The organism is Ochrobactrum sp. P6BSIII (genome assembly GCF_014138065.1).
In the GTDB taxonomy this organism is placed as follows: Bacteria; Pseudomonadota; Alphaproteobacteria; order Rhizobiales; family Rhizobiaceae; genus Brucella.
This window is the reverse complement of sequence record NZ_JACGXB010000011.1, coordinates 57,672-173,014: the sequence shown is the minus strand read 5'-3', so window position 1 is coordinate 173,014 and position 115,343 is coordinate 57,672. Positions and strand designations below refer to the sequence as shown.

Below are 115,343 nucleotides of genomic sequence, written 5' to 3'. Positions count from 1 at the left end.
ATCACCAAGCATTCCATCGGCGGCACGCATCTGGAAGAAATTCATGTTGGGTGTGCCAATGAAACCTGCTGCAAACAGGGTTGCAGGCTTATGATAGATTTCCTCCGGCGTGCCCATCTGCTCGATGTGACCATCCTTCATCAGGACAATGCGGTCAGCCAGGGTCATGGCTTCAAGCTGGTCGTGGGTGACATAGATACTGGTGGTTTTCAGATCGCGGTGAAGCCGCGCGATTTCAACGCGCAGACTGCCTCGCAATTTGGCATCGAGGTTCGACAAAGGTTCGTCAAACAGAAAGACGTCCGGCGTCTTGATCATGGCGCGTGCAATGGCCACGCGTTGCTGCTGACCACCGGAAAGCTCCGTCGGTTTGCGCGCGAGATAGGGTTGTAGCCCAAGCGCCTCGACAACTGGAGCCAGGCGCTCGTCGATGGCGTTTTTGCCAACGCCTGCGCGTTCCAGTCCGAACGAGATGTTTTCACGTACCGACATATGCGGATAGAGCGCATAGTTCTGGAACACCATGGCGATACCGCGATCACCGGGATCGCGGTCGTTCACGCGTTGATCGCCGATCAGAAGATCACCGCCGGTGATGTCTTCGAGCCCTGCCACCATGCGCAACAATGTGGATTTCCCGCAACCGGAGGGGCCAAGGAACACGACGAACTCATGATCGCGAATACTCAGATTGAAGTTCCCGATCACCTCATGGGTGCCATAGACCTTACGGATTGACCGACATTCGACTGTAGCCATCAACCTAACTCCGTATCGAGAATGATCTGAAGTTTCACATCCGTTGGGCGACCTTCGGCGGCACGCACGAATGCGGTAATTGATTCATCGAAAGTGAAGGTACCGGACACCAGCGGCTTGAGATCAACTTTGCCCGCAGCGATCAACGCAAGCGCCCGGTCGAAAACATTGGCATAGCGGAACACTGTTTCGATGCGGCATTCACGGGCAGTCGCACCGGACACGTCGAACAGGACCGGTTCCGGCGGAAGACCGACCAGCACAACCGTGCCGCCGGGACGGACAATCTTGAACAGATCACGAATTGCCGCCGGAGCACCGGAGCATTCGAAGACGATATCGGCACCCCAGTTTTCGGTGGCCTCATTCACGGCATCCAAGATGTTCACTTCGCGCAGATTGATGCCGGTAATGCCCGCATAAGTCTCCGCGAGCTCCAACTTCGCTTCCGACAGATCGGAAATCAACACGCGGGAGCAGCCGCCTGCCAGCGCTGCCAACGCCACCATGATGCCGATGGTGCCGCAACCGGTGACCACCGCCGTATCGCCGGGGGAAATGCGCGCGCGTGTTGCAGCCTGCATACCAACGGCGAAAGGCTCGACCATCGCCCCCTCTGCAAAAGAGACATTGTCCGGCAGCTTGTAGGTGAAATTGGCCGGATGCACCGTAACAGGGCACAGAACGCCGTGGATTGGCGGCGTGGCCCAGAAGCGAACCGCTGGATCGACATTGTAGATGCCAAGCTTGGACGGACGCGACAGCGGGTCGGGAATACCCGGTTCCATGCAAACGCGATCACCGGGCTTGAGATGAGATACATTGGCTCCAACCTCAATGACCGTACCCGCAGCCTCGTGACCGAGTACCATCGGTTCGTTGACCACGAAATCACCAATGCGACCATGGGTGTAATAGTGTACGTCACTGCCGCAAACACCGACCGTGTGGAGCTTGATGCGTACATCATCCGCTCCCATTTCGGTTGGAAGATCGATATCCCGCAGATTGAGTTCGCCGACGCGCTCCAGAACAAGTGCTTTCATTTGGTCAGTCCTGATTTTGTTTCTTGGAAAAAGCTGCATTGAGACCACCGGCAAGCAATCCGAGGAGGATAAGCGGTGGCAGGGAGAGCAAGACGACAGCGGCGTTGAGAATGCCCCATGGAACATTCATGCCAAGCTGAGACATTTCCGAAGCGATGATCGGCAGCGTCTTCGCATTTGAGGTGGTAAGCATCATGGCCAGCAAAAACTCGTTCCAGACGAGCACGAATGCGAAAGCTATGGCACCGAATATCTGGAACCGCGCAATCGGCAAGGCAACGCGAAAAAACGTTGCGTAACGGCCAAGGCCATCGACACGCGCGGCTTCTTCAACATGAAGACTGACGCGCTCAAAAGCCGGAACTGAAAGCCATATCGTGATTGAGGCCGTGGTGATCAGATAGGTCACGATCAACGACAGACGAGTATCATAGAGGCCAAGACCGAGCCAGATGACAAGCATCGGGATAGCCACAGCCACCGGCGGTAGAAAGCGCAGCGATAATACGAAGAACTGCGCCTCAGCGGTTATCCGGTTTTTGTAACGCGCAATCACATAGGCTGCTGGCACGCCCAAAAGCGCACCGATGACAACTGCGGACGAGCAGATGATGACCGAATTGGTCAACGCGCGTGCCACCGAGCGGCGGTTGAGCACGTAACTCATATTGTCCCAGACCGGCTGGAACACCAGTTTCGGCGTACTCACCAGCAGATCTGCATTGGTCTTGAAGGCGTTAAGAAGCGTCCAGAGAAGCGGTAACACCACCAAGGCGGCCGCAAGCAACAGAAGGGCACGCAGGAAGAGTGTAGAAATCTTCATCGGTTCAGCCTCTTCCATGCGACGGTGAATACGACGATTGTCAGAACCATCATGATGACAGCCATGGAGGACGCGTAGGAAATCTTGCCGGACTCGATAAAGCCTTGCGAATAGGCGTACATGTCGAGCGTTTCGGTCGAGATGCCCGGCCCACCCCGCGTCATGACATAAACGAGATCGAAAGAACGCAGGCTCTCGATCGCCTTGACGAGCAACAGGCTTATCAGTGGCACTTTGAGCATTGGTATCGTGATGTATCGATGGATCTCCCAACGCGTCGCCTTGTCGATCCGTGCAGCCTCGATGGGTTGCGGCGGCAAAACCTCCAAAAGCTTCAACACGATGACCGCGAAAAACAGGCCCCACTGCCAGACATCGACGAATGCCACTGTCAGGAGCGCACCCCACGGAGTGGAGAGGACATCGGGCGTAGCGCCGGTCAGCTCCCTCACAGGCCAGGTCAGCGCGCCATAGAGGGGATGGAACGCAAATTTCCAAACGAAGGCGGCACAGACGCGCGGCAGCAGAACAGGTATGATGAACAGGATGCACAATATAGTGCGCATTCGCGTGCTGGCGGCTTCGAACATGGCAATGCCCAAACCGACACCAACGAGCATGGTCAGCGCCACGGTCAGCACTTCCCATTTGAGCGATACCCACAGGGCATTCAAAAAGCGCGGATCGCTGAAGAGCGCCACATAGTTTTCAAACCAGATATATTGCGCCACACCTTGTGAAAGGGTGCGGTTCTGGAGCGAGATATTGATGGCGAACAAAGTTGGCACAAGCGCCAGCACCATCAGGATAATCAGTGGCGGCCCCAGAAAGACGAAGGGCAGAGATCGTCCACGTTTCATGAAACAGTCCTTGACCGAAAGCGGTTCCCTGCCTTGGCCGCTTATTGCGGACAGGGAAAAGCAGCATAGAATGAAAAGTCGGTGACACCGGACACACTCTCCCAAGTGTGTCCGGGACAAGCGTTTTGGCAAAGCGATCAGAGTTTGTTTGCGAAGGCCTCAAGATCGTTAAGCGCGCCCTTGATGTCGGTGCGGCTACCGGTGATCAGCTCTTCCAACATGATACCCCACTGGTTACCCAGCTCCTGCCAACGCGGATCCTGCCAGAAGGTAACCTGCGTTCGCTCTCCGGTAGCAGCCATGGCATCGGAAAGATTCTGGCCAAAAGTCCTGGCATATTCGGAGCTCTGGAACGTGCTGGTGCGGGTCAATTCGCCCGGTTGACCGGCAGCAAGACGCCGCGCTTCCTGTTCCTTCGATGTGGCCCACGCCACGAACAGCCCTGCACATGCCTTGTCTGCATCCGTTGCGTTCGCTTTGGAGGCAATGGCAAAGCCATGTGCATAGCCCGCACCTGGAAGAGGTGTCGGCGGCACAGAGAAGCCGACCTTGTCGGCGACCTGGCTTTGCGCCTTATCGACGGACATGCCCCCCAGCGGAGCGGATTCGATCAGGATTGCCACTTTACCCGCGCGAAACGCGCCGGTGGATTCATCCCACGAACCGGTCTGTGTGCCGGGCGCAGAATATTTAAACAGATCCAGATATTCCTGTGTCGCCTTTACAGCCGCGTCGGAATTGAATGCCGGCTTGCCGTCCTTGTACCACTCGCCTCCAAGCGCTTTGAACAAAGGCATCCAGCGCCAAACATTGGCGCCTGAACCGCGCTGTCCGCGCAATGCCGTGCCATAAACACCGTTCTGGGGATCGTGCAGCTTGGCAACTGCAGCCTTATATTCGTCCCAGGTCTTCGGTGGTTGAATACCCGCCTTCTCCAGAAGATCGGTGCGATAAACAAGAAGGTCGCCGCCGCCTTGAATCGGAGCAAACCACTGCTTGCCATCGTAAGTCGCAGCAGCGCGCATACCGGCATCGAAATCGTTGTAGTCGTATTCCTTCGGATAGAAGCCTTCGAGCGGCACAATCCAGCCCGACGATGCGAACAGGGCCAAATTGGCTTCATCCACGTAATAGACGTTGTAGCTGCCAACGGTCGAGGCATCGGCCTGTGACTTGGCGCGGCGGTCATTTTCATTCAGATAACTGATCTCGAAACCAGCGCCCGAAAGCGTCTCGAACTCATCGACTTCTTTTTCAAGAAGGGTCAAGCCGTCGCGTGGCTGCGCGAGAATGCGCAGGTCTTTCTCACATACGGCTGCGGCAAAACTGTTGGAAGCAGCGACGAGCGCAACCAATGCGACGCCCGAGCCAAAAATAGCACGTTTCATTGACATCCTCCCCATAAGACGCTTTTGATAAGCGCCTGACACGTGAAATTTCATAGAACATCAGCGAAAGCACTAGATTGCTTTTCGACATCAACTGATACTATTATGACAAAATATAGGGATTATTTCCGATCAGACATGTCAATTCCATCGAAAGAACCACTGCAGACACCGAATGCCTTTGCGGCGACACGCGAAAGGATTCATCTGCCCGAGGGAAAATCCTATCTCATCCGGCGCGATGACTATCCGATTGCGATTTGTATCTGGAATTATCATCCCGAATGGGAAATCCACTATATCCCAGACGCCAAAGGCCTCGCTTATGTCGGTGATTATGTCGGCTCCTTTGCGCCCGGCCATCTGGTGCTGACGGGAACCAACCTGCCGCATAACTGGATTACGCCCGGGGCGACTGACCTTCCCGGACGCGATCTGGTGTTGCAATTCGATGCCGATGCACTGATAGGAGTTCGCGCTATCTGCCCGGAATTCGATGTGCTTCATCGTTTGAAGCCTCTTTCGATGCAAGGCATCGAAGTAATGGGGGCGGCGGCGGCGCGGATTGGTCAGATGATTCTCGATCTGAACAAGAAGGGGAGTAGCAGCGGATTGGGCTTGTTTATCGAAATCCTGCAAGCCATTGAAGCCGCCCCGGAAAAACGCCTTCTGGCCAGTTCGCATTTCGTCTCGTCCTACAACGAGAATTCGGACAAGCGCCACCGTCGCATCGATAAAGCGATACAGTTGCTGCAATCCACACCCTCAATGCAGATGCAGGATGTAGCGGCAGCTGTGGGGCTGGAGTCTTCCGCTTTTTCGCGAGCCTTCAAACGACTGACAGGGTTGGCTTTTTCCGATTACAGCCGGTCTGTGCGGGTGTGGCGCGCGCGCACGCTCCTGACTGAAACAGAAAAGCCGGTGACGGATATCTGCTTTGAAGCAGGCTTCAACAATCTGTCCAACTTCAATCGCTATTTCCGGATGGAAACTGGCCTGACACCGCGCGCATATCGTCAGGTTGCACGCATTCGCGCCAGTTCCATTGATGCTGTCCACGTTCAGATGCCGTTGAAAAGCGATGGATGAATTAATCCAAATCAACACAATAAGTTAGGAAGTGATAAATCCAATTATATAGCATGAACCGGAAATTGCTTAAATCCGGCTTCCCCCTCTTGTGTTAAGATATGGCGTTAATTTCGTTCACTCAGAACGCAATGTGAACCTGCTTTATTCCGACATTATCCAGCATTCGATCAATCTCGTGAGTGATGGAAAAGACCTCCGGTCATTGGAGAAGCGGAGCCTGTAGTGTCAACCGATCTTGAGAAAAAGCAGCGCAGAATACGCAGCCTTCCGACCATGATCATTGTGGCCAAACATACGCTTGCACGCACATGTGTCGTTAAATTCCTCGCTCACGAACTCGCCGGGTGGGATTTTATCGATATGGCTTCTACAGCCGAGTTGGCCAAGGCAATTGGAAGGGATGTCGCGCTCATCGCCCTGGATCTGGCGGGGCGGGCAATCGATAACCCAACCCTGCTGGAAGATTTGTTGGCGGCTCAAACCCATTTCCCGGCAGCCTCCATTGCCTTGCTTTCCAACCGGGACGATATCGTCATGGAGTCGGAAGCGATCAAAATGGGAGTGCGAGGCTTCTTCACATCGTCCCTTCCAATAGAAATTGCATTGGCAGGTGTGCGGTTGGTGCTCGCGGGCGGAGTATTCTGTCCGCATCCGCTGGGCGCACAGGCCAGCATCCAGCGGACAATCTCCATCACCGGCAAGTCAGCTCTGGAAGAACAAAATGTCGATGACAATGAAACCATGAACCCCACTCCCAGACAGGCAACCATAGCGGGTTTTACACCGCGGGAAGTCGATGTACTTACCGAACTTCAGCGCGGCCATTCAAACAAGATTATTGCGGAAAAGCTCAACATGTCGGGCAATACCGTGAAGATGCATCTGCAACACATCATGCGCAAGTTGCGCGTGCAGAACAGAACAGAGGTGGTGCTTCTGCTTGGCTCAAGAAACTCTCCTGGCATCAACACGGTGCAATAGGTCAACGGCGTTCAGTTCTCCCGAAAAGCCCTATGGAAACTATCCAGCAACGGCCTGACAGCGTAAAGAGCGACGCTGCTCTCGCCAGTCTCGATCAAAGCTTGAACCGGCATTCCGGGGATCATTTCTATGTCCCCTGCCTGCATCAGCTCATCATCGGTGACACGGATCGTTGCGGCATAGAAGGGCTGACCCGTTACTTTATCCAACAGGCGATCAGCAGAAACATAAGTGACCTTCCCTTTTAAAAGCGGCACGCGCCGTTGATCATAGGGCAACAGGTGCACCTGCGCATTCAGACCCGGATGCACAAGATGGATATCTTCAGGTCTGATATGGGCGGACACGACCATATTACCATTCTGCGGCACCAGATCGAGCAACGGTTCACCTGCCCCAATCACTCCGCCTGTCGTATGAATGCGTAGATCCATGACAATTCCCGTCTCTGGTGCCTTGATCGCCGTGCGGTTCAACTGATCATCAATGGCGCGATATCGTTCGTTCAACAGAAACAGCTGGTTTTCAGTATCACGCAGTTCCTTTGCAATCTCATTTTGCCGGTCGCTTTCCAGCTTGATGAGATTGGCCTGCGCCTCATTGATAACCTGATAAGCGCGGGAAATCTGAGCCGTCGTTTCTCCAAATTGTCCATCAAGGTCCGCTTTTTCCCGCGCGAGGTTCAGCAGGCTCGTTTTGCGTTCAAGACCTTTCTTGACCAAAGGATCAATCATGTCCAACTGCTGACGTGTAATTTCCACCCGCGACGACAGCGCCAGTTTTTGGGCTACCAGACCGGTGATCTCCTGCTTCACCTGCTCCATTTTTTCATGCGTGATGGCGATTTCAGATTGGTAGACATCGCGCCGTGCTTCAAAGATTCTACGCTGCCCCACCACAATCGCGTTTACCGCCGGGTTTTTCGAGACAAGTCGCACCAACTCAGACGGAAACACGAGTTCTGTCTCATTTCCCTGCTCCGCGACCAGCCGTGCACGGCTTGCCTCAGCATCCCACAATTGACCCTGCACGCCGACAAGCTCCGTCCTCGGCTTGGTATCATCAAGCTTGATCAACACCTGCCCGGAAGAAACCAGATCTCCATTGTGGACATAAATCTGCTGGACAATGCCACCTTCCAGATGCTGAATGGTTTTACGACTGGTCTCCGCCTCGACGATGCCCACCGCGACCGCCGCACTTTTGAGCGGCGCCAGCATTGCCCATAATCCAAACCCGGCTAAGAACGTCAAAACCAGCATATTTCCTGTCCAGGCAACCCCGCGCAGCCTTGGTCGGGAGGTCAATGGTGCTGGCAATGTGTTGCGTTGATGTACACGTATCGGCGGAGACGCCAGCCGCCACAACATCAGCTGCTGCGCAACCGGCGCCAGATAGGATTTGAAAGCGTTTGCCACCCTCAATGGAACATCAAGATGGACCAGTGCCATTGCAATGCTCCTTCATGGTCCAGTTTTCGCGGGAACGCGAAGGAAAGCATCGAAAATTTTCTCGCTATCACCAAAGGCGCTGACCATACCATCCCGCATCACCGCGATCTTGTCCGTCACGGGCAATATGCCCATTCGATGGGTGATGATGACAATTGTAATCTGCCTGCATTTCATGCGCTCAATCGCGTCAAACAACAGGCGCTCGCCTTCATAGTCGAGACTTGAATTCGGATCGTCGAGCACCACAAGAGGCGGGTTTCCGTAGGCAGCGCGCGCTAATCCCAATTGCTGGCGCTGCGCCCGGAGGAGAAGAGCCCCCCCTTCGCCGATATCCGTCTCATAGCCCTGCGGCAACCGCATGATCGCCTCATGCAGCCCAACCAGTTTTGCGGCGTCGATCACCTTTTGTGGGTCCGAACCATCAAGCCGGCCAATAACATCCTTGATCGCACCGCCGAAAAGCTCGATGTCCTGTGGAAGATAGCCAATGTGACGGGCATTGTCGCAATGGCGAAGCAAGGAAATGTCGATTCCGCCCAAAAGGGCACATCCACATGTCGGCCGTGAAACACCCGCCAAAATTCGCCCAAGTGTGGATTTGCCCGAGCCAGAGGGACCGATTAGCGCCACGCAATCGCCCGCCGCCACTTGAAACGATACGCCTCGCAAAATGAAACGATCCGATGACGGCAACCGATAGCCAACATTATCGACGACCAGCTGGCCCTTGGGTTCTGGCACAAGAATGGTTCGCCTGTCCTCTCCGGGAACAATGAGTGTTAGAATCCGGTTCAGGCGACTGAACGCGCCGCGAACAAAAGCCAGCGCCCGCCAGGCCCCAATCGCTCCCTCAACCGGCGCCAGCCCACGCCCGAGAAGCAGACTAGCAACAAAAATAATTCCGGGATTGCTGTTGTTTTGCAGCACGAGCCATGTCGCCGCACCCATCATCACAATCTGCGTCAGTGTGCGTACCGATTTCGAAAATGCCAAAACAATCTCGGTCCTTCTTATCACACTGTCCTGAGCGGCCCTCACGGCTTCAGCATCTCGATAGATGAGGTGGGCCGCGCCATGCTGCATGCCCATCGCGCGAATAACGCCTATATATTTCAGGGCCATTGTGAAGCGGGAATGGCTTCGCGCCTGTGCGAGGTTTGCCTGTTCGTTCAGTTCCCGAGTCACAAACTCGTTGAGCATCGCCAAAAACAGCAAGACCACAGCGCTGCCCAGTCCGATGAAACCAAGCAGCGGGTGGACCAGAAAGAGCAATGCGAGAAAAACCGGAGCCCATGGCAGGTCAAACAACAATGCGCAGGAGGGTGAATCCAGAAACTGCCGCAAGACCGAGAGATCGCGATAGTGTTCTGCGGCGGCTCCAGCGTCAGCACGTGCCGCATATTCGAACGATGCGTTCATAACAATAGGGCGCAACTGGTGATCAAGCCAGCTACCGATCCGTGATAATGCAGCGCGGCGCACGATATCGAGCAACGACCCAACCACGACCGCCACGGCGATGATGATCGTCAGCATCAACAGGGTGTCGACACTGCGGCTCGACAGAACGCGATCATAAATCTGGAGGAGATAGATGGAAGGCGCGAGCAGGAAAATATTGTATCCGCAACTATAGGCAAACACCAAACCAAAGGCACCGTAACACCGACGCAGCGCTGCGACCAAAGGGGTCACCGTATAACGAGGTTGCGCGAATGCCGCCGTCATCGTCCAATCTCCGTTGGCATACCGGGCTTGCACAATCGGTGCGAATGCTCGCAACGCATCTTCAGCTTAGGGGCTAGTCCGGCAAAACGGGAGAGCAGCGGCCTAAGCCGTTGCTCCCAGATCGAATTTCTCTTGTTCCAAGTGAAAACCAGCTGCCGATCAGATCGGCATGTGGCTCAGATCAATATCGTGAAAATTGTCGTTGAAGCTATTAACAAAGCTCGCGATATCATTGGTAGTCGTCGTTGTGGTGTGGGTTTCCGGATTTGAGTGCACGAGCGCAGCCGAGATATCGCCGCCGCGTGCCATGTTTCCGTTACCGCCATTACCGCCAACGCCTGCAAGAATAGTGGCGTGCTGATCGGCAAGAAGCGAGGTATATTGAACGGCGCTTGTATCGGCAGTTGCTGCGCCCACGTTGCCACCGCTTGACGAGCCAAGGCTGCCATTGGAGTTTGCATCACCACCAGCTCCGCCATCACCGTTATTGGTGATATTGGCGAGGAACCCATTGGCTGCGTCTGCTCCACCGCCATGACCTGCATGGCCTGCGTCCCAGCTGGCGCTTAACCATGGGGAATCGCCGCTGTGCACATCCACAGTAGCACCTGCCACGCTTTGGGTGTTGGCCACCACTGCACTGGGATTGTAGTTGATATTACCGTAGTTATAGCCATCAGCACCGTTACCGGCATTGGCATCACCGGCATGCACGTCACTGAGATGAATTGTGTCGGATACTTGTGGAATAGGCATCGCTTTATTCCTCCCTGTTGTGGCCCCTGCCCTGTTTCGGTTGAACTCCGGTTCTGGTCACCCAAAGCGCCCATAAGTTGGCGTAACGAAATCAGATGGCCGACCGCGCTTAAAGAGTGCGCGTATTGTACATGTGCGAATAGCTGGAAATTCGGATATCTACTTTAGGGTGGGTCCGCTTTTGCGGATCATGCATGCAGAAGTGCAAGAATATCGTGAGCAAGCATATCATGGCTTGTATCCGATAAATTGTCGTGGCCACCCGCACCACCAATGCCAGCCAATTGGAGTGGATGCTGGTCGACAAGCAGATGATCTACCTGTTGGGCATCAGCCATTCCGCCAGCTGGAACCGCAATATTGATCGGATGGAAATAGCCGACATTCACATCCACCAGACTTCCGGCCGAGACACCATCGCCACCGCCTCCTGCGGCAGAATTGCCCGTAAAAATAGTATCTGACGCCAGGTTGAACCCGCCACCATTACCGCCAATCCCGGCGATCTGCGTACCACCCTGATCGAAAATCACATTATTCGTCTGATGTGCATCCGCATTGCCGCCAGCAGCGGCGACGGCGATATTGATAGGCGAGAAGATCGCCACATTCACGTCGATCATGGTACCTGCGAAAATACCCATACCACCATGTCCGGCATGGTTGTCGCCAGTGAACACATAGGTACTGCCCGTATCGGTATGTATCGGCGTTGCGGATACGGACCCGGCATAGTTATGATCACCGCCAGAGCCGCCAATACCTGCCATTTGATCTGCGCCTTGCAGAAAAGCTGCGGTATTGGTTTGATTTGCGGACGCTACGGAATGAGCCCCACCCGCGACCGCCGTATTCACCGGGGCGAAGACCGCAACATCGGAGCTGACAAGCCCGCCCAGAAAGATGCCGTCCCCGCCGCTTCCCGCGTGGTTGGATGTAGCCCCTTCCGTGCTACCGATTGCGGCATTGCCGCTTCCCCCATCACCGCCCATCCCCGCCATTTCAGCAACATGCTGATTGATCAGGGCATTGTTGAACTGGTCAGCGCCAGCTTCACTGCCCGGCGCAGCGATTGCGGTATTGGAGGGCACGAAAACAGCGGAAGCATCGCTGCTGATCACACCGACGCTCAGTCCCATTCCGCCACTTCCTGCTGAACTACCCGGCGTACTCGATGCGACATCGAAAGGCAGCCACGTCGGAACGAGTGCCAGATGCCCCGCAGCTGTACCCAACGCTGTGTTTTGCACACCACCGGCATTCAGGCTATCATTTTCGTTGGATATGGGACGTAGCTCAGTCATCACCCTTTCTCCTCACCAGCTTCCGGCCCTCGAGGCTCTCAAGGATCCTTTGCTCCACAGCTATTGTGCCTTGAATTGTCACAAAAGAAGAGCCGGCAATCCGTCTACATCCATATGGGTAGGGTATGTATCGCGCGTCGGAGCCGATTAAACGCCTGAAAAATGTCGTCGGCTAAAAATAAGTTATCTCCTAAGTATTTCCGCTTTTTACAACCTAGGATAATGTAAAAATTGCGAGTGCCGCTTTGAGTAAAGGGGAACGGATATGTCTATATTCCATTTGATCGCTACGGCGGGTGTCCCCTTTAGCCCTCTTCGAATTCGGCACTCATTATCTGATGCTCCACATTCTGGGGAATAATCCATGAGCCAATCAGTTCACCCACTTTTGCGTCTGCGAGACGGCCATCACGCGCATGTTACATATGAGGAGCTTTTCTTCGATCTCGTTTATGTCTTCGCGGTCACACAGCTCAGCCACATGCTGCTTCATCACCTGACAGCCTGGAGTGCACTAGAAACACTCGTTCTCTGGTTCGCGGTCTGGCTTGGCTGGCAATATACCTGCTGGGTTACAAACTGGTTTAATCCCGAGCAGCCAAAATTGCGCTTTGTTTTGTTCTTCTGTATGGCGCTGGCGCTGGTTATGGCGGCCTCGATACCGGACGCATTTGGCAAAAGTGGTCTTATTTTTGCTGGCTGCTATGTTGCAATGCAACTTGGGCGCACAGGCTTCATTGTCTGGCAATTGGGAAGTGACCACCCGCTAACCGCCAATTACCGGCGAATGCTGGGCTGGCTTGTCATCTCCGGTTGCTTCTGGATCGGCGGAGCCTTCGCAGAAGGCGAATTGCGACTGGCCCTTTGGGTCGTCGCAGCACTTTGCGAATATGTTTCGCCGATGATTGGCTTTGCTTTGCCCGGCATGGGGCGTTCGCAGGTCAGTGACTGGACCATCGAGGGCGGGCATCTTGCGGAGCGCTGCCAGCTTTTTGTTATTGTCGCGCTGGGTGAAAGCCTGCTGGCGACGGGAGCCACACTTGCAGGTGCAGAAAACTGGAACATTGCTGAGCTATCCGCGATGCTCGCCACTTTTCTCGGTACCATCGCCATGTGGTGGCTTTATTTTGGCACCTCAAGCAAAGACGCCACCGCGCGTATCACGCAAGCCCGTGATCCCGGGAAGATAGGCGCCTACTTCCACTATATTCATGCCATCCTGATATTCGGTATTATCGTGAGCGCCGTGGGCAATGATCTTGCCATGGAGCATCCTGCCGAACATGCCAGTCTCGCTGAAACTCTCGTCATAGCAATCGGTCCCGCCATCTATTTGATTGGCAGCGCCATCTATAAGTATGTCGTCTATGGCCGCGTGCCACTTTCCCATGTCGGGGGTGTCATCTTGTTGGCGCTCATTGCACCTTTCGGGCAGAGCGCCGATCTACTCACCCTTGGATGGCTGACAACAGCCATTCTCTTCGGTATAGGCTTGTGGGAAAGTCGCACAAAAAGCCAGAAAACCTTGCACGAAAGCGGTGCCCACCCATGAAAGTGGCCGCCGAGATCGCTATAACATAGCCGTCCTACTGGATCGCTGCGGCGCATCAACGAATGCGTCGCAGCAATCTTTCACGGTAGGTATCGACAATCACGGCAAGTATAATCACTGCGCCAATGATGATCGGCTTGTAATTGTCACCAATACCGAGCAACTGCAGGCCGGTGGCCAGCACTTGCAAAATGCATGCGCCAGCGAGTGTACCAACAATGGAGCCTTTTCCTCCGAAAAGGCTGGTTCCGCCGATGATGACCGCTGCAATCGCATTCAATTCATAACCTACACCGGCAATCGGGCTGCCAATATTCAAACGCAACAGATAGACAATTGCGGCGATGCCAGCAGTCACCCCCGAAATAACAAATGCAGCAATTTTATAGACGTCGGGGTTATGTCCCGACAGACGCACTGCCTCGTCATTGGCCCCGACTGCATAGATCATGCGCCCAAAGACGGTAAACCGCAGAATGAACCAGCCAACGAAAATCACGGCCACTGCAACAAGAAAGATCGAGGGCAGGAAACCACCGATTATGAGATTGCCGAAATCGACGAAGCCTTGCGGCAGTCCGGTGATGGTTGAGTTATTGGACACCACGCGCGCCGCGCCAGCAGCGATATTCAACATACCAAGCGTCACGATAAAGGAAGGTATCTTCCAGAAAGTCGACACTTTGCCATTGATGAACCCGCAAAATCCGCCAACTGCAATACAGGCCAATACGGCAAGCGGTATTGATAAGGCCGGCTCCAGACCCGACGTCATGATGAGCGAACCAACGACCGTGCAGAGAGCAAGTACCGAACCAACGGAGAGATCAATGCCGCCAGTCAGGATAACGAAAGTCATGCCAGCCGCTAGAACTGTGTTGATGGCAATCTGAACGAATATCTTCAATGCGTTGCCAGGCGTGGCGAAATAGGGCGCGGTGAGGGAAAATACCAGCGTGATCAATAAAAGGGCCAGAAAGACGCCTGCGTCTCGCAACAGGAAACGCTTCAACTTCTGGCGATCAGGCGCAACGGGCTTCTCGGAGATAGACGGCTTATCTGTCATGCTTGAACATGCTCCTGATAGGCAAGTGAGAGAATACGCTCCTGATCAAATTGCGACCGGGGCAGCTCTCCCACCAGCTTGCCGTTGGAGAATACGATAATGCGGTGGCACATACCGATCAGCTCTGGCAAATCCGAAGAGATCATGATGATCGCTTTCTGATTTGCGGCGAGCATCCAGAGTAATTGATAGATTTCGCGCCTCGCACCAACATCAACACCTCGCGTCGGCTCATCCAGTATCAGAGTGGAAGAACCGCGAAACAGCCATTTCGCAAGAACGACCTTTTGCTGGTTTCCGCCTGACAGATTGCGCACTGACGTATCAATCGACGCCGTCTTGATCCGCAGCTGTTCAACCAGTTTCGTAACGGCCGTTTTTTCCGCCCCTTTGTCCAACAATCCGCCATGCGAAATCTTCTTTAAATCGGTGATCGTGGCATTTAAGTCCACGGGCATGTCGAGCATCAGCCCCTGCCCCTTCCGGTCTTCGGTCAGGAACCCTAGTCCATTTCTGACAGCATCCTTGGGATCGCGAATGTTAACAGACTTGCCGTCCACACGAATTTGCCCACCACCTTTTGGATCTGCGCCAAAGATCGCGCGCATGATTTCCGTGCGTCCCGATCCCACCAGACCCGCCACACCAAGAATCTCGCCCCGGCGCACTGTAAAGGACACCGCGTTAGCTTGCATCGCTCGCGTAACGTTCTCAACCTCCAAAGCGACGGAACCCGGCGCGATAGACGGGTCAAAGCCGTATTCATCAGCGATATCCCTGCCAATCATCATGCGAACCAGATGGGGCACGGTCAGTCCCTGTAATGATCGCGTTTCGACCAACCGACCATTGCGCAACACAGTCACCCGATCACCGATTTCGAAGACTTCATGCAGGCGGTGCGAAATGTAAATGATCGTTACGCCTCTGGCCTTCAGTCTCCCGATAATGGCGAACAGCCGCTCAATTTCCGGTGGGGTCAGTGTCGCCGTCGGCTCATCAAGAACCAGAAGCTTGCTGTCATAGCCAAGCGCCTTTGCAATTTCGACCAATTGCATTTGCGCGACGCCCAGTTCGGAAACGAGCACGCGCGGGTCTAGGGCCAGACCAACCTCGTCCAGCAACTCAGTAGCACGCTTGTTTAGCGCTGTGCGATCCACAAGACTGTAGCGTCGCGGAAGGCTCTCCAGCATCAAATTTTCTGCGATGGAAAGATGGGGGAGCAGATTGAGTTCCTGATGAACAATCCGAATGCCCTGGACTTGCGCATCATGAGGCGTTTTAGGCTTATAGGCCTGATCATTCAGAAAAATTTCGCCCGTATCCGGTTGATAGATACCAGCAAGCAGCTTGATGAGCGTCGACTTACCTGCACCGTTTTCACCAAGAATGATATGCGTTTCGCCGCGCATCAGTTGCAGGTCGATACCGTCCAGAGCAACCACGCCCGGAAAGATCTTGCCAACGTTATCCAGTTTCAAGATCGCGTCGGCTGATGGCATGACTGCTCCTGCCTGCTCTGATAGCGGGAAGCCGCAACGAAGAGATACGCTGCGGCCTTGCTATCGTGCGAGTTTTTAGAGATCCTTGGCCGTTATCAGCTTGATATCGGTCTTGACCCAGCCGGAGAATTTTTCACCCGCCAGCTCCTTAAGGCCATAATCAATACCCATTGCGGCCATCTGGGCGCCGAATTGGTCGATTGTGGCCAGCATTTTGCCATCCTTGATCAGTGGCTGGACGGCAGGAATATTGTCAAAACCAACAACCTTGATCTGGCCCGACTTTCCTGCAGCATCCAGCGCTTTCACAACGCCAAGAGCCATCGAGTCATTAGCCGCCATAACGCCTTGAATATCCTGATACTGCGTCAGGAAATTCGTCATAAGCGTATTCGCTTCTTCTGTTTCCCAATGCGCGGTCTTGGAATCCAGCAGCGTCAAGCCGCCTTCGGCTACAGCATCATCGAAGCCCTTCTTACGCTCCTTGGCATTATCGGCCTCCGGATTACCTTCAAGGATAACCACCTTGCCGCCCTTGCCCAGTTCTTTGGCCAAGGCCATGCCGGACAATTTTGCGCCTTCGCGATTGTCGGGCCCAAAGAAAGCCAGATCAATCCCGGCCTGCTTCTTCGCCTCTTCATCAAGCGCGACGTCGATATTGATGACCTTAATACCGGCTTCCAACGCCTTTTTCACAGGTGTGACCATGGCTTTGGAATCGGCTGGCGCTAAAACAATCACATTGAACTGCTGTGTGATAAAGTTTTCCACCGCATCAACCTGCGCGGCAAAATCACGTTCATCTTTCATGCCAACCGCGGCGAAGCTAAACTTATCTGTATTCTTGGCAGCGTATTCTTCCGCACCCGCCTGCATCTGCTTGAAAAACTCGTTTGCGAGCGATTTCATGACAAGACCAATTTTCGGCTTGTCAGCTGCAAAAGACGGTAAGGACGGCAATAACAGGGCGCCTGCTCCGGCCGCACTGGTCGTTAGAAACTGGCGTCGCGAAATTGAACCTAGACCCAGCCCATTAAAAATTGAACCTTTAGTCATGAATTCCTCCCCTCGCTTCAGCGTTGAGCCTCAGCATGATTTCAAGGTAGAGCCGGAATCGGAAAACTGTCAAGACTACAGAAAGGGGAGGTTCATAAGTTTCGGTTCGGCCTTAGCCTCGCTTGATCAATTTAATTAAGCAGCACTTCTGATGACAAATTCTGCAAGAAAAGAAAAAGCGCCCATCTCACGACCTGCGAGCATATTATAGTTTTTGAGTGACATTCAGGCGGCCAGCCGCATCTCTGGCTGGCGAAGGGACTGGATCAGCTGCGCCAGAATGGAAACCGCAATTTCCGCCGGATTGGTTACGCCGATAGCAAGGCCTATCGGCCCTTCAATGCGCGCCAGCATGGCCCGATCCATGCCCGCCATCTCCAGTCTTTGCAGGCGCTTCGCGTGGCTTTTGCGGCTGCCCAGAGCGCCGACATAAAAGCAATCCGCCTGCAAGGCGGCGATCAACGCGGCGTCATCGATCTTCGGATCGTGGCTCATGACCGCCACCGCCGTATAAGCATCAAGCGGATGCGCGGCAAACACATCCTGCGGCCATTCCGCGTGCAAGATGCAATCAGGAAAGCGTTGCCTTGTGGCAAAGGCCGTGCGTGGATCAATGATTTCGACGTCATAACCAACCATACGCGCCATTGGCGCCAGCACCTGCGCTATGTGGACCGCGCCTATGATGACAAAACGCGGATTGGGTAGGTGCATGTTACAAAACAGCGCTTTACCATCCGCTTCCACAAGGGTCGAAACACCGCGCGCGAAATTCTGCCCTATGGTTGGTTGAAATGCGGACGGAAGTTCGCCGCCTTTACGGATAAGGCAGTTTGTGCCCGTATCCAGGTCAGTCAGCACCGCAACAGCCCGCCGCGCCCGGCGCTCTGCATTGAGTGCCTGTAGCAAACTGCGGTCGGCGCGCTCGATATAGATGCGGATTGATCCGCCGCAGGACAATCCCGCCTGCCACGCCGTTTCATCCGCAACGCCGGATTCGACCCTGTCGGGCTTGCCCGTTATGATGACATCGGCTGCTCTCGCCAGAACCTCCGCCTCCACACAGCCGCCGGAGACCGAACCTTGAAACAAGCCATCGGCGTCGACAATCAGTTGACTGCCCATCCGTCGTGGTGCGGAACCCCAAGTCTGCACAACTGTAGCAAGCGCCACCTGTCGCCCCATCCGCAACCAGTCTTCCGCCAGCGAAAGAACATCCTGACTGTCATTTGTCGGGCTGGAGATATCGAACAGGTCCATGTGCGGCACTATCCCAGTTGCTGCTTGATCTTTTCCGGCGTGATCGGAAATTCGTAGAACCGTTTGCCCGTGGCATGCGCAATGGCATTGCCAATGGCCGGAATGATCGGGATGGTCACCACCTCCGCTATACCTTTGGGCGGCGACGTTTCAGAAAGCGGCGTTAGATATTCGGCAGTCTGCCTCCAGACAGCGACATTCTTCGACCTCGGCAAGGTGTAGCGGTTGAAGTTCCACGTTCCATCGCCCGGTCCGTCTTCATAAAGTGGCAGCTCTTCCATAAGTGCGTGGCCAATCCCCATGGCCAAGCCGCCCTGCTGCTGCCCCGAAACCAGTTCGGGCACGATGATTTTACCGGGATCGAGAATGCTGTGATGCTGCATAATCTCCACCGCGCCGGTAAAAGTGTTGACGTTCAACGCCACGAGGCAAGACGCAGGCGCATAGGTGGTTACCCCGGCATTGTTGCGCTGTACCGGGGGAAAGCTGACTTTGCTGCGTTTGATATATTCATAGCCACCAGTGGTCATCCGTCGCTTCGTCTCGGCGGACGCTCCGTCGCCATAGCGGACCGCCAAGGCGTCAATGGGCAGCTCACGCATGCCTGTGCCGGGTATGCTGAACTGTGCCGTCGCCCATTCCCAACGGCTGAAACAGTGCAACGCCACGCCTGTTATCAGTCCCAAAGCATGGGCCTTACGGGCAATGCGCTCGAAGGACAGCGTTTCCATGCCCCCGCCCGCAACGCCATCCGACACAACGCGCATATCAGCAAACGACATGTTGCCCGCCGATATTTCTCCACCGCCCGGCCCCTCGCTCCAGATCGCGCGGGCAGCCGGCCAAATGCTGTTTTCCAGCAGGAACTGTGCCGCCTGGCGCGTGCCGAAACTCAAAAAATAGGCGCTGTTGGAGGCGCTCATCGCGGGTAAGGTGGCAGGCACCCAGAACGGGTTTTTCTCCGCTTCATCCTGCTGGGCTTGGGAGATCGTGTAGGGCGAGCGTTCGGCAATGATAGGCAGCTGCGGAAAATCAATAACGCCGAACTCGACGTCATCCGGCACCTTGCCGATAATATCACGCACCAGAACCTGTTGGGCCGTCGTGGCACCGGTGCCGATTTCCTGCACGCAATGCCGCATGGTCAACCGCCCCTGCGCATCGAATTCCAGTGCAAGCGCAGAGGTGTCCGCCCCAGTGCCGTAGTCCTTCTGTACCTGTGCGAAGCCGATGCCGTAGAGGCGCCCCGGATGCGCCGCATCATAATCCTTCTTGGCGTGAGCGCGATTGATCCAGAGCGGGTTGGCCGCGGCCTTGTCGAGCATTTCGATATTGCGTGGGTCGCCGAGTGGCTGCGCGCCTTGCGTGTTTAGATAGCCAGCTTTGGTGGCATTGCGCCGACGAAGTTCGATGGCATCAACGCCCAGTTCATTCGCCAGCTCATTAACCATCATCTCGGTCACCGACATGACCTGAAGCGCGCCGTAGCCGCGCATCGAACCCGCCTCCACTGCCCGGCTTGCCAGCGCGATAGAACTGAAGTCCGACTTGGGCAAATAGTAGATCGATTGCGCCGCCGTAGCAGCCACTTGTGCCACCGAAAAAGAGTAATTGGCCCGACCACCGCCATTGGCGACATATTGACCTTTCATAATTTCAAACTGGCCCGTACTGCGGTCGGCAACGAGGGACACATCCATTTGGATGGAGTGTCGCTTTAGCCCAAGCTGGAACTGCTCATAGCGATCATTGGCAAGACGCACGGCTTTGCCGCCACCATAAAAAGCGGCCATGACGCAATAGAGCGGGAAAATAGAGTGGTCCTTTGAACCGTAGCCCACTGTTGTCCCGGAAAGGAGCTTAATCTCTTCGACCGGAAAGGTCTTGTTGCCTTTGACGATCATCGCGGCAAAGCGAGCCGCATCATAAGGCGATTGCACAGCGGCGATGATATGCAATGTTCGCGTTTTTTTATCGTACCATGCGTTGCCATTGTCTGCTTCCAGCGCCGAAGGATCAACGGACTGGGAAAAGGCTTTGCGATCAAGAACGATCTTATCGGGGTTCTTCCGCGCCGCGTCGATCTCGGTGGCCAGTTCATGGGCCGCATTCATGCCGCGCCGCATGGGCTCATAGGTCTCGCGGCCCACCTTTTCGGGATTGCGCGCACCGCCGCCACGATGCCGGGTCTGCACAGAGCGGGGAACGAATATGCCTGTCTGACTTTCGTCCGGCCATACGGGTTCGTCACCCTTGAAGTTGCCGAAAATCGTCGCGTCCTGGAAGGATGAATACACGGAAGGCGATGTGGGCGTTTCCCCACCGATGCGCACATAACGCGCCGCGCCATAGTTCCTAGGCGGTTTGGGGCCAGTCTGCGCGCCATAGCGCACGATGTCCGTTTCAAACCGCAACATACGCTTTGCCAGTTCGAAACGCTCGAAGTCGCTGTAGACAAGCAAAGCAACGGGATGGCCGAGCAAGGGCGGGGTTTCGCCTTTTGGGACGAGAAAATTCCTGCCAAAGAACTCTTCCGCCAGATCTGACACTTGTGGGACTCGAATACCGTCCCGCTCCAGATCTTCGTGCAACACCAAACGATCAGGCTGGAGATCATCGCCGAGCAGTGACAGATCCACGCCTTCGAAAGTGCAGTCGGCCTTCGTCGCCTTGATGAAAAACGCCTGTCCCTGTTCCTTGATCCAGCCGGGAATGTCGCGCGCGCGATAGTCGCGGGCAAAGGTCTTTCCGCCGGTTACCTTGCGCACGGCATCCCAGCGATAACGCGCCTTGCCGTCGGCACCGATCCAGTCAGCCGTTGCCGGGCCCGATTGCACCTCCAGCGCCTGCGCGTTCGGAAGACGCGCAAAGAGGACGGATATACCTGCAAAAGTGCCCAATTTGATGAAATCACGGCGTGACATTCCGGCAGCCATATATCTATCTCCTTAATCAACCGCGCTGGAATGCCATCCATGATACGGTCAAATGAACTCTGCAAATTATCGAACAGAACGTTGGAACGCTTTGACTTCCCCGCCGGTAACCGGATGTCCGCCTTGTCCGCCCCATTGCGCGCGCATCCAGCTGACCAAAGCCGCAATCTCGCTCTCGTCCATGGTGTCGGAAAAGGAGGGCATGGCATACATGCGCTGCCCGTTTGTAAATGTCTGCGTAGCAATGCCGTTCAAGATCGTGTTGATCAACGCATTCGGCCTATCCAGCGCCACGATACCATTGCCTTTCATGGCTGGCGCGACGTTCGGTGTGCCTTCACCTTTCAAGCCATGGCAGCCTGCACAGGCAGAAATATAGGCCATGCGGCCCTCGTCCATGGTACTATCCCTGGGCAGTGTCACGGCCTGCGGCAAAACTTGGAGTGCTGGCTTTGCTGCCGGAATATTACCGTCCTTGTCCGTCAGGAGATAAGTGGCAATCGCGCGAATATCGTCATCGGACATGACATTGGTGGAAAAATGGGTCACCGTGTTCATGTCAGCGAACGACGTTCCCTGTCGAGCGATGCCCGTCTTCAGATACTGGCTCAAAGCGCGGATATCGAAGCCCTGTCGCGTCAGCATCGGCTGGGTAATGTCAGGCGCAACCATGCCTTCCAATATGCCACCCTGCAAATTGCGCGCAAAGTCGGGCGCCATCATGAGGTTGAGCGGCGTGTGACATCCGCCACAATGCGCCAGCCCTTCAACCAGATAAGCCCCCCGGTTCCAGACCGCTGAACGCCGATCATTTTGTGGTGCTTCGCGTTTAGGAAAATTGAGCAGCGCCCAGAAATTCACAAAAGGCCGCACAGGGAGGCGGAAGATGGCGCTATTGCGCTTATTGGGGAGAGCAATCGGCGGTATCGTCATCAGATAGGCGTATAGCGCGTCAATATCGTCCGGCGTCGTCACCTGGGTAAACAGAAACGGCATGGCCGGATAGAGATTGCGATGGCCCGGCGCGACACCATACTTCATCACGCGGTGAAAATCCGCCCGGCTATATTTTCCAATACCGTAGGTCGGGCCGGGCGTAATGTTTGTCGAATGCAAAGTGCCGAACGGAGTTTCTATAGCCACACCACCTGCAGCCATAGGACCTTCCGGCAGAGAATGGCAGCCGAAACAATCGGCGGCGCGCTCCAGTTCCTGCCCACGAGGGACAAGCGCTTGCATCTGCACCGCCGAAAGGGCTGTTTTCAGATCAGGCGTCAAGGATGAGTCGCGAAACACACCCAACAATACCGACAATCCCCCCGCGACGACAATCAACACGACAGCTACAACAAAGTGATAAAGACGCTTGTGTTTCATACCCCGACCGCAGCGCCCCCGACTAGCCGATCACACAGCCCGGCGTCGCCAAAGCGACATCGCGGATGGCCTCAAAATAACGGACATAACCCGTGCAACGGCAAATATGGACGTCGAGTGCTTCTTCGATCGCAGCTTCCAGATCGCCGCGCTTCACAGGTTGCCGTTTGAGCTGCTCGATAAAAACAGTAGCGCCTGCGACGAAACCTGGCGTGCAATAGCCGCACTGAAAAGAAAAATGGTCGATAAATGCCTGTTGGACGGGCGTCAGCGCGAGAATTTCACCGGTCGCGTCGCGCTTCGCATGACCTTCAATCGTGAGGATCGATTTGCCGTCAAAGAAATGAGCATCGTAAATGCACGTACGGCTTTCGGTCTTGGTACCGTCAGGCCTTATCTCTATGACAGTACAGGCGTGACAAATGCCCTGACCGCATCCGAAATGCGTTCCCGTCAAGTCGAGATACTCATGTAGAAAGTCGACCATAGGCATTCCAAGCGGGACATCCATCGGTCCAACCATGGCGCCATTGACCGTGAGGGTAAGTGGTCGCTTTTCCATACTCATCCCAAAAACCTGCTGATGACTATCAGGGCTTACGGCTAATGTAACCGCCCATTTATTCTTCATTTATCTAATTTATATAGAAATAATATTGAATCTCCGAAAACTAATTGAGTGTAAAATCATCAGAATCAAAATTAAATTCGATTTGATATTTATTCAATAGAGAAATTGCAGCCTCATATTTCTATTGATCACGCCAATTTTCTGACCCAAAGATCTTTAGCGCCTGATAAAAATCAAGATATTCAATCACTCAACGAACAGAAGACCCCGACAAGATGGTGTTGTTTTTTTGAAGAATTTCATCTCCAGAAACGCCCCCCCATCGCACGCGGCCACTGCAAGTAATTGAAAAAATAATCGTCGTGAAAAGCTTCACCCAAATCTAGACAGTCAGAAAAAACACATTATTATATTAGGTATGCGTTATCTTTAGAATATAGATTGGGTAGCTGGGGGCAGCAGTGTATTTTCTTAAAGACCCTGTCATCGCGCTCTTCGTCTCCCTTGCAATTGGTTACCTTATTGGCAAACTGCGTATTGGCCCGGTTCGGCTGGGCGGGGTTTGTGGGACCTTGCTGGCAGCGCTCGCCATAGGGCAGTTCGGCGTGCGCATTTCGCCCGACCTGAAGGACAGCGCGTTTACCCTTTTCATTTACGCGTTGGGCTTCACTGCAGGACCTCAGTTTTTCGCCAATATCCGGGGCGGATGGCGCTATGGAATATTCTCCTTAATTGAAGTCGTTTGCGTCACCATTCTGGTTTCGATGGCGATTGTTCTGTTCAAGCTCGATATTGGAACAGCGACTGGTCTTTTTGCCGGATCTGCAACTGAATCTGCGGTGATCGGAACGGCGTCGCAAGCGATCTCGCATCTCGCGATCTCACCAGAACAAATCGAACAATTACAGGCGAACGTTGCGACGGCCTATAGCCTCACCTATCTGTTCGGCCTCATCGCAATTGTTGTTTTCACCACCCAGCTTGCACCCATGCTTCTGAAAGTCGACCTTAAAACCGAAGCGCAGGCTCTGGCCCGCAAACTGGGCTCGGAAGACGATGACGACGATCAGGTTGAGGGCTTACCCATGTTCGTCGCCAGGGCCTTCCGCGCGGGGTCACTAGCGGGGCAGACAGTTGGTGATCTGGAGAAAAGCTGGAATTGGACAGTAACGATTGAACGTGTGCGCCGACATAGAAAAGTCCTTCAAACAGACCCTAGTTTCCTGTTGAATCCAGATGACATTGTCATTGTGCATGGCCGCCGCAACGCGGTGATAGCAGTTCAGGATTTCTTCGGAGAGGAAGTTCCCGTGCCGGATGGAACCAGTCTGGCGCTTGTAACGCGGGAAGTCGTTCTCATCCGAAAGGAAGCTTTCGGGCGTCAAATCCGACAATTGCGGCAGTCAGCCTCGCCCGATCTAAAGCGTGGAGTATTCATTTCCAACGTCCGACGTTTGGGTCAGACTATTCCGGCATTGCCAGGTACAGTTCTCCATGAAGGCGACGTCTTGACACTCTATGGGCAAGACAAACCGGTCTCCCGCGCTGTTGAAACTTTGGGCAAGCCATTGCCTAAAGTCGGCAGTACTGACTTTGTCTTTCTTGGCCTCGGTATCGTCGTAGGCCTTCTTTTGGGTCAATTCTCGCTCAGTATCCGTGGTTGGGAGCTATCGTTGGGATCTGGCGGCGGCGCGTTGATTTCCGGCCTTGCTTTTGGCTGGCTCAACATGAGAAATCCAGCACGTGGTGGATTTCCAGTTCCGGCGGCGGAGTTTGCAAAAGATTTTGGATTGGCTGTTTTTATAGCCGCCATAGGATTGAGTGCCGGCCCCGATGCAATCGCTCTCATTCTCGAATACGGGCTTATCCTCCCACTGCTGGGTCTGGTTGTTTCGTTCGTACCTGCGTTGGTGTCGCTTTTTGTTGGCTCAAAACTGATGAAAATCGAGACACCAATCCTTCTTGGTGCAATCGCCGGTCAGCATTGCAGTACGCCAACGATCAGCGCACTTGTGTCTCAGGCAGGAAACTCTACACCGGTGATCGGGTACACAGTTACCTATGCCATCTCAAATGTGCTCTTACCGCTTATGGGGCCAGTAATTGTGGGCATTGCTGCGGCACTGGGAGGTTAGTTTCATTTCCCCTCACGGGAATAGAAACTTTCCCACCTCCGTCTCTGAACGGCTTACCTGAGAGCTTTCTGGTAGCGCTTGATCAGCCTATCACGCTTAAGTTTCGACAGGCGCTGAATCCAGAACAGGCCGTTGAGTTGATCAATTTCATGCTGATGGCACACCGCAAGCAAACCATCGGACTCTTCCGCCTGCTCGTTGCCGTCAATATCCTGATAGCGAATACGGATACGAGCATATCTTTCGACCTTCTCGACAATACCGGGCATGGACACGCTTCCTTCGTCATGGACGATTTTCTCGTCAGAAGCCCACACGATTTCGGGATTAATATAGGTCTTCTCGCTGCCATTTCCGGAAAGTTGCAGCACAACCACTCGTGCCGATACGCCGATATGAGGTGCTGTGATACCAATCCCCGGTGCAGCACGCATCGTGTCCAGCAAATCGCGCGCAAGAACACGCAGATCATCGCCGAAGGTCGTGACAGGATCGGCAAGCGCTCGCAAACGCATGTCCGGATATTTGATAATCTCTCTAACAGTCATGCTGCTTCTTTACCCGACTGTTCGGTTCTGTCGCAACCTAATTCGGGTCCCCTCCGACATCCTGTCGATGTCATCACGCAGCAGAAATGATGCGGCGATTTGGTCCGCCAGCCCGCCGACTGGCGGAGAGAACAGAGGCGTTCATGTGTTAGACACCGGGGACGCAAAACGGCCCCGGCGCCAGTTTCTGCAATTACAAAATCATCTTCTGAGCCCTACTTCACTTCCTCGAAGTCGGCAGGCTTCCAGCTTCCATCGAAAGCCGGCTTGTCAGGCCCATAGATGCGAATATAGGCAAACCAGCCGCGACCGGGAACCGTCTTGATCCAGCGACCTTCCTGACCAGCGGGTGCGGTCGACCCGAAGTACAGTTCGGTTGGTTCGTTCTTGCTTGCATCTTTCAATTCAAAGAGCGACCGAAGAGCCGCCTTGCCCTGATCGGTCTGCACTTCTGAACGCGTCTGTGCATCATAGGCGGTTACAGACCAAAATAGCTTGCCCGGAACAGGTTGCGGGATCGAAAGCTTATAGGTTTTACCGCCGTCGAGCCAAGCTCCGCTGCCGTCACGAGCACCCAGCCAATAAAGCGACCCTGCTCCAGGCGTACGTCTGAACATGGCAGGAGACGTCACGATTGCCTGTGCAAACCAGCGGTCACGCGCTTCGAGATCAATCCCGGCCGGGGTTTCAAACTGAGCGCTTCCGGGAACCAGACCGACCCATTCCCACTTACGGTCAGGCCAGGCGAGCTTGTCAGTGCGAGCCGTGTCAAATGCCGAGACCAGCATCTGGTCTCGACCCTGGCGTGCGGCCTTCTGAAGGATTGCCTTCATCCGATCGTCCGGTTTGAACTCCTTGCCTTTTTCGATGCCCAGCACCTGAAGCAGGCCGTACATCGGTTCGAACTTTGCGACAATCGGCTCCTGCTGGATGATGTCGTTGAGCTTTTGCCAGAACTGGATATTGTCCTCCCATTTGAGTGAGGTACTGTCCAAATCCATATTGGTCGTATCAACGAATTTCAGACGTTGTTTTGGGTTAGCCAAAGGATAGATCTTGATCGCCTCCAGGGCCTTCAATGCTTTGTCTTGATCTCCGCCGACAGGCAACGCACGTACGGCGAGCAAGTTCTTGTAGGTTTGTGTCTTTCCGACGAAGTATCCTTTGGGGATTTTGCCCTTGTAGTCCGGCCCGACAATCAGATGCTTACCGCCTTTTCCGGCGTCCGGTCCCGGTATGCCCATGTCAAGCACCCAGCTCTGATTGTGATCGTTGACGAGACCAATATAAGCGCCGACTGGTAACTCTACCACCATTGGCCCTTTCGCGACGTCAAGCGTTGCTGAACCGTAGGGCGTGTCGGAGTTCAGTGTGAAGCCCACCTGACGCGGGCCGGCAGCCGTACCACCATATGCGGCGTTATCCTCGATCCCGGCCTCGCGATTACCGTTGAAAATGCCCTCGATGGAAACGGTTGGGTACCAAAAGCGATAAGCCACCAGCGCGCGCTGAAGATCGGCATCATCCTGAGCGCGTTTGCTCGCTTCCGGGGTGGGGTATCCGTTTTCAAACTTGTATATGGCAGCATCCTGCGCGAAGGCGACGGATGAAAGCGACGCAGCCAGAAGGGCTGTCATAACGATGCGGTTTTTCATCTTCTTCTCCAGGGTTCGGGATAATGCGGGCTCAATTCACCTCAGCGAAATCTTCGAGTTTCCACGATTTGTCGAACCACGGCTCCAGCGGACCATAGAGACGGAAAATCGTGAACCATGATTTGCCGGGAATCGTTTGAATCCAATTGGTTGTGTCGGCAGGCCGCTCGGGCGAGAAGACAATGTCGGTAGAACCATCAGCGTTCTTCTTGAGGTTCTTTTCGCTGGACAGGCTCGGAAACTGCTGGTCCGTCTGCAGCATGGAACGTGTCTGCGTGTCGTAGACGACAACAGACCAGAAATCCTTAGCTGGAACATTTGCCGGAACGTGCAGGCGATAGGCTTTGGCACCATCAAAAGGATTCCCATCCTTGTCGAAGTTTGCTGCAGCATATTGAGAACCTATCCCCGGCATGGCCACGGCCATGGCAGGCGTATTGATCGTTGCAGCGTAGTAGAAGAGCGTGCGCGCATCGAAGTTTCGAGCTCCGCTCTCCGTCATCCATTCGTAGCTGCCACCAATGAACGGTGTTGTCCATTTGCGGTCCGGATAGATCATCACGGCGGGGTCGCGAGGACGAAAGTCTATGTTGCGAGCCGCCGCATTGCCAACCGCGACGGAATCTTCAAGAATTTTCTTCAGCCTAGCGTCAGGGGCGAATGGCTTCCCCTTTTCCATACCGATGGCTGCGAAAATTCCCGTCATATCAGGTCCGTACGCACCCGCCGGTTCCTCCTGTATGATTTGGTTGACCTCCTCGAAGAACTTGAAATTATTGGCGTGTACGGTGTTCATGACCCTACCCGACAAATCGAGAAACTTCGTCTTGGAAGGCTTGGCGCGCTTTGCCCACGGATAGGTACGCAACTTGGCCTTCAGGCTGGCGACGCCCGGTGCAGGATCGCCGTCCTTCATGAAAGCGCGCCCAAAGAGGAGATTGCCGAAGGTTGGAGACTGGATCACGAAATAGCCCTTTGGCTTCTCGCCTTTCCAGCCAGGTGGTACAAAGAGATACTTCCCACCTTTGCCCTTGTCAGGGCCCGCATTGCCAAGATCGGTCACATAGCGGAACCAGAAGTCATTGATAACCCCAAGAATACCGGGCGGGCTTTCAACCACAATGGGTCCGTCTTTGAGGTCCAGCCAGCTCCAGAAATAGATGGTTTCGGAGTTGGGCGTCAGGAACAACGACTTCGAATCCATCAGCGTCGAAAAGACACCGATTGTTCCGTGTTCCGCACCAACTTCACGCAGACCCGTACGGATTGCCACCATTGAGGCACCGGGAATTCCATTGAGGAAGGCTTCAATACCACGACTGAAATCGAGCTGGTCCCAGACCTTTTGTGCTGTCTCCACTGTCGGCACACCATCATTGAACTTCAACGTGCCGATGCGCGTATCGACTGAATCTGGCGTGACGATCTCATCCGGTATCGGCGTCGTCATCTTATAATCCTTGGCCAATGTCTGACCTGATGTCAGACAGAGGATTGCCGTAGTAATCAGGAAGTGCTTTCTCATAGCTGTGCTCTCACTTGAGTTTTACGACGTCGTCAGATTTCCAGGTTCAGTCGAAGGAAGCTTTCGTCCGCCCGTAAACGCCTGAGATCGTGAAGAATCCCTTGTCTGGAATTGTCGCAATTCAGTGCGCATCGACACCAGGATTTTTCGGTCCGAAGTAAATGTCCGTGAAGCCGTCACTGTTCTTCTTTGCAGTATGCGTCTTGGCGGCAAGGCCAGTGTAATCTGGCGAATACAACTCGGCGGAGCAGAGCGCAAAACCATTGATGAGGCGAAAAAGACAGAAGATATCCGTTTCAAGGTTCAATCTCCTCAATTTTAAATAAGCTGAGCGGAACCCGGATAAAAATGAAGCACGTTACGGTAACGAATGTCAGTTCCCGCACACCGATAACTTTAGCTCGCTCGCTCAAGCGATGCAGTTGCGACGAAAAGCTGAAGAAATATCATGTTTGTTACTGTAACAAACTTCATTTTCAGCACTTTTTAGATACGATTTTATCAATATGTTTTTAGGGGGAGTTCGCTATGTCGGCGTTCGTTCGTACAGGTCTTGGCCTGCTGTTCTCCGTCGTCGTGACTAATGTCGTCATGGCACAAGAACATCAGTCGGTGAATGATGCCAACAACCCCCTGACACCAAAGATTACCGTTAACTTCCATAATTACTATTCAGCTGAGTTATTCGGGTTGCCCGGACGTCGCGCCAATCAGTTTCTCCTGCGTGGATTAGTGCCAGCAGACATCGCCGGCTTGCCGCAATTGTTGCGATATACATTGCCCATCGCCACTGCGCCTGAGTTTCCCGATGGGTACGTAACGGGGCTGGGCGATCTCACGCTGATGGATATTTTCATCCTTCCCAAGCACGGCGACATAACATTGGGTGCAGGACCAATACTGGTCATCCCGACCGCCACAGATGACGCACTCGGCAATGGCAAATGGCAAATTGGCGCCTCGGGCGTCATCGTTGCCCCACAGAGCTGGGGCCTCTTGGGCGGACTGGTAACCTATCAGGCCTCGTTCGCAGGCCACGGCGACAGAGACAATGTCAGTCTGGCAACCGTCGAGCCGATCATCAACTACAATTTAAAGGACGGCTGGTATCTGCGCTCGACAGCAACATGGAATTTCAATCTGGAAGATAACGAGGGCTACATCCCGGTTGGCTTCGGTATCGGCAAGGTCTTCGAGCTTGAAAAAGGCATTACAATGAATGCGTTTATAGAACCGCAATATACGGTTTGGCACCAAGGCGACGGTTCGCCGAAGTGGCAGATATTTGCGGGCGTCAATTTTCAGTTTCCAGTTAAGAAGTGACCCCGATTTTAATCCCCAGTGAAAGCCACAAAGTTTCCCTTTCGCCTTCAACATCAGTACCGCTCAATAGCGCGATCTTGCGACCCCTCTTGTCGCCGAAGCGACAGGAGAACAAAGCGCCGAGCGGACGGTGCACGGGTTCAGTAAAATTCTTTTGCCGGTCCTTCAACCAGCATGCAGACCCGGCGCTTCCTGACCGGTGCTTTCAACATATTCGGTATAGCCACCACCATATTGCTGAATACCATCTGGAGTGAGTTCCAGCACACGATTGGAAAGCGCCGCCAAGAAGCGACGATCGTGCGATACAAAAAGCATCGTGCCTTCATAAGATGAAAGCGCCTTGATGAGCATTTCCTTGGTATCGAGATCGAGATGGTTCGTCGGCTCATCGAGCACGAGGAAGTTTGGTGGATCAAACAGCATCGCAGCCATCACCAGTCGGGCTTTCTCACCACCGGACAGCACGCGGCATTTCTTTTCGATATCGTCTCCGGAGAAACCGAAGCAGCCGGCAAGGGCGCGCAGCGGCGCCTGCCCAGCCTTTGGAAAGCGCTGCTCCAACCATTCAAGAATGGTGCTGTCACCATCGAGAATATCCATCGCGTGCTGCGCAAAATAGCCGAGTTTTACGCTGGCACCGAGGTTAACAATGCCCTGATCCGGCTCGGTCGCACCGGTGACAAGCTTAAGCAGCGTCGATTTACCCGCACCATTGACGCCCATGATGCACCAGCGCTCACGGCGGCGAACCATGAAATCCAGCCCGTCATAAATTGTGCGGCTGCCATAAGCTTTGTTGACGCCCTTGAGGCTGACGACATCTTCGCCAGAACGTGGCGCCGGCAAGAAGTCGAAAGCCACAGTCTGGCGGCGGCGCGGAGGCTCCACACGATCAATTTTTTCAAGCTTCTTCACGCGGCTCTGCACCTGCGACGCATGGGATGCACGGGCCTTGAACCGTTCAATGAACTTGATTTCCTTGGCCAGCATTGCCTGCTGACGCTCAAACTGGGCCTGTTGCTGCTTCTCATTCAGCGCGCGCTGGCTTTCATAGAAGGCATAATCGCCAGCATAGGAGTTCAGCGAGCCACCATCGATTTCGATAATCTTGGTCACGATGCGGTTCATGAACTCGCGATCATGCGACGTCATCAGCAAGGCGCCATCGTAATTCTTGAGGAAGGCTTCAAGCCAGATCAGGCTTTCAAGATCAAGATGGTTGCTCGGTTCGTCAAGCAGCATCACATCGGGCCGCATCAGCAGAATTCGGGCAAGCGCCACGCGCATTTTCCAGCCGCCGGACAATTTGCCAACGTCACCGTCCATCATTTCCTGACTGAAGCTTAGACCGGCGAGCACTTCACGGGCTCGGCCATCCAGTCCATAACCATCAAGCTCTTCATAGCGGGCCTGAACCTCACCATAGCGTTCGATGATGGTGTCCATCTCATCGAGACGATCAGGATCGCACATTGCCGCTTCAAGCTCGCGCAGCTCTGCCGCCACAATACTGACGGGTCCTGCCCCGTCCATGACTTCGGCGACAGCCGAACGCCCGCCCATTTCGCCGACATTCTGGTCGAAATAACCGACCGTTACGCCTTTTTCGACCGTGACCTGACCCTCGTCCGGCAATTCATCACCGATGATCATACGGAAAAGCGTTGTCTTGCCAGCGCCATTTGGCCCGACAAGGCCGATCTTCTCGCCACGGTTCAAAGCAGCGGAAGTTTCGATAAACAGAATGCGATGGCTATTCGACTTGCTGATATTGTCGATACGGATCATGAGTGTGTAGGCCTTGTGATAAGTTGGCCTCCCTATGGCATGCCTTGCTCGCGCTGTCACGCGGCATGGTTACTCAACAATCGGATCAGATCGTCAAAGACCATTACGCATATGCGGTTTTGTAGAAATCGGTACAGTTATGAAGTCCGAAACAGGTTCAAAGCAGCATATTGCAGAAGCATGATCGTCTTGCCATCCCGGATTGTACCGGAAGCAATCATGCCCAGTGCCTCGTCGATATCGACTTCGAGCACGGCAATATCTTCACCTTCATCTTCCTTGCCACCGCCCTGTGAAACGCGATCTCCTGGCTCATATTCTCCGACGAAAAAGTGGAGCCGTTCCGTCACCGACCCGGGGCTCATAAAGGCATCGAAAACCTGCCGCACATCACGTACGCGAAAGCCCGTTTCCTCCTCCGTTTCCGCACGAATGCGCACAGCCGGTTCCGCATTATCCAGCAACCCTGCAGGCGCCTCGATCAGCAGATCATCGTGTCCGTTCACGAAGGCTGGATATCGAAACTGGCGGGTGAGGATAACAGTTCTGCGATGCGGATCGTAGAGGAGAATGGTTGCGCCGTTACCACGGTCGTAGGTTTCTCGCGACTGGCTCTGCCAGCTTCCGTCGGCCCGCTGGAATGAAAACGTCGTTTTCTTGAGAACATACCAGTCGTTGGAGAGAAGGGTGACGTCTTCCACCCGAACACGATGCGCAATACTCACAATAACCTCCACACAGACACGATAAGTGGCTAGCCGCCGCCAGATTGACGTGTTATTCGTGCAATATCATGCAGAGTCAAGGATTTTCGTGCAATGGGCGATAGATATGCTGACGACTGAACGAAAGGCCTTGATCCTTGAGGTGCTGCGCCGCGATGGTCGAATAGTCGCCAAAACATTCAGCCGGGAATTAGGCGTTTCAGAAGACACAATTCGGCGCGACTTGCGAGAACTTGCGGGCGAAGGTCATCTCTTGCGGGTGCATGGCGGAGCCCTGCCCGCTTCAGCAGCCGTTGCGGATTTTGCAACACGTGAGGACGCTGCTTCGGCTGCTAAGACAATGCTCGGCAGCATTGCGGCTCGACTGATCCGACCCGGCCAGATCGTCTTCCTCGATGGCGGCACGACAAATATACAACTGGCTCGTCAATTGCCACTCGACCTCAAGGCGACCATTGTCACACATAGTCCCAATATTGCTGTTGAACTGGCACATCATCCGCTTATTGAAGTCGAGTTGATTGGCGGCCGTTTGTTCAAACATTCCATCGTTACAGTCGGCTCAGTGGCCGCGGAAGCGATCTCCCGGATTCGGACCGATGCCTATTTCATGGGTGTGACGGGCCTGCATCCGGAAACCGGCGCGACTACCGGAGACGGCGAAGAAGCCGCTATCAAAAGGCTGATCGCCCGTCAGTCCGCGGAGACGATCGTATTGGCAACCCGTGAGAAACTTGGTGTCGCGTCGCCTTATCACGTCATACCCTTGGCAGAAATCACTACCCTTGTGACCGAGCCAAATCTCCCACAAGAGATGCTGCGTCCTTTCAAATCCCAATCAATTGATATTGTTCAGGTTTGATGGATGGCATTGCCGGTCGTAACGCTACGATAGCACCTCAAGCGATTTCGCAAGTTCGGAAACAAGCGGCGATGGGTCATCGGCCGTATATATCCCAAATTCAGCCACCGGCGCTGAGGGAAGATTGTATCGTCCGTTTATAGTCTCGCAATCCGGCGGGACCGCTTCGGAAAACAACACGCCAACGCCTAGCCCACCCCGCAGTGCCGATAACATGGCAGGCAGGCTTTTCACGCGACAGCCAACGGTCCAAGCAATGCCCGCTTCAGCGAGGGAAGCGACCATTCGATCCTGCCAGGAACAGGATGTTTCAAAAAGAACGACTGGAAGCGGCCCCTCCTCGTCCACGTCGAGCAATCGGCTTGCACACCAGACCAACTGATAAGATAAGAAACTCATTGGCGGCTGGGCAAACCGGGCAGGATCCGCAACGACGATGTCGGTCTGCCCTTCGTCAAATGATCGCGCAAGCTGTGCCGAATTGGATGAACTCAGTTCAATATCCACCGATGGATGCTTCTGTCTGAACTGGGCAATTGCGCCCGGAAGTCGCGTGACCGCCAGATCTTCGAAGAGACCCAGCCGAATACGCCCCACCAGCTTCTTATCGACCAAGCCGCGCTGCATATCCTCGGTCAAAGCAATCACTCTGCGCGCATAAGCCAAAAAGGCTTCTCCCGCTTCGGTCAGCGAAACGCCGCGCGAGGACCGCTTGAAGAGTTCACTGTCCAGCTCCTTCTCGATCCTCTGCAATTGCATGCTGACGGCAGCCTGCGTGCGCGCAAGACGATCAGCTGCCTTGCTCACCGCGCCCGTTTCAGCCACGGCGATGAACATTCTGAGAAGTCTGAGATCGTAACTCGCTTCCATAATGAATCCTTATACCTCACTAATAATTATAAGGGTACACGAGGGGTGCGGCCTTTGACAATATGAAATCAGAACCAGGAAATGGAGTTTCAAATGTCCGCCTATAAAGACAAACTGGCCGCTTGCGGTATCGAATGGCCAAATCTGGCCCGGCCGAACCTGCCCTTCTCGCCAACGACAAAAGGCGACAATTTTCTGTATGTTTCGGGCCAGATACCCGAAAAAGGCAGCGACATTGCTTATGTCGGGCAAGTCGGCAGCGAGATTGATATAGAAACCGCTCTTGAAAGCGCGAAGCTCTGCGCAGCGAATGTCATATTCTGGGCCAATGAAGCGCTTGATGGTGATCTGGATCGCGTCGTCCGACTGGCCAAGCTTACAGTCTTTATCAATGCCGTGCCGGGATTTACCGCCTATTCGCAAATCGGCAACGGCGCTTCGCAAATTATGAATGCCGTCTTCGGTGAACGCGGCGCGCATGCACGCTCTGCTATTGGCGTGGCGGGACTGCCAGCCAATGTGCCGGTCGAAGTCGAAGCCGTTTTCCATATTCGCTGATCAAAGGACCTGCAAATGTCCGTCGTGCATTTTAATCATAGCGGCGCTGGGTTGCCTTCTCCCGAAACCGTTCAGGTGATCGTTGACCATCTGCGTCTCGAGGCGGAACGGGGGCCGATGGAGGCTGGTGGGCTTGCATCGGCCTCCATCAGCAATACCTATCAAGCGGCGGCAAAACTGTTGGGCTGCTCGCCGCAGGATATCGCTTTTGGAACCAGTCATGGCCAGCTTTACGGTAACTTGATCGCCTCGATACCGCTTTCTCCCGGCGATGAGATACTGGTCAGCCGTCAGGAATGGATTGGCAATGTTTTATGCCTGCAACGCTCTGCAGACCTGAATGGCGCATCACTTTCATTGATGGCCTCGGATGAAACAAGCGCCGTCGATCCCGTAGCGCTCGGTCAAAGCCTCTCGCCGGATGTTCGCATTGTTGCCCTGACCTGGGTTGGCGCGGGAAGCGCACTGATCAACCCTGCGGCAGCGATTGGCTCAGCAATCCGGCAAGCCGGGTCGTCAGCTTTTTTCGTCATCGACGCCAGCCAGGCAATTGGACAGATACCAATCGATGTTACCGAGTTGGGCTGCGATGCACTCATCGCGTGCGGGCGGAAATTTTTGCGCGGGCCGCGTGGAACGGCATTGGCATATATCTCGCCCCGTCTTGCAGACGCAATCGTACCACGCAGCATCGATAATGTGTCCGCCACTTTAAGCGACAGAAATGTTGTGGTGGCACAAAGCGCGCGAGCTTTTGAGTTCGGTGAGGAATCGGTGGCTCTCAAGCTCGGCCTCGGGAAAGCAATCGAACAAACTCTCGACTTGGGCGTGGACCATATCCGGCTGGAGCTCGATCAGAAAGCTGCTTTGCTTCGTCGCTCGCTTGCTGAAGTGCCAGGTGTAAAGCTGCTCGACTTGGGAGACAGCAAAGGCGCTGCCGTCACTTTTGTGATTGATGGCCTCCCATGTGGGAGCGTCAAGCAGCGTCTCGCTGATCAGGGCATCAATATCGGCATGAACGGACCGGGCTACACGCCTTACGATATGTCAATACGCGGGATTTCGGAGCTACTTCGTGCCTCCGTACATTTGAGCACCACCGATGAAGATATCGCTTTGATGGTCACGGCCGTCAGGTCGATCAGTGGCACCCGTATTTGAGTTGGAACATTAAAATGAATGACAAAAGGCAGACAGCGCTTCTTCTGGGTGGAAGCAAAGGGCTCGGATTCGGCGTTGCAGAAGCGTTAGCGAAGCAAGGTGTGAATATTGCGCTCGTCGGTAGAGACAAGGTTGCGATGCGCGCGGCGGAAGAACGCCTCGGCACATATGCGGGCTCGGTGATGTCTTTCACCAGCGATCTAACCGATCCCGTCAGTGTTTCAAGAATGATGGAGAATGTGGACAAAGCCGTTGGCAGCATCGATATCCTGCTTCTCAATGGCGGTGGTCCCGCTCCGGTAGCTGCCTCTCAATATGACGAAACCTATTGGAACACGCAGATTAGAAACATGTTTCTCAGCCAGATAGAGGTGGCCGCTCATTATTTGCCGGCAATGCGCGCGCGCCGTTTCGGCCGGATCATCGCGGTATCCTCGACAAGTATCCGAGAACCTATTCCCAATCTGGCAGCTTCCAATGCCTTGAGATCAGCCCTTGCTGGATGGGCCAAGACGCTTGCCAGTGAAGTGGCCGGAGATGGCGTAACGGTCAATGTGGTGATGCCCGGCCGGTTTGCCACCGAGCGTACCACACGGCTGGACGCGCTGGATGCAGCTGAACGCGGCGTTGATCCAGCAGTCATCGCAGCCGTAAGCCAAAGGGAAATTCCGGTAGGACGTTACGGCACACCGGAAGAATTCGGCGAGGTGGTCGCATTCCTGGCCAGCAAGGCAGCAAGTTACATCAATGGTGTGGCATTACCGATTGACGGTGGCCTGAGCCGCTCGATGATCTGACGCTCGTGACGATACGTGCAGGGATTTCGCGCCTCGGAGCACATGCAAAATCCCTGCAAGTATCATATCATCGAATGCCAGTTGCCTAATGGTGCTGCAGTATCTCGCCGAGAAAGGTTCGCGTGCGCGCGTGCGTCGGTGCCCGGAAGAAGGTTTCAGGGTCATTTTCCTCGATGATCTCGCCATCAGCCATGAAGATGACCCGGTCCGCCACCTGACGCGCAAAACCCATCTCATGTGTCACGCAGATCATGGTCATGCCGTCGCGAGCGAGCGACACCATTGTATCGAGAACTTCCTTGACCATTTCCGGATCCAGCGCCGAAGTTGGCTCGTCAAACAACATGGCTTTTGGTTCCATACAAAGTGCCCGCGCAATAGCAACGCGTTGCTGCTGGCCACCAGAAAGCTGTGCCGGATATTTTTCCGCCTGATCGCCGATACGCACGCGGTCGAGATATTTTCTCGCGGTCGCCTCCGCTTCAGCACGTGACAGCTTGCGCACACGCATCGGTGCAAGGATACAGTTTTCCAGAACGGTTTTATGCGGGAACAGGTTAAACTGCTGAAAGACCATGCCAACTTCACGGCGTACCGCGTCGATGGCCGTCTGGTCTTCCTTGACGGCATGACCGGCAACAACAATCTCACCGCCCTGGCTGGCTTCCAACCGGTTGATACAGCGGATCAAAGTGGATTTACCTGACCCCGAGGGACCACACAGGACAATCTTTTCACCCTTGCCGACTGTCAGGGAAACCTTCTTCAGGGCATAAAAATTGCCGTACCACTTCTCCACATCGCGCATCATGATCATCGGCTGCGCATCTGACTTTTTCTCAGTTGTCACGAGAAATTTTCCTTTCTTATCTGGAGAGGCCAGCGGCCATGCGTCGTTCGATACGCCTGCCCCACAAGGAGAGTGGCCAGCACATGGCGAAATACATCGCCCCCACAACACCGAACACGAGAAGTGGTCGGTAGATTTGATTAGAGATAATCGAACCGGCGCGGGTCAGTTCAATGAAGCCAACAATCGCGGCCAGCGATGTGCCCTTCAGAAGCTGAACCAGAAAGCCAACGGTAGCCGGCAAAGATAGTTTGAATGCTTGAGGCATGATGACGTCGACCATCAGGCTGTAGCGATGAAGCCCAAGCGCGTCAGCGGCCTCGGTCTGTCCCTTCGGAACGGCTTCAATGGCGCCGCGCCAGATTTCACCTAGAAAGGCAGAGGCATGCGCGGCAAGGGCTATGCCCACAGCTGCCCAAGCAGGTAGATCAAAACCCAGGAGAGGCAGACCGAAATACGCAACGAAGAGCTGCATCAGCAAAGGCGTGCCCTGAAAGAGGCCTATCCAGCCGATTGCAATAGCCCGAACCCATGCGAGCTTCGATACCCGCATCAAGGCAATGATGATGCCCGAAACGATACCGCCGGCAAATGCCATAACCGTTAGAACGAGCGTCCAGCCAAGCCCCTGCAGCAAATAGGTTAGTTCTTGCAGTCCCATAAGTCGTCCTCCTCAACGCTGCGGATAGCTGAAAGCGCGTCGGCCGATGGCGGCGAGCGACCACATAGTTACCAGCGAGATCACCAGATAAATGCCCGTCAGCGTAAAATAGGTCTCAAAACTGCGAAATGTTTCCGCTTCAATGCGCTGCCCGGCAGAGGTCAGCTCATAGGCGGAAATCGAAGTGCAGATTGCGGTCGTGAGCGTGAGCAAAATGAATTGGCTCGACAGTGATGGATATATCGCCCGTAGCGCCGGTTTGAGAACGATGAGACGGAACACTTCGTGCCGGTGAAGACCCAACGCCAACCCGGCTTCCGTCTGGCCTTTCGGAATGCTTTCGACCCCACCACGGATAATCTCGATAGCGTATGCGCCACCGTTCAACCCAAGCGCAAGAATGGCCGTGAGCGTTGGATTCAGCGTGATGCCTGCAAGGGGCAACGCAAAGAAGACGAAGTAAATCTGGACCAGAAACGGCGTGTTGCGGATCACCTCGACGAAGGCAGTGACCAGAAAAGACGGAATCGCCATATGTGCGCGCAAGATCGCAACTCCTACGACGCCGATGATGGTGGCGAGTGTCATGCCGACGACGGCCAGGAATAGAGTTCCCAGCGTCCCATACACTAGCGATGGCCAGGCGTCCGCGACGACGCTGAAATCAAGTGTCATATTCTATCCTCCTCCAGCATGGTGCTCAGTCCCAATCCGGTTCCCATTCGAAACTGGAAAAGCGCTCGCCGCGTGCAAGTGCATGGATCGCCGCCATGTCTTCCGCGGACAGTTCGAAGTCGAAAATATCCCTGTTGGACTTCATATTTTCTGGCTTGGCGGAGCGTGGAATGGCGCCGACATTGTCCTGCTGTAGATGCCATCGCAGAGTGATCTGGCCAGGTGACTTTCCGTATTTACGTCCAAGCTGGACAAGGACATCCGAGCTGAAAACCTTGCCCCGCGCTATCGGCCGATAGGCATTTAGAAGCATGTTCGCCCGGCGCATACGCGTAAGGAGCTTCTCCTGCGACAGATAAGGATGATACTCGACCTGATTGCAGAATAACTCGGCTTTATGCACATCAAGAGCTTCGTCCAGAAGAGCGACCGTAAAATTGCTGACGCCAATCAGACGGGTCTTACCGCTCGCTTTTGCGTCTGCGAAAGCGGCTAGGGTTTCGCCGAGAGGAACCGTCTTGCTCGGCCAGTGCACCAGAAGCAGATCGACATAGTCAAAGCCGAGCCGTTCCAGACTTTCATCCACCCGGCGAGCGACCGTCTCTGGATCAAGCTCGGTGAGCCAGATCTTCGTTGTGACGAACAACTCACTACGGGCCACGCCGCTTTCACGAACGGCGCGCCCCACCTCAACTTCGTTGCCATAGCGGATGGCCGTATCGATCTGGCGATAGCCGAGCTCTATCGCTGTGCGGATTGCAGCTTCGCCCTCCGGCCCTTTCAGTTCGAACGTACCCAGCCCGAGGCTAGGGATCGTCACGCCCTGAAAGGTTTTGGTTTCAAGGTTTTTCACGCTACAATCTCCCCGGTTACTTTTTCCAGTACGGCATTTGATGCTATCAGCGCGCGTCTCGCCCATTCGGTGGCAGACAAACCTCGCGACTGGCGATCATTCGGGATTTCGACCGCAACCGGAATATCCGCCGGCAGCGCTTCGAACATGCCAGCGAGATCCAGTTCGCCTTCACCGGGCAAAAGCCGCTCGTGGCGCGCGGCATAGTTCAGCTCGTCGCGGTTTTCCGGGATTTCGGCGGGAGCATCGCAAATCTGCGCATAGTGCAGCCACTTGCGCGGCACAGCGGCAATTTCTTCGATAGTCGAACGTGAACGCGAAACGTGTAGCGTATCAATGATGACACCCTGGTTCGGCTGGTCGGCCGCAGTTAATACCCGGGTCGCCGCGGCAAGATCGCGGAGTTCGGATTGGGGCATGAATTCCAGGTCCATCGAAAGACCGAAAGGACGGGCCGCTTCGCAAAGCTTCACGAAGGAGTGGGTCAGCCGTATCTCGTCGGTATCGTCCCCTGCAACGAGAATGGCGCGAGCACCCAATTGCGCCGAACAATCCAGAAACGGCAAATATGGCTCCGGATCAAAATCCGGTCCAATGCGGATCATCTCAATGTCGAAAACCTCGACGCCCTTATCTTCCATAAGGTTGAGAAGTGTTTTCACTCGGGTCGGCTCGTCCATCAGCGCATAGGCCAAGCCACCCGGAACAGCTGGCATCAGGCGAAAGCCGAGATAATCGTAACCTGCCTCCGCTGCCGCCAGCACGGCTTCTTCCGGCGCGACGCCAAGCCCGGTCAGAAACGAGAGTGATGTCTTTCTACGGGTCATGCCGCTACCCCGGCGGCATTCAGCATCTCCGCAAGCGTGACCGTGCGATCTTCACGTCCCGCAACATCGACTGCAAGTGTTGCTGCAAGCGTCGACATGCCATCACGCGCCGTAATCAACGGCTTGGCATTTCCATGGATCACATCAACGAAATGATCGAGCTGGTTTACATAGGTCAACGACCCATCACCCGGCCGGTATTCGCGGATCAGCGGATGCTGCCAGTGATCGCTTTCCTCTGCATGCCGCCACAGATACATATCGGAAACGGACAATGCCGCCTTGCGTCCAGCAAGGAAGAGGCAAGGCCCGGGCTGCGCCGGATGATAGAGTGCTTGACCCGACGTGTATTCCCACGCCCACGGACTGACCGCACCATCGGAAATCAGGAACGTACCAAGCACACCATTTACGAAGCGGATTGATATGCTTGCAGTGTCTTCTACTTCGAAGCCACGACGCGCAGACGAAGTAAAAGCGCGAATGCTTTCGATCTCACCCACCAGATAACGCAGCACATCGATGTCATGGATGAGATTGATCAGCAGAACGCCGCCACCGAGCTTCCGCCGCCATTCTGTATTGAAATAATCATCCGGCTTATCAAACAGGGTCATGCCATTCACGGCAACAAGAGGACCGAGTTCGCCAGCCTCAATGGCACGCTTTGCCGAACGGATATCCGGGCTGTGACGGCGCTGATGGCCAACAAGCACAGCAACACCTGAACGTTCAGAAGCCTCGACAATCCGGCTGGCCGATGCCAGGCTTTCAGCAATCGGCTTTTCGATCAGGCAAGGTACTCCCCGCTCGATGCAAGCCAGAGCTGCTGGTGCATGCAACTGGTTCGGCAAGGCGATGATCGCACCATCCGGCTTTGCCTGATCGAGCATTGCGCCATAGTCAGAAAAATGCGGGACTGAGAGTCTGGCCGCCATTTCCGCAGCTGCGGGCGTCGGGTCGCAGATGGCGGCAATTTCTGCGCGCCGGTTCGAAGTCAGAAGTTCTGCGTGTTCGCGGCCAATCAAGCCAGCCCCCATAAGACCAATGCGTGTCATGCCGTCATCTCCGTCATTGCTCTAAGAGCGAGGCGATAGCCTTGAGCCCCAAAGCCTGCCATCACTGCTGTTGCTGTTCTTGATACGAGCGACTTGTGATAGATTTCTTCACGCTGGTGCACGTTGGAAATGTGCAGCTCGATCTTGGGTCCATTGAACATCTTGAGTGCATCGAGAATGGCAATCGACGTGAACGTATAGGCAGCCGGATTGATGATGATCCCCACCGCTTCCTGACGTGCGGCATGAATGGATTCTATAATCTCACCTTCGAAGTTCGACTGGCGGAATTCAATCGCCACACCAAGCTCTGCAGCATCCGTCTCCAACCAGGAACGAATTTCATCGAGTGTCGTTCGACCGTAGATTTCCGGCTCACGCTGGCCGAGCAGATTAAGATTGGGACCATTCAATATGAAGATTTTACGCATGTTCAGACTTTCCGTGGAAGACGAAGGGCGCGACTGCGCAATCGTGGCCGCGCGCCTCGTTTCATCATGCAGTATTGGAAATGTGGTCGATCTTATTCGACGGTGTAGGGCACACCTTCGAGCTTCTCAGGGAAGTTCGGGAGCTTGTCTTCGCCGAGCCACTTCTTATTGATCGCTTCAAGGCGACCATCCGCCTTGATCTTGTCGATGAACTGGTTCAGCCAGGCGTTGATTTCCTTGTCGCCAAGCTTGGTCGTTACACCCATCCACTGCTCGTTGAAGACCAGTTTCTGCTCGTAATCGTTACCCGGCGCGGCCTTATCCAGATTGATCTTATAGGTCGTGTTGCCACCGATGGCGTCAACCTGACCAGATACCAGCGCCTGCATCGTGGAGCTGTCATCGTCAAAGCGACGAATATTGCTAACATCACCCAGAAGCCCCGTGATCGACTTGTCCTGCGCCGCACCGCGCGGCACGCCTATGCGAAGGCTTTTGGTATCTTCAATCTTGGTGATGTTGTTTTTGGCGCTCGACAAAAGAATGATCTTCAGGCCGGCATAGGGCTTGGTAAACTGAACAGCTTTGGCGCGGTCCGGATACATACCCATCACGGCCATCTGCAGATCGACCTTACCAGTCAAAAGGTTTGGAATACGCGCAGCGACAGCGTTGGGCACGAACTCAACCTTGACGCCCATTTCTTCGCCGATCAGTTTCGCAACATCGATATCGTAGCCAATGTTGTTTCCGGTGGAGTCGATTGAACCCCATGGGGCCTGTTCGCCCATGACGCCGATACGGACGACGCCAGCGCTTTTGATTTTCTCCAGAGCCTGCGCGTGTGCTGCAGAAGCTCCGAGCACCATCGCCGCGCCTGCAAAAAGCGCCAGTGCTGCTTTACGAAATGGGAATTTGCCCTGCATTAATAGTCCTCCTCAAGGTTTGTGCCGTGTTGTCCAGACTGCGACTCCTCTTCGCGATCCGAACCTTGTATTCATTTTTTAATTAACCAACCGGTTGGTTGATGTCAATCCATGTGTTATCCCTAACCGCAGATCAACGACTTACGCTCTAGCTGCTGCCCAATGCCTTCCAATGTGGTAAGAGGACAGCCAGTCCGAGGAATCCAAATGACGAATGCCGATACGATGCCAACACAGAACACGCTCGATCCCGGAATTGACCCTGGACAGAGATCACCGGAGAAACGCAGGCGCCTGCTGCTTGAATCCGCAATAGCGGAGTTTTCCACCCATGGAATTGGCGGCGCTCGGGTGGATCGCATCGCACAACGGGCAAACTCCAACAAGGCAATGGTTTATCATTACTTCGGCAGCAAGGAGGAACTCTACCTTGCAGCCATGGAGCACTTATATGTGGGCATCCGTTCCGCAGAAGAACAGTTGCACCTTGATCCCGCCGATCCCATTGGGGCGATGAAAGCGCTGATCTCTTTCACCTTCCGCTATTACATCGACAATCCAGCCTTCGTACGGATGATCAACACGGAGAACCTGCACGGTGCGGTCCATCTGCAGGCGGCCACAGACATGGAGGGGCTCAACAGCGCCATCGTCAACAGAGTATCGACGATTATCGAGAGCGGTGTCGCAAAAGGTCTTTTCCGCCATGTGGATCCGCTTGATCTCTATATTTCCATCTCGGCGCTTGGTTTCACCTATGTCTCCAACCGGCATACGCTGAAGGTTCTCTTCGGTCGCGAACTTCTTGCAGAAGATGCTATCGATGCCCGCTTGCAGACGATGACCGAGATGATCCTGCGATTTATCGCCGTGGATGGACATCAGCTCATCCCCTCCATTGAACGGTAATGCGCGATGGTCTGTGCTATTCCGTCACGAAGCGACGTGACGGGAATGGCTCCAAGCAGACGCTCATTGTCGGTCTCAGCGATATTCGGCGCCATCGGTACAGGGTAACCAGAAAAATCGATTTCGGCACCGGCTATTTCTGACCGGATAGCCTGGACGACATCAGACAGGTCCTCGCATGCCCCACCCAATGAAAAGACATGCGCACCTTCATAAGATCGTGTTGCCGCCGCCGCAAATGCCGCCGCCACATCGGCAACGAAAACCATATCCTGCGGCCCGGAATAGCCAATCGTATAAGCATTGCCGCGAACGGCCTCTCGACAGGCAAGTGTTGGGCCGGCGGTGAGCCCGCTTTCCCTGCCCGGCCCATACACAACGGTCGGACGGAGGCCGATACTGGCAATGCCGGCATCGTGCCAATAGGCTCGTGCGCTTCCTTCGCATGCGAGTTTAAAAGCACCATATTGCGAAACAGGATGCGGCGTCATCCCGTCGTCAGGGCCAAAGACGGCGGCGCTGCTGGCATAGGCGACCCGCTCGATCCCGTTCGCTCTGGCGGCTTCGAAGACATTCAGCGTACCAATCAGATTGACGGTCGCACCCAGCACCGGATCGTTCTTGCACGCGGGTGTTAGAAGTGCAGCAAGATGAACGATAGAGGCGCAGTCCCTGGCAGCCGCCTTTACCGCCTCTGCGTCTGTGATATCGCCTTGGTACCACTCAACATGCTCAGCATTACTGCCGACGATTTCCCGGAGAATGCGTCGGTCGCTGGTACGGTCGAAGATGCGCACATCGTGACCTTGAGCCTTCAACGCCTTGAGAATCCATCCGCCCAGAAAACCCGCCCCACCCGTGATGAGAACCCGCTTCATGCTGCCCCCTTCATGTCGTCTGCAGTCAAAGAGAAAGCAGCATCGTAGATATTGCTGATGGGGGAAGACAGAACACCGCTTTCTGTTGCCAGCCGTTCAACCTGCGGCAACGCCACATGAAGTCCCGGATTTGAAGCTCCTTCGATGAGTACCACCACATCGAAGTCGCCTTCATTCATTTCAGCACGCAACTCGGTTTCCTTGGTACGAACGCTGGAAACTTCACTGCGGGCGATACCGATATGCACGCATGCAACACCGGGCACGGCAAGCATCTGGTCGGCAAGCGCCTGCGCTTTTGTCCTCAGTCTAACTTCTCCCTCGCTGCCTGAAAGATCAAACCGAACTGTCGCCATGCAGCCGCCGTCACCATTACCGGCAGTCGCCAGTCTTTCGCAGGCGACGCGCAGAAAGTTGCGAAAACTGGGAGCAACCGCAGCGGTCCACGGTGTCGGATTGTTCAAACGTTCGAGATAAGCGGGCGAACGAAAAGTTTCCACGGTTTCACCCGCGTAAATCGTGCCGAAGACATATCGTGCCGCAGCAGGTGCGTGGAGCCGTTTGCCGGTTCCAAAACCAGGAATCGAGAGGCGCTCGGGCATATGTTCCCGAGTATGCCATTCGATATATTCCTCATGTGCACCATCTTCGATGTCGTGCCAGATCGCCAGAAAGGCAGAGCCCTTCAGTCCCATATTCTTCTCCTCCATTCTGCTTGTCCCGCGTCCTCTTCGCTTGACAAGTCAGTCATTTCCGACCCATTTAGGCTACTAGAATGTTAGTATTCTACGAATGTCAACCCCAAGATTGGCTGGTCGAAGAGCCAGCATCGAACGTCTCATCCACATTGGCCCTGCAAACGGCCTGAATATCAGGGAGGAAAACTATTATGGCAGATCAGGAAATGCCACGCGTCGCGATCGTAACCGGCGGTGCGGGAGGACTCGGATTTCCCATTGCCGCGCGTCTTGCAGCCAAAGGGCACAAGGTCGCGCTTTGGGATATCAACCGCGAGCGCGTGGAGGAAGCTGCTGCAAAGTTGCCGGGCGCCAAGGGATATGTTGTGAATGTGATGGATGCCGCCGAAGTCGAAGCCGCTACCGCCAAGGTAGTCGCTGAGATGGGGCCGCTCGGCATTCTCGTTACCAGCGCCGGTCACAATGGGCCTCTGGAGCAATTCGAAAAATATCCACATGACGGCTGGCGTTTTGTCATGTCGCTCAATCTGGATGCCGTTTTCTACTGCTGCCAGTCGGCGGTGCGCGAAATGCTCAAAACCGGATATGGCCGCATTGTCAATATTTCGTCCATCGCCGGGAAAGAGGGAAACCCCAACGCGGTCGCCTATTCTGCCTCCAAAGCTGGCGTCATCGGCTTGACCAAATCCATTGGCAAAGAGCTTGCTCCTACACAAATCCGCGTCAATTGCGTCACCCCGGCGGCAATCGAAACCGAGATGATGAATCAGCTCACGCCTGAATTCAAAGCCTTTGTAACGGCTAAGATTCCTATCGGCAGGCTGGGTGAAGCCGACGAAGTTGCGGCACTGGTAAGCTGGCTTGCCTCCGAAGAATGCTCTTTCTCAACCGGCGCGGTCTTCGATGTTTCCGGCGGTCGTGCTACATATTGAGGCCGTACAATGTATAAAAAACATTCTCTCTCCCTCGCCTATCTGACCGTCTTCGGTTGCCCACCTGTCGATAACGTCAAGGTTGCGGCGTCCTGCGGTTACGACATGGTCAGTCTGCGGCTGATCGCCCCGCACGGACTGAACCTCGCCCATCCTATTGTGGGCAACAAGGCGCTGATTCAAGAAATCAAGGCCGTCGCCGCAGATACAGGCGTCTCCTTTTACGATGGGGAAGTGTTTACACTTTTGCCGGAGACCGATATCGCGTCCTGGCTTCCGGTCATCGAGACAGCCGGTGAACTGAATATGCCGGTGATGCAAATCACCTGCGAGGATCCAGACCCGTTGCGATCTTCGGACAATCTGGCCCGCATCGCCGATGCAGCCGCACAATACGATATCAAAATGGCTGTAGAATTCATGCGCTGGCGTTCGACGGCGACGATCCATGATGCAACGCGCCTTGCCGTCGCGTCAGGTCGCAAGAATGTCGGGCTTCTGATTGATGCGTTGCATCTGTTTCGGTCTGGTGGCAGTCCCGAAGATGTAGCGGCGTTACCGGAAGGGCTCGCGCTCTATCTTCAACTTTGTGACGCACCGGCTGAACAACCCATGGACAATACTGGCTATATTGCTGAGGCACGAACAGCGCGACTGTTTCCGGGCGATGGCGGCCTGCGGCTCAGGGAACTGCTGTCCGCCCTGCCCGATGATGTCGTGATCAGCGTCGAAACTCCGCATAAAGGCGATGCTGACCTTGGTTTCCTTGAACGCGCAAAACAGGGCATGGCGGCAACAAAACGCTTCCTCGACGATCTGTCGATGAAATGATGTCATGTCACCGGGGGTGTTGCTTCGCCCCCGGCAGACGCGTACATGATTCAATTCATTGAGCTGGAACCTATTTAAGCCCAAAAAGGAAAGGGCGGCAGAAATGCATTCGAAACCGCGATCCTCGCTGGGCGCACGCGTGACCGACAGGTTGCGGCGGGCAATTATCGACGGTGAACTTGAGCTGGGCGATGCTCTGTCGGAAGACAAGCTTGCAACGGCGCTTGGCGTTAGTCGCAGCCCCGTGAAGGAAGCCTTTGCTCTCCTGGAGCAACAGGGCCTGATTGACGTGCAACCGCAAAGAGGCACCTTTGTCTTTCTGCCGACCCACGAAGATACTGTGAATCTATGCGAGTTCAGAAAGACAATCGAAGTTGAAGCGGTGCGCCTGGCTATGATGCGTAGGCGCGATGAAACGCTGAACGCAATGCGCGCAGCGGCGAAAGACATGGTTGAAGCATGTGACGCTGGCGATGCTTTGCGCAGTGCCCGGGCAGACGATCATTTTCACGACGCAGCATTGGAAAACTGTGGCAACCCTTATCTGGTAAATGCCTACCATCTTGTGGCCGGTAAAGTAGCGGCATTGCGGTCACATCGTTCGTCGCTGCCTGCTCGCAAATTTTCCAGTGCCGAGCATCTGGTCATTGTCGAGCTGCTTGAAACCAACAGGATCACTGAAGCGCTCCAGCATCTTTCCACTCATATCATGTTGATGGCAGAGCGTTACGGCATAGATAACGAACCGGTGCGGGCACTCGGTGGTCGGGCAGCTCGCAGTGCCAAGCTTGATCATATCGGGCCCCTTCCGGAATAGTTCAGTCACAGCCAACATCGCCGAAGATTTCCACGTGGGGCAACAATCCACCCCACGTGTCATCATGATCAGCACCATTTCTACAGTCGCAGTACGGTAATCGCCTTGACTGTCACGGCTCATATGCCAAAAAGAACATAGGCAACTGAAATGGAATGCTATGAGCGCTCTTGAAAAATCGCTGACCATCATCGAGCTGCTCGCCGCTCGCCCCGCAGGTCTCTCCGTCTCAGCGATAGCGCAGCACGTCAATCAACCACCGAGCGGCGTACACCGCACGCTTAACGAGTTGATTCGCCTTGGTTATGTTCGCCAAGTTCAAGATCAGGGCGATTACGCGCTCACCATGAAACTTGCCGCACTCGGAGTGGGCTTTCTAGGTCGCACCGGTGTTGGAGATGTGGCCCAGCCAATATTGGACCGGCTGGCCCAAACGAGCGGTGAGTTGATTCGCCTTTCGGTGATTGATGGTGACGATCTGATCTGGGTCGCGGTGGCGCAAGGCGCAACGGGCGGCTTGCGCTACGATCCCGGACAAGAACAGGGCGTTAATGTCCATCTTGCCTCGAGCGCTGGTGGTCAGGCATGGCTTGCCTCGATGAGTGATGAAGAGGCTTTGCAGCGGGTCGCGCGTCAAGGTCTTATCAATGATAGCAAACCATCCGGGCCCGGTGCACCAACCACAATCACCGAACTCCTGAAGGTGTTGGCGCAAACACGCAAGCGCGGCTATTCGGTTTCGGTCAACAGCTACATTGTCGGCATGGCTGCGATGGCGGTGCCAGTTCGCAGCGGCGACGAGGTTATTAGTTGCCTTTCAATCGCTGGACCTGCTGTTCGCATGACACCAGAGCGCATGGCGGAACTTGCGCCACACCTCACCAGAGCAGCAGAAGAAATCGGTCTCGCGGCAAGCGGCTCGCGCTACTTTCCCGGCTTGCACAAGCGAAGCTGAGGCCCGCTCGACAAAAACGAAGAAGCCCCGAAATGGATTGCCATTTCAGGACTTCTCTTGTTTCGAAGGCTTTGTACCCGGCTTAACGCAGTGTTGAAAATTGGCTTTAACCGGCCTTGCATAGATTGAGTTGTTCAGACACTGCCCAACCCAAAGGTTCGAGCTTTTGCAAAGCGTCCAGAATTGCGGTGTCGGGCTCTGAACTGAGAATCTCTATAACCGACAAACCCTGATATTCAGAGCTGGCGAGCGCGCGGGCCGCAGCTACGAAATCGACGCTGCCTGTTCCAATAGGGTCGTGCTTCCAGGCGCTATTACCAGTATCGGACATGTGCAGTATATCGAGATAAGGAACCACCAAGGGAATGGCTTCACTCAGGTCTTCATTGATGAAATGTGCATTGGCCAGATCGTAGCAGATGGTCAGGGCCGGGCTGGCAAATTCTTCCACCCATTTGACCATGCTCTTTGCGTCCGGCAATACCCCCATTGGGATGTTTTCCAGAAACACCTTTACTCCAGCCCGCTCCGCATAGGCGACCGTCTTTTCGAGGGAGCCCCGGAGCCACCCCTCCAATTGAGCTTTTGGCGGCGCATTCAGCGAATTGTATCGCCCTGATACGGAGACAAAGCCTTGTGCGCCAAGTTCATAGGTTGCGTCCAAAAGCTTCTTGTTGAAGCCGACTGTCATTTCCCGAATTTCTTCGCGGGGAGAAGCAAGATTATGATCCAGACTCTGCGCCGTCAGCGAATGGATAGTCAAACCCTCTGCCTCCAGAAACCGACGGATACGCGCATAATCACGCGCTGTCATATTCTGAACATCGAGATGCGCCGGACTAACCATTACATCAAAATGCGTAAAGCCAAGCTTTGCCAGACGAGTCAGAGACTCGTCCAGAGGCAGGGTCCAGGCATCACTGATCGTACTCACTCCAAGAGGAAACGAGGCCACTTTCTTCTCCCGTTTTTATCGCGGCTTATTTCAAAGGCGAATTTGTAGTCGGAAAGGCGATGGTTGAATGCATGTCCGTCGTAAGCCAATCCGGCCCGCCCTTCGGTGGCCATACGTTTTTAGCAATGGAATCCGCTCGAATCTGGCCACGCTCGTTCACGGAATTGAAGGGCCAGATATGTGTCATGCGCGGTTTGCCGTCGATGCCGTACATGCAGACGGCCAGCTTTGATAGTTCAGTGCGTGCTGGCACCGCCGCTTCCCACGCGCGTATCGTCGGCTCAAGACCACCGGTTTTGAGAACATAAGTGCGAAATTCATAGGTCGGTCCAAAGCTGCCAGTCTCGATCGGTGGCAGGAAAGGGAATGGCGCATATCCCTCAAGCTCCAAGCCAGTCAGCCATTCCGCCGCGCCGAACGGGCTTGCTGCACGAAGCGTGCGCGCTCGCTCAACTTCAAAATCGCCGGTGCTCTCAAACCCGCGCAGAACCAGAACCTTATTCAATGCTCCGATATCGGCGTAAAAAATACCAAGAAGACGCCCCTTGCCTTCACCAGCGAATGCCTCCACTGCCGGAGCAACTTTGGCGGCTGCCCCCATAGTCGTGGAAAGCGTTGCGATTTCATAGCGTTGCATGTTTCTTCCTTTCATTCATCATCACATCGGACGTCTTGTGGGGTACTTCGACAAGCGTGCCTGCGGCGTGTTTAGCCACGCGCCATCCAAACACCACGGCTGGACCAATGGTCGTGCCCGGTCCCGGATAGGTTCCGCGAAAGATCGAGGCGAGATCATTGCCACAAGCATAAAGTCCGTGGATCGGTTCACTGTTCTCATTGAGAACCCGTCCAAACTCGTCACCCGAAAGGCCCGCACTGGAGGCCAGATCGGATGGGCGAACTGCCATCGCGTAATATGGACCCTTACCGACCGGTCCAAGACACGGGTTGGGGCTAAAACTGGCGTCGCCATTGAAGCGGTTCATCACCGATGTGCCGCGTCCAAAGACTTCATCCACACCTGTTGCGGCAGAACGATTATAGGCTTCGACTGTCTTGACGAGCATCTCCGCGTCGCAGCCAATCTTAATTGCCAGTTCAGGTAAAGTCGCGCCCTCAATCACATATCCTGCCTTGAGCATCGCCTTCAGGTTCTGTGCTCCGGGCAAGATCATTCCCATACCGTAGCGATGCAGAAACTCTGCACCGCAGATCAGATGAGCCGGATTCGGGCCATTGCCGATCTGCCCCATCGAAAAGTCATGATAGGAATTGGATTCATTGACGAAACGCTTGCCAGCAGCATCGACCGCCAGAAGACCCGGTTTCGCGCGGTCGAGAATGATATGAGGCCACACCGCCAATGTGCCATCTGCCCGACGATAGGATGAACATGGCATCCAAAGTGCGGGACTATCACCGCCATTCTCGAAACGTGCACCAATCGCCATTGCCACATCGGCTCCGTCGCCGGTATTGGTAACGGGTGCCAAAGAGTAATCGCGTGCGCTTTCGGGGAACAGCCGGTCACGGATTTTCTTGTTCCAGCACACGCCGCCTGTAGCCAGCACCACACCTTTACGTGCCCGTATGCGGCGCGATCCCGATGGCCCCTCCAGCACAGCACCGACAACGCGGTCATTCTCAACAATGAGTTCGCGAATGCTCGTTTCAAACAGCACCGGCACCTTAGCCCTGCGCAGACTGTAGAGAAGTCGCGCGACCAGTGCATTTCCCATCAAAAGACGTGTTCCACGCCGATAACGCAAACGGTCAAGCAGATAGCGCCCGGCGATCTGGAGCGTGCTACGAAAATTGGTTACGGAGCCGAAAGGTGCAAGCAAAGCACCCAATTCATTACGCCCGACCATCATACCGCCAAGCCCCATGAATTCGCGGCGCGGTGGACGAACACGGTCGAAATCGTCACGCTCCAACAAGCGACCGTCAAATGCAATCGGCCCCAAAGCTCGACCGCCATAGGCGGAGCCAGGCCCGTCGAGATAGTCCGGATGTGCAAGGGCGGCCGCAAATTTTACATCTGTGCGACGATCCAGATCCTCGATAGCCTCACGCCCTGAGGCGAGAAACGCTTCGCGCAGACGAATGCCACCGCGATTGGCGACAACACTTTCCAGAAAAGCGCGGGCATCTTCGACAGTATCAGGGACGCCTGCCTCTTCTGAAAGATGTGTACCGGGTACCCATGTTGTGCCGCCTGAGGTCGAGGTAGTGCCACCAACCTGATCGGTCTTTTCACACAAGAGGACATTTAGTCCTTCCAGAGCACCGACGAGTGCTACTGTCATCCCTCCAGCGCCCGCCCCACAAACCAGCAGATCGACTTCGTCTGATTTGTGCTGATCGAGATCAGATTGCATTTTCTGTTTCCTCATTGTTGGCCGGTTTTCTCTCAGTCGCTACCCGTCTGGCAATAGTTTCAGCTGCTAGAAAGCCAAAGGTCATTGCGGGACCAAGCGTTATGCCGCCACTTGGATAGTGCCCACCCATAATGCTGTTCATGTCGTTGCCCACAGCAAAGAGACCGGGAACCGGCTGACCTGACGCATCAAGAACACGCGCTCGCGCGTCGGTCTCGATACCGGTAAAGGTGCCCAGACTGCCCGGCACAATTCGCACCGCGTAGAAAGGTCCAATGCAGATGGGGGCGATACAGGGATTGGGTTCCTGATCGGGATCGCCCTGTACCCGTTGATAAAGCGTTTCGCCGCGGTGGAATTCCGGGTCTTCTCCCATCCCGGCGTGGTGGTTGAAAGCTGTAATGGTCCTACTGAGGCCCGCCACGTCGATGCCGCAGCGTTCCGCCAGTTCGGTGATGGTCGAGCCCTTGATGAGATAGCCGTTTTTCAACCACTTTCGAAATGGAATGGGGGCTGGCTTGACCGCGCCAAGACCGTATCGACGCAGAAAACGGTGATCACAGATGAGCCATGACACGACAGGTTGCCCCTTGGGTATCGCCGCTATCATGTCACAAACATAGTCGTGATAGGGTCCACCCTCATTGGTGAAACGGCTTCCCGATGCCAGCACGGCAATTACACCTGGCTTGCCGCGTTCGACGAGATGCGGAAAACGACCCACCGTGCCATCACTACGTGGAACGAGCGAGACCGGTGCGTAGGCTGCGCCATGCGCCATATGGTTGGGCACGCGACCGCCCACCGTTTCGGCAAGGCGCATGCCGTCACCACAGTTCGTCACAGGCGAAGCAGACGCATGCTCTGTACCAGCTTGCACATGTGGTAAGTATTCGAAGAGGCGAGCCGTATCATGCGGAAACCCGCCAGTTGCTAGCACAACACCGCGTTTGGCCGTCACAGTAATGAAGCCTTTGGCGGTCTTGAGGACCGCGCCCGTCACGCGCCCCTGATCAGTCGTCAGTTCAATGACTACGGCTCCTGTCCAAAGTGCCACATCCTTGTCGGATGCCGACCGCAGTAGTCGTGCGACCAGCGCGTTGCCATTGACGAGTTGCATCGCGCGCCGATGCACAACAAGATCGCGCAAATGTTTCGACACGCGTCGCGTTACATAGCCAAATGCCTTGAGCGAGCGCATGGCGGTCAAGAACATGCGCATGTCGACACCCGATGCGATGCCCATGCCCAAAAACGTCGTCTCAGGGATCGGTGCACGTAAGTTTCCGATCAATGAACCAAGTTCGCGACCATCATAAGGTGCAGCGACAACTGAGCGCCAACCCGTTGCCGACTCCGGTGCATTGCCATGAAAATCCGGGACGCCGCTGCCCGGATTGAAGCGGACTTGGGTATAGCGCTCAAAGAATGAAAGCATACGCGGCGCTGCTTGCAGATAGCCGTCGATCATAGTTTCATCGTAACTTTGACCGAGAATATGCTTCAGATAGGCTTTCGGACTATCGGGATTCTCGCCCTTTCCAGCCGACACTGCATGCGGCGCATTCGGTATCCACAACCAGCCACCGGAAAAGGCAGTGGTGCCGCCGAACACATCGGCTTTTTCAGCAACGATGACCCTGAGCCCAAAATGTGCTGCCGCCACCGCAGCGGAAAGTCCCCCGGCACCAGAACCAATAACGAGGACATCGCATGCCACTCGATTTGAGAGAGCCATCGCGTCATCTTTATCGATGGAGTGATCGGGAGACATATATACTTCCTATCTGCCAGAACCGCGTGACTATCGAGCGCGGGAGTAAAGAGCAGCGATAGCTGCAATCACCAGTGGCACAGCAAAGACAATCATTACTGTGGAGAGGCTTGCTCCCGAGCCAATCAGGACACCGCCCATTGATGGGCCGACAACCGCACCAAAGCGTCCTGCTCCCATAGCCCAGCCAACACCCGTGCCTCTGACGGAAGCCGGATAAAGGCTGGCGGCAAGGCCATAAAAGGAATTGAAGCCGCCATAGATCGCCATTCCCATAAGGAAAGCTGTGAAGAGTACGATGCCCAGCGACATATGGACTGTTCCGAAAACCACCAGAAGGGCCGCGGCCAGAACAAGAAACACCGCACCGACTATGCCCTGTGGAAAGCGGTTCGACAGCTTGCCCATCAGCAGCGTTCCAAGAAACGCGCCGAAGTTCAGGATTGCACCGACATAGATGGCATCTTCCAAAGTCAGCCCAGCCTGTGAAGCGAGCTTCGTCACCCAGGAGATAACGAAATAAAGCGACAGGAAGCCCATGAATATCCCCACCCAAAGCCAGATGGTCGGCACCAGACGACTTTCGGCGAAGATAGTGGTGAAACCGGCAGCTTGCTCCTCGGGGGACTTTTGCGGCAGTTGCTTAACCGGTTCCATGCCGAGCTTGGCAAGCACATGATTGGCACGTTGCAGAGCATTTTTCGGCTGTCTACGGACCAGAAAATCCAGCGATTCCGGCAGAAAGAACCAAACGAACGGCAATACGACCAATGAAGCGAGCCCGGCACCGATCAGCATTATATGCCAGCCATAGACAGGAAGCAGCGGCGCCATGGCAAGACCGGTAAAAACGGCCCCAAGCGGGTAACCCGCAGTCATGACCGCTACAGCAAAGGAACGTTCCTTTACTGGCGCAAACTCCGCAGCAAGTGCAGCCATCGAAGCGAGGATAGCTCCAATCCAAACGCCGATGAAGAAACGCAAAACAACAAGTTCCATGACTGCGGTAACAAAGCCGCTCAGGATCATGGCGACAGTGATCGCCGAGAGAGCTGTAATCGTCAGCGGTCGGCGGCCCCATCTGTCTGCAAGGGGCGCAACAAAAAAGCAGCCAATCACCATGCCCGCAAGGCTTGCGGAAAACACCACGCCAAGGCGCTCCGGTGACAGCGCCCAATCTGCTGAAAGTGCGGGTGCGATGTAAGAAAGAATGACAACATCCATGCCATCAATCGCGTTCAACAAGAAGCAGATGGCAAGGATGATCACTCTCAACGAAGACCAGTTTTGCGATGCCCCAATGGCTTCTGAAGCGCCATTTTCGTGCTTCGCTTGCTCGTAGCCAACTTTTCCCCGCGCACCACTGCGCGTTGCAAGTTTCAGCTTTACGCCATCGGCTTCGACGGCATCTATGGTGTTCATCTGCTCCTCCTCCAAATCGCATGCGTTCCACGCCGCAATGCAGCGCAGTTCCACCGTCATGATGCGACGATTGTGCTCTCACGCGCCGAAGGCCTCACGATCCTCACTCCTCCGCGCAAGGATCGTTATACATAAATTTGAATACCATTCCAGAAAATAATTTAGTTTCATTTTATTGAATTCACCAGACTTGATGTCGCAGCCAGTGCCTGAACCGCCCTCTCACGAGGTGTCAGTCGTGCGTTCAATTCTACGGATGCGATTTCCACGCTTACCGGCACATTTGCTGGCAAAACTTCCAGAAATGCGCGTAAGTCGATGCCGCCGTACCCCGGAATCAGCCGTCCCCCGCGCGCAACCCGGATCAGCTCGCTGTTGGTTCCGACAAAATCTTTTGGCGCATCGCATATCTGAAAATAGTGAATACGCTCAGGCGGGATGAGAATGAGATCCTCGACTTTACCACCCGTCCGATCCCAATGCAGAGCGTCTGCGAGCACACCGCCGTTGGCTTGACCTGCCTTTTCCACAATGGTCAAAGCCGCGCGTGCGTCCCGCACGCCGGTCCACGGCATGAATTCGAGATCGGCAGTTAAGCCGTAGCGGCCCGCAAGCTCTGCAAAACCTGCAAAAGTCTGGATAAGTCGTTCTGGATCAGGATCGTCACCGGCAACCAGAATATTTGCAGCACCGAGTGCTGCCGCACATTCCAGAAACGGTAGAAAGCTCTCCACCTTGGTCTGTGCATTCAAACGCACGATCTCGACATCGCCAACACATATGCCGGTGTCGGATAGTGCGGATCGGGCTTCTCTCAGAACTGCCGGATCGGTGAGAATGGGGTAAGGTCCTTCGCCGCTGGCAGCGGCTGGAAGCAGGCGTAAACCGACGCTGTCATACCCGGCTTCCGCTGCAATGCGGATTGCATCTGCTGGAGCAATATCTGGAATGGTGAGGAATGCGAGCGCGAAATGCCTGCTCATTTCCATTACACCGCACAGAGAAACTCGACCATCAGGTCGCGAACTTCGACAAACATATCTGCGCCGGTGATCGTGCCGCAGCCAATTTCGCGCGCGCGGGCCACAAGCGGCGAGATGGCCGGTTTCGTAATTACTTCACCGACAAACATTTCGGACGTTAGTTTTTCACCATCAAATGGAAGAGCATCGCCGTCTTTCATACCCGCAGGCGTCGCATTCACAATAACATCAAACCCTGTCGGGTCAGATGTACCGGCAGTGATTTTCGCCAAGCCCAATGAAGAAAACCTATTGATCAGATTATCTCGACGTGTCTCATCCATTTCATGAATGGCCAGTTCCGAGATACCAGACTGCACAAACGCGTAGGCAATGGCTCCGCCGGCACCACCAGCGCCTGCTAGCAAGACTCTTTTGCCTTCCAGTTTGCATCCAGCCTTCCGCAGGGCCGCGACATGGCCAATCCCGTCAAACATTGCCCCTTCCCAGCCTGTCGCCGTCCGCCGCAATGTGTTGACGGAACCCAAAAATGCCGCTGTCTCGGAAAGACGATCTGCCATGGCTGTGGCCGCGATCTTGTGAGGAACAGTGACAATAACACCATCCAGATTCTGAAGTGTGAGGATGCCGCGCCAGAAACTCAGCAAATCTTCAGGCTGCACATGCCCCGGTATGCAGATAGCATTATGTCCCCGTGACTGAAGCATCTCGGTTACGCCCTGCGGCGATTTTACCTGCGCAATGGGATCACCGATGACCATGTGGAGACGCAGCGCGCCATTAAGCTCGAGAGCCATGCTTACTCCATTTATTGAATTATATTCTATTTCTGAATATCATACACGAAATGTGCGGTCGAGCGAAAAGCTTTGATTATTTCAACCGATGGAACCGGAGTGCATCTAGCCAGTTTCTTTTGAGCATTCAAAAGGAGAGCGACATGAGCGACTTCGATCTTTATTACTGGCCTGTGCCGTTCCGAGGTCAGTTTATCCGAGGCATTTTGGCCTATGGTGAATGTTCCTGGAACGAGCACAATTTCGACGAGATCGAAGAAATCATGGGCCTCGCTGTTGAGGAGCAGCCTATAGCGTTCATGGGACCGCCGGTTCTAATCGATCACCATCGCAATTTTGCGGTATCGCAGATGTCGGCAATCGCAATGTATCTTGGAGAGCGGTTAGAACTTCTGCCCACAACGGTCGAAGACCGAACGCTGACTGCCAAGGTCGTAAACGATGCGAACGATGTCATCGATGAACTAACACTCAATGGCGGCCGCGAAATGTGGACGCGTGAAAAGTGGAATGAGTTCGTTCCGCGGCTGCAAAAGTGGCTTCGGATTTTTCAAGACACCGGCGAACGAAACGGACTTGAAGCTGACACCGGATTTATGCTGGGATCGGAAACGGCCGGCGTAGCCGATATCGTGACCGCCATTCTCTGGGCTACAATGGCTGATCGGTTTTCGGCCATCAAGGCAATCATTGAGGAAACCTCTCCCACAATCATGGGTCATTCCAAACGGATGCAGGCAATCCCATCACTCACGGCATTGGATACCAAAAGCTTCAATGCCTATGGTCAAGCCTATTGCGGCGGAGAAATTGAGAAATCGCTCCGAAAGGTTGCAACATAGCGCTTCCTTTTTCCGAGCAACATTTTCAGCTGTTCGACTTTACCTCTCTTACCTTTCTTAAGAGCAGCATTGGAATGCCATTTTTCTCAAAAGCGGATATGTGTGTTTCGTCTAAAACGGTTAACCTCTTGGAGCTGAGATTAAAGTGGAGATAACTCCAATTCCTTTGCTACCGCTTCATCGATCGGAGTCTCATATGTCATGAGGATATAACCAAGAACTGAGTAAAAGCCGACCGTAGCGATCAAATCAAAAACGGCTGCTCGCCCAATTTGATCAGCCAGTTTTTCCTCAAGATCGAGTGGCAACCGCCTTTTGTCGAAAAGACAGTCGACAGCTTCCGCAATCAGGCCATCTTCACCTTCCGGCTTCGACCGCATGGCAGCGATGCGCTCATCCGACATTCCAAGCGCACGAGCGCGACTCACGTGATGAGCCCATTCGTAAGCAGACCCCATCCGGTATGCCGAACGCAGGATAACTAGTTCTGAACGCTCCAAGCCTAGAGCGCTGTCTTTCACGATATGCTGGCGCAACGGCGCCCAGGCCCGGACAAGATTCGGATGATATGCCATCGTTCGATAGACATTCAAGGCGCCGGCGAAACCGGATCGAAGATCTTCAATGGCTGCTGGCCAGTCGGCATCTTTAAGCGGTGGGCATGGTGTCTCGGTCATTGTTATCTCTTTGTGATTTAATTCTTTTCAACAGAATGAGCGTATTTCGCGTAAAGCTCCGGAACACGGTCGGCCCAGGTTCCAGTGGCAGCACGATAACGGGCAATGTCATCTAGGTCGAGTACAACCCTCAGCGCATCCTCTCGGTCATGATCGAGATGACCGACTACCCGTCCGTCAGGGGCTATCGCACAGGAACGCCCCATAAAGCGCTGGTCCCATGCAGGCCTGCCCTGTTGCAGTTTAGAGAATAGACGCCGTTTTCCACCGCGCGCGTAGAGCTTCTCATTGTGCCATTGATGCACCTTGATGTAGACCCCTTCAATGCCCACAGGCGTAATGACGAGTGATGCATTGCGCATGACACCGGCCAAACGTTGGTCTTTGACCCCAAGACCAACCACCAGCACAACATTATGAGCAGCGGCGGCGTCTTTCAGTTGCTGTATCTGTGGTCCATCAAGATCGCCAGACTGATCCAGCCCACGTAGAATTTCATCGGCATAGAATGCAATCCCCTCGCCCTCCACCGGCCCCAACGCGCCGAGAAACGTGTGTAACAACGGCACGCATTCAACACCATTGCTATCACAAACTCCGATCACGCCGCCGGGAACGATATTCGTACCGCGAAACTGCTCAACCAGCGCCGCTCCGCGATGCCCCATCGTCAGCTCCGAATTGCCGCTTCGATTGCAGACGACAGCCGGTCAACAATCAAATCGACTTCTTCGGGTTGAATAATATAGGGTGGCGCGAGAAGCACATGATCGCCGCGAACACCATCAATTGTGCCACCCATCGGATAACACAAAAGCCCACGCTGCATTGCCTCCCGCTTGATACGCGCATGCAGCTTCTTTGCTGGATCGAATGGCGTCTTGGAGTCCCTGTCCGCCACAATCTCGATCCCACGAAAAAGCCCCCGTCCGCGGATATTGCCTACATGTGCGTTTTGTACGAGCGCAGCTTCAAGACAGGACTGTAACCGTTCGCCCATACGGATAACATTGTCGAGAATGTCGGTGCCAGTCAGGATTTCCACGACTTTATCGGCAGCAGCAGCTGCAACCGGATGACCGATATAGGTATGGCCGTGCTGAAACAGACCGGAACCGTCTGCAAATGCACGATAGATGCGCTCCGAAAGAACGACGGCGCCGATGGGCTGATAACCACCGCCCAGGCCCTTTGCGATGGTGACCAGATCCGGGACGATACCTTCCTGTTCGAACGCAAAAAGTGTTCCGGTACGCCCCATGCCGCACATGACTTCGTCTAAAATCAGGAGGACGCCATACTTGTCGCAGACGGCCCGTATTTTCTTGAAGTAGTCGGCGACCGGGCCAACCGCGCCAAGCGTCGCGCCCACAACTGGTTCGGCAACGAAAGCGATGACTTCATCGGCACCCAGCTCAATGATCTTGGCTTCGAGTTCAGCGGCCAGACGCGTTGCATAGTCAACGCTATCTTCCTGCGCTTCTTGATCGCGATAGGAATAGCAGGGCGATACGTGATGGGTTTCCGGGAGGATGGGCTGAAACTGTGCGCGACGCCAGGCATTACCGCCTGTCGCTAGCGCGCCAATGGTGTTGCCGTGATAGCTTTGACGACGCGCGATAATGTGGCGGCGCTGGGGTTGTCCGATTTCAACGAAATATTGGCGCGCCATTTTCAACGCGGCCTCCACCGCCTCGGACCCCCCCGAGACCAGATAGACATGGTCGAGCCCGTCCGGGGTCATGGCGACGAGACGTTCGGCAAGCGATTCCGCCGCATCGGTTGTGAAGAACGATGTGTGGGCGTAGCTGATACGATCGATCTGCGCCTTCATCGCCGCTGCAACTTCTGCATTGCCGTGGCCAAGACAGCTCACGGCCGCCCCACCCGACCCATCGATGTAACTGCGCCCCTCGCTGTCCGTGATATAAATACCGTGACCGGCTACGGCTCTTGGTAAATTGGCGCCAATCGAACGGTGAAGAATTCGCGTCATGTTTCTCTCGATTGCCTTGAAAAATTCAACGACTTCCGTCTGACACATTTGTTGCAGGCTTTTCGCTATATTGCAACATATGTTTTATATTGTAAAATTTGGGCACAAACGTATTATTTGAGCATTTATGAAACGTTCTGATCAGCGTTCCATCGACGGCCATCGCGGCATAACATTCGAAATTATTTGACTTTTTACGTAAGACCGCCAAATTCGATCAAAACCCACCTGACGAAAGACGACACAAATGTTGCATACCGACCCATTGCGGGCGCGCATCATTGCTCGCTTTGACGAAATGTCACATCAATTGCAGCAAGCCGCCCGATATATTCTGGCACACCCGCAAGATGTGGCCCTTGTGTCCATGCGGGAACTTGCCCGCAATGCTGGCGTACAACCCTCTACGATCACGCGTTTGACCAAGTTTCTCGGCTTGGACAGTTACGAAGAAATACGGTCCCATCATGCGCAGGCAATTCGGATCAGCGCCGATGGCTTTGCTGCTCGCGCCCTGCAATACAATGTCGATACGCCGGGTGGCGACACCAACGACCTAGCCCGCAATATGCTTCAAGGTCTGTCGGCCCAAATTGCGCGACTTTGTGAACCCCAGTCACTCAACCAGTTAAGCGCGGTGGCCGATCACCTTTTGAAAGCCCGTCGCGTCTATGTGCTCGGACTTCGATCCTGCCATTCCGTTGCCTGGCATTTTCACTACGTGATGTCATTGTTGGGCGACAAGACGATACATCTGGATGGTCCGGCAGGAACCGGCGGCGATGCGCTCATGCATGCCGGTTCCGATGACGCCCTTTTTGCCATTTCAATCAATCCCTATGCGTTGCAGACTTTGGAACTTGCCGAGGTTGCAAGGCAAAAAGCTATGTCGATCGTCGCTATCACAGACAGCGAAGTTTCTCCGCTCGTCGCGATCTCAAATCAAAGCATGCTGGTTTCCACCGAAAGCCAAACGTTCTTTCACACTTTAACACCCGCCCTTGCAGTTTCAGAGGTACTGTGCGGCCTTCTGGCCAACCGCAATCGTCCTCAGTCTATCGAGGCGTTGACCAATGCTGACCGCTATCTGCAATCCCTGAACATTTACGCAAGCACGATACCGCACCGAAAACTCTAGACCCGCCTAATGAAAACGTAGTTCGCTCCAACTGCTTGATCTGTCTATTAAATCGGCAATCTGTACAATTGCCTCACTCATTTTGTGCAAATTTTCATTGCAACAATTAATAAAAAGCATTCTATATTTGCAAGAAGCAGAGAAGGATCGACCTTCAACGCCTCTAACGATAAAGGGAACACATCAATGAAAACGCGTATTCGCCATTTTTTGCTCGGTGCTGTCATCGCTGCCATGTCCATTGGAACTGCCAAGGCCGAGGACCTCGTCGTTGCCACCGATACCGCCTTCGTCCCCTTCGAGTTCAAGCAGGGCGATAAATATGTTGGTTTCGACATCGACCTATGGGATGCCATAGCCAAGGATCTTGGCGTCACCTACACGCTCCAGCCCATGGACTTCAACGGCATCATTCCGGCACTTCAAACCAAACAGGTCGATGTGGGCCTCGCTGGTATCACCATCAAGGATGAGCGCAAGCAGGTCATCGATTTCTCTGATGGATATTATGACAGCGGCTTTCTGCTAATGGTTCCTGCGGACAGCACAATCACGGGTGCGCAAGACCTGAAAGGCAAGACAGTAGCCATCAAGACCGGCACATCTGCTGCCGACTATGCCAAGGCAAACTTCAAAGACACAGAACTGCGGCAGTTCCCGAACGTTGATAATGCCTATATGGAACTACAGACGGGCCGCGTTGATGCAGCCATGCACGATACGCCGAACATCCTTTACTACATTAACACAGCTGGCGGCGGTAAGGTCAAGGCTGTGGGCGAGCAGATGATGGCGCAACAATATGGCATTGCTTTTCCCAAGGGCAGCGATCTTGTCGCCAAAGTGAATGTGTCGCTCGCCAAGCTGAAGCAAGATGGTAGCTACACCGCCATTTACAAGAAATGGTTCGGTACCGAACCGAAACTTTGATCCGTCACTAAACGGCCTCGGCGCGTCGGGTTTACCGACGCGCATTCTATGGGAGCACACCAATGCAGTTTGACTGGTCGGTGGTCATAGATGCACTGCCTGCCCTTCTGGGCGGAGCGCGCCTGACCATCCTGATTGCACTCGCCGGTCTTGTCGGCGGCACTATTCTTGGAACAATCACCGGCTTCATGCGCACCTATGGCAACTGGCTGCTGAACGCTATTGCTTTTATCTATATCGAGATTATTCGCGGCACCCCCATCGTCGTACAGGTAATGTTTATTTATTTCGCATTACCAATGGTCGCGGATATTCGTGTGAACCCGATGACAGCAGCCGTGACTGCTATCGTCGTCAATGCTGGTGCCTATATTGCTGAAATCGTTCGCGGTACTTTACTTTCGGTCAGCAAGGGCCTGAAAGAAGCGGGCCTCGCTCTTGGCTTGCCCATGTGGAAAGTGTTGGCCTATGTCATTGGCCCCATAGCGTTCCGCCGCATGATCCCTCCCCTCGGCAATCAGTTCATCGTCAGCCTCAAAGACACCTCGCTATTCATCGTGATCGGCGTCGGAGAATTGACCCGCCAAGGTCAAGAGATCATGGCTTCCAACTTTAGAGCCGTCGAAATCTGGACCGCGGTTGCGATACTGTATCTCATCATGACCGGCGTTCTGACCCTCGCTCTCCGCTTCACCGAAAAAAGGATGCGCATCCTATGAGCATCGTCGAGTTCAAGAACGTTACAAAGACCTTCGGCCCGATCACAGTTCTCAAGGATGTCGATCTCAGCATCAATGCCGGTGAGGTGGTTGTCTTGATCGGCCCTTCAGGTTCGGGAAAGTCCACGCTCTTGCGTTGTATCAACGCATTGGAAGAAATCGATGCCGGTGACCTGATCGTCGACAATATCAGCGTTCGCGACGGGCGTTCACGCGTGCGCCTGATCCGTCAGGAAGCTGGTATGGTGTTCCAACAGTTCAATCTTTTTCCGCAAATGACTGCACTCGAGAATGTGGCATTCGGTCCGCGCCGCGTGCGCGGCGTTTCGAAAGCCGACGCAATAGAGCAGGCACAGGCTTTACTGGTCAAAGTGGGATTAGGCGAACGCGGCGGACATTATCCTTCGGAATTGTCTGGTGGACAGCAACAGCGTGTTGCCATCGCCCGTGCCCTGGCTGTGAAGCCCAAACTCATGCTCTTCGACGAGCCCACATCTGCACTGGATCCAGAACTGCGGCAGGAGGTGCTCAAAGTTATGCAATCGCTCGCCGACGAGGGCATGACGATGATTGTTGTTACACACGAGATTGCTTTCGCCCGACAAGTGGGCACCAGACTGATCTTCATGGAGGGCGGCAAGATCACGGTCGATGGAAGCCCGGCTACGTTGCTCGATAATCCCGAAAATCCCCGTCTGCGCGAGTTCCTTCAACATGTCCATTAATGTCTCCAATCGGCTGTCGGCAATCGCGGTCAAAGGCACATCCTTCGAAATCGGAAGAGCATTGGGACAGCATGGCGCAGCACTTGCGCATCGGCATCTGATTCGTACCCATGCCTGGGCAGTCGTCACCAGATTCAAGGACAGTGAGCGCGTACAAGAAGCGCTCTCGCTGACGGAAAAACACTTCCCAGACTATCTTGACGAGTTGACAGGATTGGCTGACGGTCTGGACCTCCCGTTCAAGGATGTTTTTGCATGGAACTGCCGTGGTGATGTGTGGGCTTTAAGCCCTGACGGTTGTACAACCGTTCAGACACCCGGGGCCAAACCGGGGGTCGCGCACAATGAGGATGGGGATCCCGGATTGCGGGCTGGTTGTGCAATTGCAACCATTCAGCCGAAGTCGGGCCGCACTTTCAGTGCGTTTGTTTATCCCGCCTCTCTTCCGGGCCACACATTTGCGCTCAATGATGCTGGGCTTGTGATGACGGTGAACAATATCCGGTCTCGCCAAAGCGGCAACGGGCTTCCGCGCATGGTGCTGACCCGCGCCCTACTCGATTGTGCCTCACTGGATGAAGCCATTGATCTCTTGCACGTCTCACCGCGCGCTGGCGCATTCCACCTCACGCTCGCCCGCCCGGGTGAATCGGAGATCTTCAGCGTCGAGTTCACGCATGACAGTGTATCGGTTATTCCAGTGGTCACGCAGTCCTGCCATGCCAACCATCTGATCCACGAGACCACGATCAAAGAAAAACAGGTCGTGACGGACTCGTCGCAGTCGAGACAGGAACGTGGAGATGAATTGCTCGCCCTTTGCGAGACAGCATCTGCCGACCCTTTGACCATTCTCCGCGATGCTCAAAGAACGGCGCTGCCGATTTATCGCATGCAGCCAGATGACCCCGACAATGAGAATACGCTGGCCACAGCAAACTTTGCGATTGGCACAGATAGTGTTGAATGCGCCGTTTATGATAATCTCGAATCTTCTCCGCGCTTTCGTTTTCGAAGCGATGCGCTCAGTCCCGTATGAGGTTCATGGATGACCGGTGGCAGTATATCGACCGATTTCTCACGTCCGCAGACGCTTGAACAGCTGCGTGCCTTGACGGTCGATATTCGGCGCGGCGCGGCAGGCTTATCATTAGGCGGCAAATCGCTGGATGTGCTCTCGCGCCTCGTCGACGTGCCAGAACAAACAGCCGTGCGCTCGATCTCTGAACTCGCCGATATCCTTGGCATCAATGCATCGACATTGACCCGGCTCGCACAGCGACTGGGCTATGGCGGTTTCGGTGACTTACAAAACATTTTCCGGGAGGCCATCGCGGATGATGAGCAATATTTTTACAGCCGGCAAGCGGGCAAGCTCATGTCGGTCAAATCAGAACCCGATGAAGAATTGCATGTCGTCGAGATAATTTCGGCAGAATCGAAGGCAAATATCGATGGGTTTCTCTCACAATTGGACAATACCCAATTGCGAGAGGCGGCTGCGCTGTTAGCCCACGCAGGGCGCATTCGCGTTCATGGGGTGAGGCAATTTCATGCATTCGCGAGTTTTCTGACCTACGGGCTTTCGATGATCCGCAGTGACGTCGCCCTATTGGATGCGCCACGGCTTGGGGAAGCCGAAAGTATTGCCCAGCTTTCGCATGGGGATGTCATTGTGGTGGCGAGTTGCGCACCCTATACACGCAATGTTGCCGATGTGGCAAAGGTGGCCGCGAAACACGGCATTGATGTGATTGCCATCACCGATACCCGTGCGTCTCCACTCGTCGTGCCCTCAAAACATGCCTTTTTCATTCCCCATAACAGCAGCTTCTTCAGCAACAGTATGGGCGCATATATCGTCTTCTGCGAGGGACTGCTCAATCTGGTCGCGCGTGCGCTTGGCGATCAAGCAATAGATGCGCTCGCAAAACGCGAAGCACTCATAGGCGACTTGGGAATAGAGAACTGATCCTCCTCTGTATCGCACCCGTCACGCCTGCCGGTTGATAAACCGGCTGAGGTCAGCCTTGCGTTTCTACCCCACAAAAGCCAGTTCATTGCGACCATTTAATGCGCGCTGCGTCATTCTAAATTCGTTTGGATAAAGGATGGTATAGCCGAAATCATGAGATTGCTGATCGTAACGACCGCAACTGTTACTGCGCCATAGCGGCGCTTCAATTCATATCATAGTGCAATTCCCCAACAGCGCGACAGGTGCTGCTTTTGCCACGCTTTCTCGGCGAAATGTCGGATCGGAATGGAAGCAACGATTGCGCTCATAGTCATTACAAGTGACCCACAATCTCAAAAGACCCTGTGAGTAGAACTGGTTTTCTCTTTTCATTCCTCTCCCTGTGAACAGTTTTTGAGAAATTATCGGCATCGAAGACTCATTATTGCATTCCAGAAATTATTCGCTATCATATTTCAATCAAAGTAATTGCATAACAATTAAATGGGAAAATGACAGTGCCAGTGATTGCGGAACTGATTGACCTAATTGGCGCTGACGCAGTGATCGTCGATGCCGCGGAGATGGCTCATGCCACCGAAGACTGGCGCGGACGATATAGCGGCGAAGCGCTTTGCGTTGCGCGCCCGGCAAACACGGAACAGGTTGCGGCTATCGTCGCCTGTTGCAATCGCCACGGCGTGGCCGTTCTGCCGCAAGGCGGCAATACTGGTCTGGTTGGTGGCTCCGTTCCCGCAAGGGATGGCCCAGCGCCCGTTATCGTCAGTCTCGAACGGATGCGCCGCATCCGTAATGTCGACCCCGTGAACAACACGATGGAAGTCGACGCAGGCTGCGTCCTGGCCAATATCCATACGGCAGCAAACGATGCCGGGCGTTATTATCCGGTCAGCCTCGGTGCTGAAGGTTCCTGCCAGATTGGCGGCACCATCGCGACCAATGCGGGCGGCACATCGGTTCTGCGTTATGGCAATACCCGCGAAAACATCCTCGGCCTGGAAGCTGTCCTGCCGGACGGTTCTGTCTGGTCCGATCTCAAGGCACTGCGCAAAAACAATTCCGGCTATGATCTGAAGCATCTATTCATCGGCTCCGAGGGCACGCTTGGCATCATCACTGCCGCCGTCCTGAAGCTGCATCCGCAGCCGATCCGGCACGTCGTGGCTTGGGCTGGACTTTCGAGTGCTCATACCGCCGTCAAGCTCCTGACAACTGTGCAGGAGCGTTACGGCGCCAAGCTTTCCGGTTATGAATTGATGAATCGTCTTCAACTCGATCTGGTGGTGGAAAACGTCCCGCAACGCCGATCACCGGTTGATACGGAACATGACTGGCACCTGCTGATCGAGCTTTCCGATAGCGGTGGCGAGGATGATCTTGATGCAGCACTTGAAAGTCTGCTTGGAGAGGCTTTCGAAGACGGCTTGATTGAAAATGCCGTCATCGCCAGCAGCGAAGCCCAGCGTGCCGCCATGTGGGAAGTACGCCACAGCGTTTCCGAAGCCAATAAGAAGGCTGGCGTCGGACTGACGACGGATTGTGCCGTGCCGGTTGCAGCGACCGCAGAATTCATTGATCGCGCAAGCACTGCGGTTCTCGCTCTCGCGTCCAATGCCTCGCTCGTCATCGTTGGCCATCTGGGCGACGGCAATGTGCACTTCATTCCATTCTTCACCTTCGACGATTGGAAATCGTTGGAAAATCGCGATGCGATTGCCGCCGATATCCGCCATGCCGTCAATGACGCCGCCTTTGCGCTGGGTGGCACATTCAGCGCCGAACATGGTGTCGGACAGGTCTCGCTTCAGGAAATGGAGCGTTACAAGACAACCACCGATCTGGCCCTGATGCGGGCCGTGAAGTCAGCGATCGATCCGAAAGGATTGTTCAACCCTGGCCGTCTCATACCGCCAGCAAGAGCGGGTACCGACACGACAGGCCAATAAAATCCTCCAGAGCCGACAGACTTGTCGGGTTCAGCATTGCTTTGAAAGGGAACGAATATGACAATCAAGAATTCCATCTGGTCACGCCGCCAGTTTCTGAAAACCACCGCAGCAGGTGCAGTCGCTCTCGCCACGCCAGCGATCTGGACGCCATCTCGCGCCCAGAGCAAGCGCATCGTCGTGCGTGATGATGGCGGCATTTATACCAAGGCTTACGGTGCCGTTTTCTACCGTCCGTTCCAGGAAGCAACCGGCATCGAAGTCGTGGGCGTTCAGGCCAATGCGGAACCGACCGCGCAAATCCGTTCGATGGTTGATGCCGGGTCTTATACCTGGGACATGGCCAAGATCAGCGAACCGGCCATTCTCATGCTCACTGCTGGAGACAAGAAATATCTTGAAAAGCACGGCCTCGAAAGTGAAGCCGTCATCGCCAGCCTGCCGAAGCAATATCTTTCGGACTATGGCGTGGGCAACAATGTTTACACCACCGTCCTTGCCTATCGCACGGACGCTTTTGAGGGCCGCGAAGCACCAAAATCCTGGTCCGACTTCTTCAATCTGGAGAAGATTGAAGGTCGCCGCGCACTGCGCAAGCACCCGTTCGACACCATCGAACAGGCGCTGATGGCGGACGGCGTGGCTAATGCCGATGTCTACCCATGCGATCTCGACCGCGCCTTCAAGTCGCTCGACCGCATCAAGAAGGATGTTTCGGTATTCTGGACCAGTGGCGCGCAGGTTGAGCAGATGCTGATTTCCGGCGAAGTGGACATGATCCCAACCTGGGTGTCGCGTGCGCAGTCGGCCCAGTCGGGCGGTGCGCCGGTTGAAATCGTCTGGGATCAGAACATCTGGGGCCTTGATAATTGGGCGATCCTCGCCGGAACGCCGAATGCCGACGCCTGCCGGGAATTCATCAAGTTCGCCTCTGATCCGAAGCGTCAGGCCCAGCTCGTCGAGTATTTCGCCGCTGGCGTTACCCAGCCTGAAGCTTTCGACATCATTGATCCAAAAGTTGCGCAGAACTGCCCGACCTTCCCGGATCACATCAAGAATGGCGTCAAGATCAATGCCCAGTACTGGTACGACAATCAGGACAAGGCCATCGAACGTTATAATAGCTGGCTCTTGAGCTAACCCGAAGCAACAGGTCCGGCGCCAGCCGGGCCTGCCACTTCGAGCAGATACGATGTTCGGTAAAACAAAAAATTTAGAGCGCCGATCCAGCACGAATTGATCGAAACGCGCTCTAGCCCAGCGGAATTGCCATGTCTTCATCCAGCCTTACCATTCAGAAACTCGCCAAGCGCTATGGCGATTTTATCGCACTTGCCGAAACGGACCTTCTCGTCCCCGAAGGCGAGTTCCTGACCCTACTCGGCCCATCGGGATCGGGTAAGACAACCCTTCTCAGCCTGATTGCAGGCCTCGCCCGCCCGGACAATGGCGCGGTACTGATCGGCAACGAGGATGTGACCTATAGCGCACCGCATCTGCGTGATATTGGTGTGGTGTTCCAGAACTACGCTCTGTTCCCGCATATGACCATTCTGGAGAACATCGCGTTTCCGCTGAAGATGCGCAAAGTGGCCGCCGAAGAGGCGCGCAAACGCGCGACCGAAGCGTTGGAAATGATCCGCCTTCCGCATATTGCACAGCGTTATCCGAAAGAACTTTCCGGCGGCCAACAGCAGCGCGTGGCACTGGCCCGCTGCATGGTCTACCGGCCTTCGATTATCCTGATGGACGAACCGCTCGGCGCGCTCGACAAGAAGCTGCGCGAACACATGCAGCTTGAAATCAAGCGCATTCACCGTGAGCTCGGTGCAACAATCATCTATGTGACACATGATCAGGAAGAAGCGATGACGATGTCGGATCGCATCTGCTTGATGAATTCCGGCAATATCGAACAGCTCGGCACGCCAGCTGATCTTTATTTCCGGCCAAAGACGCTGTTTGTCGCCGACTTCCTCGGTGAATCGAACCTGCTGCCCGCGACGGTCGAAAAGATCGATGGTGACGAAGCGATTGTCCGCATCGGCGCCAAGGGCGTTGAGGCCCGCGCGCTCAGCAACGGTCCGGTTCAGCCGTCCGCATCCATCCATGTCATGATCCGCCCGCAAAACCTTGCCGTGACGCTGGCAAGCGACGGCGAATCTTCGGCACTTCGCGCTACAGTAACCGATGTTATGGTGACGGGCAGCCTGACCAAGATTTATATGCGCGCTGAAGACGAAACCCTCCCGGAACTGGTTGCCGCTTTCCCGACGCGCATCTCCGGTCGCGCCTTCCAGATCGGCGACGTGCTGGCACTATCCTGGCACGGCACCGACGCGGTCACCATTGTCGGTAACGGGAAGGCCTGACCATGACCGCTCTCCCAATCCGTTCCAGCAAACAGCCGATGCCGCTATGGATCAAGCAACTGCTCATGATCGCACCGCTGATCGTGCTTTTGCTCGCATTCCTCGTCTATCCCGTCGGCAAGTTGTTGTCGTTGAGCTTTGTCGGCCGCGACGGCTTTTCGCTTGCCGCCTATCAGCAGCTTTTTGCTTCCAGCCTTTATCTCAATGTCCTGTGGATCACGCTCAAGATCTCGTTGGCGACCACCGCACTTTCCGTCTTGCTTGGTTATCCGGTGGCCTATCTGATCTCGACGGCGGGCCCCAAGGCTAAGAGTTGGCTGATTTTCCTCGTGCTACTGTCCTTCTGGACAAGCTTTCTGGTGCGCGCTTTTGCATGGGTGGTTATTCTTGGCCGCAATGGCGCTATCAACCAGTTCCTGCTGGCGATTGGCGTGATCGACCGTCCGGCCAACCTTATCTACAGTCTCGGCGCGGTTCTCGTCGGCATGGTCCATGCCATGCTGCCGCTCGCCGTCATGACCATGCTGTCGGTAATGGAAAACATTGACCGCAATCTGCCCCGCGCCGCCTCGACGCTTGGAGCCCGTCCAGGCTCTGCCTTCTGGACAGTCTACTTCCCGCTGTCCATGCCGGGCGTGGCAGCCGCAGCCATCATGGTTTTCGTCACCTCAATCGGCTTCTTCATCGTACCATCGCTTCTGGGCGGTCGCTTTGAAACCATGATCACCCAGCTTATCATTGATCAGGTGCAGCAGACGCTGAACTGGGGTCTGGCCGGTGCGATATCCGTGCTGCTTCTGGTGGTCGTGCTTGCGGTTTTCATCATCTATGACCGGATTTTCGGCTTCCAGAGCCTGACCGGCGAAACAGCAACCGCCAATGTGAACCGCGATACCGCCGCTCGTCGTGCCGGTGCCAGATTCCTTGCTGTCATTGGCGATATCAGTGACCGACTAATTGCACTTTTCCCCGGCAGCCGCAAAAGCTCCGACGCGGAGAAATCACCGAAACTGCTGAGCGGTTTTGTCTGGACTCTGCTGATCCTCATCAGCTTGCCAGCCATCATGATGATCCCGATTTCGTTCAGCGCTTCCGGGCTCAACTGGCCGCCTTCCGGCTTTACCATGCAGTGGTATGAGCAGATGTGGAACACACCAGTGTGGTCTCAAGCGCTGTGGCGGTCGCTAGTTGTGGCTTTCGGTGCAGGTATTTTGTCAATGCTGATCGGGATTCCCGCGGCCTTTCTGCTGGCTCGCGCCAATATTCGCGGCAAGGCGGCAATCCTCGCCTTCGTACTGTCGCCCATCGTGGCTCCACGCATCATTATCGCGGTCGGCTTGTTCTATGTCTTCGCAGAACTCGGACTGGTCGGAACCTCCGTCGGCCTCATTATCGGCCATACGGTGGTTTGCGTGCCTTATGTGGTGATGACGATGGTTGCAGTGCTGCGCAATTATGACACGCGTCTCGATCTCGCAGCACAAAGTCTGGGCGCGAGCCCGGTCAAGAGTCTTGCCTATGTCACCTTCCCCATGCTGGCCGCAGGCATGTTCTCGGCATTTCTCTTTGCCTTCGCGACCTCCTTCGACGAACTCACAATCGCACTGTTCTCGTCGGGCGGGTTGAATTCAACCCTGCCAAAGCAGTTCTGGGATGAAGTGACCCTTCAGGTATCACCGGTCATCGCTGCGGTATCGACGTGCCTCCTCGTCTTTATCTCGGTGCTGATTTTCGTCGCCGACCGTTTGCGTCAGCGCAGCATGACGCGCTGAACCAATTACTGAATACGCATGAAAGGACTATCCATGATCAATTCTTCCAGCCTTCGCGGCATTTTGCCTGCCCTCGTCACGCCGGTTCAAAGCGACGACACGATCGACCTGAAGGCCACCGAAGCACTTTTTGCCTGGCTCGACCAGCAAGGTGTTGACGGCGTTGTCCCGCTCGGCGGTACAGGTGAGTACGGCGCGCTTTCGCGTGGTGAACGCAACCGCTTTGTCGAGCTTTCGGCCAAGGCCATGGAAGGTAAGGGCCCGGTCGTCGCGGGCGTGCTCGACCCTGGCTATCATGACGCCATTGCTTCCGCCAAGGACTTCGCAGCGGCCGGTGCAGATGCTCTACTGGTTATCACGCCTTACTACACCAACCCGACACAGGCTGGCATCCGCGACTATTTCCTGCGCTATGCAGACGAGTCGCCATTGCCGATCCTGCTCTACGAAATTCCGTATCGCACGCGTATCGCCATCGATCCGGAAGTCACACACGAGCTGTCTCGCCATGAACGCATCATAGGCATGAAGGCCTGCAATACCGACATGTATCACTATCTGCGTGTGGTGGCAGGCGTTGACGCTTCGTCCTTCGCAGTACTCAGCGGCGAAGATCACCTGTTCCCGCTGCATGTTGCAGCCGGTGCGACGGGCGGTATCGTCGTGACTGCAAATCTTCTGCCGCGCGTCTGGCGCAAGATGTTCGACCTGGCAAGTGAAGGCAAAACCGCCGAAGCGCTGGCATTGCACCGCGATCTGATCCCGTTGATGAACCACGCATTCGCGGAAACCAATCCGGGCCCGATGAAATCCGTTATGGATCTGATCAATGTCAACGCGCCGACCATGCTTGCGCCGTTGCGCCAGCCGAAGCCCGAATTGAGCGAAGCGCTCAAGAAGGAATATGCACGTCTTCTGGACAAGTACGAAAGATCGCCTGTCGATCTTGCTTCTTGAGCAATTAGTTAGGCAAATACAGAGATGAGGTCGGGTTTAGCAACCCGTCCTTTCGAGCGCGGGGCCGACCGGTCCTGCGCTTTCGCAGCAAATAGAAAATGAAAGAACCGATATGTCGATGCAGGCAGATACAGGGAAAAAGTCGGGAGAGACAGGCCGCGAGGAAGCCGATCCCAAGCGCTCGTCCCTGTTCGTTGGATCGACCGAAAAGACATTTCAGATTCTGCACGCTTTCGACGGGCCACAGCGGCAGATGCCGCTTTCGGAAATCGCGAAACTGGCCGGGCTGGATCGAAGCGCAGCGCAGCGTCTGGTTCACACACTGGAGACGCTTGGTTTTCTGCGCCGTGTCCACAATACGCGTAACTACGCCCTGACCTCCAAGGTTCTCCAGTTCGCCTATAATTATCTCTCCGCCCATGAAGTCCTGCACAAGGCAGCCCCCTATCTGCTGGAGATCAGCCGAACGGTCGGTGAAACCGCCAATCTTCAGGAACTGGACGGGACGGAAATCGTTTATGTCGGTCGCTTTCCAGGCCAGCACCTCGTCAATGTCGACATTATGGTCGGAAGTCGCCTACCTGCCCTTTTCACGGCATCGGGAACCGTCATCCTGTCCCACCGCTCGTCGGAAGAGCAGGAAGAAGTCTTCGAACGCTCCGTATTGAAGTCGCTGACGCCTTATACAGTAACGGACAAGGGCCGCTTGAAAGCCCGTATTCAGGAAGCGGCCGAAAAGGGCTATGCCATCGTGGCCAATGAAACAGTTCTCGGCGATATTTCGGTTGCCGCCGCTGTAACCGACGAACGTGGCCGCGCCGTTGCAGCCGTCAATATCGCCGCGCCGACCACAAGATGGTCGCTCGAACGCGTCGAAGCCGAATTGGCACATCACGTTCAGGTCGCCGCGACGTCGATCTCCATGTCGAAGTTCATTCGCTAGGACCAGATTAGCGTCGCTTGGACCACCTACTGTAAATCGAACATGCGTTGTGGCTCGATTATCGGTTTCGTTTAGCCAGCGCGGCGTTGAGGACTTGCTTTCCGAGCGCGGTATGCACCTCGTTTCAGACTGAATAGCATTGTGCCATTACACCCAGCTTCCGCTGAGACGGTGAATAAAAGAAGTTTTCCCCGCCTCAAGATTCGTCACTCAGATGCAGCCGCCAGCAAGGCTGCGGTCAGCCATCTTCCCCATTGAACAACATCGTCATGAGTTTCTATGAGGTCGTGACGGACTTCGATTAAAACGCCAGGTAATTTCCGGCTATCGGCATGGGTCGGTACTGTGTAATCTTCGTCCGGATGGATATTATACGGTTCATTATCTCCAATCATCAAACCGGTTTCCTTCTCCAAGGCAGCGATCAAAGCACGGCCAAAGACTTTGGCTTCCCCATACAGAATGCCTGCATGCCATGGCCTTACCGTTCCGCTATAAACGGGTGTAAAACTATGCACACCGACGATAATTGTGGGTTGGCTCTGTTCGGTCCGCCAATCCAGCCTGCGCCTGACGGCATCGGCAAAAGGACGAAACAACGTGTCGATGCGTTGCTGGCGCTCGACCTCACTAAGCCCACGGTTTCCAGGGACAGGCGTAGCCTCGCTGATTTCGGGAATGGCAGAGGCCACATGTAACGGCCGATTGCAGTCTATGACCAGACGCGAGTAATTCGTCATAAACAGCGGCGCATCGAGTGCGGCACTCAGCTGCTGGGACAGCGCGCTCACGCCGATATCCCATGCGATGTGTCGTTGCCTTTCCTCATATGACACACCCAGATCGCCAAGCGCGCGTGGTATGCGATTGGACGCATGTTCACACAGAAGCAAAAAGGGCGATGCCCCATCGGGGTTGACAACCGTATATGGCGGCGGTTCGTCAATCGCTAATAGTGGTTTCACTGGGTCATGACGCGCCGCCACCGCCGAAAATCTCGTTTCGTCTTTCATAGCTTGTCCCGTATCAATAGACAGCTGCATAGCGGCTACAAAGTTCATCAGGCGTATGCCCGGAAACGATGCTGATCTCTTTCCGTTTCATTGCCAGGTAACAATCAATGAAATCCTTTGAGAACCACCCCATTACGGTCGTGTCTTGTTGAAGTGCCTCGAGCGCCTCTTCAAGGCTAGCAGGAAGCCTCCGGATGCCCAGTCGTTCGCGTTCCGCATCGGTCATATCGGCCGGGTCGGAATTGGTGAGCGGTGGCTGTTCAAGCTCGGCGCGGATACCCTCAAGGCCTGCCCGTAACAGAACCGCGAGTGACAGATGCGGACTCGCGCATCCGTCTGCGGCTCGAAACTCCATATTGAACTGCCGTGCAGGATTGCTTCCCGGTAGATCGAGGGTCGGACAAATCCGCAGCGTCGCCTCCCGGTTCTTTTCGCCGAGGCAGGTGTAAGCCGCACTCCAATGATGCGGCACAAGCCGCAGATAAGACAATACGGACGGTGCCGTAAAAGCTACGAGTGCGGGCAGATGCTTGATAACGCCAGCAGCAAAAGATCCGGCTATTTTCGAAAGCCTGCCGGGGCGATCAGGATCAAAAGTTACGGGATTGCCATCAAGATCGGTGAAGCTGACATGGAGATGGACACCATTGCCGACCCCATCTGCCGAAATTTTCGGAGCAAAACTAGCATGCCAGCCGAAACTGGCCGCAACTTCCCGTGTCACCGCACGAATTGTGGCCCCACGATCCGCCGCAACAAGAACGGGCGCGGGTCGGCATGTAATTTCGAATTGATCCTTGCCATATTCTGGCAGGAACATTTCCGGTTCAGCACCAGCCTCTTCCAGTGCGCGCATCAACAGGGAAGGAAACGTGCCCGTGCGACGTTGCGCACGCAAACCAAATGCTGGCGCATCTGGCCAATCTGCACCGATGATCTGAAATTCCTGTTCAACCGCGCTCACAACACGAAGGCCGGCTTCACGTTCGTACGCCTCAATCGTCTCCTTGAGGAAAGTACGCACGCAACAATCCCACGGTGAACCGTCGAGATGCGTAATATCGGCATGGTAAAAATGCAGCGGTGTTTCGTCTGGAAGGCAAGAAACACGGACGCGGCTCTCTGCATCCGGCATCAGACGCAGGTCTCCTTTCGAGCCCCAGGGATTGTCTCCGGCAATTTCGTCGAATGGTGTCAATGCCAGGTTAGCTGGCACCCAGCCCACACCCTTGCGCAAGTAACTGTCGAGTTCGTTCACTGCAAAGCTACGTCCACGTGTAATGCCACAAAGATCAGTCGTGACGATGGTAGCAAGCTCCATGAGGCTCGCATCGGCTTTCGTGCGATTATCCATCTTTTTTCCCAGAATTCGAGGTCAGACCTTGAGTGCATTGAGCCGCGCGAGAACGGTCTCAGTATCGGTGATCCAGCAATAGCCAGCATAAGCGTTGAGTGCGGCTTCGTGACGTTCCTGCGTATAGGTGGCGCAGGCATCATGCACGACCGTGACGAGATAGCCCCGGTCGGAAGCGTCACGTACTGCCATGTCGACGCATTGATCGGTGACAACGCCGGCAATGATAAGGTAGCGGGTGTTGAGATTGCGCAGTACGTAATCGATATTGGTCGAATTGAAGACCCCGGAAGAGGTTTTGGGTAGAACGATCTCGTTATCAATCGGCTTCAGTGCGTCGATCACTGCCCCCTCAGGCGAGTCTTTTGGCACATGCATGTCAGACAGTTTATGATCGAGCGACCGATCACGACCATCATTTGTTAGGCTCTGGATGATCGTGTGGAGGACATTGCAGTTGGCAGCGCGCGCTGCTTCGAGAATGCGCTTTTGATTGGGTACCACCAAATCGCGCAGACGGCGATGATAGTAGCTGTCGGCATCCTGCGGGTGCGTCGGATCGAGATTGGGCTCGCACCAGATGCGTTGCATATCCACCAGCAGCAGAGAGGTCATGTCCCGCTCGTAAGCGCTTTCACGGCGCAAAAGATCATTGCCGAATTTTACTTCGATGGAAGCCATCGTCTTCTCCTCATGAGATCAGTCGGTCGAATGCGCTCACTTGCTTGGTTTGAGCGCGTCTTCGGTAATTGCGTAGCTGCGGCGTAGTTCTTCCAGCCGCTGGATGCGTTTCAGCGATGTGGCTGAAAAGCGCGTAGTGAGAGCAGCGATCAACGCTTCAGTCTGCGCCATGGCAGGCACCATGGTGTCATAGGGTGAAGCTGTATCAACCGGTGCCGTGAGTGTGAGTGCGGCAAACTCGGCAATGGGCGAAAGCCACCGATCGGTGAATAGAATGATTTTCGCCCCTTGATCGGCAGCGTGTCGCGCAAACCGGATGGTGCCGGTTTGATATCGACGATAGTCATAAACGAAGAGCGTGTCCTTGCGTCCAAGGTCAATCAGGCGATCGACCTCATCTGCTTCCGCTCCGTTGATCCAGTGTGTATCGGAACGCAGTTGTTTCATATGGGCCCACAACATGCCGGCCAACATGCCACTAAAACGCCCACCCAAACAGTGAATGCGCATACTGGTATCGGCCGCCGCATCCACGACCGCTTCAAAATCATGCGCAGGCATGGTCGACTTGGCAGTCCCCAGCGCCTGAATGCTTGCATCCAGAAAATGCTGATAGAAATTGTTCTGCCCCAGTGCAGGCTTGCGCGTATCCATCATTGAAAGAGGAGAACTCATACGCTCCTGCACTTCACTGACAAGTGCGGCCTGAAATTCCGGATACCCGCTGAAGCCAAGCTTATTCACAAGCCGCACAACAGTTGGATCACTGACCCCGGCAACTGATGCCAAATGAGCGACTGTGTTGAGCCCCGAAGCTGGGTAATTCGACAGAAGTTCGCGTATAATTTTCAGTTCCGACCGCGTGAAATCGATAGCACCATCGGTCAACCTATCCCTGACACTCATGCCATTTCTCCCATCAGACAATGTGTGCGCCTTCGCATATCTGGGATCATTGAAAGAAGATTGGTCGTGTAAGCATGCTGCGGCGAATCAAACAGATCTTCCGTGGCGTTGATTTCACAAATTCGGCCCTGTTGCAGCACCGTAATACGGTCACAAATCTGGCGAACGACCGGCAAGTCATGGCTGATGAAAAGAATTGTCAGCGATAGTTTTTGCTGCAAATCCTTCAACAAGTTCAGTATCTGCGCCTGAATTGACACATCCAGCGCTGAAGTGGGCTCGTCACAGATAAGAAAGCGCGGGCGGCTTGCCAAAGCTCGGGCAATTGAAATGCGTTGCCGCTGGCCACCGGAAAACGCATGGGGATATCGCCGCGCGGCTGTGGCATCGAGCCCTACGGCATTCAATAGCTCCAGCATGATTGGTTCGGCCTGACGGCGACTGGTTGCAAGCCCGTAATGTACCATCGGCTCTGCTATAATGTCCCCAACCCGCATCTGCGAGTTAAGAGAGGAATAGGGGTCTTGGAACACCATTTGCGTGTCGCGTCTGATCTGCTGACGCACCGGAAAAGGCGCAGCGAAGACATCCTGACCGCCGAAAAACATTTGGCCATGACTTGGGCGCGTCAGACCTGCGAATATACGCGCCATGGTCGACTTACCCGATCCGGACTCCCCGACCAGCCCCATCACCTCGCCCCGTCGAATGTCGAGATTGATATCATGCAGCGCCTTGAAGCCGCCTGATGCCTTGCCAAAGAACAGGCTCTTGCCGCCGTAGATCTGTTCCACGTGGTGCAACTCGACCAAAGCGTCATTGATCGATGACGCGCTGTCCGCAGTCCCTTGCAACAACCATTGCATGGCAATATCGATATTCTTTGGAGCACCCGCGACCGGAAACCGATCAAGTTTGACATCGCCGCGAGGCACAACGGAGATCAGCGCACGGCTGTATTCGTGCTGGGGCTGTTCGAGTATCGTCTGCGTGTCATTCAGTTCAACGATCTCTCCCGCACGCATGACAGCCACACGGTCGGCGATCTGCGCAATGGCACCCATATCATGGGTGATGAGCATGACGGCGACGCCGCGTTCCAACGCCAGCTTACGGATCAACTCCAATATCTGCGCCTGAACGGAAACATCAAGCGCTGTGGTGGGCTCATCCGCAATGATCAGCTCCGGTTCAGAGCAGAGTGCAAGTGCAATAACTGCGCGCTGACGCATGCCACCGGAGAATTCATGCGGCCAGTTTTTTACGCGTCGCGCGGGCTCGGGAATTCCGACCACTTCAAGCTGGCGTATAGCCTCCGCCTTTGCATCCGCCTTCGACATCGGACGATGGGTCCGGATCGTATCGACCAACTGACGTTCGATAGTGAATAGTGGATTGAGACTTGTCAGCGGATCCTGAAAAATCGTCGAGATGCGCTTGCCGCGCAAAGCCCGCATAGCTTTGATATTGCGTGCATCAATGATGTCGCCCGAAAGTCGAACTTCACCTGCACTGATGAAGCCTGGAGCCTGCAACAGGCCGGTAATGGCCGCCCCGACAGTCGACTTTCCGGCACCGGATTCACCGACTATGCCGAGAATTTCACCCGCGGCAATGTCGAAGCTGACATTGCGTACCGCGCTAAACGTGCCGTGGCGGCTGGGAAAATCGACACAAAGATCACGGATCGATAGAATGGGAGGCTTTGAAGATACCATCGCTCAAACCCCTCTTGGATTGAGTGCGTCGCGCAGCCAGTCGCCAAGCACGTTGATCGCCAGTGCGAGCGCCAGAAGCGTGACCGCGGGGAATAGAAGTATCCACCATTCCCCGGCAAAGAGAAAATCCTGGCCGCTACGAATGAGCGTACCGAGCGATGGTTGGGTGGCAGGCAAGCCGGCACCGAGATAGGACAATGTTGCCTCGGTTATAATGGCGAGCGCCAAAGAGATGGTAGCAATCACCATGATAGGGCGCCGCACATTGGGCAGAATATGGCGGGCGAGAATGATGCGGGTCGGTAGCCCCATCATGAGCGCGGCCTGAACATACTCACGCTGCTTTTCCACCATCACCGCCCCGCGCACGGTACGCGCATAGGAGACCCAACCTGAAAAGCCGATTGCCAGTATAAGAACATAGACGGCCATCGTATCGCGTGCGCCAGGCGGCAGAAGCGAACGGGTCAATCCAAAAATGAGCAGTGCTATCAGGATCGCCGGGATAGACAGTTGTACATCTGCAATACGCATGATGATCGCATCGATGCGTCCTCCGAAATAGCCGGAAATCAATCCTAATGTGACGCCAATACTCATCGAAAGCAGGACTGCCGCCAGACCAACCAGCAAGGATACACGGGTTCCATAGAGCGTCGCAGACAGGATATCGCGACCCTGATCGTCCGTACCCAGAATATAGAACTGGTTGGAGAACTCGTTGATGCTCCACGGCGGGGTATTGGCTGACAGCAGATCGAGCTGCGCCGGATCGAGAATATCCTGGGGCGCCAGCAACGGCGCGCCGACGGCGGCAATCAGTATCAGAACCAGAACCACCGTTGCAAAAATCGCACCCGGTGAACGAAGATAAGCGTAGCCTATGTCCGAACGAAAGAAGCGCAGAATTGACGTCATTTTACGCCTCCCGCAACCCGCAGGCGAGGGTCGATGAGATAGTAGATGCAATCAACCACCATATTGATCGTCACGAAGATCAGAGATGTCAAAAGGAGATAGGTTGCCATGATCGGCACATCGGAAAAATTGACGGAATTGATGAAGAGAAGTCCCACACCCGGCCATTGAAATACGGTTTCCGTGACCACAGCAAAAGCAATGATCGATCCCAATTGCAGTCCCGCAACAGTCACGACCGGTACCATTGTGTTCTTCAAAGCATAGGAAAAATAGATCAATCGCTGCGACAAGCCGCGTGCCCGGGCAAAGCGAATATAATCCGAATGCATCACCTCCAGCATCTCCGTTCGCACCAGCCGCAAGATGAGTGTCAACTGGAAGGTCGCAAGAGAGATCGCAGGCAGGATGATTGCCAGCCAGCCGGATTTCGTCAGCAGACCAGTCGTCCACCAGCCGATTTTAACCGTGTCGCCGCGTCCAAAAGCCGGTAGCCAACCGAGCCGCACCGAGAATATATAGATCAGCGCAATACTGATCAGGAAATTCGGCAGCGATACAGCAACCAGCGATCCCGTCATGGCAAGCTTCGAAAAGATGGAGCGCGGACGCAATGCAGTCAACACACCAAGCGCGATGCCCGCCGCCATGGCTATGACAAATGAAAGTACGGCGAGTTCGAGAGTTGCTGGAAGCCGCTCGACAATCAAATCCAGTACGGGACGTCCGACGCGCGTTGAAACACCAAAGTCTCCATGCAGGATCGAGACAATGAAGCGCCAGAACTGAATATAGAAGGGTTGGTCGAAGCCGAGCTCTGCGGCAAGCCGAGCGCGATCCTGCGCAGTCGCATCCTGTCCCAGCATATTTTGCAGCGGATCGCCGATAAAGCGAAACGCGGCAAAGGACAGGAAGGCTGTGATTAACATGACTGGCACAGCCGATCCCAGTCTGCGCAGGAGGAAGGCGATCATTTGTCTACCGATATCGTCTTGACGAAGAGACTGTTGGACAGGTTCGACGTGATGTGAATTTTCTTCGCCGAAGCACGGGCCAGCATCTGCGCATGGATCGGCAAATAGAAACTCTCGTCCTGAACGACCTTCCATATCTCAGCAATCGTCGCATTGCGCTTTTCGATATTGGCTTCCGTACCCAACGTCTCGATCTCGGCATCGATCTCGGCATTGTTGAAATTCACAGCGCTCCACGCACCGCGTCCTTCGCTGCGGGAGTGCACAAGATTGTCGAACACATATTGAGAGTCGAAGGTCGAAGCCCCCCAGCCCATCAGGTAGAAATCCGTCTTGCCATTGGCGACCATTGGAAACACTACACCGGCGGGCTGCACATCGAGATGAACCTTGATCCCAATCTTCGCCATCATGCCGACAATAGCCTGACAGATACGTTCATCGTTGACAAAACTGTCATTGGTACAATTGAGCGTAACCGAGAAACCGTCGCCATATCCGGCGTCGCTCATCAGTTGTTTGGCTTTCTCGATATTGACCTCGGGCAACTTGCCCATTTCTTCCGTATAGCCATTGATGAAAGGAGGCGCGATAGTACCAATTGGAATAGACTCGCCTCGCATAATCGCCTTACCAATAACACTGCGATCAATTGCAATGTTCATCGCCTGACGCACTCGCTTGTCAGCGAATGGATTTCCCTTCGCTTCACCGTAAGTGAGCTTGTCGGCTCCCATATTGACGCCAAAGAAGATGGTGCGGTTTTCAGGTCCCCTGACCACGCGCAGTTCCGGATTCTGTTCCAGCTTGGCAATGTCCTGCGGGGGAACGTCCTGCAGGAAATTTACCTCTCCGCTGATAAGTGCCGAAACGCGCGTGGCTGGCGACTGGATGGGGGTATATACAATGCGATCAATATCGAGAGGAAACTGACCTATACCCCAATATTTATGATAGGCTGCCAGTTCAGTGCGACGGTCTGCTTCACGGCTGACAAGACGATAAGCCCCGGTACCATTTTCGTTGCGCGCAGCATAGCCTTCTTTGCCAGCCTTGAAATCCTGCGGGGATGCAGCATCATTCTTTTCCGCCCAGGCTTTGTTCATCATGAAAATATTGACAAGATTGTTGACCAGCAGCGGGCTCGTGCCTTTGGTCTTGATCTGTATCGTATGCTCGTCCTTGGCAGTTACGCTATCGACCGCCGTCAGGAGTGAGCGAACGTTTGATGTAGGCGCCATGGCGCGCTGAAATGAAAAAATGACGTCGTCAGTTGTGAATGGCGCACCGTCATGAAAGGTAACATTCGGGCGCAGTTTGAACTCCCAGATGTCGGTCTGGTCGGGCAACATCTTCCATTCGGTCGCCAAAACGCCGATCAATTTGCCGTCGTCGGAGCGAGCCACCAGCGGCTCATAGATCTGATGGTTGAAGGCATGGGTTATACCTTCATTATAGGCGTGGGGGTCGAGCGTCTGTACATCCGACGCACGCGCCCAATTAAGCGTTTCAGCCGCCGCCGGCAGCGCTGTGGCCACCAACGCCGCCATGCCGGCGGAAGCGACGAGATAAGCGAGACGCGAGCGCTTTGTGCGCATCTGGACTGGATTGAAGAAGTTCATCACGATACGATTTCTCCGTTGACGCCGTGTGGCGCCGGAAAGGAACTCTGCCGAAATTTCAAGTGCTTATGATCGCTTAGGCCACACCACACCAATCAAGAATAGCGGCAGCCATGACCTTGGTGGTCATCTTGATGGACGCCACGTCGGCCCATTCATCTGCCGCATGCTGGTTAGCACCAAATGGGCCATAACGTATGGGTTGGACGCCCGCGACCGCATAATGCGCACCGTCTGTCACACCGATAGAACCGCGCAACGCCGTTGGCTTGCCAAGGCTGGAACGTCTGTCTGTAACGATCTTGACCAACTGATGGTCGGCAGCCGTATTCATCGGTGGAAAGTGGAGATCATAGAGATCCCATTTCACGTCGATCGGATTTTCGCGCAGCCAGGGATCTGTAGCGCAAAAATGTGCAACGAACTGTTCAAAATCCGCACGAATTTCAGCACTGGTTTCATGCGGCATGAACTTATGATCGATATCGATGACGGCGACATCCGGCACTATGCCTGGATTTGTCATGATCATCGGCAAACCGTCCGCACCAAGGCCAGCACCGATCCGTACTGATCCCACGCCAAAATGATTGATGCCCGGAGCCATCATGGGATGACTTTTCACGCGGGCATTGGCGGCTTCATAATCGCGCAACGCAACAAGGAAGCGCGTAGCCATATCGGCAGCGCTGATGGGCGGGGCCTTACGGTTTTCCTGATGGGGCTGCGGATACATACCAGTGAACCGATACGCCGAATGACCCTGACGACCGCGAATGGTAATACGGAGCCACTCCAGGCCACCCTGGCTGATAAAAATCTCGTCACCACCCGGTTCTGCGATGATAGCTGCGGGTGCCAAATATCCCGCTTTGACCATGGCTTTCGCGCCGAAACCACCAGCCTCTTCATCGACGACAGAGTGCAGTGATACCTTACCCTGAAGCGTGATACCCGCTTCTCGGATCACACGCAGTGCTTCGATGCAACAGGCCAAACCAGCCTTCATATCCATCGTGCCGCGACCGAGCACTTTACCGTCTCGAACATCGCCGCAAAACGGGTCATAGCTCCATTCGCGGACATCACCGACCGGAACGACGTCGATATGACCGCACAAGATCAAATCACGGTCGCCGTTACCGACTGCTTCCGTCTCAGCCAGAAGATTAGGGCGCCCCGGCAAAGCGTCAAACGTCTTTATTTCAAGGTGACTACCAGACAGTTCGCGCGCAATCAGCGCTTGCACTTCAGCTTCACGTCCCTCTTCGGGCAGGTCCTGAAATTTTGGATTGACGGAAGGAATTCTAACCAGATCACTGGTCAATCCCACGACCCGATCTGACCTGGCATCCAACCGCGCCCAGACATCGGCGACAGCGTCCTCAACTCTCATCTGCATCGTTCCCTCCTCGCGACTTTTACCACGGCCAATTCAAAGTCAAGCCGTAGCCCGGAGAAGGCTTTTCTATGCCCTTTCATCTCCAGCGCGATTTGAAACTCAGTATGAGTATCAAGAAAATAATGTCAATAAAATTTCATTATTGATAAGAGGAATTTTAAAAGAGGATTTTATTACATTTTGGTCAACGTCCTGATTTACCAGCATTGAGCTGGGCAATCAGGTCCGAAAAGCGCTCGCCCTGAACAGCAATGTGCATGCGCAATACAGCAGAAGCGGCCGCGCTATTGCCCGACAAGATGGACTTCACAATCCGGTCATGCTCCTCAAATGAGGCTCGCATTCGATTTCGCAATCGCAACTGCAAGCGGCGGTAAGGACGCAAACGGCGATGAAGCGCCTCACACTGCTCTTTCAAAAAGCCGTTATGGCTTGCTGTATAAATGGCTGCGTGGAAAACGTCATTGTCGTAATAATAGGCGTCCGGATCCTCCGCTTCAGCGGATTTGGTACAATTGAGATGCGCTTCCATGAGCGCGAGGCGGTCATCTTCCGTATGACGACGCGCCGCTTGCGCGCCAGCCATGGCCTCCAGTTCAGCCATTACTTCGAACATTTCATAAATGCGCTCTGGCGCTGGCTCCACGACTATCGCACCCCTGCGCGGGCGAATTTCAATGAGGCCAATCGCACTCAGCTGCATCAATGCTTCACGTATCGGTGTGCGCGAGACGCCAAACTGCTGAGCCAACCGCACCTCATCCAGACGTTTTCCGGATGAGAAGCCCCCACTCAGAATTTCGTTTTCAATCTGATCGCGCAATTTCAGGACAATATTTTCTGACATGGAGCATCCTGTTCTAGGGATCCAATTCTTGTATACAATCTTATTGACTTTGCATGCAAGAGGGATAAGCATAAGATGCACCTGACAGGACTACTAAGCTGATCAGGCGCCGGCACAGATAAAGGCGAAATCGTCCAACCTTCTCAATCCGCGCAATCGGAGTAGGTTTATGAGCAGCATTTCCTCATTTCGCGACATGATCGATGCGATCGCAGACCGTGGTCGTCGACTCATTGTAAAATCGTCGCGCCCCACGCAGAAGCAATCGAACTTTGAACTGCTGATGCTGCGCTGTGAGCACCTACTTTCGAGCAAAGGAGAAGCTTCAGGCCTCGCACTAGCGCGGGATATACTGACCGACTGGGAATCGCTCAGCACCGACGAGCAGCGTAAATTCATGAGCGCTCTCCTTGACAGATACGGTGCCAACGGCGCTCGTCTTGATAAAGCCATCGACGATTACCGTGCATCGCCAAATCCCGACACGCTTTCCAGGCTGCATGAGGCAGCGGAACCAAGACGGCAAGAACTCATTCGCAGATTGAACGCCGCCCCACGGGGAACAGCTTCACTCGTCACGATGCGCGATGCGCTTCTGCGCATGCAGACATCGATGCCCGAACTTGGAGCGGTCGATTCAGATTTTTCACATCTCTTCACGTCCTGGTTCAACCGCGGTTTCCTGCAATTGCGCTCCATTGATTGGACCACACCCGCACACATCCTGGAAAAAATCATTCGCTACGAAGCCGTTCATGCCATTGGCGACTGGAATGAGCTCCGAAATCGCCTGGCGCCATCGGACCGGCGGTGCTTCGCATTCTTTCATCCGCAACTTGCGGATGAGCCTTTGATCTTTGTCGAAGTTGCGCTCACGCGATCGATTCCCGACAAGATTGGCCCTTTACTTGATAATAAGCGCGACGCGATCGCGGCAAACGATGCCGATACGGCGGTATTCTACTCGATTTCCAACTGTCAAAGCGGCCTGCGAGGCATTTCCTTTGGGAACTTTCTGATAAAACAGGTCGTCGAAGAGTTGCGTCGTGAAATACCGGCACTCAAGAATTTTGTCACCCTCTCACCCGTGCCTGGATTTGGACGCTGGTTAAAGACCGCGAGTGTCGAAGCCGACACTACACTGGAGCTTGACCGATTGCGACAACTCCTCGAAAACGCAGGCTGGGAAAACAACGATACTTTGGCAGCCGAAATCCAACCGCTGTTCTTGCGCGCCGCCACGCATTATTTCCTGAATGCTCGCACCGCCAACGGACGTGTTATCGACGCGGTCGCACGCTTCCATCTTGGCAACGGTGCCAGACTGGAGCGCCTCAATTATCTCGGAGATGTTTCCGCCAAAGCAATGCGGGAATCGCACGGGTTGATGGTCAACTATCTTTACAAACTTGATGACATCGAGCGCAATCATGAAGCCTATGCAGAAAGAGGAGAGGTCATCGCTTCTGCAAATCTTCGCAACCCGGCTTCCATTCAGCCACCAATAAAAGCAGTCAAAAATTCCTTGGGAACAATATATGCCTAATCACCTGTTTGATGCCATCCGCAACGCAATTTCCGCGACCGACGCGAGCTTCATCGAGACGCAAGCAGGGAAAATTTGGACATATGGGGATATGCTGGCGCTGTCTGCGCGCTTTGCCAATGTATTGGTCGAGCGCGGCGTTAACCCCGGCGACCGTATAGCCGTTCAAGTTGAAAAAAGTGCCGAAGCACTAGTGCTTTATCTGGCCTGTTTGCGGTGCGGCGCGGTCTATCTGCCGCTGAACACGGGCTATACCGTTGCCGAACTCGACTACTTTTTTAACGACGCCAAACCAGCCCTTGTGGTCGCCTCACCGCAAAATGCGGAAAAACTCGCCGAAACGGTCCGCGCCTGCGGTGCCGTCTTCGAAACGCTCGACGATACGGGCGGCGGCTCATTGATGGACCATGCAAACGGTGCCGGAGTGGAATTTAAAGACGTCGACCGCGGGCCAGACGATCTTGCCGCCATTCTTTATACATCAGGCACAACAGGACGCTCGAAAGGCGCGATGCTCAGCCATGACAATCTTCTCTCCAATGCTTTGACACTGCGCGATAGCTGGCACTTTGCCGCTACGGATCGGCTCATCCACGCATTGCCGATTTTTCACACACATGGCCTGTTTGTAGCAAGCAATGTTACGCTCATTTCCGGCGCATCGATGTTTCTGTTACCGAAGTTTGATCCAGACCAGATCGTGGCCCGCCTGCCAAAAGCAACCGTATTGATGGGTGTTCCGACGTTCTATGTGCGCTTGTCACAGGACGCGCGTGTAAACCGCGAAAGCACTGCTCATATGCGGCTCTTTATCTCGGGGTCAGCACCTCTTTTGAACGAAACCCACCAGACTTTCTTCGACAACACAGGACATGCCATTCTGGAACGCTATGGCATGACAGAAACCAATATGAATACCTCCAATCCATACCAGGGGGATCGGATAGCAGGAACAGTGGGCTTTCCACTGCCTGGCGTGAGTATCCGTGTGGTGGATATGGAAAATGGCGAGGAACTTCCAAGCGGAGAGACCGGGATGCTGGAAGTCAAAGGACCAAACGTATTCAAAGGCTACTGGAACATGCCTGCAAAGACCAAGGAGGAATTCCGTGACGACGGCTTCTTCATCACCGGCGATCTCGGTCTCATCGATGAAAAAGGTTATGTGAACATTGTAGGCCGCGGCAAAGATCTCGTAATTTCCGGCGGCTACAATATTTATCCTAAAGAAATCGAAAGCGAAATCGATCTGTTGGATGGGGTGCTTGAGAGCGCAGTCATTGGTGTACCGCACAGAGATTTTGGCGAGGGCACTACAGCTGTTGTCGTGAAAAAACCCGGCTCTCCGTTGGAAGAGAAACATATACTGATCGCTTTGAGCGAACGACTGGCCCGTTACAAGCTGCCAAAACGGGTTCTATTTGCAGACGAATTGCCGCGAAACACCATGGGCAAGGTTCAAAAGAACATACTTCGGGAGCATTACCGCCATCTCTATGAATAATGGCGTAGCCTGTGGCAGTTCTAACGTCGCATATTTCAGCGTAGAAAATCTCATTTCACTTCTTGCTAATCAATATTACATCACCGCAGCATTCCGGAAGATGTACTATTGAAGAGTATTGCAGCTTAACATTGTGAAAATGCCAATGTCACTATACCTGAGTATAGGTTGGCCGAGACATCGTGGGTATCTATCTTTGTTGTGGGTGCACAAGCACGACTAAGGAGTATCTGATGAACGATATATCTCGACGTGGAGCATTGCTGGCATTGACTACTGGAGCAGCAGTTGTTGCAACGAGTGCGATTGCTGCTGAAACACCGCAACCACAGAGACCCGGGCTCGGCGGAAACGATCCTGGACCGAGAAACGTCGTTAAGGATGAGCTTAGTCCCGACATGCTCAACCAGCCAGCAACTGACTCCGGCACAATACCCAACCTAAAATTCTCATTTGCCGATGCACCCACAAAACTCTATCCGGGTGGATGGACAAGACAGGTGACTGTCCGCGAGTTAGGCATATCAAACAGCATTGCAGGCGTTGACATGCGCCTCAACTCAGGTGGGGTTCGTGAGTTACATTGGCATAAGGAGGCTGAATGGGCCTATATGCTTTACGGCAATGCCCGAATTACTGCAGTCAATGCCGCGGGGGAAAATTTTGTCAGCGATGTCGGACCAGGAGATCTGTGGTACTTTCCTTCGGGTATCCCACATTCCATCCAGGGCCTTGGTCTCGATGGCTGTGAGTTCCTGCTTGTTTTCGACGATGGTGGTTTTGATGAGGATAGCACCTTTCTGCTAACAGACTGGTTCAACCATATCCCGCCCAACCTGCTGGCGAAGAATTTTGGAGCGCCGGTCGGGGCATTTGAAAACCTTCCCAAAGAGAGTGAGCGTTACATGTTCCCTCTTCCAGTCCCAGCCTCCAGCGCCGAAGATGATCGGCCAACCGGAGCGAAAGAGGCATCTGACCGGCTCAGTCACCGTATGATGGCCCAGGAACCGATTAAAACACCAAATGGAACCGTTCGAATTACCGACTCGAGCAACTTTCCTGCATCGAAAACAATCGCTGCCGCTCTTGTCGAAATCGAGCCTGGCGGCATTCGTGAACTCCATTGGCATCCAAATACGGATGAATGGCAGTATTACATAGAAGGGCAAGCCAGAATGGGGGTATTCGCCGCAAACGGCCATTCAAGGACATTTGATTATGCTGCGGGCGATGTCGGCTATGTTCCCTTCGCTATGGGGCACTATGTGGAGAACACTGGCAAAACCACGCTCCGCTTTCTGGAAATGTTCAAGAGCAGTTACTATGCGGACGTATCGCTGAATCAATGGTTGGCACTGACGCCCTCGGAACTGGTTCAGGGACATCTTAATCTCGATCCGAAGAAGGTCACGTTCAGAAAAACGAAAGAACCCATTATTTGAACACGCCAGATGCGGACCGGAACAGCCGGTCCGCATGCTTAAAACTCCTTGATAGATGCTACTTTGCGTACGAGTTCGGCCAGAGATTTCGCTTTCATTTTCCGCATAACAGAGGCTCGGTGCACTTTTATTGTGATTTCTTGCACATTTAGGTCATAAGCAATTTGTTTGTTCATTTTGCCGGCAACAACAGCCTTCAAGACTTCAGACTCTCTTGGGGTTAATTTGCTTGCAAGGTTCCGTACCTGGTCGACCTCGTCATGCAGGGCAAGTCGCTTTGAGTACTTGTTTAAAGCTTGGCTGACTGCATCCAGAAGAGTTTGCAGTCGGAAGGGTTTCTCCAGGAAATCTGATGCTCCGGCCTTGAGCGCTTTAACCGTCATGGGGATATCGCCATACGCTGTCATGAATATAATGGGCATAGCACTTCCAACCCTGTCCAGATGCTCTTGAATTTCCAGCCCGCTCATTTCCGGAAGGTTCACATCCAAAAGAATGCAGCCAATGCCTATTAATGGTATTGGCCTTAAAAACGATCGTGCAGATCTAAAATAAATAGCACGAAGGGATTCCTCTTCAAATATATTCGATAAAGAATCACAGATTTCTTGATCGTCATCTACAATGTATATTGTAAAATCGCGATTTGCCTTGTTATCCATAGACATAAATCCCCATCCACAAAACGGAAAACCATTAATATAAAATCAATCTATACGAGAAACCTATTCACTTTATGGAGATTACATTTTTATTGGCTGCAATATATAAATCAAAGAACTCGGAAGGGGTGTTTTCTCATTGCTTGAATTGAGGTGCGGAATGGCCCGGTCCCGATTTTCAGGCGTGTTGATGAGCTACGGCATTCCATTCAGCCTTGGTATTATGGCGAGTTTGAACGATCTCATCCAGCACGTAGCCATCCGAATCGGCTTTGCTCAGGCCGACATTATGACAGCACTCTTCTGTGGCTGTAGATTTGATTGACCCGACAGCGGTGGACCTCTATGTCTACCGAAAAGGTTCCGGCACCTGCCTCCTGCAGACGAAAGTCATGGTCAAGCCCGGATCGATAAGACACCTCGCCCTCGAAGCATTTCGCACGGTGGCAATGCAGGCTCCCATCTTATTTGAAATGCCTCGTAAGAGGAGTGAGCGATGTCTATACGGCACGCCCAAAGCAGACGAGTTTATAGCAAAACAATGTTCAGGACCCGGAAGATATCTTCCGGGTCCTGAACAGCACTCAAATTAGTTGGCCAACATCTATGCGGTTGCCAGCCGGATCCTCAAATACAAAGGCCCGCAAGCCATAATCCTTGTCTTGAAGGCCCTTTATGATCCGTACGCGGTGCTCCTTGCACCGGACAAATAACGCGTCAATATTATCGACAAGAAGGTGAGCGACGTTGAAGTTCGCTGCCTTGTGGTTCGGTTGCCAAGTCAGATGCAACTCCCCGGAGTCTCGCTTTAAGATGACAAAGCCCACTGGGTTTCCATTTTCGAAAACCTTCGTAAAGCCCATTACCCCGACATAAAAAGTCAACGCTCGTGACATGTCAGTGACTGGAAGCGTCGTGGCAATCCGTCCAAAACGGACACCATGATCTGCGATTTCGTTCATCGTCAAATCTCCATCTTGGAAAACGCTAATACCGATGGACGATGCCAGGAGGTGCAAAGCGCTTTCGTTGTTCGAAAAGGATGGACGGTGCCAGTAAGATCAGCTCTTAAGACAAATCAGAACCACGTTCAATACGTTTGAAAATCTGTAGCCAAAGACTGCTTTGATTGCCCCGCCAGCGTACTGCCGGATTGCAGAGGCAACACTCTCCCGGCAACCCGGTGGATCTATTTTACCTATTGCGCGCGCGGCTTGCCGCCTATCCTAACTCGCACAGCAGATATACTGGCCGACAACGAGCTGGGATGTATCAAGCGGCTTGATAGTTCAAGCGCCGACGACGTCACCAAGCTGCTTTGTAAATCGCCAGTGCGTCGGCTTCACTCATCTCTCTTGGATTGTTCACCAGCAGCCTTGTTTGCTTCATGGCGTCACGGGCCATCACGTGCAGGTGAGCTTCTTCAATACCGACCTCTCGCAATCGGGATGGCAGACCGAGTTTCACTGAAAGCGCAGAAAGTCGTTCGATGAATGCGTCGCAGCGTTTTTCTTCATCCCACTCGGCCTTGATATCCGGAAATGCATCAGCTGCAATCTCTGCATAATCCGAAACTGCTTTCTGAGCGTTGAATTGCATGACATGCGGCAATACCAGTGCATTTGAAAGTCCGTGAGGAACGTGAAAGGTCCCGCCTATCGGATAAGCAAGCGCGTGCACGGCTGCGACCGGAGAATTCGCAGATGCCTGACCAGCCAGCATCGACCCCAGCAGCATCGCGCCTCTTGCTTGCCTGTCTGTCCCGTTGAATACGGCCTTTTCAATATTCGCCCCCAAAAGCTGCAAAGCCTGTCTGGCGAGCATTCTTGACAACGGATTATTGTTCGCATTTTGCGATGTATAAGCTTCGATTGCATGCACCATAGCGTCGATGCCTGTAGCGGCAGTGATATGCGGTGGTAGACCCAGAGTGAGGTTTGCATCGAGAATTGCCACATCAGGCAGGATGATCGGCGACGAAACCCCGCGCTTTTCATTATCGCCAACGGTGATGATGGAAACCGGTGTCACTTCCGACCCGGTGCCGGACGTTGTGGGCACGAGAACCAGCGGCAATCTCGGTCCTTTGGCTTGACCCACTCCCCAGATTGCATCGACATCTTCGCCCGAGCCGCAAAGAAGAGCGACGACCTTCGCAACATCCAGCGAAGAACCGCCGCCAAACCCGACGACACTTGTTACGTTCTTGGCTCTCGCTTCCTCTGTCGCTGCCAGAACGGTTGCAAGCGAAGGATCAGCCTCGACACGATCGAAAACCACTATTTCAACGCCGGAAGCTGCCAAGGATTGAAGTGTAGGATCGCATAGACCAAGTTTAAGCAGACCAGGATCGGTTACGAACAAAACCCGTTCACCCAACCTGTCTTGCACCAGTGCACCCATTTCGGCAGACGCACCGAGACGAAAGATGATCTGGGCGGTGGTATTGAACGTGAAAGGTGTCATGCGATTTTCCTTGGTAGTCACGCCAGAATTCCCGATCTGCGCTTCAGATGCGAATGTTGAAAACAGCCTTCAAGCACAGTTATCGCTTGTAATCCCAAAGCGACTTATTGCTTGAAGAAACGGCAATGGCACCCTGTTTCATTGCCGTAGCAACATCGGCCTCATTGCAAATAAAGCCGGAAGCCACGATAGGCGGGAGGCGGCGCTTGTCCTCTGCAGACAGGTACCCCAGCATCGGCGATGGCATGATCTGCACCAGATTGGGTGCGCTTTGCGAAATTGCCTTCAGACTACGGGGCCATGTGGAACGGTCGGTCACAAAGACCTTCTGCATGGTCAGTAGGCCGCATTGCGCGGCCTTCTGGATTGTTGGAACGCGGGTCGATAGCAAAACTGAAATGCCTATCTCGGCAAGGAACTCAATAGCTCCCTTATCCTGCGACAGGCCTTCGCAACTGTCGATGTTCAGAACGATCAGCTTGTTGCTTTTCTTCAGCGCATTCAGCACTTCAGCCACATGGCGCAGGGCGATATTGGCAACAATGCCAACTTGCGCCTTGCTTTCCAGGAAAGCCTGAAGATTGTCCACGCCGTAGAGCGTTGCCATGACTGGCGCCCGCAAAAGCCGCTCACCGATCGTTCTGTCCAATGTCATTCCATCATTTTCCGTCTCTTGGCATGTCGAGCGAAAGTCCAAGCTTGCCGGGGTTAAGCAGATTGTCTGGATCGAGCGCCTTCTTCACTGTTTCCAGCAGCGGAAATGCTGATCCCAGAGCGTCCTTCATGTAAGGCGCACGGAGCAGCCCGACACCATGATGATGGCTCAAGGCCGCACCATACTTGATTAGAACGGCATTGGCAGCATCCCATGCAGCACGATACCACTCTGCGCGCTTTTCTACGTCCACGTCACCGCGCAGCGAGAAATAAAGGCAGGCGCCGTCGACATAGGCATGCGACTGATGCGCCGATCCCGCCAGTGTACCCGGCACGGCATTGATGGCAGCCACGACTTCATCGTAGATCGCAGGCAGATCGCGCCAGCATCCAGTCATTTCCAGCGTATCGGCGACAAAGCCGGGGCTGCGTTTGAAGCCCTCGGCGCTCTTGCCGGTCAGATAACGCGTATCGAGCCATTTCTCGAAAATCGTATCACCATCAAGCTTGTCACCAAGTTCAGCGCAAACCTTCTCGCTGATCGCCATCACAGCATCGACCATTTCCTGCGCGCCTTCGTCGGCAATCAGCAGCACGTTGCTTTCCGGCAGACCGAACTGCACGCCGCTTTCCAGCTCATCGTAGAGACGAAGCGCTGCCGGATTGGCACCGCCCTGCATGATGCGACGGCAAGCTTCCAGACCGATGGCAAAGCTTTTGAAGCCATAGGCAATCGCGCGCGCATAGTCTGGAAGGCGATGCAGTTTCAGGCGCGCCTTTACGATAATGCCGAGCGTGCCTTCCGAGCCGATAAAGATCTGCTGCAAATCGGGCCCGATTGCTGCGCGGGCATAGTTTCCAACCGTCACCAGCGAACCATCGGCCAGCACGACTTCCATGCCGTAGACCATATCCTCAATCTTGCCGTAGCGCGTCGAAAGCTGACCCGCACCGCGGCAGGCAATCCAGCCACCCACCGTGCTGATACCGAATGAAGACGGCCAATGCCCCATGGTCATGCCAAAGTCGCGCTGGATCATTTCCTCAAAAATATCACCAAACATGCCGGCTTCAACTTCAACGATCTGGCTGTCCGCATCGAAGCTGACAAAACGGTTGAGATTGCAGACATCAAGCACGATACCGCCGCGCAGTGGCAGCGCCGCGCCAGTAACGTTGGAGCGCCCGGCAGAGACCGTGACCGGAACCTTGGCTTCATGCGCAAGGCGCATAACGGCCTGAACCTGCTCCACCGTCGAAACGCGAACGAATAGACCGTCAATCGTTGCAGGCTTTCCGCCCGTTTCCGCTACCATCGTGCGCGCCCACCAATCGCGTGTGTTCACGACGAAATCTTCACGCGAGGTCAGAACTTCATCTGCAACGCCCTGCAGCTTCTCAACGAGAGCTGCTTCCACCGAAATGGTGTTCTGAGCCAGATCGGCCTTGGTGCCGATTTCGTTGATGCTGCCAGCATAGTGCGGCTGTGTCGGGGCGCCGACAACATAATTTCCGCGATTGTAACCGCGCTTGATGGCTTCCTTGCTGATCATGTTCAGTTCGCTCCTGTGAGAATGGATTTTTCTTTTTCGGTCGCGGCCACATAGGCGGCGACCTGACGGTCGATTTCGGCCTGGGAGAGACCGAGTTCATCACCCAGTAAGGCGCCAACCCTTGCCGCAGCACGGGCAGAGGCATCGCGCGCCATCAGACGGGCGCGCATACGACGCGACAGCACGTCGTCAATGGTTCGGGCTAGTTCGTGCCGTGCGGCATAGACGACTTCACCAGCAGTATATGGCAGTCCCTCGACCAGTGGTTCGGCGAGTTCAGGACGTGCGGCCATCAGATCACTGACAAAGCGCGATTCCGTACCGTAACGCTCACCCAGATGCGCCTCCATACCGCCGGAGGCCACGATTGCCTGAGCGTCGTATCCGGCAGCACCCAGCAGAAATGCCTTCTTCGTGATGCAGCGACGACGATCGCTGAGAACTTTCGCCGCAGCATCTACAGTCTGTTCAGCCATATGGCGCGAAGTCGTCAGCTTGCCCCCCACAATCGTGACGAGGCCGTCAGGCGCAACATGCACGGAATGATCACGTTTGACATCCATGGTGCTGCCACCTGAGGAAGCAGCCACCAGCGGGCGACAGCCCGCAATGCTGCCGACGACATCATCCGGTGTCAGGTCGATATTGAGCGCGCTGCACGCGCCCTCGATCAGAAAATCGAGCTCGCGACGCGTGCAATGCACATCATCGAGATCGCCCTGATAATCCTCGTCGGTCGTGCCGAGATAGGAGACGTTCCCCCAGCGTGTAATGGTTGCGCGGCGGCTACGCCCCGGTACGGGCACCGTCACGGTGCAGTCGTTGCGGATTTTCAACCATGGGATCGCGACATGAACCCCCTTGGCGGGACGGACATGCAACGGTTTTTCGCCATCCCTGCCAAGCCCCATCCAGTCTCGCAGCCATACCCCAGTCGCCATGATGACGGTCTTGGCGCGTACCCGGATTTCCTTGCCCTCGACGGTATGAACGATAGCGCCATCGACCCGGCCCGAACTGCGGGTAATCTCGGCTACCTTCGAATGGTTGAGGACCGTGGCACCGTAAAAGCCAGCGGAACGGGCCAATGCCAGCGTCAAGCGCGCATCATCGACGCGGGCATCGAAATACATGAGGCCACCGCGCAGATATTCGTCCTTGAAGGTAGGGCAATGCGCCAGCACTTCCGCAGCAGTCAGTTTCTGATGCAGGATGCCTTCACGCCAGCCGCCAACCAGATCATATGTCCAGAGCAAGCCTTCGAACGCCTTGGCGAAGCGTGCATCAAACACACCATCCCGCTCCAGAATGGGAAACAGGAAAGGCAGGCGCTGCACAAGATGACCGGCATTGCGGCGCAGGCGCTGGCGTTCCAGCAGGGAATGGCGAACCAGACCAAGATTGCCCTGTTCGATGTAACGCAAACCGCCATGCACCATCTTCGACGATTTCGATGACGTGCCGGATGCAAAATCATCTTTCTCGACCAGCGCAACACGAAAACCGCGCAGACTGGCATCGAAGGCGCAGTAAGCACCGGTCACGCCGCCGCCTACGATCAGAATATCGTAAGTTTCACTGGCAAGACGGTCTTCCTGTTCCGACCGGTTCAGCCGTAGCGGCTCGGTGCGGATCATCCGGGCGCGATCCTTGTCCGCGCGCCGGGAGCGCAGATTCAGCATTTCAACTCCTGTTTAATGATAGTGACCCGACTGAACGCGTGCGACTTCCTCATCAGTAAGGGAGTGCCATCGCGCTCTACGGTCCTGTCTTTCCGCGTCGCTGGTCCTGGGGATAAATAGATTGCCCTCTGGCAGCGTGGCACGAGCTTCCGAAAGATCGCTCCAGAGCAATCCATCGCTGCCTGCCAGAAATGCTGTGCCCCGCAGGCTCGCACGATCCTGATCCGCCATGCGCCGCACCGGCACACCACTGAGATCAGCCTGCAACTGCAGCAGCGTATCGCTGGAGGAAAGCCCACCGCCTGCCACGACTTCCCGTACAGAGACGCCAGCCACTTCCGCACTCGCCTCCGCACAGGAAACGACCGAGTTTGCGATGCCTTCGAGAATGGCATGAGCAAGATGCGCTCGACTATGCGCCATTGAAAGCCCGGTCAGTGATGCGCGGCCATCCGGAACGATGTTCGGCTGGCGCAATCCCGTGAGCGTCGGCATAAAGAAAAGGCCATCGGAAGACGGTACTGTTGCAGCCAGTTCGCTGATCTCTTTTGCATTCTCGAACCAGCGCATTTCATTGCAGAGCCAGTTGAGTGCCGAACCCGTTGTAGCCGCATAGGTTTCGACCGCGAAATGCGAGATATTTTCGCTCCGCCAGGCCGTCATGGTGAAAGTCGCTTCATAAAGGCCAGGATTTTTAGGCGTCTGCTTTCCGATCACAAGATCGACAAAGCTGCCCGTACCATGCACGCACATGACCTGCCCCGCATCATGACAGCCAAGACCAACAAGACCGCCCAGCTGATCGCCGCATGATGCCTTGATCGGCACGCGGATACCCAGGATATCGTGGCGTGTATAACCGAAATCGTCTGCGTCCTGTTTCAGTTCGGGCAAAAGTTCCAGCGGAAAATCCTGCGCCTCGATCCAGTCCGTGAAGTAGCGGTTCTCACCGAGAATATAGGCCCCCGCAGAAGTCGCATTCGTCGGCGTGGTGACGGTTTTGCGTTCTTCGGACAAGTTCCACAATAGCCAGCTGTCTACTGTACCAAAAGCAAGCCGCTTCGCCTTCCATGCCTCACGCACAGCAGGCGTTTCCCGCATATGACGTGCAGCCCAAAGATAGATCGCTCTCCCGCCAACCGGGCGGCCGGCAAGCGGAACGAGTTTCGCGTTCCATTTGGCCGCGAGCGGTTTCAACTCATCAGCATAACGCGAATCCTGCCAGACCATAGCTGGAACCAGCGCCTGTCCCGTTTCCGTATCCCAAAGAACACCGGTTGCGCGTTGCGTGGCGATTGCCATTGCAACGATCTCCACTCCCGCATCGCGCGCTGCGGCAATCGTCTTGCCGCAAACTTCGATGGTCTTTTGCAGGAGAACATCGGCGTCCTGTTCCACCACGTTGTGTCGCGGTGAAGAGACGGCAAGTGTCGTGTAATTGACCGCGGAGACAGAACCGTCGGCCGCGACAAGCGCGGCCCGGGTTCCGGACGTTCCTTCATCAATGGCCAGAATGGCCTGTCTGCGTCCGTTCACATTATCCTCCGTTGTTACCGGTCGCCTTCGAACTGCGGCGCGTTCGGCTCATCATCCGGGCTGATCTTTGTGCGGGTCGGATCCCATTGGATGACCGAGCAGATGATGCAAGCAATCAGCGGTACCACCGACAGGATCAGGAAGGTCGTGCCGAGACCGTAGTTCTCACGGAAGATCGGGAAAACCAGCAAGCCGAGAGCAGCACCCATGGCACCAAGCGCACCGATGATACCGTTGGCGCCTGCACGCAGTTCGCTGCGGAATGACAGTGACGAAAGGCTCTTGCCGTTGGCCCCCGGACCACCAGAGTGAAACAGGATGAACAGCGAAGGAACGATCACCGCAAGCCAGGTCGGCATGGTGTCATGGAACAGCCCCATGATGACCAGCATGACGAAAACTGCACCAAAGCCGATGGCCGAAGCCCGACGCAAGCCAAGTACCCGGCCAATCACAGGCGAAGAGAAGCCACCAATAATGCCAAACAGATTGAATACGAGTGTACCCAGCATCGCGTAGAGAAAGTCCTTGCCAAAAAGGGCCGCACTGATGAGCGGCAGGTACCAGCCCACTGCAAAATACTGGATTGACTGTCCGATTTGCACGGTCGCGGCAAGAATGGTGCGCGGCAGATAGATGCCGCGGAAAATCAGGGCAACATTGGCGATACCACGACGGGCCTGATTGAGCACCGGCAAACGGTCTTCCGGCAGAGCGGCAACGAAGTCACGATGATAGATGCGGGTCATCGCACGGGCAGCGTCTTCCAGCTTTTCCTTGCGGGCAAGCCAGATCGGGCTCTCAACCATGAACATTGCCTGAAGCGCCATAATGACAAAGGCAAAGACACCAGTGGCGGCAACGGAATAGCGCCAGATCGAGTCACCCACGTCCCAGCTATAGAACAGCATGGCCAGAAGCACATTGGTACAAACTGCGGTGTACCAGATGCCCTGCCAGGTATTGAGGCGGCTGCGCAGGCTTGCAGGTGTAAACTCGGCAAGCACCGCCATGGCAATTGCAAAGTCGATACCGTAGGCAGCACCGACAAAAAAGCGTCCCATGAGGATGACTTCATAGGAATGGGCCGTCATCACAAGCACCGCTCCGATAAGAGCAAGAAGCTTTGCGAAGATCAGCGGGCGCATACGGCCCCAGCGGTCGGCGATCCAACCACCGATTGGGTTGAACGCAATCGACACCCAAGAGGCAAATGACGTCATCAGCGCGACCTGCGCTGCGTCCAGTCCCAGATCGCGGGTCATTGGCCCAAGCCCCGCGCTCAGCGCCGAATTGGCGAAGGCATCCAGGAACAGGCCACCAAGCGCCAACCACCAGATAATACCGGCGCGGCCTCGAATACCGTCATTTGCATCAATGTAGGAAATAATATCCGGCACGCCCCTAAGGGCTATTTTGCTTCCGTGCATTACGGCGTCCTCCCAACGTCGCTATGACATCTGCAAGAGGACTTATCCGGATTCCAGACGCAATAAGACCAACCTTGCAGATGGTCTTAAATCTTCAGTCTGCATGTGCGGTTATAGCCAATTTTTAAGAGGAGTCAATGCGCCAGTTGATCACTGAAAAACAATGACTGGATAGCTGTATCCAGCGCTTGCCTCAATTTTGCACTGTACTGAAACGCCAAGGATGCCAGTGTTTTGTCACGGAATGAGAGCTTTCTGCCTCGCGCCATCGTCCTGATTCAAGATCGCAAGTAAAGTGATAGGCCACAAATCCAAAAATGTTTCAGCACCTGCGCCAACCATCAGTTTCCGGCAAGCATTTTTGCAAGCATGAAGCCCGAGCCCGCACCCGTGCCAGCGCCGGGCCAAGTGGAGGCTCCGCACATATAAAGCGAGCGGACGGGCGTCTTGTAGCGCGAGTAGCCCGCAATGGGACGGAACAGAAAATTTTGGTCGAGATGGTGTGAGCCACTTAGATTATCACCACCGATAAGATTGGCATTCTCACGCTCAAGGTCTGCGGGAGAGAAGACCGCGCGAGCCCGGATCATGTCACTAATGCCCGGTGCATAGCGCTCGAGGATTCCGATCACCCTATCGGCATAGGCATCCTTCACACTGTTCCAATCCCTGCCCGTAATCTCGCCGACAGCGTCGCCTTTGATCTCCACCGGGAGGACACGCACCTGAACCCAAAGAACATGCTTGCCCTTGGGCGCGCGCGATGGATCAATGGCAGTAGGCTGACCAACGACAAGTGCCGGCTCTCCCGGCAGCAATCCATCCATAGCTTCCGCGTAGACGCGTGCCATCATGGCGAGGTCGGGGGCAACATGGACATAAGCGAAACGCTTGAGTTCCGCGCCCGCAGACCAGTTTGGCAGTTCGTCCATAGCAAGATGGATCATCATCGTGCCAGGTCCGGCACGAAAGGCATCTGTCGCCTTATGAACCTTCTGCGGGATGGCGGACGGGGGTAGCATGTCACCGCCAAACAATACTCTGGGGTTGAGGTTGGCTATCACCGCGCGTTTAGCATTCAATGCACGTCGATCGGACAAAACCACACCTGTGGCCCTTCCAGCCTTATCGAGGCTGATCTTTTCGACATGTTGACCGAGGATGAGTTGGCCACCATTCTTCTGAAGAAGCCCCACCATCGCGCGAATGATCGTATCGGCTCCCCCTTTGCCTATGACCATGCCGAATGCCTGATTGGCCATTGATTCAAGATAGGGAAACAACGCTCCGCCTGCAACGTCAGGCGCAAAATCGAGATGTAGCCCCCAGGCGGCCATCATAGCTTTGAGTTTGGGGCTTTTGAAATTCGCATCGAGAAAATCACGTGGTGTCGCCAGCAGAAGCTGTCCGATGCGCCACAGATTATCCATGCCGAGAGAGCGATAGGCCTTCCAAGCCGTCTTTGCTGCGGCCAGTGACGGCATCGGCGAGCCCAGCAAGCCGAAAATATGCGGCGCGTTGCGCTCGAAATCAGACAGCATCTCTGCCCACGCCTCGGCATCGGCAGGTGACAGTTCTGCAATCTTGGCGTTTGTTACGGTCACGTCGCTGGAAACACCCAGGTGGGTGCCGTCGCGAAAGACGCTTGCAAAGCAATTTTGTGCGGGTACGAATTCGAGACCTTGCGCGGCGAGATCTGCGGCATAGGTTGCGTGGAAGGCCGAACCAGCGAACATCGACAAGTTCATGGCAGCCCAGTCATGACGGAAGCCCGGCTCCGTCAGCTCCAGGGTTTTCACCGCCCCGCCGGGAGAAGCCGCAGCCTCCACAACAGCAACGCGCCAACCTTTTGACGCCAGATGCACTGCTGCCGCAAGACCATTATGCCCTGCACCTACGACGACAGCATCCAACTCCAAGTCGTTGCCACTCATTTAGCCCCCCCATTATTTTCAAATGCATACAACTCCGTAAGTCGATAGCGGCCGCACCTCTGACGTCTCAGACCTAAATCAAGCGATGACCGCGAGCGTTGAAGGCTCGTGAAGTCACGATACGTCGGAAAGTTCGACTTTGAGCGCAGGCATTTCATTGCATTCACATATGATATCTTTTAAGCTTCAAGAAAATTCATATCAAGCTTTTTAAAGAAGCGAATGAGGGGGAAGTCCATGTCAGAGATTTCTTTGTTGGACTTCAGGGAACAGGCCTGCCGATACTCGCACTGCTGACGAAGCAATCGATAAAGAAACGACGTGGCGCTGACCAACGGCCAACTTCAGGGGAGCGACGAAACATGGCGACACATGACTATATCGTGGTCGGTAGCGGCATAAATGCACTGGTAGCTGCTGCCATACTCGGCAAGAAGGGCAAGAAGGTTCTGCTGCTCGAGCGTAATGACCGGCTCGGCGGCTGCCTGCGCACTGAAGAGATCACTGCGCCGGGCTTCCACCACGATGTCATGGCAACGACAATGGTGCTCTTCCTGACCTCGCCTGCTTATGGCGCACTTGGCAAAGACCTGGAGGCCCGCGGCCTCGAATTTGCCCATGCCGACCTGCCGACCGGCGTCGTGCTGGCCGATGGCCGTCATGCGATCCTCTCCAAAGACCGCAAAGCCAATATCGCTGCCTTCGATGCGCTGGCTGATGGCGACGGTATGGCCTTTTCCCGTGAGATGGACCGGATGGGTGCTGATGCACCGTTCATGTTTTCGCTGCTTGGCGGCTCACTTTGGTCCGGTGGTATCTTCAAGACAGTTTTGAAGGAAGCGTGGAAGCGCGGCCCTCGCAATCTCGCCGCCTGGTTCGGCGAGGCGCTTGTCAACGGTCGCCATCATCTCGAAACCACCTATCGGTCCGATGTGATGCGCGGGCTCTTTGCGCCCTGGGTACTTCATTGTGGCCTCAATCCGGAAAGCACTTATTCTGCTGCAATGCTGCGGGTCATCGGCTTTGCCATCGAACTCGCTGGCTGTCCGATTGTCAAAGGCGGCGCCGACAATCTCGTCAAGGCCTTCGCACAACTCATTACGGATCAGGGCGGCACCATCCGTCTCGGCGCGGATGTGGAGACGATAATCGAGGGCCAGAACGGTCAGGCAACAGGTGTCCGGCTTGCCAGCGGTGAGGTTCTTCAGGCAAGCAAAGGCGTCATTGCCTCTGTCACACCCAACCAGCTCTATGGCCGCCTTCTGAAAAATTCCAGCAGACCGCTGCCCTCAGCCGTTTCGGATGGGCTGCAAACCTATCGCTATGGCAAAGGCAATATGCAGATTCACTATGCGCTGAAGTCTCCGCCACGCTGGAAAGGCGGCGAGGACCTGTCGAAAGTGGCACTTTTGCACCTTACGCCCGGTCTCAATGGTGTATCCCGCGCAGCCAATGAGTGTGACCGCGGAATGTTGCCAGCGGTGCCAACCATCTGCGTCGGCCAGCCGACCGCGCTTGACCCGTCGCGCGCGCCAGAAGGTCAGGCAATCCTCTGGCTGCAATTGCCCGAAGCCCCGCGACATATCGAAGGCGATGCTGCGGGAGAACTCGCCACGCCTGCCGATGGGCGCTGGACCGACGAATTGCGCGAACAATATGCCGACCGTGTTGAGCGTATCCTCGCCGAACACATTGAAGGCTTTGCCGAGACGATCATCGCCCGTAAGACCTATTCACCAGCGGATCTTGAAGCGATGAATATGAACCTCGTCGGCGGCGACCCCTATGGCGGGTTTTGCGGCGTCGATCAATTTTTCATCTGGCGTCCATTCAAGTCGTCGGTCAACCACCGCACTCATGTGCCCGGTCTTTATCACATCGGAGCATCGACCCATCCGGGCCCGGGATTGGGAGGTGGCTCCGGCATGTTGCTCGCGTCCTCGCTGAAATAGGATGCAATATGGCTGATGGCGAGTTGGCGTATGTGTCAGTCTCACATGCGCCGGCCCCTCGAACCCATGCAGAATCATATTTCTTTATCTGCATATTCGTGAAACCGCGAATACCAGCACTCAGAGCCAACACTCTCAACGATCTACGGGCGAAGCTGATAGAGTAACAATATGCATAGGCATATGATTCGCCTTAAAATTGCTGTCAGAGTATACAATTCGCTTGCCAGCCAATCGGCGCTATTTTAAGATTAAAGTATTCCGAACAATAAATACCTTGGCGAGTGGGGGAACACTCAAAAAAGCCGGGGATCAGGGGAACGCGGAGCAAATCATGACTGAATTCACCCGTCGCCAGACGCTGGGTATGGGCGCTGCTGCCTTTTTTTCAAGCATACTGGCAGGGCGTGTGCCGGTCCAGGCAGCAGAAGCCGACACGCTCACCATCGCTTTCAATGTCAATCTCCCGTCCTTCGACCCGACCGTCGGTCCATCGGCGGTCAATCCGACCATCCAGGCAATTTACCGCTCGATCTTCGACCAGTATATCGGCCAGAATCCAGACCTCAAATTTGTCCCGAGCCTACTGACCGCATGGGGCTGGAACGACGACAAAACCAAGGTCTGGATGGATGTCCGCGAAGGCGTGACCTGGCATGACGGCTCGCCGTTCACTCCGGAAGACGTTGTCTGGGCGCTGGAGCGCGCCGCCAACGACAAGACCGGCAACCCGATCCAGTTCGTCTGGTCCACGGCTGGCAACTACAAGATTGAAGGCAACAAAATCACCGGCGACGTGCTGCGCTTCGAACCCACCTATTTCATGTGGATGGCTTTCCTCACCGGTTACATCCTGCCCAAAGCCTATTACGAAAAGGTCGGCGCAGAAGGGTTTGAAAAGAAGCCCATTGGTACCGGCCCCTATATGGTTGACGCCTACGAAGGTAATGCCTTCCTGCGGCTCAAGGCTAATCCCAACTACTGGGGCGGCAAGCCGGCTTTCGAAACAGTCATCTTCAAGTTCGTGCCCGATGGCACCAGCCGCGTTGCCGAGATCGAATCCGGCTCGTCCGATGTCACGCTGGAAATCCCCTATGAGGAGTTCGATCGCCTGAAGGAAAAGGCAGGTCTGGCAGGCGTTGCGACCCCGATCTCCGATATTGGCATGATCTTCATCAACAATATCGAGGTTATGAACGACAAGAACGTGCGCTTGGCCGCCTGCCACGCGATTGACAAGGAAGCCATCGTCAAGCGTCTGCTGCGTGGTTACGGCGTGCCAATCGATACGCTCGAGGCGCCGGAATATTCGGCCTACGATCCGTCTATCAAGGTTCCCTACGACCCTGCCCTCGCCAAGAAACTGCTGGCCGATTCCGGCTATTCGACCGACAAGCCCGTAAAGTTCAAGATCCAGACCACGCGGGGCCTGAAGCCGAAAGACTATGAAATGGTTCAGGCCATCGTGGGCATGTGGCGCAAGGTCGGTATTGAAGCCGAGATCGAAGTCTACGAGATCGCCAAGCATTATGAGCTGCGCGCCGCTGACCAACTCGCGCCCGCAGCATTCTATAACTGGGGCAATGCAATCGGTGATCCGACCACCTCTACAGGATTTGCCATGTTTGGCCCCTCCCCGCACTCGGTGTGGAACACAGATGACCTTGACAACATGATCGCACCACTATGGGGTGAGAAAGACGAAGCCAAGCGCATCGCCGGCTGGAAAGCCGTCTGCAAGTATATTGCGGAACAGGGTTACGTGCTGCCGTTGCTGCAATACGCACAGCCAATCGTCTACAAGTCTGCGCTGAAGGTCATTCCAAACGTTTCGGGTGCATTGCAGCCGACCCTCATTTCGAAGGCTTGATTGCACATTGGCCGGGCATCAACTGTGCCAGCCTCCCACTGCTTGATTTGTGTCGGCTTGTTCAGCCGGACACGCTCGCATAGCATCTTCGTCTGCCTGCGTGAGGCTCCATACCCATGCAACTGCTTGCTCTTTCAATCCTGAACCGTCTGGTTCTCGCGGCGGTGACCCTTTTCGGGGTCGCGGTTGTGGTTTTTGTCCTCCTGCGCGTCGTTCCTGGCGACCCGATCGCTATGATGATTTCCCCGGGCGCTACCCCCGAACAGATCGCACAGCTTCGCGCGAACTATGGGCTGGATGGCAGTATCTTCAGCCAATTCATTATCTGGCTAAAGTCACTGCTTTCAGGTGATTTCGGCACATCCATCTCGCTGCGCCGTAATGTTCTGGAACTGCTTTCAGAACGCCTTCCGGCAACCCTCGAGCTGGCATTCGTCGCGCTGTTGTTCGCCATATTGCTCGGCACTGCCGTGGCCGTTGTCGGCACCCTTGTGCGCCGCACGCCAGCCGAACCTGTCATCGATACGGTCAATGGCGTGGTACTCGCCGTGCCCGACTTCGTCTGGGCATTGGCGCTTGTGCTGTTATTGGGTGTGTTCTTCCCGGTCTTGCCTTTATCCGGGCGCATCGATCCAAGCGCGCAGAGCGATTTCGCAACTTCTTTCTATCTTTTTGAAAGCTTGCTGCGCCTGCGTTTTGCCCAGTTCGCTGACATCGCCTCGCATATGACCATGCCGGTGCTGGCGCTTGGCTTACCGCTTGCGGCGATTATCGCCCGCGTGCTGAAGGAGGCGCTCCTCGAAGCAATGGTGCAGGACTATATCCTACTCGCCAAACTCAAGGGCATGTCCTCGCTACGACTGGTGCTACAAGAAGCACTGCGCAATGCCGTTGGCCCAACCATCGCACTAACCGGGGTCCAGTTCACTTTCCTGATTGGCGGCACCGTCATCGTCGAGCGCATTTTCGCTTATCCCGGTATCGGTAATATGGCCATCGACGCCGTCATCAATCGCGACCTGCCGCTCATTCAAGGCCTTGTTCTGGTCTTCGGTGCGCTGTTCGTCATTATCAATATCCTAGTGGACGCGCTCGTCGCCGCATTCAATCCGAGGCTGCGCCATGGCTAAGTCACTGCGTGCTGCGCTTTCCGAACCCAAGGTGATCCTCGGCAGCGGCTTTATCCTCTGTCTGATACTGGTCGCCATCTTCGCGCCCTGGCTCGCGCCAAAGGACCCGCTCGAACAGGACCTGATGCTCGCCACCCTGCCACCGGCAGGCTATGCGGGCACCGAACCCGGCTTCTGGTTTGGTACCGACGACCTTGGCCGCGACGTGCTTTCGCGCCTGATCCACGGCACACGCATCGCCCTGCTCGTTGCCTTCGTCGCCGCAGGTCTTTCAGCACTGGTCGGCACTACACTTGGACTTCTGGCCGGTTGGTATCGCGGTTGGGTGGATGCCATCATCTCCCGCCTCGTCGACATCTGGATGGCATTCCCGCCGGTCCTGCTATCAATCCTGCTGGTTGCCGTCTTCGGCGCGGGTGTTCATTCCGTTATCGCAGCCATCGTTATCATCGACTGGACGCGGTTTTGTCGCGTCGTTCGTTCAGAAACCATGGCACAGGCGCAGATGGACTATGTGACGGCAGCGAAGGTTCTCGGCTTCTCTCGCTTCAAGATTCTGATCGGCCAGATCCTGCCGAATGTTGGCCCGGTCCTGATCGCGCTCATCAGTCTGGAAATGGGCATTGCCATAATCGTCGAAGCTATTCTCTCCTTCGTCGGTCTTTCAGTCTCCTCGGACACACCGACTTGGGGCGGCATGATTGCGCAGGGTCGACAGATCATCTATCAGGGCTGGTGGGTGCTGGTAGCACCTCTCATAATGCTTTTTCTGACAGTTCTTGCCTTCAATCAACTTGGCGACGGCCTTCGCCGCGCCCTTGACCCGATGATGCGCCGATGACCGCACCCCTCCTTTCCATCAATAACCTGTCAGCGGTCTCGGATCGGGATGGCGGCGCAGCCGTTCTTCGCGACGTCGCCTTGACGCTCGAGCGCGGAGAGGTTCGAGGCCTCGTCGGAGAAAGCGGCGCCGGTAAGTCGACAATAGCCAAGGCACTGCTGGGCATTCTGCCGCATACGGTCCGCATTACCGGCGGTGCCATCAATTTTGAAGGCCGTGACCTGCTGACCATGCCTGCACCGCAATTGCGCCAGATCATGGGTAGCGAGATTTTCTTGATCCCCCAAGACCCGCAGACAGCGCTCAATCCCGGTCGTCGCATTGAGGCACAACTAACCGATGGCTTGCGCCTCAAGCGCAGCCTATCGAGAAAGGCCGCCCGCGAGCGCGCGCTCGCCTTGCTGGAGGAAGTGCATATCCGCGACCCCGAACGCGTTTTGCGCGCTTATCCGCATGAGCTTTCGGGCGGCATGCGCCAGCGCGTACTGATCGCATCGGCCTTTGCGCTCGAACCAAAGCTCGTGATTGCCGACGAACCGACAACCGCGCTCGACGTGACCGTTCAAAAGCAGATCCTACACCTTATCCGCGGCATGCAGCGCGCTCATGGGACGGGCGTGATATTCGTGACGCATGATCTCGGCGTCGTCGCCCAAATTTGCGACAGCGTAACGCTGCTCTACTCCGGCAAGGTCATTGAGCAGGGCAGCACTGCGGACGTCCTGCAACATCCCAAACACATTTACACGAAAGCCCTGTTGGCAGCCGGCCCGCGCTACGACCGCCCCGAGGTAGGCCTGGAGCCTGTGCCACAATCGGTGTTCGAACAACTGCGCGCCGAGATCGGACTAACTTGATGAGCAATATGCTTCTCACAGCTCGTGGCATTGAAGTCGCTTACGGTGCAGGCGGACTTTTCAGCAAGTCTGCTGGCCATAAAGTGCTGCATGGCATCGATATCGACATCGAACGTGGCGAGACGATTGGCATTTTCGGCGAATCCGGCTCAGGGAAGACAACGCTTGGCCGGGCGCTTCTGCGCCTCGTCGACACCTCTGCAGGCGAGATTCGGTTTGACGGACAGGATATCACCCACTTGCCCGATAGCAGGATGCGACCGCTGCGTCGACGCATGCAAATGATCTTCCAGGACTCGATGGCGTCACTCAATCCACGCCATTCCATTCGCCGCATTCTGATAGAGCCAATGCTGCTGCACGGCTTGGCCACCAACCCGACTGAGGCTGAGGCAAAGGTCCTCAGGATTCTCGACCGTTTCACTCTGCCCAAGGCTGTGCTCGGCCGCAACGCTCACGAACTGTCTGGCGGTCAACGTCAGCGGATCGGCATCGCCCGTGCCGCCCTTCTCGAACCGGACTTCGTTCTGGCCGACGAGATTGTCTCCGGTCTGGATGTCTCGACGCAAGCGCAGGTTCTCAACCTGTTGAAGGACCTGTCGCGGGACATGGGCTTGTCCATGGCCTTTATCAGTCACGATCTCAGCGTCATCCGCGCCATCTGCGACCGCGTCTATGTGCTTCGTTTCGGCAAGGTAGTCGAGGCGGGGGCCTGTGAACAGGTCTTCGCTAACCCGAAATCGGCCTATACGCGCGCTTTGCTCGACGCAATTCCGTTACCGGAAATTGACCCGGATTGGCTCGAAGCGGAGGCATTGCCCCCGACCCCGTAATGCTCGATCAGCCGTGTGAATAACCTTATCCGCTCCAGTAAGCCCTTCTGTGGTCGTGGTGGAACGTCTGGAATACGGGCATGACCGGCGCAAATCCGATGCGCCAGATTATTGACAGCGAATTGCTTTCAATCCCGAATTGCTTTCAGTACCCTGTCGAAGTGAGCGATCTCTTCCATCGTATTGTAGTGCACCAGGGTTGCCCGAAGCGCGCCGCTATCCATGCTGAGCCCGAACCTCGTCATCAACCGCGGCGCAAACAGGTGGCCGTCGCGGATCATGATACCCGCATCTGCCATGGCCTGAGCGACGTCGGCAGGCTGCTTGCCCGGCACGTTGAAGCAAAAGGTCGGCACACGTTCGGCAATGCGTGCCTCGTCTGACACCCCATAGATGATGGCACCATGCGATTTCAGCACCTTCAGAAGAGAAAGCGACAGCGTCATCTCATAGGCCCTGACAGCTGCCATGCCAGCGACCAGATCAGCGCGACGCGACTGCCCGGACGATGCCTCAAAGTTACGGCCAAGCGCTTCCAGATAGTCAACTGCTGCCCCCATACCCACGGCATTTTCATAGGTGAAAGTGCCCACTTCGATCTTGTGTGGTGGCACGTCGGGTATGAAATCTTCTTTGAAAGTCGGCAAAGCTCTAAGCAGCTCAAACCGACCCCAGAGAAAGCCCATATGCGGAGAGAAATTCTTGTAGCCTGAGCAGACAAGATAGTCGCAATCCCAAGCCTGCACGTCGATCAGGCCATGTGGTCCATAATGGACGGCATCGAGAAAGACTTCCGCACCAGCCGCATGCGCCAACTCCGCGACGCGACGGACATCGACAAGCGACCCGATGGAATGCGAGGCCACGGTGACGGCTACAAGGCGTGTGCGTTGGTTCAGCAGCGGCTTCAGGTCATCGACATGCAGGTTGCCGTCCTCGCGCATCCTCCACCAGACGCATTTCACGCCCTGACTTTCAAGCGCCAGCCAGGTCGAGATATTGGCGTCATGATCCATGTCGGTAATGACAATCTCGTTGCGTTGCTCGATCATTCTGGCGATGCCCAGACTGACGAGCCGGATGAAGGAGGTAGCATTCATGCCGAAAGAAATCTCGGCTGGATCATAGGCGTTGACGAGAATGGCAACGCTCTGGCGCGCATCAGCTATAGCCTGATCCACCGCGCGGCTCGATGCGTACCGCCCTCCTCGCTGCACCATGCGGTGCAGCATGTGGTTGCTAACGGCGTCAATCACGCCTTGAGGCACCTGCGCGCCTGCACCATTATCAAAGAAGATCGGATTGCCCGGCAGGGATAAAGCCGGAAAATGAGCGCGCGCGCGGTCCACCGGAAACGCTCCGGCGCTTTCAAAAGCTGTAGGCATCGAGATACTCTCCCAAACGAATGTCGGCGCTGCTTTCGCGGCTAGTGCATGATCTGCTGGAGGAAGGCTGCAGCTCGCTCGCTCTCCGGCGCAGTGAAGAAATCCTGCGGCTTTGCTTCCTCACAGATCGCACCGTGATCCATGAAGATCACCCGGTCAGCAACGCGACGTGCAAAGCCCATTTCATGGGTCACGACCAGCATGGTCATACCGTCTTCGGCGAGCGAGATCATGGTATCGAGGACTTCGCCCACGGTTTCCGGATCGAGCGCCGAGGTCGGCTCGTCAAACAACATCACCTTGGGCTGCATGCAAAGCGACCGCGAGATTGCCGCGCGCTGCTGCTGGCCGCCCGAAAGCTGCGAAGGGTAGCGATCAGCCAGATGGCCGATGCGCACACGCTCGAGATATTTGCGGGCAAGCTCCTCGGCTTCTTTTTGTTGGATTTTCTTCACCGTCATGGGAGCGATGGTGCAGTTCTCCAGGATCGTCAGATGCGGAAACAGATTGAAATGCTGGAACACCATGCCAACCTCGCGGCGGATTGCGTCCAGCTGTGGACCCTTGCCGTTAAGCTCTATGCCGTCAACGACGATTGAGCCGCTTTCATGCTTTTCCAGTTGATTGATGCAGCGGATGGTGGTTGATTTTCCCGAGCCTGACGGCCCGCAAATGACGATACGCTCGCCCTTCGCGACAGAGAGGGTGACATCGCGAAGCGCGTGATAATCACCGTACCACTTGTTGATGCCACGCATGATGATGGCTGGTCGGTCGGTCGATTTTGCGGAGATTTTATCGGTCATCGTAAAAACCAGTTTTGTCAGCGTCAGCGCACAGTCTTTGCGGTAGCGCTGCGCTTTTCGAGATAGCCGACCAGACGAACCATCGGCCAGAGGAAAGCGAAATAGATGATTGCGGCGCCGATCAAAGGCGTTGGGTTGGCCATCAACGCTTGCGTATCGTTGGCCTGCTTGAGCAGGTCAGGCATGGCAACCACAGAAGCAAGTGCCGTATCCTTGAAGGTGGAGATACAATTGGAGGTCAATGGGGGCACCATGACCTTGAGCGCCTGCGGCAGGATGATTTTGCGCATAGCCTGCCAGAAAGGCAGGCCAAGCGAAACCGCCGCCTCGAACTGGCCCTTTGGCACATTCTCAATGCCGGCGCGGCAAACTTCAGCCGTAAAAGCCGCCAACACCATGGATAGCGCCAGCGTCGCCGAGGTAAAGGACGAGAACGAAATGCCGACGAAAGGCAGTGCGTAGTAGATGAGGATCAGAACCACCAGAACCGGCAGCGCCCGAAAGATATCGATATAGCCAATGGCGATATATTGAAACGGCTTGGGCGCGTAGAGGCGCACAAAGCAGAGTAGCAGGCCGAAAAGGCTACCGAAGAAAATTGCGGTTATGCCCAGAAGCAGCGTGTTACCCAGCCCGAGCAGCAAGATCGGAAAGGACCGGACGAGAATGTCCCAATTGAAAAACGTTTCGATCAGACCCATGGCGTCAATCCGGAAATCCTGAGGTGGTTTGAGAGGCGGCTGCGCCAGTGAACCTGACGCAGCCGCTTGTGTTTACTGCGCGGATGGAACCGGCATCGGCTTGACGGTCGACGTGCCGGCATCCGGTTCGACACCGAACCACTTCTTGTGGATGGCGGCCAGAGTGCCGTCTTCCTTCATTTTGGAAATCTCGTCATTGACCTTCGGCAGGATTTCAAGATCCTTCTTGGCCATCATGGCAAAGCGTTCACCCGTCGGGATACGAACGAGAACCTTCAGAGCTGGCATCTTCTGAATCGCGTACTGGAAACCGGCCAGTTCACCGGCGCCACCCACAATTCGACCGGTCTGCACGTCGAGCAGCAGATCCTGTTGAGCTGCATAGCTTTTGACATCAGCGATGCCAAGCTTTTCGGCATTTTCCTTTGCCCAGCTCTCACCGGTGGTGCCCGCGACAACGCCGATCACCTTGCCCTTGAGGTCTTCCAATGTCTTGACCGAGGAATCGGCCTTGCCAACGATAGTGCCGTCGCTGTCATAATAGGGCTGCGTGAAGGATTGCGTCTTCAGGCGTTCGTTCGTGACCGAAATCGACGAAATGGCAAAATCGACGCGGCCCGAACTTGTGGCGGCAAACAGTGCCTGAAAGCCGAGGGGCTGGAATTCAACATCCATGCCGAGGCGCTTTGCGGTTTCGGTAGCGACATCGACCTCAAAGCCCTCGAAGACGCCCTTCTCGTTCTTGAATTCCCATGGCGGGTTGGCGGCATAGGAGCCGACAACAATCTTGCCGTCCGCGAATGCGGACGAAACCATCAACGACAGGGCTGCAGCTGTCAGAATAGCGACTTTCTTAAACATGGTTCCTCTCTGGACTTCTTGTCTCTGATTATGATCGATAATTATCTGTGCCCGTCACTGCATCAGGCAGCTTGTTTGGGTACGATACGTTCCAGCGCAGTAAAGAGGTGGTCGACCGCATCGGCTGACGTAACCCAACCCGGCGAAAGCCGCATCGTGCTACCGCGCGCATCACAATAGATTTTCTGCTCGCGCAACGCCGATATTACCGCCGCCGGAACAACTTCGGCTGGCAGAGTCAGCATCACGCTGCCGCCGCGTCGCTCATCGTCGACAGGGGAAACGAGCTTCCAACCGAGATTCTGTGCACGTGCGATGATGGCATGAGCGCTAACCAGATTATTCGCACGAATGTTATCGACGCCCTGTTCCATCGCCCATTGGATACCCGGCAGAGAGGCGACAGACGCCAGTATCGCGGGCGTACCGTGATCCAGGCGTCGCGCATCATCCGCAAAGCTAAACCCGTCGAGATCCCAGGAAAACGGGTTCTCCTGGCTGAACCAGCCGCGAAGCTCTGGCCGCAGATCAGCCAGCAATGACGGCCTGACCTGTACGATCCCCGCACCCGAAGCGCCGCATAACCATTTCAGCGAGGTGGAAACGACGAAATCCGGCTCAATTGTCTTGACTGAGAATGGCAAAACGCCGACGCCTTGTGTAATATCGACACCGACCAGTGTTCCCATCGCCCGACCATGTGCACAAAGGGCTTGAACATCGACCTTATGTGAGGTGGTGGATGAAACGAATGTCAGCAGCGCAACACCCACATCATCCTGCCAGCGTGCGATGAAGTCCTCATCGCGCACCCAAGCCTCGCCGGGACGCATAGGCACCGTGTCCAATGTGAAACCAAAGCGCTCTGCGATACCGGCCAGCATGAAATGCAGACTGGGGAAACAATCGGCGGCAACAAGCAACCGCTTACCACGCAACCGCTCTTCCGGCAGTCCACCGATGATACTGTAAAGCGCCGTCGTCACATTCTCGGCTGTGGTCAGCGAGCCTTCCGGCGCATCGATCACACCGCGCCACGCATCAATGAAAGTCTGACGGGCCGCAAGCGCGGCAGGCCATTGGCCATCATCCTCCGCAGACCAAACGGCGGAGAAAGCGGACAAGGCATCCCCCATCTTTTCCGCCTTGCCGGGGAAAGTGCCGATCGAATGATAGAGGAAATAGTCAGAC

Annotated in this window: 104 protein-coding genes (2 of these 104 cut by a window edge); 37 read left to right on the top strand and 67 right to left on the bottom strand. The window is 54.9% G+C overall.

Annotated elements, in window-relative coordinates; translation table 11 throughout:
* The 5 genes from FHW00_RS16655 to FHW00_RS16635 form a co-directional block, all read right to left on the bottom strand.
* A protein-coding gene (locus tag FHW00_RS16655) for an ABC transporter ATP-binding protein (RefSeq protein ID WP_078337310.1) crosses the window boundary here: on the bottom strand, positions 1 to 759 show its 5' portion. It extends 297 nt beyond the left edge of the window; 759 of the gene's 1,056 nt are visible here — the first part of the coding sequence; its start codon is at positions 757 to 759; the stop codon falls past the left edge of the window.
* The gene (locus FHW00_RS16650) at positions 759 to 1,805 is read right to left on the bottom strand and encodes an NAD(P)-dependent alcohol dehydrogenase (protein WP_078337311.1); all 1,047 of its coding nucleotides are present in this window, start codon (positions 1,803 to 1,805) and stop codon (positions 759 to 761) included. Before FHW00_RS16650 ends, FHW00_RS16655 begins: the two co-directional genes overlap by 1 nt.
* A gap of 4 nt (positions 1,806 to 1,809) precedes the next feature.
* A complete protein-coding gene (locus tag FHW00_RS16645) occupies positions 1,810 to 2,628 on the bottom strand; it encodes a carbohydrate ABC transporter permease (protein WP_078337312.1) in 819 nt (272 codons plus the stop codon).
* Positions 2,625 to 3,488 carry a carbohydrate ABC transporter permease gene (locus FHW00_RS16640; protein ID WP_078337313.1) on the bottom strand — a complete coding sequence of 288 codons (864 nt, stop codon included), beginning with the start codon at positions 3,486 to 3,488 and terminating at the stop codon, positions 2,625 to 2,627. The genes FHW00_RS16645 and FHW00_RS16640 overlap by 4 nt, the downstream gene beginning before the upstream one ends.
* A 137-nt stretch (positions 3,489 to 3,625) precedes the next feature.
* The gene (locus FHW00_RS16635; RefSeq protein ID WP_078337314.1) at positions 3,626 to 4,876 is read right to left on the bottom strand and encodes an ABC transporter substrate-binding protein; all 1,251 of its coding nucleotides are present in this window, start codon (positions 4,874 to 4,876) and stop codon (positions 3,626 to 3,628) included.
* 138 nt (positions 4,877 to 5,014) lie between these two features.
* Here FHW00_RS16635 and FHW00_RS16630 point away from each other — a divergent pair, with 138 nt between their 5' ends.
* Both FHW00_RS16630 and FHW00_RS16625 read left to right on the top strand, forming a co-directional pair.
* On the top strand, positions 5,015 to 5,965 hold the full coding sequence (locus tag FHW00_RS16630; RefSeq protein WP_078337315.1) for an AraC family transcriptional regulator: 951 nt from the start codon (positions 5,015 to 5,017) through the stop codon (positions 5,963 to 5,965).
* Positions 5,966 to 6,241: 276 nt separating this feature from the next.
* Positions 6,242 to 6,949 (top strand): response regulator transcription factor, encoded by a 708-nt coding sequence (locus FHW00_RS16625; protein WP_078337485.1) that lies wholly within the window; start codon positions 6,242 to 6,244, stop codon positions 6,947 to 6,949.
* Between the two features lie 11 nt (positions 6,950 to 6,960).
* Here FHW00_RS16625 and FHW00_RS16620 read toward each other — a convergent pair whose 3' ends face one another.
* From FHW00_RS16620 to FHW00_RS16605, 4 genes are all read right to left on the bottom strand, one after another.
* The gene (locus tag FHW00_RS16620; RefSeq protein ID WP_078337316.1) at positions 6,961 to 8,400 is read right to left on the bottom strand and encodes an HlyD family type I secretion periplasmic adaptor subunit; all 1,440 of its coding nucleotides are present in this window, start codon (positions 8,398 to 8,400) and stop codon (positions 6,961 to 6,963) included.
* A gap of 12 nt (positions 8,401 to 8,412) precedes the next feature.
* Positions 8,413 to 10,131, bottom strand: coding sequence for a type I secretion system permease/ATPase (locus FHW00_RS16615; RefSeq protein WP_078337317.1), 1,719 nt, complete (start codon positions 10,129 to 10,131; stop codon positions 8,413 to 8,415).
* A 159-nt stretch (positions 10,132 to 10,290) separates the two neighbouring features.
* Positions 10,291 to 10,887, bottom strand: a complete 597-nt coding sequence (locus FHW00_RS16610) for a PE-PGRS family protein (RefSeq protein ID WP_078337318.1) — start codon at positions 10,885 to 10,887, stop codon at positions 10,291 to 10,293.
* A 188-nt stretch (positions 10,888 to 11,075) separates the two neighbouring features.
* Entirely contained in the window at positions 11,076 to 12,191 is a 1,116-nt protein-coding gene (locus tag FHW00_RS16605; RefSeq protein WP_078337319.1) for a hypothetical protein, read from the bottom strand.
* A 364-nt stretch (positions 12,192 to 12,555) separates the two neighbouring features.
* Here FHW00_RS16605 and FHW00_RS16600 point away from each other — a divergent pair, with 364 nt between their 5' ends.
* A complete protein-coding gene (locus FHW00_RS16600; protein WP_078337320.1) occupies positions 12,556 to 13,743 on the top strand; it encodes a low temperature requirement protein A in 1,188 nt (395 codons plus the stop codon).
* A 55-nt stretch (positions 13,744 to 13,798) separates the two neighbouring features.
* Here FHW00_RS16600 and FHW00_RS16595 read toward each other — a convergent pair whose 3' ends face one another.
* The 7 genes from FHW00_RS16595 to FHW00_RS16565 form a co-directional block, all read right to left on the bottom strand.
* Positions 13,799 to 14,809: an ABC transporter permease gene (locus FHW00_RS16595; protein ID WP_078337321.1), complete on the bottom strand. Its 1,011-nt coding sequence runs from the start codon at positions 14,807 to 14,809 to the stop codon at positions 13,799 to 13,801.
* Complete coding sequence (locus FHW00_RS16590; RefSeq protein WP_078337322.1) at positions 14,806 to 16,311, bottom strand: sugar ABC transporter ATP-binding protein; 1,506 nt, start codon at positions 16,309 to 16,311, stop codon at positions 14,806 to 14,808. Before FHW00_RS16590 ends, FHW00_RS16595 begins: the two co-directional genes overlap by 4 nt.
* A 75-nt stretch (positions 16,312 to 16,386) precedes the next feature.
* Entirely contained in the window at positions 16,387 to 17,367 is a 981-nt protein-coding gene (locus FHW00_RS16585) for a sugar ABC transporter substrate-binding protein (protein ID WP_078337323.1), read from the bottom strand.
* 225 nt (positions 17,368 to 17,592) lie between these two features.
* Positions 17,593 to 18,627, bottom strand: a complete 1,035-nt coding sequence (locus tag FHW00_RS16580; RefSeq protein ID WP_078337324.1) for an XdhC family protein — start codon at positions 18,625 to 18,627, stop codon at positions 17,593 to 17,595.
* 8 nt (positions 18,628 to 18,635) lie between these two features.
* Complete coding sequence (locus tag FHW00_RS16575) at positions 18,636 to 21,563, bottom strand: xanthine dehydrogenase family protein molybdopterin-binding subunit (protein ID WP_078337325.1); 2,928 nt, start codon at positions 21,561 to 21,563, stop codon at positions 18,636 to 18,638.
* Between the two features lie 66 nt (positions 21,564 to 21,629).
* A complete protein-coding gene (locus FHW00_RS16570; RefSeq protein ID WP_078337327.1) occupies positions 21,630 to 22,940 on the bottom strand; it encodes a cytochrome c in 1,311 nt (436 codons plus the stop codon).
* A 22-nt stretch (positions 22,941 to 22,962) separates the two neighbouring features.
* Positions 22,963 to 23,508: a (2Fe-2S)-binding protein gene (locus FHW00_RS16565; protein ID WP_078337328.1), complete on the bottom strand. Its 546-nt coding sequence runs from the start codon at positions 23,506 to 23,508 to the stop codon at positions 22,963 to 22,965.
* Between the two features lie 464 nt (positions 23,509 to 23,972).
* On the opposite strand from FHW00_RS16565, the gene aspT reads away from it, so the two are divergent.
* Positions 23,973 to 25,646 (top strand): aspartate-alanine antiporter, encoded by a 1,674-nt coding sequence (gene aspT, locus FHW00_RS16560; RefSeq protein ID WP_078337329.1) that lies wholly within the window; start codon positions 23,973 to 23,975, stop codon positions 25,644 to 25,646.
* A 53-nt stretch (positions 25,647 to 25,699) separates the two neighbouring features.
* Here the strand turns inward: aspT and FHW00_RS16555 are convergent, their stop codons facing one another.
* The 4 genes from FHW00_RS16555 to FHW00_RS24440 form a co-directional block, all read right to left on the bottom strand.
* Positions 25,700 to 26,194 (bottom strand): peptide deformylase, encoded by a 495-nt coding sequence (locus FHW00_RS16555; protein ID WP_078337331.1) that lies wholly within the window; start codon positions 26,192 to 26,194, stop codon positions 25,700 to 25,702.
* Positions 26,195 to 26,409: 215 nt separating this feature from the next.
* Positions 26,410 to 27,849, bottom strand: coding sequence for a DUF1254 domain-containing protein (locus FHW00_RS16550; protein ID WP_078337332.1), 1,440 nt, complete (start codon positions 27,847 to 27,849; stop codon positions 26,410 to 26,412).
* Positions 27,850 to 27,880: 31 nt separating this feature from the next.
* A complete protein-coding gene (locus tag FHW00_RS16545; protein ID WP_078337486.1) occupies positions 27,881 to 29,299 on the bottom strand; it encodes a DUF1254 domain-containing protein in 1,419 nt (472 codons plus the stop codon).
* 196 nt (positions 29,300 to 29,495) lie between these two features.
* Positions 29,496 to 29,681: a hypothetical protein gene (locus tag FHW00_RS24440; protein ID WP_078337333.1), complete on the bottom strand. Its 186-nt coding sequence runs from the start codon at positions 29,679 to 29,681 to the stop codon at positions 29,496 to 29,498.
* 221 nt (positions 29,682 to 29,902) lie between these two features.
* Between FHW00_RS24440 and FHW00_RS16535 the strand changes: the two genes are divergently transcribed.
* Positions 29,903 to 30,697, top strand: coding sequence for a hypothetical protein (locus FHW00_RS16535; RefSeq protein ID WP_139364334.1), 795 nt, complete (start codon positions 29,903 to 29,905; stop codon positions 30,695 to 30,697).
* A gap of 165 nt (positions 30,698 to 30,862) precedes the next feature.
* On the opposite strand, the gene FHW00_RS16530 is transcribed toward FHW00_RS16535, so the two are convergent.
* Together FHW00_RS16530 and FHW00_RS16525 are read right to left on the bottom strand one after the other, a co-directional pair.
* Positions 30,863 to 32,488 (bottom strand): ABC-F family ATP-binding cassette domain-containing protein, encoded by a 1,626-nt coding sequence (locus FHW00_RS16530; protein ID WP_078337334.1) that lies wholly within the window; start codon positions 32,486 to 32,488, stop codon positions 30,863 to 30,865.
* A 137-nt stretch (positions 32,489 to 32,625) separates the two neighbouring features.
* The gene (locus FHW00_RS16525) at positions 32,626 to 33,213 is read right to left on the bottom strand and encodes an NUDIX domain-containing protein (RefSeq protein ID WP_078337335.1); all 588 of its coding nucleotides are present in this window, start codon (positions 33,211 to 33,213) and stop codon (positions 32,626 to 32,628) included.
* Between the two features lie 106 nt (positions 33,214 to 33,319).
* Here FHW00_RS16525 and FHW00_RS16520 point away from each other — a divergent pair, with 106 nt between their 5' ends.
* On the top strand, positions 33,320 to 34,075 hold the full coding sequence (locus tag FHW00_RS16520) for a DeoR/GlpR family DNA-binding transcription regulator (protein WP_078337336.1): 756 nt from the start codon (positions 33,320 to 33,322) through the stop codon (positions 34,073 to 34,075).
* Positions 34,076 to 34,099: 24 nt separating this feature from the next.
* Here the strand turns inward: FHW00_RS16520 and FHW00_RS16515 are convergent, their stop codons facing one another.
* Entirely contained in the window at positions 34,100 to 34,945 is an 846-nt protein-coding gene (locus FHW00_RS16515) for a LysR family transcriptional regulator (protein ID WP_078337337.1), read from the bottom strand.
* A 93-nt stretch (positions 34,946 to 35,038) separates the two neighbouring features.
* Here FHW00_RS16515 and FHW00_RS16510 point away from each other — a divergent pair, with 93 nt between their 5' ends.
* From FHW00_RS16510 to FHW00_RS16500, 3 genes are read left to right on the top strand one after another with little or no spacing between them, the layout of a single operon-like run.
* Positions 35,039 to 35,503: a RidA family protein gene (locus FHW00_RS16510; RefSeq protein ID WP_176168293.1), complete on the top strand. Its 465-nt coding sequence runs from the start codon at positions 35,039 to 35,041 to the stop codon at positions 35,501 to 35,503.
* Between the two features lie 15 nt (positions 35,504 to 35,518).
* A complete protein-coding gene (locus FHW00_RS16505; protein WP_078337339.1) occupies positions 35,519 to 36,664 on the top strand; it encodes an aminotransferase class V-fold PLP-dependent enzyme in 1,146 nt (381 codons plus the stop codon).
* 14 nt (positions 36,665 to 36,678) lie between these two features.
* Entirely contained in the window at positions 36,679 to 37,461 is a 783-nt protein-coding gene (locus tag FHW00_RS16500; RefSeq protein WP_078337340.1) for an SDR family oxidoreductase, read from the top strand.
* 85 nt (positions 37,462 to 37,546) lie between these two features.
* Here FHW00_RS16500 and FHW00_RS16495 read toward each other — a convergent pair whose 3' ends face one another.
* The 8 genes from FHW00_RS16495 to FHW00_RS16460 all read right to left on the bottom strand — a co-directional run bounded on the left by FHW00_RS16495 (position 37,547) and on the right by FHW00_RS16460 (position 43,742).
* Positions 37,547 to 38,278: an amino acid ABC transporter ATP-binding protein gene (locus FHW00_RS16495; RefSeq protein ID WP_078337488.1), complete on the bottom strand. Its 732-nt coding sequence runs from the start codon at positions 38,276 to 38,278 to the stop codon at positions 37,547 to 37,549.
* A gap of 49 nt (positions 38,279 to 38,327) precedes the next feature.
* Positions 38,328 to 38,972: an amino acid ABC transporter permease gene (locus tag FHW00_RS16490; protein ID WP_078337341.1), complete on the bottom strand. Its 645-nt coding sequence runs from the start codon at positions 38,970 to 38,972 to the stop codon at positions 38,328 to 38,330.
* A 12-nt stretch (positions 38,973 to 38,984) separates the two neighbouring features.
* Entirely contained in the window at positions 38,985 to 39,647 is a 663-nt protein-coding gene (locus FHW00_RS16485) for an amino acid ABC transporter permease (RefSeq protein WP_078337343.1), read from the bottom strand.
* Positions 39,648 to 39,672: 25 nt separating this feature from the next.
* Positions 39,673 to 40,500, bottom strand: a complete 828-nt coding sequence (locus FHW00_RS16480; RefSeq protein WP_445557874.1) for an aldo/keto reductase — start codon at positions 40,498 to 40,500, stop codon at positions 39,673 to 39,675.
* The gene (locus FHW00_RS16475) at positions 40,497 to 41,327 is read right to left on the bottom strand and encodes a sugar phosphate isomerase/epimerase family protein (RefSeq protein WP_078337345.1); all 831 of its coding nucleotides are present in this window, start codon (positions 41,325 to 41,327) and stop codon (positions 40,497 to 40,499) included. The genes FHW00_RS16480 and FHW00_RS16475 overlap by 4 nt, the downstream gene beginning before the upstream one ends.
* Complete coding sequence (locus tag FHW00_RS16470) at positions 41,324 to 42,385, bottom strand: Gfo/Idh/MocA family protein (RefSeq protein WP_078337346.1); 1,062 nt, start codon at positions 42,383 to 42,385, stop codon at positions 41,324 to 41,326. The genes FHW00_RS16475 and FHW00_RS16470 overlap by 4 nt, the downstream gene beginning before the upstream one ends.
* Entirely contained in the window at positions 42,382 to 42,816 is a 435-nt protein-coding gene (aroQ, locus tag FHW00_RS16465; protein WP_078337347.1) for a type II 3-dehydroquinate dehydratase, read from the bottom strand. Before aroQ ends, FHW00_RS16470 begins: the two co-directional genes overlap by 4 nt.
* A 92-nt stretch (positions 42,817 to 42,908) precedes the next feature.
* Positions 42,909 to 43,742: a transporter substrate-binding domain-containing protein gene (locus tag FHW00_RS16460; protein ID WP_078337349.1), complete on the bottom strand. Its 834-nt coding sequence runs from the start codon at positions 43,740 to 43,742 to the stop codon at positions 42,909 to 42,911.
* Positions 43,743 to 43,949: 207 nt separating this feature from the next.
* Here FHW00_RS16460 and FHW00_RS16455 point away from each other — a divergent pair, with 207 nt between their 5' ends.
* Positions 43,950 to 44,651 carry a TetR/AcrR family transcriptional regulator gene (locus FHW00_RS16455; RefSeq protein ID WP_162762651.1) on the top strand — a complete coding sequence of 234 codons (702 nt, stop codon included), beginning with the start codon at positions 43,950 to 43,952 and terminating at the stop codon, positions 44,649 to 44,651.
* On the opposite strand, the gene FHW00_RS16450 is transcribed toward FHW00_RS16455, so the two are convergent.
* Both FHW00_RS16450 and FHW00_RS16445 read right to left on the bottom strand, forming a co-directional pair.
* Positions 44,624 to 45,529 (bottom strand): NAD-dependent epimerase/dehydratase family protein, encoded by a 906-nt coding sequence (locus FHW00_RS16450; RefSeq protein WP_078337351.1) that lies wholly within the window; start codon positions 45,527 to 45,529, stop codon positions 44,624 to 44,626. The two genes, FHW00_RS16455 and FHW00_RS16450, sit on opposite strands and share 28 nt — an antisense overlap.
* Complete coding sequence (locus FHW00_RS16445; protein ID WP_176168294.1) at positions 45,526 to 46,239, bottom strand: hypothetical protein; 714 nt, start codon at positions 46,237 to 46,239, stop codon at positions 45,526 to 45,528. Before FHW00_RS16445 ends, FHW00_RS16450 begins: the two co-directional genes overlap by 4 nt.
* Before the next feature lie 179 nt (positions 46,240 to 46,418).
* Between FHW00_RS16445 and FHW00_RS16440 the strand changes: the two genes are divergently transcribed.
* The 4 genes from FHW00_RS16440 to FHW00_RS16425 all read left to right on the top strand — a co-directional run bounded on the left by FHW00_RS16440 (position 46,419) and on the right by FHW00_RS16425 (position 49,762).
* Positions 46,419 to 47,159, top strand: coding sequence for an SDR family NAD(P)-dependent oxidoreductase (locus FHW00_RS16440; protein WP_078337353.1), 741 nt, complete (start codon positions 46,419 to 46,421; stop codon positions 47,157 to 47,159).
* 9 nt (positions 47,160 to 47,168) lie between these two features.
* Entirely contained in the window at positions 47,169 to 47,990 is an 822-nt protein-coding gene (locus tag FHW00_RS16435) for a sugar phosphate isomerase/epimerase family protein (RefSeq protein WP_078337354.1), read from the top strand.
* Between the two features lie 103 nt (positions 47,991 to 48,093).
* Positions 48,094 to 48,807, top strand: coding sequence for a GntR family transcriptional regulator (locus FHW00_RS16430; protein WP_078337355.1), 714 nt, complete (start codon positions 48,094 to 48,096; stop codon positions 48,805 to 48,807).
* Between the two features lie 160 nt (positions 48,808 to 48,967).
* A complete protein-coding gene (locus FHW00_RS16425; protein WP_078337356.1) occupies positions 48,968 to 49,762 on the top strand; it encodes an IclR family transcriptional regulator in 795 nt (264 codons plus the stop codon).
* A 106-nt stretch (positions 49,763 to 49,868) separates the two neighbouring features.
* On the opposite strand, the gene FHW00_RS16420 is transcribed toward FHW00_RS16425, so the two are convergent.
* The 7 genes from FHW00_RS16420 to FHW00_RS16390 all read right to left on the bottom strand — a co-directional run bounded on the left by FHW00_RS16420 (position 49,869) and on the right by FHW00_RS16390 (position 58,074).
* Entirely contained in the window at positions 49,869 to 50,717 is an 849-nt protein-coding gene (locus FHW00_RS16420) for a sugar phosphate isomerase/epimerase family protein (RefSeq protein WP_078337357.1), read from the bottom strand.
* 25 nt (positions 50,718 to 50,742) lie between these two features.
* Complete coding sequence (locus tag FHW00_RS16415) at positions 50,743 to 51,354, bottom strand: NIPSNAP family protein (protein WP_078337358.1); 612 nt, start codon at positions 51,352 to 51,354, stop codon at positions 50,743 to 50,745.
* Complete coding sequence (locus FHW00_RS16410) at positions 51,341 to 53,098, bottom strand: FAD-dependent oxidoreductase (protein ID WP_078337359.1); 1,758 nt, start codon at positions 53,096 to 53,098, stop codon at positions 51,341 to 51,343. Before FHW00_RS16410 ends, FHW00_RS16415 begins: the two co-directional genes overlap by 14 nt.
* Positions 53,088 to 54,872 (bottom strand): FAD-dependent oxidoreductase, encoded by a 1,785-nt coding sequence (locus tag FHW00_RS16405; RefSeq protein WP_078337360.1) that lies wholly within the window; start codon positions 54,870 to 54,872, stop codon positions 53,088 to 53,090. Before FHW00_RS16405 ends, FHW00_RS16410 begins: the two co-directional genes overlap by 11 nt.
* Before the next feature lie 30 nt (positions 54,873 to 54,902).
* Positions 54,903 to 56,294, bottom strand: coding sequence for an MFS transporter (locus FHW00_RS16400; RefSeq protein WP_078337489.1), 1,392 nt, complete (start codon positions 56,292 to 56,294; stop codon positions 54,903 to 54,905).
* 167 nt (positions 56,295 to 56,461) lie between these two features.
* Positions 56,462 to 57,277 (bottom strand): sugar phosphate isomerase/epimerase family protein, encoded by an 816-nt coding sequence (locus FHW00_RS16395; RefSeq protein ID WP_078337490.1) that lies wholly within the window; start codon positions 57,275 to 57,277, stop codon positions 56,462 to 56,464.
* A gap of 5 nt (positions 57,278 to 57,282) precedes the next feature.
* Positions 57,283 to 58,074 carry a shikimate dehydrogenase family protein gene (locus FHW00_RS16390; RefSeq protein WP_078337361.1) on the bottom strand — a complete coding sequence of 264 codons (792 nt, stop codon included), beginning with the start codon at positions 58,072 to 58,074 and terminating at the stop codon, positions 57,283 to 57,285.
* A gap of 143 nt (positions 58,075 to 58,217) precedes the next feature.
* On the opposite strand from FHW00_RS16390, the gene FHW00_RS16385 reads away from it, so the two are divergent.
* On the top strand, positions 58,218 to 58,916 hold the full coding sequence (locus FHW00_RS16385) for a glutathione S-transferase (protein WP_078337362.1): 699 nt from the start codon (positions 58,218 to 58,220) through the stop codon (positions 58,914 to 58,916).
* A gap of 140 nt (positions 58,917 to 59,056) precedes the next feature.
* Here the strand turns inward: FHW00_RS16385 and FHW00_RS16380 are convergent, their stop codons facing one another.
* From FHW00_RS16380 to FHW00_RS16370, 3 genes are read right to left on the bottom strand one after another with little or no spacing between them, the layout of a single operon-like run.
* Positions 59,057 to 59,593 (bottom strand): carboxymuconolactone decarboxylase family protein, encoded by a 537-nt coding sequence (locus tag FHW00_RS16380; protein ID WP_078337363.1) that lies wholly within the window; start codon positions 59,591 to 59,593, stop codon positions 59,057 to 59,059.
* A gap of 17 nt (positions 59,594 to 59,610) precedes the next feature.
* Complete coding sequence (locus tag FHW00_RS16375; protein ID WP_078337364.1) at positions 59,611 to 60,261, bottom strand: M81 family metallopeptidase; 651 nt, start codon at positions 60,259 to 60,261, stop codon at positions 59,611 to 59,613.
* 2 nt (positions 60,262 to 60,263) lie between these two features.
* Positions 60,264 to 61,589 (bottom strand): aspartate aminotransferase family protein, encoded by a 1,326-nt coding sequence (locus FHW00_RS16370; RefSeq protein ID WP_078337491.1) that lies wholly within the window; start codon positions 61,587 to 61,589, stop codon positions 60,264 to 60,266.
* Between the two features lie 265 nt (positions 61,590 to 61,854).
* Between FHW00_RS16370 and FHW00_RS16365 the strand changes: the two genes are divergently transcribed.
* From FHW00_RS16365 to FHW00_RS16310, 12 genes are all read left to right on the top strand, one after another.
* Positions 61,855 to 62,727: a MurR/RpiR family transcriptional regulator gene (locus tag FHW00_RS16365; RefSeq protein ID WP_445557875.1), complete on the top strand. Its 873-nt coding sequence runs from the start codon at positions 61,855 to 61,857 to the stop codon at positions 62,725 to 62,727.
* Between the two features lie 186 nt (positions 62,728 to 62,913).
* Entirely contained in the window at positions 62,914 to 63,657 is a 744-nt protein-coding gene (gene glnH, locus FHW00_RS16360) for a glutamine ABC transporter substrate-binding protein GlnH (protein WP_078337366.1), read from the top strand.
* 62 nt (positions 63,658 to 63,719) lie between these two features.
* Positions 63,720 to 64,376 (top strand): glutamine ABC transporter permease GlnP, encoded by a 657-nt coding sequence (glnP, locus tag FHW00_RS16355; protein WP_078337368.1) that lies wholly within the window; start codon positions 63,720 to 63,722, stop codon positions 64,374 to 64,376.
* Entirely contained in the window at positions 64,373 to 65,101 is a 729-nt protein-coding gene (glnQ, locus tag FHW00_RS16350) for a glutamine ABC transporter ATP-binding protein GlnQ (RefSeq protein WP_078337369.1), read from the top strand. Before glnP ends, glnQ begins: the two co-directional genes overlap by 4 nt.
* Positions 65,028 to 66,140 (top strand): C45 family autoproteolytic acyltransferase/hydolase, encoded by a 1,113-nt coding sequence (locus tag FHW00_RS16345; protein WP_445558211.1) that lies wholly within the window; start codon positions 65,028 to 65,030, stop codon positions 66,138 to 66,140. Before glnQ ends, FHW00_RS16345 begins: the two co-directional genes overlap by 74 nt.
* 9 nt (positions 66,141 to 66,149) lie before the next feature.
* Positions 66,150 to 67,073 (top strand): MurR/RpiR family transcriptional regulator, encoded by a 924-nt coding sequence (locus FHW00_RS16340; RefSeq protein ID WP_078337371.1) that lies wholly within the window; start codon positions 66,150 to 66,152, stop codon positions 67,071 to 67,073.
* 497 nt (positions 67,074 to 67,570) lie between these two features.
* Entirely contained in the window at positions 67,571 to 69,025 is a 1,455-nt protein-coding gene (locus FHW00_RS16335) for an FAD-binding oxidoreductase (protein ID WP_078337372.1), read from the top strand.
* Between the two features lie 57 nt (positions 69,026 to 69,082).
* The gene (locus FHW00_RS16330) at positions 69,083 to 70,165 is read left to right on the top strand and encodes an extracellular solute-binding protein (protein WP_139364337.1); all 1,083 of its coding nucleotides are present in this window, start codon (positions 69,083 to 69,085) and stop codon (positions 70,163 to 70,165) included.
* Between the two features lie 131 nt (positions 70,166 to 70,296).
* Positions 70,297 to 71,397, top strand: coding sequence for an ABC transporter ATP-binding protein (locus FHW00_RS16325; RefSeq protein WP_078337373.1), 1,101 nt, complete (start codon positions 70,297 to 70,299; stop codon positions 71,395 to 71,397).
* A 2-nt stretch (positions 71,398 to 71,399) separates the two neighbouring features.
* Positions 71,400 to 73,169 carry an ABC transporter permease subunit gene (locus FHW00_RS16320; RefSeq protein ID WP_078337374.1) on the top strand — a complete coding sequence of 590 codons (1,770 nt, stop codon included), beginning with the start codon at positions 71,400 to 71,402 and terminating at the stop codon, positions 73,167 to 73,169.
* A gap of 33 nt (positions 73,170 to 73,202) precedes the next feature.
* Entirely contained in the window at positions 73,203 to 74,126 is a 924-nt protein-coding gene (gene dapA / locus FHW00_RS16315) for a 4-hydroxy-tetrahydrodipicolinate synthase (RefSeq protein ID WP_078337375.1), read from the top strand.
* A gap of 112 nt (positions 74,127 to 74,238) precedes the next feature.
* A complete protein-coding gene (locus FHW00_RS16310) occupies positions 74,239 to 75,069 on the top strand; it encodes an IclR family transcriptional regulator (protein ID WP_445558210.1) in 831 nt (276 codons plus the stop codon).
* A gap of 206 nt (positions 75,070 to 75,275) precedes the next feature.
* Here FHW00_RS16310 and FHW00_RS16305 read toward each other — a convergent pair whose 3' ends face one another.
* The 10 genes from FHW00_RS16305 to FHW00_RS16260 all read right to left on the bottom strand — a co-directional run bounded on the left by FHW00_RS16305 (position 75,276) and on the right by FHW00_RS16260 (position 86,504).
* The gene (locus FHW00_RS16305) at positions 75,276 to 76,082 is read right to left on the bottom strand and encodes an N-formylglutamate amidohydrolase (protein WP_078337494.1); all 807 of its coding nucleotides are present in this window, start codon (positions 76,080 to 76,082) and stop codon (positions 75,276 to 75,278) included.
* Between the two features lie 13 nt (positions 76,083 to 76,095).
* Positions 76,096 to 77,436: a glutamine synthetase family protein gene (locus FHW00_RS16300; RefSeq protein ID WP_078337376.1), complete on the bottom strand. Its 1,341-nt coding sequence runs from the start codon at positions 77,434 to 77,436 to the stop codon at positions 76,096 to 76,098.
* Between the two features lie 21 nt (positions 77,437 to 77,457).
* Positions 77,458 to 78,117, bottom strand: coding sequence for an isochorismatase family cysteine hydrolase (locus tag FHW00_RS16295; RefSeq protein ID WP_078337377.1), 660 nt, complete (start codon positions 78,115 to 78,117; stop codon positions 77,458 to 77,460).
* Between the two features lie 36 nt (positions 78,118 to 78,153).
* Positions 78,154 to 79,023: a MurR/RpiR family transcriptional regulator gene (locus tag FHW00_RS16290; RefSeq protein ID WP_078337378.1), complete on the bottom strand. Its 870-nt coding sequence runs from the start codon at positions 79,021 to 79,023 to the stop codon at positions 78,154 to 78,156.
* Complete coding sequence (locus tag FHW00_RS16285) at positions 79,020 to 80,741, bottom strand: dipeptide ABC transporter ATP-binding protein (protein ID WP_078337379.1); 1,722 nt, start codon at positions 80,739 to 80,741, stop codon at positions 79,020 to 79,022. The genes FHW00_RS16290 and FHW00_RS16285 overlap by 4 nt, the downstream gene beginning before the upstream one ends.
* A 3-nt stretch (positions 80,742 to 80,744) precedes the next feature.
* On the bottom strand, positions 80,745 to 81,659 hold the full coding sequence (locus FHW00_RS16280) for an ABC transporter permease (protein WP_078337380.1): 915 nt from the start codon (positions 81,657 to 81,659) through the stop codon (positions 80,745 to 80,747).
* Complete coding sequence (locus FHW00_RS16275) at positions 81,656 to 82,633, bottom strand: ABC transporter permease (RefSeq protein WP_078337381.1); 978 nt, start codon at positions 82,631 to 82,633, stop codon at positions 81,656 to 81,658. The genes FHW00_RS16280 and FHW00_RS16275 overlap by 4 nt, the downstream gene beginning before the upstream one ends.
* Complete coding sequence (locus FHW00_RS16270) at positions 82,630 to 84,255, bottom strand: ABC transporter substrate-binding protein (RefSeq protein WP_445557882.1); 1,626 nt, start codon at positions 84,253 to 84,255, stop codon at positions 82,630 to 82,632. Before FHW00_RS16270 ends, FHW00_RS16275 begins: the two co-directional genes overlap by 4 nt.
* Positions 84,256 to 84,331: 76 nt before the next feature.
* On the bottom strand, positions 84,332 to 85,657 hold the full coding sequence (locus FHW00_RS16265; protein ID WP_445558209.1) for a M20/M25/M40 family metallo-hydrolase: 1,326 nt from the start codon (positions 85,655 to 85,657) through the stop codon (positions 84,332 to 84,334).
* 184 nt (positions 85,658 to 85,841) lie between these two features.
* Positions 85,842 to 86,504, bottom strand: coding sequence for a GntR family transcriptional regulator (locus tag FHW00_RS16260; RefSeq protein ID WP_078337382.1), 663 nt, complete (start codon positions 86,502 to 86,504; stop codon positions 85,842 to 85,844).
* 169 nt (positions 86,505 to 86,673) lie between these two features.
* Between FHW00_RS16260 and FHW00_RS16255 the strand changes: the two genes are divergently transcribed.
* The 3 genes from FHW00_RS16255 (at position 86,674) to FHW00_RS16245 (ending at position 90,996) form a co-directional block, all read left to right on the top strand.
* On the top strand, positions 86,674 to 88,050 hold the full coding sequence (locus FHW00_RS16255) for a malonyl-CoA decarboxylase (RefSeq protein ID WP_078337383.1): 1,377 nt from the start codon (positions 86,674 to 86,676) through the stop codon (positions 88,048 to 88,050).
* A complete protein-coding gene (locus FHW00_RS16250; protein ID WP_078337384.1) occupies positions 88,043 to 89,554 on the top strand; it encodes a malonate--CoA ligase in 1,512 nt (503 codons plus the stop codon). The genes FHW00_RS16255 and FHW00_RS16250 overlap by 8 nt, the downstream gene beginning before the upstream one ends.
* A 233-nt stretch (positions 89,555 to 89,787) precedes the next feature.
* Complete coding sequence (locus FHW00_RS16245) at positions 89,788 to 90,996, top strand: cupin domain-containing protein (protein WP_078337385.1); 1,209 nt, start codon at positions 89,788 to 89,790, stop codon at positions 90,994 to 90,996.
* A 38-nt stretch (positions 90,997 to 91,034) separates the two neighbouring features.
* On the opposite strand, the gene FHW00_RS16240 is transcribed toward FHW00_RS16245, so the two are convergent.
* Positions 91,035 to 91,658, bottom strand: a complete 624-nt coding sequence (locus FHW00_RS16240; RefSeq protein ID WP_445557877.1) for a response regulator transcription factor — start codon at positions 91,656 to 91,658, stop codon at positions 91,035 to 91,037.
* Between the two features lie 190 nt (positions 91,659 to 91,848).
* On the opposite strand from FHW00_RS16240, the gene FHW00_RS24560 reads away from it, so the two are divergent.
* Complete coding sequence (locus tag FHW00_RS24560) at positions 91,849 to 91,983, top strand: hypothetical protein (RefSeq protein ID WP_445557878.1); 135 nt, start codon at positions 91,849 to 91,851, stop codon at positions 91,981 to 91,983.
* Positions 91,984 to 92,242: 259 nt separating this feature from the next.
* On the opposite strand, the gene FHW00_RS16235 is transcribed toward FHW00_RS24560, so the two are convergent.
* The 8 genes from FHW00_RS16235 to FHW00_RS16200 form a co-directional block, all read right to left on the bottom strand.
* The gene (locus FHW00_RS16235; protein ID WP_078337388.1) at positions 92,243 to 92,620 is read right to left on the bottom strand and encodes a VOC family protein; all 378 of its coding nucleotides are present in this window, start codon (positions 92,618 to 92,620) and stop codon (positions 92,243 to 92,245) included.
* Positions 92,621 to 92,963: 343 nt separating this feature from the next.
* Positions 92,964 to 94,124, bottom strand: a complete 1,161-nt coding sequence (locus tag FHW00_RS16230) for an iron-containing alcohol dehydrogenase (protein ID WP_078337389.1) — start codon at positions 94,122 to 94,124, stop codon at positions 92,964 to 92,966.
* 79 nt (positions 94,125 to 94,203) lie between these two features.
* Positions 94,204 to 94,779 (bottom strand): glycerol-3-phosphate responsive antiterminator, encoded by a 576-nt coding sequence (locus tag FHW00_RS16225; protein ID WP_078337391.1) that lies wholly within the window; start codon positions 94,777 to 94,779, stop codon positions 94,204 to 94,206.
* A 4-nt stretch (positions 94,780 to 94,783) separates the two neighbouring features.
* The gene (locus FHW00_RS16220) at positions 94,784 to 96,334 is read right to left on the bottom strand and encodes an FAD-binding oxidoreductase (protein WP_078337392.1); all 1,551 of its coding nucleotides are present in this window, start codon (positions 96,332 to 96,334) and stop codon (positions 94,784 to 94,786) included.
* Positions 96,335 to 96,336: 2 nt separating this feature from the next.
* Complete coding sequence (locus FHW00_RS16215) at positions 96,337 to 98,016, bottom strand: glycerol-3-phosphate dehydrogenase/oxidase (RefSeq protein WP_078337393.1); 1,680 nt, start codon at positions 98,014 to 98,016, stop codon at positions 96,337 to 96,339.
* 12 nt (positions 98,017 to 98,028) lie between these two features.
* Positions 98,029 to 99,552 carry an FGGY family carbohydrate kinase gene (locus FHW00_RS16210; RefSeq protein WP_078337394.1) on the bottom strand — a complete coding sequence of 508 codons (1,524 nt, stop codon included), beginning with the start codon at positions 99,550 to 99,552 and terminating at the stop codon, positions 98,029 to 98,031.
* A gap of 14 nt (positions 99,553 to 99,566) precedes the next feature.
* Complete coding sequence (locus FHW00_RS16205; protein WP_078337395.1) at positions 99,567 to 100,982, bottom strand: MFS transporter; 1,416 nt, start codon at positions 100,980 to 100,982, stop codon at positions 99,567 to 99,569.
* Between the two features lie 341 nt (positions 100,983 to 101,323).
* Entirely contained in the window at positions 101,324 to 102,916 is a 1,593-nt protein-coding gene (locus tag FHW00_RS16200; RefSeq protein WP_078337396.1) for a phytoene desaturase family protein, read from the bottom strand.
* Between the two features lie 362 nt (positions 102,917 to 103,278).
* On the opposite strand from FHW00_RS16200, the gene FHW00_RS16195 reads away from it, so the two are divergent.
* The 6 genes from FHW00_RS16195 to FHW00_RS16170 all read left to right on the top strand — a co-directional run bounded on the left by FHW00_RS16195 (position 103,279) and on the right by FHW00_RS16170 (position 110,399).
* Positions 103,279 to 104,868 carry a phytoene desaturase family protein gene (locus FHW00_RS16195; protein ID WP_078337397.1) on the top strand — a complete coding sequence of 530 codons (1,590 nt, stop codon included), beginning with the start codon at positions 103,279 to 103,281 and terminating at the stop codon, positions 104,866 to 104,868.
* Between the two features lie 334 nt (positions 104,869 to 105,202).
* Positions 105,203 to 106,738, top strand: a complete 1,536-nt coding sequence (locus FHW00_RS16190; RefSeq protein WP_182514668.1) for an ABC transporter substrate-binding protein — start codon at positions 105,203 to 105,205, stop codon at positions 106,736 to 106,738.
* A gap of 122 nt (positions 106,739 to 106,860) precedes the next feature.
* The gene (locus tag FHW00_RS16185) at positions 106,861 to 107,868 is read left to right on the top strand and encodes an ABC transporter permease (RefSeq protein WP_445557883.1); all 1,008 of its coding nucleotides are present in this window, start codon (positions 106,861 to 106,863) and stop codon (positions 107,866 to 107,868) included.
* The gene (locus FHW00_RS16180; RefSeq protein WP_078337399.1) at positions 107,861 to 108,709 is read left to right on the top strand and encodes an ABC transporter permease; all 849 of its coding nucleotides are present in this window, start codon (positions 107,861 to 107,863) and stop codon (positions 108,707 to 108,709) included. The genes FHW00_RS16185 and FHW00_RS16180 overlap by 8 nt, the downstream gene beginning before the upstream one ends.
* The gene (locus tag FHW00_RS16175; RefSeq protein ID WP_078337400.1) at positions 108,706 to 109,566 is read left to right on the top strand and encodes an ABC transporter ATP-binding protein; all 861 of its coding nucleotides are present in this window, start codon (positions 108,706 to 108,708) and stop codon (positions 109,564 to 109,566) included. The genes FHW00_RS16180 and FHW00_RS16175 overlap by 4 nt, the downstream gene beginning before the upstream one ends.
* The gene (locus FHW00_RS16170) at positions 109,566 to 110,399 is read left to right on the top strand and encodes an ATP-binding cassette domain-containing protein (RefSeq protein ID WP_078337401.1); all 834 of its coding nucleotides are present in this window, start codon (positions 109,566 to 109,568) and stop codon (positions 110,397 to 110,399) included. Before FHW00_RS16175 ends, FHW00_RS16170 begins: the two co-directional genes overlap by 1 nt.
* Before the next feature lie 128 nt (positions 110,400 to 110,527).
* On the opposite strand, the gene FHW00_RS16165 is transcribed toward FHW00_RS16170, so the two are convergent.
* The 5 genes from FHW00_RS16165 to FHW00_RS16145 form a co-directional block, all read right to left on the bottom strand.
* Positions 110,528 to 111,784, bottom strand: coding sequence for a cysteine desulfurase-like protein (locus FHW00_RS16165; RefSeq protein WP_078337402.1), 1,257 nt, complete (start codon positions 111,782 to 111,784; stop codon positions 110,528 to 110,530).
* A gap of 41 nt (positions 111,785 to 111,825) precedes the next feature.
* Positions 111,826 to 112,590, bottom strand: a complete 765-nt coding sequence (locus FHW00_RS16160; RefSeq protein WP_078337403.1) for an amino acid ABC transporter ATP-binding protein — start codon at positions 112,588 to 112,590, stop codon at positions 111,826 to 111,828.
* Between the two features lie 23 nt (positions 112,591 to 112,613).
* On the bottom strand, positions 112,614 to 113,291 hold the full coding sequence (locus tag FHW00_RS16155) for an amino acid ABC transporter permease (protein ID WP_078337404.1): 678 nt from the start codon (positions 113,289 to 113,291) through the stop codon (positions 112,614 to 112,616).
* A 72-nt stretch (positions 113,292 to 113,363) separates the two neighbouring features.
* Positions 113,364 to 114,152 (bottom strand): ABC transporter substrate-binding protein, encoded by a 789-nt coding sequence (locus tag FHW00_RS16150; RefSeq protein WP_078337405.1) that lies wholly within the window; start codon positions 114,150 to 114,152, stop codon positions 113,364 to 113,366.
* Positions 114,153 to 114,214: 62 nt separating this feature from the next.
* On the bottom strand, positions 114,215 to 115,343 hold the 3' portion of the coding sequence (locus FHW00_RS16145) for an aminotransferase class V-fold PLP-dependent enzyme (protein WP_078337407.1). 2 nt of this gene lie beyond the right edge of the window; only the last 1,129 of its 1,131 coding nucleotides appear in the window; the start codon is cut by the window's right edge — 1 of its three bases falls inside, at position 115,343; it ends in the stop codon at positions 114,215 to 114,217.

Excerpts from the sequence above, each read along its gene's own strand:
- FHW00_RS16650 (WP_078337311.1), bottom strand. The coding sequence starts at position 1,805 with ATGAAAGCACTTGTTCTGGAGCGCGTCGGCGAACTCAATCTGCGGGAT.
- FHW00_RS16415 (WP_078337358.1), bottom strand. The coding sequence starts at position 51,354 with ATGCAACGCTATGAAATCGCAACGCTTTCCACGACTATGGGGGCAGCC.
- FHW00_RS16610 (WP_078337318.1), bottom strand. The coding sequence starts at position 10,887 with ATGCCTATTCCACAAGTATCCGACACAATTCATCTCAGTGACGTGCAT.
- FHW00_RS16155 (WP_078337404.1), bottom strand. The coding sequence starts at position 113,291 with ATGGGTCTGATCGAAACGTTTTTCAATTGGGACATTCTCGTCCGGTCC.
- FHW00_RS16235 (WP_078337388.1), bottom strand. The coding sequence starts at position 92,620 with ATGAACGAAATCGCAGATCATGGTGTCCGTTTTGGACGGATTGCCACG.
- FHW00_RS16595 (WP_078337321.1), bottom strand. The coding sequence starts at position 14,809 with ATGACAGATAAGCCGTCTATCTCCGAGAAGCCCGTTGCGCCTGATCGC.
- FHW00_RS16400 (WP_078337489.1), bottom strand. The coding sequence starts at position 56,294 with ATGAACACCATAGATGCCGTCGAAGCCGATGGCGTAAAGCTGAAACTT.
- FHW00_RS16645 (WP_078337312.1), bottom strand. The coding sequence starts at position 2,628 with ATGAAGATTTCTACACTCTTCCTGCGTGCCCTTCTGTTGCTTGCGGCC.
- FHW00_RS24560 (WP_445557878.1), top strand. The coding sequence starts at position 91,849 with ATGAGCTACGGCATTCCATTCAGCCTTGGTATTATGGCGAGTTTGAAC.
- FHW00_RS16190 (WP_182514668.1), top strand. The coding sequence starts at position 105,203 with ATGACTGAATTCACCCGTCGCCAGACGCTGGGTATGGGCGCTGCTGCC.
- FHW00_RS16460 (WP_078337349.1), bottom strand. The coding sequence starts at position 43,742 with ATGCAGGGCAAATTCCCATTTCGTAAAGCAGCACTGGCGCTTTTTGCA.
- FHW00_RS16555 (WP_078337331.1), bottom strand. The coding sequence starts at position 26,194 with ATGACTGTTAGAGAGATTATCAAATATCCGGACATGCGTTTGCGAGCG.
- FHW00_RS16455 (WP_162762651.1), top strand. The coding sequence starts at position 43,950 with ATGACGAATGCCGATACGATGCCAACACAGAACACGCTCGATCCCGGA.
- FHW00_RS16625 (WP_078337485.1), top strand. The coding sequence starts at position 6,242 with ATGATCATTGTGGCCAAACATACGCTTGCACGCACATGTGTCGTTAAA.
- FHW00_RS16580 (WP_078337324.1), bottom strand. The coding sequence starts at position 18,627 with ATGGACCTGTTCGATATCTCCAGCCCGACAAATGACAGTCAGGATGTT.
- FHW00_RS16335 (WP_078337372.1), top strand. The coding sequence starts at position 67,571 with ATGACAGTGCCAGTGATTGCGGAACTGATTGACCTAATTGGCGCTGAC.
- FHW00_RS16205 (WP_078337395.1), bottom strand. The coding sequence starts at position 100,982 with ATGCACGGAAGCAAAATAGCCCTTAGGGGCGTGCCGGATATTATTTCC.
- FHW00_RS16195 (WP_078337397.1), top strand. The coding sequence starts at position 103,279 with ATGGCGACACATGACTATATCGTGGTCGGTAGCGGCATAAATGCACTG.
- FHW00_RS16615 (WP_078337317.1), bottom strand. The coding sequence starts at position 10,131 with ATGACGGCGGCATTCGCGCAACCTCGTTATACGGTGACCCCTTTGGTC.
- FHW00_RS16515 (WP_078337337.1), bottom strand. The coding sequence starts at position 34,945 with ATGGAAGCGAGTTACGATCTCAGACTTCTCAGAATGTTCATCGCCGTG.
- FHW00_RS16330 (WP_139364337.1), top strand. The coding sequence starts at position 69,083 with ATGACAATCAAGAATTCCATCTGGTCACGCCGCCAGTTTCTGAAAACC.
- glnQ (WP_078337369.1), top strand. The coding sequence starts at position 64,373 with ATGAGCATCGTCGAGTTCAAGAACGTTACAAAGACCTTCGGCCCGATC.
- FHW00_RS16220 (WP_078337392.1), bottom strand. The coding sequence starts at position 96,334 with ATGATCAGCAAGGAAGCCATCAAGCGCGGTTACAATCGCGGAAATTAT.
- FHW00_RS16405 (WP_078337360.1), bottom strand. The coding sequence starts at position 54,872 with ATGTCTCCCGATCACTCCATCGATAAAGATGACGCGATGGCTCTCTCA.
- FHW00_RS16270 (WP_445557882.1), bottom strand. The coding sequence starts at position 84,255 with ATGAACTTCTTCAATCCAGTCCAGATGCGCACAAAGCGCTCGCGTCTC.
- FHW00_RS16150 (WP_078337405.1), bottom strand. The coding sequence starts at position 114,152 with ATGTTTAAGAAAGTCGCTATTCTGACAGCTGCAGCCCTGTCGTTGATG.
- FHW00_RS16520 (WP_078337336.1), top strand. The coding sequence starts at position 33,320 with ATGCTGACGACTGAACGAAAGGCCTTGATCCTTGAGGTGCTGCGCCGC.
- FHW00_RS16600 (WP_078337320.1), top strand. The coding sequence starts at position 12,556 with ATGAGCCAATCAGTTCACCCACTTTTGCGTCTGCGAGACGGCCATCAC.
- FHW00_RS16375 (WP_078337364.1), bottom strand. The coding sequence starts at position 60,261 with ATGGGGCATCGCGGAGCGGCGCTGGTTGAGCAGTTTCGCGGTACGAAT.
- FHW00_RS16230 (WP_078337389.1), bottom strand. The coding sequence starts at position 94,124 with ATGACACCTTTCACGTTCAATACCACCGCCCAGATCATCTTTCGTCTC.
- FHW00_RS16240 (WP_445557877.1), bottom strand. The coding sequence starts at position 91,658 with ATGGATAACAAGGCAAATCGCGATTTTACAATATACATTGTAGATGAC.
- FHW00_RS16300 (WP_078337376.1), bottom strand. The coding sequence starts at position 77,436 with ATGGATAATCGCACGAAAGCCGATGCGAGCCTCATGGAGCTTGCTACC.
- FHW00_RS16590 (WP_078337322.1), bottom strand. The coding sequence starts at position 16,311 with ATGCCATCAGCCGACGCGATCTTGAAACTGGATAACGTTGGCAAGATC.
- FHW00_RS16170 (WP_078337401.1), top strand. The coding sequence starts at position 109,566 with ATGAGCAATATGCTTCTCACAGCTCGTGGCATTGAAGTCGCTTACGGT.
- FHW00_RS16630 (WP_078337315.1), top strand. The coding sequence starts at position 5,015 with ATGTCAATTCCATCGAAAGAACCACTGCAGACACCGAATGCCTTTGCG.
- FHW00_RS16280 (WP_078337380.1), bottom strand. The coding sequence starts at position 81,659 with ATGACGTCAATTCTGCGCTTCTTTCGTTCGGACATAGGCTACGCTTAT.
- FHW00_RS16490 (WP_078337341.1), bottom strand. The coding sequence starts at position 38,972 with ATGGGACTGCAAGAACTAACCTATTTGCTGCAGGGGCTTGGCTGGACG.
- FHW00_RS16620 (WP_078337316.1), bottom strand. The coding sequence starts at position 8,400 with ATGGCACTGGTCCATCTTGATGTTCCATTGAGGGTGGCAAACGCTTTC.
- FHW00_RS16485 (WP_078337343.1), bottom strand. The coding sequence starts at position 39,647 with ATGACACTTGATTTCAGCGTCGTCGCGGACGCCTGGCCATCGCTAGTG.
- FHW00_RS16275 (WP_078337381.1), bottom strand. The coding sequence starts at position 82,633 with ATGATCGCCTTCCTCCTGCGCAGACTGGGATCGGCTGTGCCAGTCATG.
- FHW00_RS16225 (WP_078337391.1), bottom strand. The coding sequence starts at position 94,779 with ATGACATTGGACAGAACGATCGGTGAGCGGCTTTTGCGGGCGCCAGTC.
- FHW00_RS16160 (WP_078337403.1), bottom strand. The coding sequence starts at position 112,590 with ATGACCGATAAAATCTCCGCAAAATCGACCGACCGACCAGCCATCATC.
- FHW00_RS16165 (WP_078337402.1), bottom strand. The coding sequence starts at position 111,784 with ATGCCTACAGCTTTTGAAAGCGCCGGAGCGTTTCCGGTGGACCGCGCG.
- aroQ (WP_078337347.1), bottom strand. The coding sequence starts at position 42,816 with ATGCGTAAAATCTTCATATTGAATGGTCCCAATCTTAATCTGCTCGGC.
- FHW00_RS16470 (WP_078337346.1), bottom strand. The coding sequence starts at position 42,385 with ATGACACGCATTGGTCTTATGGGGGCTGGCTTGATTGGCCGCGAACAC.
- FHW00_RS16505 (WP_078337339.1), top strand. The coding sequence starts at position 35,519 with ATGTCCGTCGTGCATTTTAATCATAGCGGCGCTGGGTTGCCTTCTCCC.
- FHW00_RS16385 (WP_078337362.1), top strand. The coding sequence starts at position 58,218 with ATGAGCGACTTCGATCTTTATTACTGGCCTGTGCCGTTCCGAGGTCAG.
- FHW00_RS16245 (WP_078337385.1), top strand. The coding sequence starts at position 89,788 with ATGAACGATATATCTCGACGTGGAGCATTGCTGGCATTGACTACTGGA.
- glnH (WP_078337366.1), top strand. The coding sequence starts at position 62,914 with ATGAAAACGCGTATTCGCCATTTTTTGCTCGGTGCTGTCATCGCTGCC.
- FHW00_RS16640 (WP_078337313.1), bottom strand. The coding sequence starts at position 3,488 with ATGAAACGTGGACGATCTCTGCCCTTCGTCTTTCTGGGGCCGCCACTG.
- FHW00_RS16500 (WP_078337340.1), top strand. The coding sequence starts at position 36,679 with ATGAATGACAAAAGGCAGACAGCGCTTCTTCTGGGTGGAAGCAAAGGG.
- FHW00_RS16430 (WP_078337355.1), top strand. The coding sequence starts at position 48,094 with ATGCATTCGAAACCGCGATCCTCGCTGGGCGCACGCGTGACCGACAGG.
- FHW00_RS16410 (WP_078337359.1), bottom strand. The coding sequence starts at position 53,098 with ATGCAATCTGATCTCGATCAGCACAAATCAGACGAAGTCGATCTGCTG.
- FHW00_RS16445 (WP_176168294.1), bottom strand. The coding sequence starts at position 46,239 with ATGGAGGAGAAGAATATGGGACTGAAGGGCTCTGCCTTTCTGGCGATC.
- FHW00_RS16285 (WP_078337379.1), bottom strand. The coding sequence starts at position 80,741 with ATGGTATCTTCAAAGCCTCCCATTCTATCGATCCGTGATCTTTGTGTC.
- FHW00_RS16585 (WP_078337323.1), bottom strand. The coding sequence starts at position 17,367 with ATGACTAAAGGTTCAATTTTTAATGGGCTGGGTCTAGGTTCAATTTCG.
- FHW00_RS16435 (WP_078337354.1), top strand. The coding sequence starts at position 47,169 with ATGTATAAAAAACATTCTCTCTCCCTCGCCTATCTGACCGTCTTCGGT.
- FHW00_RS16440 (WP_078337353.1), top strand. The coding sequence starts at position 46,419 with ATGGCAGATCAGGAAATGCCACGCGTCGCGATCGTAACCGGCGGTGCG.
- dapA (WP_078337375.1), top strand. The coding sequence starts at position 73,203 with ATGATCAATTCTTCCAGCCTTCGCGGCATTTTGCCTGCCCTCGTCACG.
- FHW00_RS16570 (WP_078337327.1), bottom strand. The coding sequence starts at position 22,940 with ATGAAACACAAGCGTCTTTATCACTTTGTTGTAGCTGTCGTGTTGATT.
- FHW00_RS16450 (WP_078337351.1), bottom strand. The coding sequence starts at position 45,529 with ATGAAGCGGGTTCTCATCACGGGTGGGGCGGGTTTTCTGGGCGGATGG.
- FHW00_RS16310 (WP_445558210.1), top strand. The coding sequence starts at position 74,239 with ATGTCGATGCAGGCAGATACAGGGAAAAAGTCGGGAGAGACAGGCCGC.
- FHW00_RS16215 (WP_078337393.1), bottom strand. The coding sequence starts at position 98,016 with ATGCTGAATCTGCGCTCCCGGCGCGCGGACAAGGATCGCGCCCGGATG.
- FHW00_RS16575 (WP_078337325.1), bottom strand. The coding sequence starts at position 21,563 with ATGGCTGCCGGAATGTCACGCCGTGATTTCATCAAATTGGGCACTTTT.
- FHW00_RS16395 (WP_078337490.1), bottom strand. The coding sequence starts at position 57,277 with ATGAGCAGGCATTTCGCGCTCGCATTCCTCACCATTCCAGATATTGCT.
- FHW00_RS16565 (WP_078337328.1), bottom strand. The coding sequence starts at position 23,508 with ATGAGTATGGAAAAGCGACCACTTACCCTCACGGTCAATGGCGCCATG.
- FHW00_RS16370 (WP_078337491.1), bottom strand. The coding sequence starts at position 61,589 with ATGACGCGAATTCTTCACCGTTCGATTGGCGCCAATTTACCAAGAGCC.
- FHW00_RS16390 (WP_078337361.1), bottom strand. The coding sequence starts at position 58,074 with ATGGCTCTCGAGCTTAATGGCGCGCTGCGTCTCCACATGGTCATCGGT.
- FHW00_RS16320 (WP_078337374.1), top strand. The coding sequence starts at position 71,400 with ATGACCGCTCTCCCAATCCGTTCCAGCAAACAGCCGATGCCGCTATGG.
- FHW00_RS16535 (WP_139364334.1), top strand. The coding sequence starts at position 29,903 with ATGTCGGCGTTCGTTCGTACAGGTCTTGGCCTGCTGTTCTCCGTCGTC.
- FHW00_RS16200 (WP_078337396.1), bottom strand. The coding sequence starts at position 102,916 with ATGAGTGGCAACGACTTGGAGTTGGATGCTGTCGTCGTAGGTGCAGGG.
- FHW00_RS16635 (WP_078337314.1), bottom strand. The coding sequence starts at position 4,876 with ATGAAACGTGCTATTTTTGGCTCGGGCGTCGCATTGGTTGCGCTCGTC.
- FHW00_RS16530 (WP_078337334.1), bottom strand. The coding sequence starts at position 32,488 with ATGATCCGTATCGACAATATCAGCAAGTCGAATAGCCATCGCATTCTG.
- FHW00_RS16340 (WP_078337371.1), top strand. The coding sequence starts at position 66,150 with ATGACCGGTGGCAGTATATCGACCGATTTCTCACGTCCGCAGACGCTT.
- FHW00_RS16290 (WP_078337378.1), bottom strand. The coding sequence starts at position 79,023 with ATGAGTGTCAGGGATAGGTTGACCGATGGTGCTATCGATTTCACGCGG.
- FHW00_RS16175 (WP_078337400.1), top strand. The coding sequence starts at position 108,706 with ATGACCGCACCCCTCCTTTCCATCAATAACCTGTCAGCGGTCTCGGAT.
- FHW00_RS16180 (WP_078337399.1), top strand. The coding sequence starts at position 107,861 with ATGGCTAAGTCACTGCGTGCTGCGCTTTCCGAACCCAAGGTGATCCTC.
- FHW00_RS16380 (WP_078337363.1), bottom strand. The coding sequence starts at position 59,593 with ATGACCGAGACACCATGCCCACCGCTTAAAGATGCCGACTGGCCAGCA.
- FHW00_RS16495 (WP_078337488.1), bottom strand. The coding sequence starts at position 38,278 with ATGATCATGATGCGCGATGTGGAGAAGTGGTACGGCAATTTTTATGCC.
- FHW00_RS16295 (WP_078337377.1), bottom strand. The coding sequence starts at position 78,117 with ATGGCTTCCATCGAAGTAAAATTCGGCAATGATCTTTTGCGCCGTGAA.
- FHW00_RS16260 (WP_078337382.1), bottom strand. The coding sequence starts at position 86,504 with ATGTCAGAAAATATTGTCCTGAAATTGCGCGATCAGATTGAAAACGAA.
- FHW00_RS16545 (WP_078337486.1), bottom strand. The coding sequence starts at position 29,299 with ATGACGACGCCGATACCGGATGAGATCGTCACGCCAGATTCAGTCGAT.
- FHW00_RS16510 (WP_176168293.1), top strand. The coding sequence starts at position 35,039 with ATGTCCGCCTATAAAGACAAACTGGCCGCTTGCGGTATCGAATGGCCA.
- FHW00_RS16550 (WP_078337332.1), bottom strand. The coding sequence starts at position 27,849 with ATGAAAAACCGCATCGTTATGACAGCCCTTCTGGCTGCGTCGCTTTCA.
- FHW00_RS16475 (WP_078337345.1), bottom strand. The coding sequence starts at position 41,327 with ATGACCCGTAGAAAGACATCACTCTCGTTTCTGACCGGGCTTGGCGTC.
- glnP (WP_078337368.1), top strand. The coding sequence starts at position 63,720 with ATGCAGTTTGACTGGTCGGTGGTCATAGATGCACTGCCTGCCCTTCTG.
- FHW00_RS16250 (WP_078337384.1), top strand. The coding sequence starts at position 88,043 with ATGCCTAATCACCTGTTTGATGCCATCCGCAACGCAATTTCCGCGACC.
- FHW00_RS16345 (WP_445558211.1), top strand. The coding sequence starts at position 65,028 with ATGGAAGCCCGGCTACGTTGCTCGATAATCCCGAAAATCCCCGTCTGC.
- FHW00_RS16605 (WP_078337319.1), bottom strand. The coding sequence starts at position 12,191 with ATGACTGAGCTACGTCCCATATCCAACGAAAATGATAGCCTGAATGCC.
- FHW00_RS16265 (WP_445558209.1), bottom strand. The coding sequence starts at position 85,657 with ATGCAGATGAGAGTTGAGGACGCTGTCGCCGATGTCTGGGCGCGGTTG.
- FHW00_RS16255 (WP_078337383.1), top strand. The coding sequence starts at position 86,674 with ATGAGCAGCATTTCCTCATTTCGCGACATGATCGATGCGATCGCAGAC.
- FHW00_RS16325 (WP_078337373.1), top strand. The coding sequence starts at position 70,297 with ATGTCTTCATCCAGCCTTACCATTCAGAAACTCGCCAAGCGCTATGGC.
- FHW00_RS16425 (WP_078337356.1), top strand. The coding sequence starts at position 48,968 with ATGAGCGCTCTTGAAAAATCGCTGACCATCATCGAGCTGCTCGCCGCT.
- FHW00_RS16305 (WP_078337494.1), bottom strand. The coding sequence starts at position 76,082 with ATGAAAGACGAAACGAGATTTTCGGCGGTGGCGGCGCGTCATGACCCA.